108 protein-coding genes (2 of these 108 only partly in view) are annotated in these 115,085 nt (G+C 57.2%); 45 read left to right on the forward strand and 63 right to left on the reverse strand.

Going from position 1 to position 115,085, the window contains the following annotated elements:
* The 3 genes from nirB to cysG all read left to right on the forward strand — a co-directional run.
* Positions 1–1,644 carry the 3' portion of a nitrite reductase large subunit NirB gene (gene nirB / locus PGR23_RS11470; RefSeq protein ID WP_047078892.1) on the forward strand. Its footprint begins 900 nt before the window's first position, so only the last 1,644 of its 2,544 coding nucleotides appear in the window; its start codon lies beyond the left edge, outside the window; its stop codon occupies positions 1,642–1,644.
* Positions 1,641–1,967, forward strand: a complete 327-nt coding sequence (nirD, locus tag PGR23_RS11475) for a nitrite reductase small subunit NirD (RefSeq protein ID WP_015369393.1) — start codon at positions 1,641–1,643, stop codon at positions 1,965–1,967. Before nirB ends, nirD begins: the two co-directional genes overlap by 4 nt.
* Before the next feature lie 152 nt (positions 1,968–2,119).
* A complete protein-coding gene (cysG, locus tag PGR23_RS11480) occupies positions 2,120–3,493 on the forward strand; it encodes a siroheme synthase CysG (RefSeq protein ID WP_047050227.1) in 1,374 nt (457 codons plus the stop codon).
* A gap of 68 nt (positions 3,494–3,561) precedes the next feature.
* Here the strand turns inward: cysG and trpS are convergent, their stop codons facing one another.
* From trpS to pilM, 12 genes are all read right to left on the reverse strand, one after another.
* Positions 3,562–4,566, reverse strand: a complete 1,005-nt coding sequence (gene trpS / locus PGR23_RS11485) for a tryptophan--tRNA ligase (protein WP_015369391.1) — start codon at positions 4,564–4,566, stop codon at positions 3,562–3,564.
* Complete coding sequence (gene gph / locus PGR23_RS11490; protein ID WP_047048014.1) at positions 4,559–5,320, reverse strand: phosphoglycolate phosphatase; 762 nt, start codon at positions 5,318–5,320, stop codon at positions 4,559–4,561. The genes trpS and gph overlap by 8 nt, the downstream gene beginning before the upstream one ends.
* Positions 5,313–5,990: a ribulose-phosphate 3-epimerase gene (gene rpe / locus PGR23_RS11495; protein ID WP_015369389.1), complete on the reverse strand. Its 678-nt coding sequence runs from the start codon at positions 5,988–5,990 to the stop codon at positions 5,313–5,315. Before rpe ends, gph begins: the two co-directional genes overlap by 8 nt.
* 17 nt (positions 5,991–6,007) lie before the next feature.
* Positions 6,008–6,835 (reverse strand): adenine-specific DNA-methyltransferase, encoded by an 828-nt coding sequence (gene dam, locus PGR23_RS11500; protein WP_045394863.1) that lies wholly within the window; start codon positions 6,833–6,835, stop codon positions 6,008–6,010.
* Between the two features lie 79 nt (positions 6,836–6,914).
* Positions 6,915–8,207 carry a cell division protein DamX gene (gene damX, locus PGR23_RS11505; RefSeq protein ID WP_315711683.1) on the reverse strand — a complete coding sequence of 431 codons (1,293 nt, stop codon included), beginning with the start codon at positions 8,205–8,207 and terminating at the stop codon, positions 6,915–6,917.
* An 84-nt stretch (positions 8,208–8,291) separates the two neighbouring features.
* A complete protein-coding gene (gene aroB / locus PGR23_RS11510) occupies positions 8,292–9,386 on the reverse strand; it encodes a 3-dehydroquinate synthase (protein ID WP_015369386.1) in 1,095 nt (364 codons plus the stop codon).
* A 53-nt stretch (positions 9,387–9,439) separates the two neighbouring features.
* Positions 9,440–9,961, reverse strand: coding sequence for a shikimate kinase AroK (aroK, locus tag PGR23_RS11515; RefSeq protein ID WP_002920267.1), 522 nt, complete (start codon positions 9,959–9,961; stop codon positions 9,440–9,442).
* 269 nt (positions 9,962–10,230) lie between these two features.
* A complete protein-coding gene (hofQ, locus tag PGR23_RS11520; RefSeq protein WP_047078891.1) occupies positions 10,231–11,472 on the reverse strand; it encodes a DNA uptake porin HofQ in 1,242 nt (413 codons plus the stop codon).
* The gene (locus tag PGR23_RS11525) at positions 11,384–11,785 is read right to left on the reverse strand and encodes a HofP DNA utilization family protein (RefSeq protein WP_047048002.1); all 402 of its coding nucleotides are present in this window, start codon (positions 11,783–11,785) and stop codon (positions 11,384–11,386) included. The genes hofQ and PGR23_RS11525 overlap by 89 nt, the downstream gene beginning before the upstream one ends.
* Positions 11,775–12,212: a hypothetical protein gene (locus tag PGR23_RS11530; RefSeq protein WP_047047999.1), complete on the reverse strand. Its 438-nt coding sequence runs from the start codon at positions 12,210–12,212 to the stop codon at positions 11,775–11,777. Before PGR23_RS11530 ends, PGR23_RS11525 begins: the two co-directional genes overlap by 11 nt.
* Positions 12,196–12,735: a PilN domain-containing protein gene (locus tag PGR23_RS11535; protein ID WP_396279348.1), complete on the reverse strand. Its 540-nt coding sequence runs from the start codon at positions 12,733–12,735 to the stop codon at positions 12,196–12,198. Before PGR23_RS11535 ends, PGR23_RS11530 begins: the two co-directional genes overlap by 17 nt.
* Positions 12,736–12,737: 2 nt before the next feature.
* Positions 12,738–13,523: a pilus assembly protein PilM gene (gene pilM / locus PGR23_RS11540; protein ID WP_289578431.1), complete on the reverse strand. Its 786-nt coding sequence runs from the start codon at positions 13,521–13,523 to the stop codon at positions 12,738–12,740.
* A 214-nt stretch (positions 13,524–13,737) separates the two neighbouring features.
* Here pilM and mrcA point away from each other — a divergent pair, with 214 nt between their 5' ends.
* Positions 13,738–16,296, forward strand: coding sequence for a peptidoglycan glycosyltransferase/peptidoglycan DD-transpeptidase MrcA (gene mrcA / locus PGR23_RS11545; protein ID WP_396279347.1), 2,559 nt, complete (start codon positions 13,738–13,740; stop codon positions 16,294–16,296).
* A gap of 52 nt (positions 16,297–16,348) precedes the next feature.
* Here the strand turns inward: mrcA and nudE are convergent, their stop codons facing one another.
* A complete protein-coding gene (gene nudE / locus PGR23_RS11550) occupies positions 16,349–16,909 on the reverse strand; it encodes an ADP compounds hydrolase NudE (RefSeq protein WP_015703662.1) in 561 nt (186 codons plus the stop codon).
* A gap of 285 nt (positions 16,910–17,194) precedes the next feature.
* On the opposite strand from nudE, the gene PGR23_RS11555 reads away from it, so the two are divergent.
* From PGR23_RS11555 to pckA, 5 genes are all read left to right on the forward strand, one after another.
* Positions 17,195–19,324, forward strand: a complete 2,130-nt coding sequence (locus PGR23_RS11555) for an intracellular growth attenuator family protein (RefSeq protein WP_047078887.1) — start codon at positions 17,195–17,197, stop codon at positions 19,322–19,324.
* 59 nt (positions 19,325–19,383) lie between these two features.
* Positions 19,384–20,067, forward strand: a complete 684-nt coding sequence (gene yrfG / locus PGR23_RS11560; protein ID WP_015703664.1) for a GMP/IMP nucleotidase — start codon at positions 19,384–19,386, stop codon at positions 20,065–20,067.
* Positions 20,064–20,465 carry a ribosome-associated heat shock protein Hsp15 gene (gene hslR / locus PGR23_RS11565; protein WP_396279346.1) on the forward strand — a complete coding sequence of 134 codons (402 nt, stop codon included), beginning with the start codon at positions 20,064–20,066 and terminating at the stop codon, positions 20,463–20,465. The genes yrfG and hslR overlap by 4 nt, the downstream gene beginning before the upstream one ends.
* Before the next feature lie 26 nt (positions 20,466–20,491).
* Positions 20,492–21,370, forward strand: coding sequence for an Hsp33 family molecular chaperone HslO (hslO, locus tag PGR23_RS11570; RefSeq protein WP_015703666.1), 879 nt, complete (start codon positions 20,492–20,494; stop codon positions 21,368–21,370).
* 357 nt (positions 21,371–21,727) lie between these two features.
* On the forward strand, positions 21,728–23,347 hold the full coding sequence (gene pckA / locus PGR23_RS11575; protein ID WP_045375850.1) for a phosphoenolpyruvate carboxykinase (ATP): 1,620 nt from the start codon (positions 21,728–21,730) through the stop codon (positions 23,345–23,347).
* A 221-nt stretch (positions 23,348–23,568) separates the two neighbouring features.
* Here the strand turns inward: pckA and envZ are convergent, their stop codons facing one another.
* The 9 genes from envZ to PGR23_RS11620 all read right to left on the reverse strand — a co-directional run bounded on the left by envZ (position 23,569) and on the right by PGR23_RS11620 (position 32,113).
* Positions 23,569–24,930: a two-component system sensor histidine kinase EnvZ gene (gene envZ / locus PGR23_RS11580; protein ID WP_015369373.1), complete on the reverse strand. Its 1,362-nt coding sequence runs from the start codon at positions 24,928–24,930 to the stop codon at positions 23,569–23,571.
* Positions 24,927–25,646, reverse strand: a complete 720-nt coding sequence (gene ompR / locus PGR23_RS11585) for an osmolarity response regulator transcription factor OmpR (protein ID WP_001157751.1) — start codon at positions 25,644–25,646, stop codon at positions 24,927–24,929. Before ompR ends, envZ begins: the two co-directional genes overlap by 4 nt.
* 341 nt (positions 25,647–25,987) lie before the next feature.
* Complete coding sequence (gene fucP, locus PGR23_RS11590) at positions 25,988–27,211, reverse strand: L-fucose:H+ symporter permease (RefSeq protein ID WP_396279345.1); 1,224 nt, start codon at positions 27,209–27,211, stop codon at positions 25,988–25,990.
* 31 nt (positions 27,212–27,242) lie between these two features.
* Positions 27,243–27,599 carry an L-rhamnose mutarotase gene (locus tag PGR23_RS11595; protein WP_320482952.1) on the reverse strand — a complete coding sequence of 119 codons (357 nt, stop codon included), beginning with the start codon at positions 27,597–27,599 and terminating at the stop codon, positions 27,243–27,245.
* Positions 27,596–28,372, reverse strand: a complete 777-nt coding sequence (locus tag PGR23_RS11600; RefSeq protein WP_396279344.1) for an SDR family oxidoreductase — start codon at positions 28,370–28,372, stop codon at positions 27,596–27,598. Before PGR23_RS11600 ends, PGR23_RS11595 begins: the two co-directional genes overlap by 4 nt.
* Positions 28,356–29,207, reverse strand: coding sequence for an amidohydrolase family protein (locus PGR23_RS11605; RefSeq protein ID WP_396279343.1), 852 nt, complete (start codon positions 29,205–29,207; stop codon positions 28,356–28,358). The genes PGR23_RS11600 and PGR23_RS11605 overlap by 17 nt, the downstream gene beginning before the upstream one ends.
* Positions 29,194–30,489, reverse strand: coding sequence for an L-fuconate dehydratase (locus tag PGR23_RS11610; RefSeq protein ID WP_049060788.1), 1,296 nt, complete (start codon positions 30,487–30,489; stop codon positions 29,194–29,196). Before PGR23_RS11610 ends, PGR23_RS11605 begins: the two co-directional genes overlap by 14 nt.
* Positions 30,486–31,337 carry a fumarylacetoacetate hydrolase family protein gene (locus PGR23_RS11615; RefSeq protein WP_047078881.1) on the reverse strand — a complete coding sequence of 284 codons (852 nt, stop codon included), beginning with the start codon at positions 31,335–31,337 and terminating at the stop codon, positions 30,486–30,488. Before PGR23_RS11615 ends, PGR23_RS11610 begins: the two co-directional genes overlap by 4 nt.
* A 35-nt stretch (positions 31,338–31,372) precedes the next feature.
* Positions 31,373–32,113, reverse strand: coding sequence for an SDR family oxidoreductase (locus PGR23_RS11620; RefSeq protein WP_015703673.1), 741 nt, complete (start codon positions 32,111–32,113; stop codon positions 31,373–31,375).
* 234 nt (positions 32,114–32,347) lie between these two features.
* Here PGR23_RS11620 and PGR23_RS11625 point away from each other — a divergent pair, with 234 nt between their 5' ends.
* From PGR23_RS11625 to feoC, 6 genes are all read left to right on the forward strand, one after another.
* A complete protein-coding gene (locus PGR23_RS11625) occupies positions 32,348–33,106 on the forward strand; it encodes a FadR/GntR family transcriptional regulator (RefSeq protein WP_047047964.1) in 759 nt (252 codons plus the stop codon).
* A gap of 85 nt (positions 33,107–33,191) precedes the next feature.
* Positions 33,192–33,665: a transcription elongation factor GreB gene (gene greB, locus PGR23_RS11630; RefSeq protein WP_015703675.1), complete on the forward strand. Its 474-nt coding sequence runs from the start codon at positions 33,192–33,194 to the stop codon at positions 33,663–33,665.
* A 100-nt stretch (positions 33,666–33,765) separates the two neighbouring features.
* On the forward strand, positions 33,766–36,096 hold the full coding sequence (locus PGR23_RS11635; protein WP_396279342.1) for a Tex family protein: 2,331 nt from the start codon (positions 33,766–33,768) through the stop codon (positions 36,094–36,096).
* 388 nt (positions 36,097–36,484) lie between these two features.
* Positions 36,485–36,712, forward strand: a complete 228-nt coding sequence (gene feoA, locus PGR23_RS11640) for a ferrous iron transporter A (protein ID WP_015703677.1) — start codon at positions 36,485–36,487, stop codon at positions 36,710–36,712.
* 29 nt (positions 36,713–36,741) lie between these two features.
* Complete coding sequence (gene feoB / locus PGR23_RS11645; RefSeq protein WP_396279341.1) at positions 36,742–39,060, forward strand: Fe(2+) transporter permease subunit FeoB; 2,319 nt, start codon at positions 36,742–36,744, stop codon at positions 39,058–39,060.
* 12 nt (positions 39,061–39,072) lie between these two features.
* Entirely contained in the window at positions 39,073–39,309 is a 237-nt protein-coding gene (feoC, locus tag PGR23_RS11650) for a [Fe-S]-dependent transcriptional repressor FeoC (protein ID WP_049060791.1), read from the forward strand.
* A 99-nt stretch (positions 39,310–39,408) separates the two neighbouring features.
* On the opposite strand, the gene PGR23_RS11655 is transcribed toward feoC, so the two are convergent.
* Together PGR23_RS11655 and bioH are read right to left on the reverse strand one after the other, a co-directional pair.
* Positions 39,409–39,678, reverse strand: a complete 270-nt coding sequence (locus tag PGR23_RS11655) for a YdgH/BhsA/McbA-like domain containing protein (protein WP_015369359.1) — start codon at positions 39,676–39,678, stop codon at positions 39,409–39,411.
* A 112-nt stretch (positions 39,679–39,790) separates the two neighbouring features.
* Complete coding sequence (gene bioH / locus PGR23_RS11660; protein ID WP_047065873.1) at positions 39,791–40,573, reverse strand: pimeloyl-ACP methyl ester esterase BioH; 783 nt, start codon at positions 40,571–40,573, stop codon at positions 39,791–39,793.
* A gap of 37 nt (positions 40,574–40,610) precedes the next feature.
* On the opposite strand from bioH, the gene gntX reads away from it, so the two are divergent.
* From gntX to gntT, 3 genes are all read left to right on the forward strand, one after another.
* Entirely contained in the window at positions 40,611–41,285 is a 675-nt protein-coding gene (gntX, locus tag PGR23_RS11665; protein ID WP_047078877.1) for a DNA utilization protein GntX, read from the forward strand.
* Between the two features lie 58 nt (positions 41,286–41,343).
* Complete coding sequence (nfuA, locus tag PGR23_RS11670) at positions 41,344–41,919, forward strand: Fe-S biogenesis protein NfuA (RefSeq protein ID WP_015369356.1); 576 nt, start codon at positions 41,344–41,346, stop codon at positions 41,917–41,919.
* 343 nt (positions 41,920–42,262) lie between these two features.
* The gene (gntT, locus tag PGR23_RS11675) at positions 42,263–43,579 is read left to right on the forward strand and encodes a gluconate transporter (RefSeq protein WP_015369355.1); all 1,317 of its coding nucleotides are present in this window, start codon (positions 42,263–42,265) and stop codon (positions 43,577–43,579) included.
* 446 nt (positions 43,580–44,025) lie between these two features.
* Here the strand turns inward: gntT and malQ are convergent, their stop codons facing one another.
* Together malQ and malP are read right to left on the reverse strand one after the other, a co-directional pair.
* The gene (malQ, locus tag PGR23_RS11680) at positions 44,026–46,101 is read right to left on the reverse strand and encodes a 4-alpha-glucanotransferase (RefSeq protein WP_396279340.1); all 2,076 of its coding nucleotides are present in this window, start codon (positions 46,099–46,101) and stop codon (positions 44,026–44,028) included.
* 10 nt (positions 46,102–46,111) lie between these two features.
* Positions 46,112–48,502, reverse strand: coding sequence for a maltodextrin phosphorylase (gene malP, locus PGR23_RS11685; RefSeq protein WP_396279339.1), 2,391 nt, complete (start codon positions 48,500–48,502; stop codon positions 46,112–46,114).
* A 621-nt stretch (positions 48,503–49,123) separates the two neighbouring features.
* Between malP and malT the strand changes: the two genes are divergently transcribed.
* The gene (gene malT, locus PGR23_RS11690; protein ID WP_045394833.1) at positions 49,124–51,829 is read left to right on the forward strand and encodes an HTH-type transcriptional regulator MalT; all 2,706 of its coding nucleotides are present in this window, start codon (positions 49,124–49,126) and stop codon (positions 51,827–51,829) included.
* Between the two features lie 6 nt (positions 51,830–51,835).
* Here malT and PGR23_RS11695 read toward each other — a convergent pair whose 3' ends face one another.
* Genes PGR23_RS11695 through glpE form a run of 3 tightly spaced genes read right to left on the reverse strand, consistent with a single transcriptional unit; the run spans position 51,836 to position 53,826 of the window.
* Complete coding sequence (locus tag PGR23_RS11695) at positions 51,836–52,594, reverse strand: DeoR/GlpR family transcriptional regulator (protein ID WP_015369351.1); 759 nt, start codon at positions 52,592–52,594, stop codon at positions 51,836–51,838.
* A 19-nt stretch (positions 52,595–52,613) separates the two neighbouring features.
* Positions 52,614–53,444, reverse strand: coding sequence for a rhomboid family intramembrane serine protease GlpG (gene glpG / locus PGR23_RS11700; protein ID WP_396279338.1), 831 nt, complete (start codon positions 53,442–53,444; stop codon positions 52,614–52,616).
* Positions 53,445–53,496: 52 nt separating this feature from the next.
* Positions 53,497–53,826 carry a thiosulfate sulfurtransferase GlpE gene (glpE, locus tag PGR23_RS11705; RefSeq protein WP_015369349.1) on the reverse strand — a complete coding sequence of 110 codons (330 nt, stop codon included), beginning with the start codon at positions 53,824–53,826 and terminating at the stop codon, positions 53,497–53,499.
* 206 nt (positions 53,827–54,032) lie between these two features.
* Here glpE and glpD point away from each other — a divergent pair, with 206 nt between their 5' ends.
* Entirely contained in the window at positions 54,033–55,541 is a 1,509-nt protein-coding gene (glpD, locus tag PGR23_RS11710) for a glycerol-3-phosphate dehydrogenase (RefSeq protein ID WP_020077778.1), read from the forward strand.
* A 345-nt stretch (positions 55,542–55,886) separates the two neighbouring features.
* Here the strand turns inward: glpD and PGR23_RS11715 are convergent, their stop codons facing one another.
* The 13 genes from PGR23_RS11715 to PGR23_RS11775 form a co-directional block, all read right to left on the reverse strand.
* Positions 55,887–56,186, reverse strand: a complete 300-nt coding sequence (locus tag PGR23_RS11715; RefSeq protein WP_045394831.1) for a helix-turn-helix domain-containing protein — start codon at positions 56,184–56,186, stop codon at positions 55,887–55,889.
* Positions 56,186–56,533 (reverse strand): type II toxin-antitoxin system RelE/ParE family toxin, encoded by a 348-nt coding sequence (locus PGR23_RS11720; RefSeq protein WP_045394830.1) that lies wholly within the window; start codon positions 56,531–56,533, stop codon positions 56,186–56,188. Before PGR23_RS11720 ends, PGR23_RS11715 begins: the two co-directional genes overlap by 1 nt.
* Positions 56,534–56,750: 217 nt before the next feature.
* A complete protein-coding gene (gene glgP, locus PGR23_RS11725; RefSeq protein ID WP_047047942.1) occupies positions 56,751–59,198 on the reverse strand; it encodes a glycogen phosphorylase in 2,448 nt (815 codons plus the stop codon).
* A gap of 17 nt (positions 59,199–59,215) precedes the next feature.
* The gene (glgA, locus tag PGR23_RS11730; protein ID WP_045394829.1) at positions 59,216–60,649 is read right to left on the reverse strand and encodes a glycogen synthase GlgA; all 1,434 of its coding nucleotides are present in this window, start codon (positions 60,647–60,649) and stop codon (positions 59,216–59,218) included.
* Positions 60,649–61,944, reverse strand: coding sequence for a glucose-1-phosphate adenylyltransferase (gene glgC, locus PGR23_RS11735; protein ID WP_015703688.1), 1,296 nt, complete (start codon positions 61,942–61,944; stop codon positions 60,649–60,651). The genes glgA and glgC overlap by 1 nt, the downstream gene beginning before the upstream one ends.
* Before the next feature lie 68 nt (positions 61,945–62,012).
* Positions 62,013–63,989, reverse strand: coding sequence for a glycogen debranching protein GlgX (gene glgX / locus PGR23_RS11740; protein WP_047047939.1), 1,977 nt, complete (start codon positions 63,987–63,989; stop codon positions 62,013–62,015).
* Positions 63,989–66,172, reverse strand: a complete 2,184-nt coding sequence (glgB, locus tag PGR23_RS11745; protein ID WP_032706494.1) for a 1,4-alpha-glucan branching enzyme — start codon at positions 66,170–66,172, stop codon at positions 63,989–63,991. Before glgB ends, glgX begins: the two co-directional genes overlap by 1 nt.
* A 237-nt stretch (positions 66,173–66,409) precedes the next feature.
* The gene (asd, locus tag PGR23_RS11750; protein WP_015369342.1) at positions 66,410–67,516 is read right to left on the reverse strand and encodes an aspartate-semialdehyde dehydrogenase; all 1,107 of its coding nucleotides are present in this window, start codon (positions 67,514–67,516) and stop codon (positions 66,410–66,412) included.
* A gap of 474 nt (positions 67,517–67,990) precedes the next feature.
* On the reverse strand, positions 67,991–69,331 hold the full coding sequence (gene gntU, locus PGR23_RS11755; RefSeq protein ID WP_015369340.1) for a gluconate transporter: 1,341 nt from the start codon (positions 69,329–69,331) through the stop codon (positions 67,991–67,993).
* Positions 69,331–69,861, reverse strand: coding sequence for a gluconokinase (gene gntK, locus PGR23_RS11760; RefSeq protein ID WP_015369339.1), 531 nt, complete (start codon positions 69,859–69,861; stop codon positions 69,331–69,333). The genes gntU and gntK overlap by 1 nt, the downstream gene beginning before the upstream one ends.
* Positions 69,862–70,054: 193 nt before the next feature.
* The gene (gene gntR, locus PGR23_RS11765) at positions 70,055–71,050 is read right to left on the reverse strand and encodes a gluconate operon transcriptional repressor GntR (RefSeq protein WP_015369338.1); all 996 of its coding nucleotides are present in this window, start codon (positions 71,048–71,050) and stop codon (positions 70,055–70,057) included.
* Positions 71,051–71,344: 294 nt separating this feature from the next.
* Positions 71,345–72,040: a pirin family protein gene (locus PGR23_RS11770; RefSeq protein WP_045394827.1), complete on the reverse strand. Its 696-nt coding sequence runs from the start codon at positions 72,038–72,040 to the stop codon at positions 71,345–71,347.
* Positions 72,041–72,161: 121 nt separating this feature from the next.
* The gene (locus tag PGR23_RS11775) at positions 72,162–73,199 is read right to left on the reverse strand and encodes an oxidoreductase (protein WP_063415116.1); all 1,038 of its coding nucleotides are present in this window, start codon (positions 73,197–73,199) and stop codon (positions 72,162–72,164) included.
* Positions 73,200–73,464: 265 nt separating this feature from the next.
* Between PGR23_RS11775 and PGR23_RS11780 the strand changes: the two genes are divergently transcribed.
* Positions 73,465–74,112, forward strand: a complete 648-nt coding sequence (locus tag PGR23_RS11780) for a polymer-forming cytoskeletal protein (protein WP_396279337.1) — start codon at positions 73,465–73,467, stop codon at positions 74,110–74,112.
* A 227-nt stretch (positions 74,113–74,339) separates the two neighbouring features.
* Positions 74,340–74,828 (forward strand): N-acetyltransferase, encoded by a 489-nt coding sequence (gene yhhY, locus PGR23_RS11785; protein WP_063415109.1) that lies wholly within the window; start codon positions 74,340–74,342, stop codon positions 74,826–74,828.
* Between the two features lie 86 nt (positions 74,829–74,914).
* Here yhhY and ggt read toward each other — a convergent pair whose 3' ends face one another.
* Positions 74,915–76,660 carry a gamma-glutamyltransferase gene (ggt, locus tag PGR23_RS11790; protein ID WP_032713162.1) on the reverse strand — a complete coding sequence of 582 codons (1,746 nt, stop codon included), beginning with the start codon at positions 76,658–76,660 and terminating at the stop codon, positions 74,915–74,917.
* Positions 76,661–76,784: 124 nt separating this feature from the next.
* On the opposite strand from ggt, the gene PGR23_RS11795 reads away from it, so the two are divergent.
* Positions 76,785–77,105 carry a DUF2756 family protein gene (locus PGR23_RS11795; protein WP_430915626.1) on the forward strand — a complete coding sequence of 107 codons (321 nt, stop codon included), beginning with the start codon at positions 76,785–76,787 and terminating at the stop codon, positions 77,103–77,105.
* A gap of 23 nt (positions 77,106–77,128) precedes the next feature.
* Here the strand turns inward: PGR23_RS11795 and ugpQ are convergent, their stop codons facing one another.
* From ugpQ to livK, 12 genes are all read right to left on the reverse strand, one after another.
* Positions 77,129–77,869: a glycerophosphodiester phosphodiesterase gene (ugpQ, locus tag PGR23_RS11800; protein ID WP_020077771.1), complete on the reverse strand. Its 741-nt coding sequence runs from the start codon at positions 77,867–77,869 to the stop codon at positions 77,129–77,131.
* Positions 77,866–78,936 carry a sn-glycerol-3-phosphate import ATP-binding protein UgpC gene (locus tag PGR23_RS11805; protein ID WP_020077770.1) on the reverse strand — a complete coding sequence of 357 codons (1,071 nt, stop codon included), beginning with the start codon at positions 78,934–78,936 and terminating at the stop codon, positions 77,866–77,868. Before PGR23_RS11805 ends, ugpQ begins: the two co-directional genes overlap by 4 nt.
* 1 nt (position 78,937) lies before the next feature.
* Entirely contained in the window at positions 78,938–79,783 is an 846-nt protein-coding gene (gene ugpE / locus PGR23_RS11810; protein ID WP_015369329.1) for a sn-glycerol-3-phosphate ABC transporter permease UgpE, read from the reverse strand.
* Entirely contained in the window at positions 79,780–80,667 is an 888-nt protein-coding gene (gene ugpA / locus PGR23_RS11815) for a sn-glycerol-3-phosphate ABC transporter permease UgpA (protein WP_015369328.1), read from the reverse strand. The genes ugpE and ugpA overlap by 4 nt, the downstream gene beginning before the upstream one ends.
* Positions 80,668–80,773: 106 nt before the next feature.
* Positions 80,774–82,090: a sn-glycerol-3-phosphate ABC transporter substrate-binding protein UgpB gene (gene ugpB / locus PGR23_RS11820; RefSeq protein ID WP_045394824.1), complete on the reverse strand. Its 1,317-nt coding sequence runs from the start codon at positions 82,088–82,090 to the stop codon at positions 80,774–80,776.
* A 291-nt stretch (positions 82,091–82,381) separates the two neighbouring features.
* Positions 82,382–82,750 (reverse strand): type II toxin-antitoxin system death-on-curing family toxin, encoded by a 369-nt coding sequence (locus tag PGR23_RS11825; protein ID WP_047047927.1) that lies wholly within the window; start codon positions 82,748–82,750, stop codon positions 82,382–82,384.
* Complete coding sequence (locus PGR23_RS11830; protein WP_004174006.1) at positions 82,747–82,968, reverse strand: type II toxin-antitoxin system Phd/YefM family antitoxin; 222 nt, start codon at positions 82,966–82,968, stop codon at positions 82,747–82,749. Before PGR23_RS11830 ends, PGR23_RS11825 begins: the two co-directional genes overlap by 4 nt.
* Positions 82,969–83,131: 163 nt before the next feature.
* Complete coding sequence (gene livF, locus PGR23_RS11835) at positions 83,132–83,845, reverse strand: high-affinity branched-chain amino acid ABC transporter ATP-binding protein LivF (RefSeq protein WP_086538103.1); 714 nt, start codon at positions 83,843–83,845, stop codon at positions 83,132–83,134.
* A 17-nt stretch (positions 83,846–83,862) separates the two neighbouring features.
* Entirely contained in the window at positions 83,863–84,630 is a 768-nt protein-coding gene (gene livG, locus PGR23_RS11840) for a high-affinity branched-chain amino acid ABC transporter ATP-binding protein LivG (protein ID WP_015369325.1), read from the reverse strand.
* Complete coding sequence (gene livM / locus PGR23_RS11845) at positions 84,627–85,904, reverse strand: branched chain amino acid ABC transporter permease LivM (RefSeq protein ID WP_015369324.1); 1,278 nt, start codon at positions 85,902–85,904, stop codon at positions 84,627–84,629. The genes livG and livM overlap by 4 nt, the downstream gene beginning before the upstream one ends.
* Positions 85,901–86,827, reverse strand: a complete 927-nt coding sequence (gene livH, locus PGR23_RS11850) for a high-affinity branched-chain amino acid ABC transporter permease LivH (RefSeq protein ID WP_047047924.1) — start codon at positions 86,825–86,827, stop codon at positions 85,901–85,903. The genes livM and livH overlap by 4 nt, the downstream gene beginning before the upstream one ends.
* A 53-nt stretch (positions 86,828–86,880) precedes the next feature.
* Positions 86,881–87,990, reverse strand: coding sequence for a high-affinity branched-chain amino acid ABC transporter substrate-binding protein LivK (gene livK / locus PGR23_RS11855; RefSeq protein WP_045394819.1), 1,110 nt, complete (start codon positions 87,988–87,990; stop codon positions 86,881–86,883).
* 422 nt (positions 87,991–88,412) lie between these two features.
* Here livK and panM point away from each other — a divergent pair, with 422 nt between their 5' ends.
* Positions 88,413–88,796 (forward strand): aspartate 1-decarboxylase autocleavage activator PanM, encoded by a 384-nt coding sequence (gene panM, locus PGR23_RS11860; RefSeq protein ID WP_047047920.1) that lies wholly within the window; start codon positions 88,413–88,415, stop codon positions 88,794–88,796.
* Positions 88,797–89,105: 309 nt separating this feature from the next.
* On the opposite strand, the gene livJ is transcribed toward panM, so the two are convergent.
* From livJ to ftsY, 5 genes are all read right to left on the reverse strand, one after another.
* Positions 89,106–90,209, reverse strand: coding sequence for a branched chain amino acid ABC transporter substrate-binding protein LivJ (gene livJ / locus PGR23_RS11865; protein WP_015369319.1), 1,104 nt, complete (start codon positions 90,207–90,209; stop codon positions 89,106–89,108).
* A 323-nt stretch (positions 90,210–90,532) separates the two neighbouring features.
* Positions 90,533–91,387 carry an RNA polymerase sigma factor RpoH gene (rpoH, locus tag PGR23_RS11870; protein ID WP_002920815.1) on the reverse strand — a complete coding sequence of 285 codons (855 nt, stop codon included), beginning with the start codon at positions 91,385–91,387 and terminating at the stop codon, positions 90,533–90,535.
* Positions 91,388–91,642: 255 nt separating this feature from the next.
* Positions 91,643–92,698 (reverse strand): permease-like cell division protein FtsX, encoded by a 1,056-nt coding sequence (gene ftsX / locus PGR23_RS11875; RefSeq protein ID WP_015369318.1) that lies wholly within the window; start codon positions 92,696–92,698, stop codon positions 91,643–91,645.
* Positions 92,691–93,359 (reverse strand): cell division ATP-binding protein FtsE, encoded by a 669-nt coding sequence (gene ftsE / locus PGR23_RS11880; RefSeq protein WP_015369317.1) that lies wholly within the window; start codon positions 93,357–93,359, stop codon positions 92,691–92,693. Before ftsE ends, ftsX begins: the two co-directional genes overlap by 8 nt.
* A gap of 2 nt (positions 93,360–93,361) precedes the next feature.
* Entirely contained in the window at positions 93,362–94,912 is a 1,551-nt protein-coding gene (gene ftsY / locus PGR23_RS11885; RefSeq protein ID WP_396279336.1) for a signal recognition particle-docking protein FtsY, read from the reverse strand.
* A gap of 193 nt (positions 94,913–95,105) precedes the next feature.
* On the opposite strand from ftsY, the gene rsmD reads away from it, so the two are divergent.
* Together rsmD and PGR23_RS11895 are read left to right on the forward strand one after the other, a co-directional pair.
* On the forward strand, positions 95,106–95,702 hold the full coding sequence (gene rsmD, locus PGR23_RS11890; RefSeq protein ID WP_396279335.1) for a 16S rRNA (guanine(966)-N(2))-methyltransferase: 597 nt from the start codon (positions 95,106–95,108) through the stop codon (positions 95,700–95,702).
* The gene (locus PGR23_RS11895; RefSeq protein ID WP_015369314.1) at positions 95,692–95,970 is read left to right on the forward strand and encodes a DUF1145 family protein; all 279 of its coding nucleotides are present in this window, start codon (positions 95,692–95,694) and stop codon (positions 95,968–95,970) included. The genes rsmD and PGR23_RS11895 overlap by 11 nt, the downstream gene beginning before the upstream one ends.
* A gap of 15 nt (positions 95,971–95,985) precedes the next feature.
* Here PGR23_RS11895 and PGR23_RS11900 read toward each other — a convergent pair whose 3' ends face one another.
* Positions 95,986–96,345, reverse strand: coding sequence for a DUF2500 domain-containing protein (locus PGR23_RS11900; RefSeq protein ID WP_020077761.1), 360 nt, complete (start codon positions 96,343–96,345; stop codon positions 95,986–95,988).
* Between the two features lie 141 nt (positions 96,346–96,486).
* On the opposite strand from PGR23_RS11900, the gene PGR23_RS11905 reads away from it, so the two are divergent.
* The gene (locus PGR23_RS11905; protein WP_015369312.1) at positions 96,487–97,113 is read left to right on the forward strand and encodes a lysoplasmalogenase; all 627 of its coding nucleotides are present in this window, start codon (positions 96,487–96,489) and stop codon (positions 97,111–97,113) included.
* 78 nt (positions 97,114–97,191) lie between these two features.
* Complete coding sequence (gene zntA, locus PGR23_RS11910; protein ID WP_396279334.1) at positions 97,192–99,399, forward strand: Zn(II)/Cd(II)/Pb(II) translocating P-type ATPase ZntA; 2,208 nt, start codon at positions 97,192–97,194, stop codon at positions 99,397–99,399.
* Positions 99,400–100,206: 807 nt separating this feature from the next.
* Here zntA and tusA read toward each other — a convergent pair.
* Positions 100,207–100,452: a sulfurtransferase TusA gene (gene tusA / locus PGR23_RS11915; protein WP_015703711.1), complete on the reverse strand. Its 246-nt coding sequence runs from the start codon at positions 100,450–100,452 to the stop codon at positions 100,207–100,209.
* A 207-nt stretch (positions 100,453–100,659) separates the two neighbouring features.
* On the opposite strand from tusA, the gene PGR23_RS11920 reads away from it, so the two are divergent.
* Complete coding sequence (locus PGR23_RS11920) at positions 100,660–101,325, forward strand: 7-cyano-7-deazaguanine/7-aminomethyl-7-deazaguanine transporter (protein ID WP_045375765.1); 666 nt, start codon at positions 100,660–100,662, stop codon at positions 101,323–101,325.
* Between the two features lie 73 nt (positions 101,326–101,398).
* Positions 101,399–101,956 (forward strand): DcrB family lipoprotein, encoded by a 558-nt coding sequence (locus PGR23_RS11925; protein ID WP_045397026.1) that lies wholly within the window; start codon positions 101,399–101,401, stop codon positions 101,954–101,956.
* Between the two features lie 2 nt (positions 101,957–101,958).
* On the opposite strand, the gene PGR23_RS11930 is transcribed toward PGR23_RS11925, so the two are convergent.
* On the reverse strand, positions 101,959–103,179 hold the full coding sequence (locus tag PGR23_RS11930; protein WP_396279333.1) for an MFS transporter: 1,221 nt from the start codon (positions 103,177–103,179) through the stop codon (positions 101,959–101,961).
* Between the two features lie 383 nt (positions 103,180–103,562).
* Between PGR23_RS11930 and PGR23_RS11935 the strand changes: the two genes are divergently transcribed.
* The 15 genes from PGR23_RS11935 to PGR23_RS12005 form a co-directional block, all read left to right on the forward strand.
* Positions 103,563–103,958 (forward strand): lipoprotein, encoded by a 396-nt coding sequence (locus PGR23_RS11935; RefSeq protein WP_045397034.1) that lies wholly within the window; start codon positions 103,563–103,565, stop codon positions 103,956–103,958.
* Positions 103,959–104,020: 62 nt separating this feature from the next.
* A complete protein-coding gene (locus PGR23_RS11940; RefSeq protein ID WP_045397037.1) occupies positions 104,021–105,082 on the forward strand; it encodes a methyltransferase in 1,062 nt (353 codons plus the stop codon).
* 20 nt (positions 105,083–105,102) lie between these two features.
* Positions 105,103–105,825: a beta-ketoacyl synthase chain length factor gene (locus PGR23_RS11945; protein WP_396279332.1), complete on the forward strand. Its 723-nt coding sequence runs from the start codon at positions 105,103–105,105 to the stop codon at positions 105,823–105,825.
* Positions 105,822–106,637 carry a lysophospholipid acyltransferase family protein gene (locus PGR23_RS11950; RefSeq protein WP_063415704.1) on the forward strand — a complete coding sequence of 272 codons (816 nt, stop codon included), beginning with the start codon at positions 105,822–105,824 and terminating at the stop codon, positions 106,635–106,637. Before PGR23_RS11945 ends, PGR23_RS11950 begins: the two co-directional genes overlap by 4 nt.
* A complete protein-coding gene (locus PGR23_RS11955) occupies positions 106,618–106,875 on the forward strand; it encodes a phosphopantetheine-binding protein (protein ID WP_045397051.1) in 258 nt (85 codons plus the stop codon). Before PGR23_RS11950 ends, PGR23_RS11955 begins: the two co-directional genes overlap by 20 nt.
* Positions 106,876–106,886: 11 nt before the next feature.
* Positions 106,887–107,138 (forward strand): acyl carrier protein, encoded by a 252-nt coding sequence (locus tag PGR23_RS11960; protein ID WP_047047899.1) that lies wholly within the window; start codon positions 106,887–106,889, stop codon positions 107,136–107,138.
* A gap of 6 nt (positions 107,139–107,144) precedes the next feature.
* Positions 107,145–107,726 carry a hypothetical protein gene (locus PGR23_RS11965; protein ID WP_045397056.1) on the forward strand — a complete coding sequence of 194 codons (582 nt, stop codon included), beginning with the start codon at positions 107,145–107,147 and terminating at the stop codon, positions 107,724–107,726.
* Positions 107,723–109,072 (forward strand): AMP-dependent synthetase, encoded by a 1,350-nt coding sequence (locus PGR23_RS11970; protein WP_396279331.1) that lies wholly within the window; start codon positions 107,723–107,725, stop codon positions 109,070–109,072. Before PGR23_RS11965 ends, PGR23_RS11970 begins: the two co-directional genes overlap by 4 nt.
* Positions 109,059–109,412, forward strand: coding sequence for a hydroxymyristoyl-ACP dehydratase (locus PGR23_RS11975; RefSeq protein WP_063447385.1), 354 nt, complete (start codon positions 109,059–109,061; stop codon positions 109,410–109,412). Before PGR23_RS11970 ends, PGR23_RS11975 begins: the two co-directional genes overlap by 14 nt.
* Positions 109,403–111,094, forward strand: a complete 1,692-nt coding sequence (locus tag PGR23_RS11980; protein WP_396279330.1) for a glycosyltransferase family 2 protein — start codon at positions 109,403–109,405, stop codon at positions 111,092–111,094. Before PGR23_RS11975 ends, PGR23_RS11980 begins: the two co-directional genes overlap by 10 nt.
* 3 nt (positions 111,095–111,097) lie before the next feature.
* Positions 111,098–111,520: an acyl-CoA thioesterase gene (locus PGR23_RS11985; protein ID WP_045397072.1), complete on the forward strand. Its 423-nt coding sequence runs from the start codon at positions 111,098–111,100 to the stop codon at positions 111,518–111,520.
* A complete protein-coding gene (locus PGR23_RS11990) occupies positions 111,517–112,122 on the forward strand; it encodes an outer membrane lipoprotein carrier protein LolA (RefSeq protein ID WP_045397076.1) in 606 nt (201 codons plus the stop codon). The genes PGR23_RS11985 and PGR23_RS11990 overlap by 4 nt, the downstream gene beginning before the upstream one ends.
* A complete protein-coding gene (locus PGR23_RS11995; protein WP_396279329.1) occupies positions 112,091–114,409 on the forward strand; it encodes an MMPL family transporter in 2,319 nt (772 codons plus the stop codon). Before PGR23_RS11990 ends, PGR23_RS11995 begins: the two co-directional genes overlap by 32 nt.
* Positions 114,406–114,990, forward strand: a complete 585-nt coding sequence (locus PGR23_RS12000; protein ID WP_047078863.1) for a DUF3261 domain-containing protein — start codon at positions 114,406–114,408, stop codon at positions 114,988–114,990. The genes PGR23_RS11995 and PGR23_RS12000 overlap by 4 nt, the downstream gene beginning before the upstream one ends.
* A gap of 1 nt (position 114,991) precedes the next feature.
* Positions 114,992–115,085, forward strand: the 5' portion of a protein-coding gene (locus PGR23_RS12005) for a beta-ketoacyl-[acyl-carrier-protein] synthase family protein (RefSeq protein WP_047078862.1). The gene runs 1,073 nt beyond the window's last position; 94 of the gene's 1,167 nt are visible here — the first part of the coding sequence; its start codon is at positions 114,992–114,994; its stop codon lies beyond the right edge, outside the window.

A 115,085-nucleotide genomic window follows, 5' to 3' on the forward strand; every position in this document is an offset into this window, starting at 1 on the left:
CAGGTGACGGTTGACCATATCCTCGGCAACGACAATCTGTTCACCGGCGCCGACCTCAGCGCCAAGCTGAAGCTGCTCGGCGTTGACGTTGGCGGTATCGGCGACGCCCACGGGCGTACGCCGGGCGCGCGTAGCTACGTCTATCTCGACGAAAGCAAAGAAGTCTACAAACGGCTTATCGTCAGCGAAGATAACAAAACCCTGCTTGGCGCGGTACTGGTCGGCGACACCAGCGATTACGGCAACCTGCTGCAGCTGGTGCTGAACGCCATCGAATTACCGGAAAATCCGGATTCGCTGATCCTCCCGGCCCACGCCGGCAGCGGCAAGCCGTCTATCGGCGTGGATAAACTGCCGGACAGCGCGCAGATTTGTTCCTGCTTCGACGTCAGCAAAGGCGACCTGATCGCCGCTATCAATAAAGGCTGTCACACCGTGGCGGCGCTGAAAGCGGAAACCAAAGCCGGAACCGGCTGCGGCGGTTGTATTCCGCTGGTAACGCAGGTGCTCAACGCCGAGCTGGCGAAACAGGGTATCGAAGTGAACAACAATCTGTGCGAGCACTTCGCCTACTCTCGCCAGGAACTGTTCCACCTGATCCGCGTGGAAGGCATCAAAACCTTCGACGAGCTGCTGGAAAAACACGGTCAGGGCTACGGCTGTGAAGTCTGTAAGCCGACCGTCGGTTCCCTGCTGGCCTCCTGCTGGAATGAGTACATCCTCAAACCACAGCACACGCCGCTGCAGGACACCAACGATAACTTCCTCGCCAACATCCAGAAAGATGGCACCTACTCGGTTATCCCGCGCTCCGCAGGCGGCGAAATTACGCCAGAAGGCCTGGTTGCCGTCGGTCGCATCGCGCGCGAATTTAATCTGTATACCAAAATCACCGGCTCCCAGCGTATCGGTCTGTTCGGCGCGCAAAAAGATGACCTGCCGGAGATCTGGCGTCAGCTGATTGAAGCCGGCTTCGAAACCGGCCATGCCTACGCCAAAGCGCTACGTATGGCGAAAACCTGCGTCGGCAGTACCTGGTGCCGCTACGGCGTCGGCGATAGCGTCGGCTTCGGCGTAGAACTGGAAAACCGCTATAAAGGCATCCGTACCCCGCACAAAATGAAGTTCGGCGTCTCCGGCTGTACCCGTGAATGCGCGGAAGCACAGGGTAAAGACGTTGGGATCATCGCCACCGAGAAAGGCTGGAACCTGTACGTGTGCGGTAACGGCGGGATGAAACCACGCCACGCCGATCTGCTGGCCGCGGACCTCGATCGCGATACGCTCATCAAATATCTCGACCGCTTTATGATGTTCTACATCCGCACCGCCGATAAGCTGACCCGTACCGCGCCGTGGCTGGACAACATGGAAGGCGGCATCGACTATCTGCGCAGCGTCATCATCGACGATAAGCTGGGCCTGAACGATCACCTTGAAGAAGAGCTGGCTCGCCTGCGCGACGCTTTCGCCTGCGAATGGACCGAGACCGTCAATAACCCGGCGGCGCAGACGCGCTTCAAACACTTTATCAACAGCGACCAGCGCGACCCGAACGTTCAGGTAGTGCCGGAACGTGACCAGCATCGCCCGGCCACGCCCTATGAGCGCATCCCGGTCACGCTGGTGGAGGAAAACGTATGAGCCAGTGGGTAAACATCTGCAAAATTGACGACATCCTGCCGGCGACCGGCGTCTGCGCGCTGCTGGGGCAACAGCAGGTGGCTATCTTCCGTCCGTACCATGACGACAGAGTGTTCGCCATCAGCAATATCGATCCATTCTTCAATGCCAGCGTGCTGTCCCGCGGGATCATCGCTGAGCATGACGGCGCGCTGTGGGTTGCCAGCCCGCTGAAAAAGCAGCGCTTCCGCCTCAGCGACGGGTTGTGCATGGAAGATGAGAGCCACTCCATCGCCCATTACGAAGCCCGTGTTAAAGATGGCAAAGTGCAGCTGAAAGCCTGATGCCGCATGGTTCCCTCCGCGCCGCGGGGGGAACCATATCATCGGCTTATAACCACTACTAAGTAGAGGCGGCAAAATTCATATCTCCGTGATTCCCTCTGCTGCTATGCTACGACCGCACTCCCTTTCCCCCCTTGCCGTGAGGATCTGCCGTGGACCACTTACCTATTTTTTGCCAACTACGCGATCGCGACTGCTTGCTGGTCGGCGGCGGCGATGTCGCTGAACGCAAGGCGCGTCTATTGCTCGACGCCGGCGCCCGGTTAACGGTGAATTCACGCCAGTTTACTCCGCAGTTTCAGGTGTGGGCCGAGGCGCAGATGCTGACGCTGGCGCAGGGCGATTTCAATCCTGCGCTGCTCGATAACTGCTGGCTGGCGATCGCCGCCACCGACGATGATGTCGTTAATCAGCAGGTCAGCGAGGCAGCCGAATCACGGCGTATTTTCTGTAACGTGGTGGATGCGCCCCGTCAGGCTAGCTTTATCATGCCGTCAATTATCGACCGCTCGCCGCTGATGGTCGCCGTGTCTTCCGGTGGTACCTCGCCGGTGTTGGCGCGCCTGCTGCGTGAAAAGCTCGAATCGCTGCTGCCGCTGCATCTCGGACAAATCGCCCGCTATGCCGGGCAGCTGCGCTCAAGGGTGAAAAAGCAGTTCGCTACCGTCGGCGAACGCCGCCGCTTCTGGGAAAAGCTATTTGTTAACGATGGCCTCGCCCAATCGCTGGCGAACGATGATCGTCAGGCCGTCGCCGATACCACGGAACGGTTACTGAATGAACCACTGGAACATCGCGGCGAAGTGGTGCTGGTTGGCGCCGGTCCGGGCGATGCCGGTCTGCTCACCCTCAAAGGGCTGCAGCAGATCCAGCAGGCCGATGTGGTGGTCTACGACCGGCTGGTCTCCGACGATATTATGAATCTGGTGCGCCGCGACGCCGATCGGGTATTTGTCGGCAAACGCGCAGGCTATCACTGCGTGCCGCAGGAGGAAATTAACCAAATCCTGCTGCGCGAAGCGCAAAGCGGCAAGCGTGTCGTGCGCCTGAAAGGCGGCGATCCGTTTATTTTTGGCCGCGGCGGCGAAGAGCTGGAGACTCTTTGCGCGGCAGGTATTCCGTTCTCGGTGGTGCCAGGGATCACCGCCGCATCCGGCTGCTCGGCCTACTCAGGCATTCCGCTTACCCACCGTGATTTCGCCCAGGGCGTACGTCTAATTACCGGCCATCTGAAAACCGGTAGCGATCTCGACTGGCAAAACCTGGCGGCGGAAAAACAGACGCTGGTGTTCTATATGGGGCTAAACCAGGCGCCGGCGATCCGTGAAAAGCTGATCGCCCACGGCATGGCGGCGGATATGCCGGCCGCCATCGTCGAGAACGGCACCGCGGTCAACCAGAAGGTTGTCGCCGGCACTCTGGATCGGTTGGATATTCTGGCGCAGCAGATGGCCAGCCCGGCATTGATTATCGTGGGCCGCGTGGTGGCGCTACGCGACAAGCTGAACTGGTTTTCTCACCATTAAGCTAATGCGCTCTGACAGACACAAAAAAACCGGGATTATCCCGGTTTTTTTACCTTCAGCGAGCCTTGTTACGGCTTAGCGACAAAGCCAATCGCTTCATACACCGCTTTCAGGGTCTTAGAAGCGTGCGCGCTGGCTTTTTCCGCCCCCTCTTTCATCACCTGATTAAGGAACGCTTCGTCGTTGCGGAAACGGTGATAGCGCTCCTGCAGCTCGGTCAGCATACCGGAAACCGCTTCGGCGACTTCGCCTTTCAGGTGGCCGTACATTTTACCTTCAAAGTGCTGTTCCAGTTCCGGAATGCTCTGGCCGGTCACGGCGGAGAGGATATCCAGCAGGTTGGAAACGCCCGCTTTGTTTTGCACATCGTAACGGACAACCGGCGGCTCGTCGGAGTCGGTCACCGCGCGTTTAATCTTCTTAACTACCGATTTCGGGTCTTCCAGCAGACCAATGACGTTGTTGCGGTTGTCATCGGACTTGGACATCTTCTTGGTCGGCTCCAGCAGGGACATCACGCGCGCGCCGGACTTAGGAATAAACGGCTCCGGCACTTTAAAGATATCGCCATAGATAGCGTTAAAGCGCTGCGCGACGTCGCGGCTCAGCTCAAGATGCTGTTTCTGATCTTCGCCTACCGGTACCTGGTTGGTCTGGTACAGCAGAATATCAGCGGCCATCAGTACCGGGTAGTCAAACAGACCGGCGTTGATGTTCTCGGCGTAGCGCGCGGACTTGTCTTTAAACTGGGTCATGCGGCTCAGCTCGCCGAAATAGGTGTAGCAGTTCAGCGCCCAGCCCAGCTGGGCGTGTTCCGGCACGTGAGACTGGACGAAAATGGTGCTCTTTTGCGGATCGATACCACAGGCCAGGTACAGCGCCAGCGTATCCAGCGTCGCTTTACGCAGGTTCTGCGGATCCTGACGCACGGTGATTGCGTGCTGGTCAACGATGCAGTAAATACAGTGATAGTCATCCTGCATGTTTACCCATTGACGCAGCGCACCCATATAGTTGCCAATGGTCAATTCACCTGAGGGCTGTGCGCCACTAAAAACGATGGGCTTAGTCATTTTTTAATTCCTGAGTTTCACTGTACGGTAGCCCAAGAGCGGGCAAGAGTTCATTAAATTGGTCAAAGATAAAATCCGGCTCGCTCAACGCAATCGGCTCGCCGTAGTTGTAGCCGTAAGTCAGACCGATAGAGCAACAGCCCGCCGCTTTCGCCGCCTGAATATCATTGCGCGAATCCCCAACGAACAGGAGTTCGGCTGGCGTCAGAGAGAGCTTTTCCGCCACCAGCAGCAGCGGATCCGGATGCGGCTTTTTATTCTTCACATCGTCGCCGCCGATCACCACGCTAAAGTACTTCGCGATATCGAGGGCCTCGAGCAAGGGCGCCACGAACGGTGTCGGTTTGTTGGTAACCAGCGCCAGCGGCAGGCCTTTTGCGTGCAGCGCGCCGAGCGTATCGGCCACTGCCGGGAACAAGAAACTGCCTTCTTCCGCCGCTTCGGCGTAATAGCGGTCGAACAGTTTACGCAAAACGCGTAGCTGTTCGTCTTGCGGTATATCATGATCGTCGACGGAAGGTTTCCCCATCGCCGCGCGTAACGTGGCACGCTCCTGGCGAGCCCAATTCAGCGCCCGCTCCATCAGGACGTCTGCGCCGTTGCCAATCCAGGTCACGACGCGCTCTTCACCTGCCACCGGCAGTTCCAGCGCGTAAAGCGCGCTATCAACGGCGGCGGTTAAACCCGGCGCGCTATCGACCAGCGTACCGTCCAGGTCAAATGCCACGCCGCGGATGGCCTGTAATTTATCCATGACTAACCTTCGCTAATTCACTGCGCATTTGATCAATAACTTTTTTGTAGTCCGGCTGGCCGAAGATCGCCGAACCGGCGACAAACATATCCGCACCGGCGGCGGCAATTTCACCAATATTGCTGGCTTTCACGCCGCCATCGACTTCAAGGCGAATGTCGTAGCCGGATTGATCGATAAGCTGACGCACCTGACGCAGTTTTTCAAGAGTGTGCGGAATAAAGGACTGGCCGCCAAAGCCTGGGTTAACCGACATCAGCAGAATCACATCCAGCTTATCCATAACGTAATCGAGATAGCTCAGCGGCGTTGCCGGGTTGAATACCAGCCCCGCTTTACAGCCGTGCTCTTTGATAAGCTGCAGGCTGCGGTCGACGTGTTCAGAGGCTTCCGGGTGGAAAGTGATAATGCTGGCGCCGGCTTCGGCAAAATCAGGAATGATGCGGTCGACCGGCTTTACCATCAGGTGCACATCGATCGGCGCGGTAATGCCGTAGTTGCGCAGCGACTTCAGCACCATCGGGCCAATCGTCAGATTCGGCACGTAGTGGTTGTCCATGACGTCGAAGTGTACGACATCCGCGCCCGCCGCCAGTGCCTTAGCGGTATCCTCGCCCAAACGGGCAAAATCAGCCGACAGAATCGAAGGGGCAATCAAATACTGCTTCATCCGCATCTCCTTGAAATTTATTTGGTCTTCGGCGGACGGTACAGCGCTAAGAGCTCGTCCACCTTTTTACGCGTACCACCGTTGCTGCTGATGCTGCGCCGAACCTTCACAATATGCGTTTCCGCCGCGTTTTTATACCACTCCTGCGTCAGCGGCGTGCGGTGGTTTGAGATAAGCACCGGGATCCGCTTTTTCATCAACGATTCCGCCTTTTTCGCCAGCATTACCTGCTGATCAAGGTTGAAACTGTTGGTGTGGTAGGCGGTAAAATTCGCCGTCGCCGTCAGCGGCGCGTACGGCGGGTCGCAATAGACCACCGCCCGGCTATCGGCTCGCTTCATGCACTCTTCATAAGATTCGCAGTAAAACTCGGCGTTCTGCGCCTTGGCGGCGAAGTGATAGAGCTCAGCCTCGGGGAAATAGGGCTTTTTGTAGCGGCCAAACGGCACGTTGAACTCGCCGCGCAGGTTGTAGCGGCACAATCCGTTGTAGCCATGGCGATTCAGATACAGGAACAGCACCGCGCGACGCAGGGGATCCTGACTCTGGTTGAATTCATCACGGTACTGGTAGTAGCGCTCCGCGGCGTTGTTTTCCGGCGTAAACATCTCGCGTGCGGCGCTGACGTATTCGTCAGTGCGCAATTTGACGATGTTATACAGACCGATCAGATCGCTATTGATATCCGCGAGGATATAACGAGAAAAGTCGGTATTCAGGAATACCGACCCAGCGCCCACGAAGGGCTCAATTAAGCATTCACCTTCCGGCAAATGCTTTTTAATATCGTCAAGCAGGGGGTATTTCCCCCCTGCCCACTTCAGAAAAGCGCGATTCTTTTTCATGCTGCCTAACTAATTACACTTTCTCCGGCTGTGGAGAAATCGCTCCGACAGCATCCTGCGCTTAAGACTACTCGCGGCATTACTTCAGGTCAGCTTGTACCTGATGCAGCGGTTTTGCCCATGGATTTTTCGCCTGAACATCCGCAGGGAGCGTGGCGACGGCACGTTTCGCTTCATCTTTCGAAGCGTAGATGCCGCTGACCAGCACATACCACGGTTGACCGTTGCGAGTCGTCTCATAGACAACATATTTTTCCAGCTTCTCTTTCTTCGCCCAGTTGTTCAGGTTGTTGTAGTTAGAGGAGCTGCTGAGCTGCAACGTATAGTTACCTGACGGCGCAGACTTCATCGAACCAACATCGCCAGCCGTTTTGCTACCAGCCGCTGCGGTCGCCGCAGGCGCAGTGGCCGCCGGGGTGGAGGTCGTTGCGGCAGGCGCAGTCGCGGTAGCCGTTGGCGCGGTTGTCGCAGCCGGTTTAGTCTGCGCAGTGGCGACAGGCTTGCTGGCGGTAGCCACCGGCGCGCTCTCTACGCGCTTAGGTTTGGTTTCAACCGGCGCTTTGGCGGTAGCCTGCGGCTTGCTTTGCGGTTTCGGTTCAATCACCACCTGTTTACGCTCGGCAGGACGCGGCGCGGCAGCCGTCTGGCGTTCGGTCGTTTGACGCGGCGCGGCGCCATTACGCATTGGCGCAACGGTCGCAGGTTCGGTCGGTAAGGTGGAGTTAGCAACGGCGCTATCCAGTTGACCCTGCTGCTGAGTCAGCGCGTTGTTCAGGTCGCCCTGAACTTCCACACGCTGCTGGCCCTGCGGCTCAGAGGCGGGTTGACCCTGAGTCGGATTAGAGGCGATCGGCGGCAGAGAAACGTCCTGCGGCTGCTGCTGGTTGGTGTTGCCCGCAGTTTGATCGACCGGCTGCGCGGCATTGTTGTTCTGGTCAGCGGTCATGCTTTGATCGCCTGACAGGTTAACGCTCTTCTCACCAGAAGCGGATTCATTGGAAGAAGATGGCGATTTCAGCGCCGAACCCACGCCGACAATCAGCAGCAGGAGTACCAGCACCCCGACGCCCATCATGACATACTGGCGGGAAGCCGGTTTAGCAGGGGCCTTTTTGCGTTTACGCGGACGGCGTTCAACCTGCTGCTCTTCTTCTGCTTCTTCTTCGGACTCAAGGTCCTCTTCATACTCTTCTTCATCGCGTTCACGACGGGCTTTGTTCGCGCGCGTCGGACGGCTTTCATCAGCCTCGAGATCGAGATCGTCGAAATTGATCTGCGGATCGGCGTCACGCTCGGAAGACTGACGGGAACGACCAGTACGACGATCGTTGCGATCGGCTTTCATATCGTCTTCTGGTTTGAAATCATCCATTTAACACCCCACTAAAAGGCTTATGCTCACGATTATTGCATGTTGCCCGAAATGATAACGCCGCGCGGACGCGGCTAGACCTTCTTATTGTTGCGCCTGCTGAGTATCAGCAATCGCGCCAAGAACTACATCGTGCGACACTCCGCCGCGGACCTCGCTCTTTCCTATAGCGAGCGGCAATACCAGGCGCATTTCGCCTGCCAGTACCTTTTTATCACGCATCATGTGAGGCAAGTACGCTTCTGCAGACATTTCCTGCGGCCCGCGTACCGGCAACCCTGCACGTTGCAACAGCGCAATCATACGCTGCGTATCCTGCGCGCTAAACTGCCCTAAACGCTCGGACGTATGCGCCGCCATGACCATTCCTGCCGCCACAGCTTCGCCATGTAGCCAGTTACCGTAGCCCATTTCAGCTTCGATAGCATGACCAAATGTATGTCCCAGATTCAGTAAAGCACGTAACCCGGTTTCGCGCTCGTCGGCAGCGACAACTTCGGCTTTTAGCTCACAACAACGGCGAATACAGTACGCCATCGCTGATTCATCCAGCGCCATCAGCGCATCGATGTTGTCTTCAAGCCAGCAGAAGAACTCGCCGTCGAGGATAATGCCGTACTTAATGACCTCAGCCAGGCCGGAGGAGAGCTCGCGCTTCGGCAATGTTTTGAGACAATTAAGGTCGACGACCACGGAAACCGGCTGCCAGAAGGCGCCAATCATATTTTTACCGAGGGGATGGTTTACGGCCGTTTTGCCGCCAACCGAAGAGTCCACCTGCGAAAGCAGCGTGGTGGGAACTTGAATAAAACGTACGCCGCGCTGATAGCTCGCCGCGGCAAAACCGGTTAAATCGCCAACCACGCCGCCGCCGAGCGCCACGAGTGTGGTGTCGCGGCCATGTGGTTTTTGCAACAGCGCGGTAAATACCGTATCCATCACCGCCAGGCTTTTATACTGCTCGCCATCCGGCAGGATCACGCTGTCGACATTGACACCCGCTTGCTCCAGTACGGAGCGAACGGTATCAAGATAAAGCGGCGCCAGCGTTTCATTGGTGACCAGCATAACCTGGTCGCCTGATTTCAGTGGCAGAAAAGAAGCTGGATCGTTAAACAAACCAGCCGCGATGGTAATCGGGTAACTACGTTCCCCGAGAGTTACAGTCAGCTTCTCCATAACGCGACGTCCACCTCAGTTGCTTTACTCTGACGCACTTTATTAAGCCAGAATCAGTTGCTTTCCAGCATATGAATAATCTGGTTTGCAACGACTTTCGCGCTTTGATCGTCGGTGCGGATAGTCACATCGGCAATCTCTTCATACAGCGGATTACGCTCATCTGCCAACGCTTCAAGAACTTCACGTGGCGGCGCATCTACTTGTAATAAAGGACGCTTTTTATCGCGCTGCGTACGAGCAAGTTGTTTTTCGATCGTTGTTTCCAGGTAGACCACCACGCCGCGGGCGGAGAGACGGTTACGCGTTTCACGGGATTTTACTGAGCCGCCGCCAGTGGCGAGTACGATTCCCTGTTTTTCCGTCAACTCATTGATGATTTTTTCTTCACGATCGCGGAAGCCTTCTTCGCCTTCGACATCGAAGACCCAGCCGACGTCTGCGCCAGTGCGTTTCTCAATCTCTTGATCAGAATCGTAAAATTCCATGTTGAGCTGTTGGGCTAACTGGCGCCCAATAGTGCTTTTGCCGGCACCCATAGGCCCAACCAGAAAGATATTGCGTTTCTCTGCCATTTTTTCGGTACTACTAAGACTATTCGTTAATGATAAACCCGCTTCGCAGACACCCAGCGCAGCAGGACATGAACTGAAACCTCATATGCAATAGAGCGAGAGTCAGACTAAAAATTATCTCAATACTCCGGCTGGTTTGGCAACAGAATAAAATCACCGGACATAAAGGGAGGATTGATGTCGTACCCGACTCTCAAATCGGTACCCCTTGTATGCTAAATCCGTCCCCGCGTCAAACACCTGAAACGTGTTTAGCATGAAAAACCCGCTTAATGTACTGCCAGAATACGCGGCGTGATGAAGACAACCAGTTCACGTCGTTCATTATCTTTACCATCATGGCGAAACAGCTGCCCGAGTAAGGGGATTTCGCCAAGCAACGGCACGCTGTCGCGCGCCGACTTATTCTTCTGCGAAAAAATACCGCCCAGCGCCAGGGTCTCGCCGCTTTTCACCTCGACTAAGGTTTCAATCTCTTGCTTATCAATTGCCAGCGCTTCGCCGTTTTCTTGCTGCAGTACCTGGCCTGGCGTATTTTCGCTAATGCGCAGCTTCAGGCGCACGCGATCCTGCTGTAGCACCGTCGGCGTCACCTCCATACCCAGGACCGCCTCTTTAAACTCAACCGAGGTGGCGCCGCTTTCTCCGCTGGAGACCTGATAGGGTATCTCGCTGCCCTGTTTGATACTAGCGGGTTGCATATGCGACGCCAGCAGGCGCGGACTGGCGATGATGTCCACCTGCTGCTTTTGCTCCAGCGCGGAAAGCTCAAGCTCCAGTAGCCGCCCGTTAATCCGGCCGATATTAAACCCGCCGCGGGTGGTCGCGTCTGACACCGCCAGGTTACTGCTCAGGTTGGTAATTTTCCCCATCCCCGGCGTGCTGCTGGCCTCCGCCAGGCTCCACTTCACGCCAAGCTCACGCAGGCTGGTCGCGCTCATTGACACAATGTGCGCCGCCAGCTCCACCTGGCCGACCGGCAGATCCATCTCTTCAGCCCACGCCTTCAGCGCCGGCAGATGCCGATCGTCGTCGCGGATTAACAGACGATTAGTTCGCCGATCGACGGTCATCGTGCCGCGGGCGCTCAACAGCTTGCTCCCGGATTTCGCCAGTTCGTCTGCGTCGGCATAGCGAAGCGGGATACTGTGGTTACGTAATGGCAGATTCTGCCAGCGTTTAGCCTGCTCGGCTTCCTGCTGCGTCCGTTTCGCTTGCTGCCACGCCAGCGTGTGGATGTACAACACCGTGCCCTGACGGGCCATTGTCAGTCCAGCGCTATCGAGAACCGACTGGAGCGCCTGTTGCCAGGGGACGCTATTTAAGTGGAGCGACAGCGTGCCGCTGACCTCCGGCGCCACGATTAAATTAAGATGTTGCATTTCCGCCAGGCTTTGCAGTACCTGGGCCACCGGTACATCATCAACCACCAGCGATACCGGCGGTTCTTTTTTCGCCGCCGCGGCCAGCAGCGGCAGCAGCAGAAGTAGCAGGCTTATCCTTCGCATCATGTTGGCTTTCCTTACGTGACCAGACCCAGCGTGCGGGTTCACACCCGGTATTGGCCTCCAGAGTTAATGTTTCTGCCGTTAGCTGTCGAATTCGCCAGCCGCCAGGCAAAACGTCGTTAATTCGTACACGCCGCCACTGACCGGTATGATCCTGAACAAGACCCAGCCACTGGGCCGGGCGGCCAACCCCGCCGCCGTAACGCCACTGCGTCAGCTGCGCGGTCTGGCAGTGGTCCTCGACCGGTAAAAAAGGATCGCGCGCTCCTGCCAGCAGCGGGCAAACCAGCAGCAGCATGTATCCTTTATATTTCATCGTCGCGCTCCAGTTGCAACGACATCTGTAGTACCCCTTTTTCATCATTTAGTGAAAAAGCGCTAGCGTGTACCCCGCAATCGGCAAGCCAGGCGAACAGCGGCGGCACCGACTGCCAGTTAACCGCCGCCAGCATCTCACCGCCGCGCCCTCGCGGTTGCCAGGCCTGTAACAAGATACCGGCCACGGGTGGCTCCAGCGGTGAAAAACGCCGGGCCGTCCAATCATCAACCACGCGCTGCTGCAGCGTGGCCCGCAGCGGCATTACTCGCCGCCATTGCGTCTGTAGGGGCGGCGGCGTGGGCTGCGAAGCGCTGACAACAACAAGCGAAAACGCCAGATACACTGCCGCAGCCAAAACTGTGGCGCAAAGTAACGCTAACGGCCATCCGCGCAGCGCCTGCAGGCGTTCAATCGCTGTCCGCATCGGCAGTGTCTCCAGGTAGAAAAAAACTAAATGACCAGCGTCCCTGTGTATCGCGATGCGTTCCTCCTGCCATCGCCGGTTGAAACCCCTCCAGCTTGCCAAGCGCCTTTTCCAGCGCCACCACCGCCTTGAGGTTCAGCGCCAGGCCGCTGAGGGTGATGCCCTGTGGTTGGTAGTCCAGTCTGGTTAACCACAGCGGCTCCGGCAACAGCGACGCTAACGTGAGCAATCGTGTCTGCCAGGCCTGCATTTCGGCTCGCCGCTGCGCTTGCCGTGCCTGCCGCTCACCGCGCTGTATTTCTTCGCGCATCTCCCGCTCGCGTTGCAACAGCGTGGAATAAAGCAGATTGTCGGCCTGGGTATGCATCGCCTGCTGCGCCGCGTCCATCTGGCGTAACGTACGCGCAGCTATCGTCAGGGCGGCGATGCTTAACGCCATCGCTACCGCCAGCAGCCCGCCCAGACGCAAGCGTTGCCGCCGTCGCGTCTCGCGCCACGGCAGAAGATTAATCGGCTGCGCCATGGTTATTTACCTCCCAGCGCCAAACCAAGCGCGATAGCAAAGCGATCGCCGCAGGCGGGAAGCGGCGGCTGCAGGCGGTGGATCACACTCCAGCAATCAAAGCTATTTTCCGCCAACGGCAGGCTGCTACAGAGCTGAAACTGTTCATCGTTGAGGCGCGAGGTTAAGTGCGAGAAAGAGGGGGCTTCAGCGCATGGACAATAGCCCCAGCGCTCCTGGGTCGCCCATAACCACTGCGCGTCCCCCTGCCAGACCAATCCCTGAGTCGCGTCAGTAAGCCAGGGAAAAAAAGAAGTGAGAGCAGCCGCATCCGGCACGATCGCCGCCAGGCGCAGCTTCAGCCGCCGAGCCAGTTGACGCAGCGCGTCGATATCCAAACGCTGAGCCGCCGTCGCCTGCCAGCCATCGTTAGCCGCGCGGGCGGTGTAATCGATACACAGCGAAGAGGCAGGCATTTCCAGCTGACGCGCCATCGTACCCGCTATCCACATCGCTCTTTCGTTTTCCCGCAGCGACACCTGTGGCGCCGGCAACTGCTTTTGCAGCGTACGGCTGGCAGGAAGCGCAATGCACACCTGATGCTGTAACGGCAGCTCGCGGCGCCAATCACGTAACCGCTTCACCGCCTCATTGATGTCAACGATGCTGCCCTGCGCCACCAGGCCGGGCGGCAGCGGAATTCGCCACCAGCGACGTAACGCCCAGCGTCCACGTTCGTACAATAGTGCCACTATGGCGACGCTATCCTGTTGAATGTGAATTCCTATACGCCAATTTCTGAAAGTCATGCTTAGATCTCCTTATCCGCGATTGCGATTCAAGGAGCAGCCTGGATATACCATGTGGCGAAATGGGGGCTTTTAGCGTCGATCGACACGCCGTCTGGAAGACATAGCGCCAGCAAGCCGCCCCGTGGGGGTATATCAATGCTCCTGGCTTGCCTTTATACTACCGCGCGTTTGTTTATAAACTGCCCAAATAAAACTAAATGGGAATTCTCCGGTGAAGTTCGTAAAGTATCTTTTTATCCTTGCAGTTTGTTGCGTTCTGCTGGGAGCAGGCTCGATTTATGGCCTCTACAAATTTATAGAGCCGCAACTCCCCGACGTCGCGACCTTAAAGGATGTGCGCTTGCAGATCCCGATGCAGGTTTATAGCGCGGACGGCGAGCTCATTGCGCAATATGGCGAAAAGCGCCGCATTCCCGTCACTCTGCAGCAGATGCCGCCGGAGCTGATAAAAGCGTTTATCGCGACTGAAGATAGCCGCTTCTATGAGCATCATGGCGTCGATCCGGTGGGGATTTTCCGCGCCGCCAGCGTGGCGATGTTCTCAGGCCATGCCTCGCAGGGCGCCAGTACCATTACTCAGCAGCTTGCGCGTAACTTCTTCCTCAGCCCGGAAAAAACGATAACGCGTAAGATCAAAGAGGTTTTCCTCGCGATCCGCATCGAACAGCTGCTGAATAAAGACGAAATTCTCGATCTTTACCTCAATAAAATTTACCTCGGCTACCGCGCCTATGGCGTCGGCGCCGCCGCGCAGGTTTACTTCGGTAAAACGGTCGATCAGCTGACGCTAAGCGAAATGGCGGTCATCGCCGGTCTACCAAAAGCGCCTTCCACCTTTAACCCGCTCTATTCGCTGGATCGCGCGACCTCGCGTCGCAACGTGGTGCTGTCGCGTATGCTGGGAGAAGGCTATATCACCCAGGCACAGTACGATCAGGCGCGCAGCGAGGCGATTGACGCCAGCTATCACACGCCGGAAATCGCCTTCTCCGCCCCGTATTTGAGCGAAATGGTGCGTCAGGAGATGGTCAACCGCTACGGCGAGCAGGCCTACGAAGACGGCTATCGCGTCTACACCACCATCACGCGTAAAAACCAGCAGGCCGCTCAGCAGTCGGTGCGTAAAAACGTGCTCGATTACGACATGCGCCACGGCTATCGCGGCCCGGCCAACGTGCTGTGGAAAGTTGGCGAGACCCCGTGGGATAACAAAAAAATCCTCGATACGCTGAAAAAACTGCCGGGCGTCGGCCCGCTGGCGCCGGCGGTAGTCACCTCCGCGAACTCGCAGGAAGCCGTCGCGTTGCTGGGCAACGGCACGTCGGTGGCGTTAACGATGGATGGCGTCCGCTGGGCGCGTCGCTACGTTTCCGATACGCAACAAGGCTCGACGCCACGCAAAGTGACTGACGTCATTCAGACCGGGCAGCAAATTTGGGTGCGCAAAGAGGGCGACAAATGGTGGCTGTCGCAGGTGCCGGAAGTGAACTCCGCGCTGGTCTCTATCAACCCGCAAAATGGCGCGATTATCGCTCTGGTCGGCGGCTTTGACTTCAATCAGAGTAAATTCAACCGCGCTACCCAGGCGCTACGTCAGGTTGGCTCCAATATCAAGCCGTTCCTTTATACCGCGGCGATGGACAAAGGCTTAACCCTCGCCAGTATGCTTAACGATGTGCCGATCTCCCGCTGGGATGCCGGCGCGGGCTCCGACTGGCGGCCAAAAAACTCGCCGCCGCAGTACGCCGGCCCTATTCGTTTGCGTCAGGGATTAGGTCAGTCGAAGAACGTGGTGATGGTGCGCGCGATGCGCGCAATGGGCGTCGATTATGCGGCAGAGTATCTGCAGCGTTTCGGCTTCCCGGCGCAGAACATCGTCCATACCGAATCACTGGCGCTGGGTTCCGCTTCCTTTACCCCGCTACAGGTCGCCCGCGGCTACTCGGTAATGGCTAACGGCGGCTTCCTGATTAACCCGTACTTCATTAGCAAGATCGAGAACGACCAGGGCGGCGTGCTGTTTGAAGAGCGGCCTAAGGTCGCCTGTCCGCAATGTAATTCGCCGGTGATCTACGGCGATACGCCGAAATCCAACGTGCTGGAAAACCAGGATGTCGAAGAGGTCGCCACCTCTCAGGAGCCGCAAAACGGCGACGTCCCGCCGCAGCCGCAGCTTGAGCAGGCTAATCAGTCGCTGGTCGCGCAAAGCGGCGCGCCGGAGTATGCCCCGCATGTTATCAACACGCCGCTGGCCTTCTTGATTAAGAGCGCGCTGAATACCAATATTTTCGGCGAACCAGGCTGGATGGGCACCGGCTGGCGTGCGGGCCGCGATCTGCAGCGTCATGATATCGGCGGCAAAACCGGTACCACCAACAGCTCGAAAGACGCGTGGTTCTCCGGCTACGGTCCGGGCGTCGTGACTTCGGTGTGGATTGGTTTCGATGACCACCGTCGCGATTTGGGCCGTACCACCGCTTCCGGCGCGATTAAAGATCAGATTTCGGGTTATGAAGGCGGCGCTAAAAGCGCCCAACCGGCCTGGGATGATTTTATGAAACGGGTGCTGGAAGGCGTGCCGGAAGAGCCGTTAACGCCGCCGCCGGGTATTGTTACGGTGAATATCGACCGCAGTACAGGTCAACTGGCTAACGGCGGCAACAGCCGCGCCGAGTACTTCATCGAGGGCACACAGCCTACCCATCAGGCGGTGCGCGAAGTTGGCACCACCATTACCGATAGCGGTGGCGAAACCCACGAGTTGTTCTAATAAAAAAAGCGCCTGCGGGCGCTTTTTTTATGTCCGGATGAGACGCTTATAACTACAAACGCCCCTGCGCCTGTAGCCATTCACGCACCAGAAACAGCGCGCTGACGTTACGCGCTTCATTGAAGTCTTCTTCTTCCAGTAGAGACATCAGCTGCGACAGCGGCCAGCGCACCTGCGGCAGCGGTTCCGGCTCATCGCCCGGCAGCGATTCCGGATAGAGATCTTCCGCCACCATGATGTTCATTTTGCTGGAGAAATAAGATGGCGCCATGCTGAGCTTCTTCAGGAAGGTCAATTGACGGGCGCCGAAGCCCACCTCTTCTTTCAGCTCGCGGTTGGCGGCTTCCATGGCGGTTTCGCCGGGGTCGATAAGCCCTTTGGAGAAACCCAGCTCGTAGGATTCGGTGCCGACCGCATATTCGCGGATTAAAATAATGTGGTCGTCAACAATCGGCACAATCATTACGGCTTCACGCGCGGTGGGCCGCATGCGTTCATAAACGCGACGCACGCCGTTGCTGAACTCCAGGTCCACGCTTTCAACATTAAAAAGACGCGAACGCGCTACCGTTTCAACGTTGAGAATGGTGGGTTTTTGTAATGATTTGCTCATTGTCATCGGTCTATGCTGTGATTACAGAAGTCATTGTGCGATACGCAGCACGGTTTCGGCAATCCAAATTGCCACTAATTTACATAGTTGCAACGTTTTGCTTGCAATGCAAAGATTCATAAAGATAAAAAAGTCAATAGGTTGAATTTGTTTTGAGAATTTACCGATTCCTGAGTTTTCCCGTTTTTGATAAGCTTACATGCTGCTGCATTGCACAATAAAATTTCCTGCATTAGACAACATGTGCCGATAAACAATTAAAATTACTATGACGATGGGATGGGCATGGGCACCTTTCTGACCTTTTTCACAGCTCTGCTACTCTGTGTCTTGCTTATCGGGTGGTGGTATCGATCTCATGCCAGACGTCGTCGCCTCCCCTTACTGCAAGCCTTTAGCGACGCGACGACCCGCAAGCTTTCTGATGATGAACGTCAGGCGGTCGAAAAGTATCTCGATGGCCTCAGCCAGTCGCAACAGGTACCGGCGACCGGCGCCAGCGTCGCGCCTGTCGCCCTGAAACTGAATGAGCAGAGCGACACCGTTTATACCGTCACCCGCGCCGTCACCCGCTACGGCATTTCGTCTGATGAGCCCAACAAATGGCGCTACTTCCTCGACTCGGTGGAGGTTCATCTGCCGCCGTTCTGGGAACAGCATATCAACGACGAGAACAGCGTCTCGCTGATCCCAACCGATAGCCTGCCGCTGGTGATTGTTCTCAACGACCACACCTTGCGCGACTATCCGCAGGAAGCCCGCGGCTACGCGCTTGAACGCGCGTCGGCTACCCAGGCGTCGATTCGCGGTGAAGAGAGTGAACAGGTCGAACTGCTGAATATCCGCCAGGAAACCCAGGAAGAGCATGCCCTCAGCCGTCCTGACAGCCTGCGCGAAGGGATCATGATTGTCGCAGCCTTCCTGCTGTTCTATTGCTGTCTGATCTCCCCGGATGTCTTCGCGCCGTGGCTGCTCGGTGGCGGCGTGCTGCTGTTGGCCGCGGGCGTATGGGGCATCTATGCGCCGCCGCTGGCCGGTTCGCTACGCGAAATCCACTGCCTGCGCGGGATGCCAAAACGCTGGGGACTGTTTGGCGAGAACGACCAGGAACACGTTAATAATATTTCGCTGGGGATTATCGACCTTATCTATCCGCGTCACTGGCAACCGTGGATCGCCCAGGATCTGGGGCAGCAAACCGATATTGATATTTATCTTAACCGCCACGTTGTTCGCCAGGGGCGATTCCTGTCGCTGCACGATGAAGTGAAACACTTCCCGCTGCAGTACTGGCTGCGCAGCGCGATTATCGCCGCCGGCGCGCTGCTGGTCGTCATCATGCTGTGGATTAGCGTACCGCTGAATATGCCCTTTAAATTCACGCTCTCCTGGCTTAAGGGGGCGCAGACCATCGAAGCCACCACCGTCGGCCAGCTTGAAAAGGCGAAAGTGCGTATCGGCGACACGCTGCAATTAAAAGGTACCGGGATGTGCAACATCCGCACGCCGGGCGCCTGGAGCGCGAAAGACGCGTCACCGTTTACGCCGTTCGACTGTTCGCAGATCATCTGGAACGACGCGCCTCCCCTGCCGCTGCCGGAGTCCGATATCGTAGGGAAGGCCACGGCGCTGGTCCAGGCGGTACAGCGCCAGTTGCATCCTGACCCGGACGACGATTCGCACGTTAGCCCGGCATTACGTTCGGCAATTCAGAAATCAGGAATGGTGCTGCTGGATGACTTCGGCGATATCGTGCTGAAAACCAACGATCTCTGCTCGGCGAAAGATGACTGCGTGCGTCTGAAGAACGCGCTGGTCAACCTTGGCAATACCCGCAACTGGGAAGCGCTAACCAAACGCGCCACCGCCGGTAAGCTCGATGGCGTGAACGTGTTGCTGCGCCCGGTGAGCGCCGAATCGCTGGAGAATCTGGTGACCACCTCCACCGCGCCGTTTGTGATGCGTGAAACCTCGCGCGCGGCGCAGGCGCTAAATAGCCCGGCCCCTGGCGGATTCCTGATCGCCAGCGATGAAGGCAGCGAACTGGTCAATCAGCCGTGGCCGGCTATCAGCCTGTACGATTATCCTGCCCACGAGCAGTGGGGCGAGCTGCAGCGCCTGGCGGGCATGTTGATGCACACGCCATTCCATGCGGAGGGGATCGTCACTAATCTTTATACCGACGCCAATGGCACCCAGCATATCAACCTGCACCGCATTCCCGATCGCAGCGGGCTGTGGCGCTATCTTGGCACCACTCTGCTGCTGCTGGCGATGCTTGGTTGTATGTCGTGGCACGGCGTGCAGGCGATCCGCCGCTATCAGCGCCAGCGCCTGCGCATGGAAGAAATTCAAAAATATTATGAAAGCTGCCTGAATCCGGTTCTTATCCCTTCCCCGGATCATCAAGATTAATTCCTGCGCGACAGGGTGTGATACCCTGTCGCGCATTTCCCCCTCGCTGGAGACTCACCATGCAAATCAATATCGCGTGGCAGGAGGTTGATACCGTTCTGCTGGATATGGATGGCACGCTGCTCGACCTCGCCTTCGACAACTACTTCTGGCAAAAATTGGTCCCGGAAACCTGGGGCGCCGCGCGCGGACTCAACCTGCAGGAAGCCAAAGCGGCAATGCACCAGGAGTATCACGCCGTGCAGCATACGCTAAACTGGTACTGTCTTGATTACTGGAGCGAGCGACTGGGTTTGGATATTTGTGCGATGACCAGCGAGCAGGGACCGCGGGCAAAACTGCGGGAAGATACCGTGCCATTCCTTGATGCGCTGCGGGCCAGCGGCAAGCGCCGCATCCTGCTGACCAACGCGCACCCGCATAATCTGGCGGTGAAGCTTAAGCACACCGGTCTGGACGCGCACCTTGATTTATTACTTTCCACCCACACATTTGGTTATCCGAAAGAGGATCAGCGCCTGTGGCGCGCGGTGGCGGAAGAAACCGGCCTTGATGCGCGCAAAACGCTGTTTGTCGATGACAGCGAGGCTATCCTGGACGCGGCGGCGCAGTTCGGCATTCGTTATTGCCTGGGCGTCACCAATCCGGATTCCGGCCTGGCGGAAAAACAGTATACCCGCCATCCCGGCGTGAACGATTACCGGCGGCTGATCCCTTCCCTGACTCCGGAGGAGAGGCCATGAAAGATAAGCCCGATGAAAGCGTCAGGCTGGACAAATGGCTTTGGGCAGCCCGCTTTTATAAAACTCGCGCCATTGCGCGCGAAATGGTTGAAGGCGGCAAGGTGCACTACAACGGACAACGTAGTAAGCCGAGCAAAATCGTCGAGCTGAATGCCACCCTGACCCTGCGCCAGGGCGACGACGAGCGCACCGTTATCGTCAAAAGCGTTACCGAACAGCGCAGGCCAGCCAGCGAAGCCGTTATGCTGTACGAAGAGACGGCGGAGAGTATCGAGAAACGCGAAAAAGTGGCGCTGGCGCGTAAGCTGAATGCGCTCACGATGCCTCACCCAGACAGACGTCCGGACAAAAAAGAGCGCCGCGACCTGATGAGATTTAAACACGGCGACAGCGAATAGCGCTGCCGCCAGCAAGAGAGATGATTATGACTCAACACGATCAATTACATCGTTATCTGTTTGAAAACTATGCCGTGCGCGGTGAACTGGTCACCGTATCGGACACGTTGGAACAGATCCTGGCCAACCATAGCTACCCGCAGCCGGTGAAAACCGTGCTGTCGGAGCTGCTGGTCGCCACCAGCCTGCTGACCGCCACGCTGAAATTCGCCGGCGATATTACCGTTCAGCTGCAGGGCGACGGCCCGCTCTCGCTGGCGGTGATCAACGGCAATAACCAGCAGCAGCTGCGCGGCGTCGCTCGCGTTCAGGGTGAAATCCCGGAAGGCGCGGACCTGAAAACGCTGGTCGGCAACGGCTATCTGGTCATTACCATCTCTCCACAGGAAGGCGAGCGCTATCAGGGCGTTGTTGGCCTGGAAGGCGATACCCTGGCGGCATGCCTGGAAGATTACTTCCAGCGTTCCGAACAGCTGCCGACCCGTCTGTTCATTCGTACCGGCGAGCACGACGGTAAAGCGGTGGCCGGCGGCATGCTGCTGCAGGTGATGCCGGCTCAGGACGCGCAGCTTAACGACTTCGAGCATCTGGCGACCCTGACCGAGACCATCAAGGCGGAAGAACTGTTCACCCTGCCGGCGACCGATGTATTATGGCGCCTGTACCATGAGGAAGAGGTGACGGTATACGACCCGCAAGACGTCGAGTTCAAATGCACCTGTTCTCGCCAGCGCTGCGCCGATGCGCTGAAGACGCTGCCGGATGAAGAAGTCGACAGCATCCTCGCCGACGAAGGCGAAATTGATATGCATTGCGACTACTGCGGTAATCATTACCTGTTCAACGCGATGGATATCGCCGAGATCCGTAATAACGCCTCGCCGGCGGATCCGCAGGTACACTAATCGCCCCTCTCGCCGGGCGTTGCCGGGTTTTTCTAACCCGCCGCGCCTGGCGTCAACTATTTCGACCGCGTGTTGAATCGATTTTCACTGAAAGAGTTACGTAACTTTCTTTCAAGAAAGCGATTACATTCACATTTCAGCAGTTTTTTTAATTACTTTTTAACCATTCGGAAACATCTATCGCCACCTGCGGCCGTTTTCCTGAGATAATCACGCGCACTTCGTGACAGGAGTCACTGTGTTTTTCGTAAGAAAGGCGTTTGTCGAGATACGTAAATCTATGAGCCTGGTCGCGGTCTATTCCCTGAAAGAAACCCTACAATTTAAAGCAGTACATATTGGCTAAGGAGCAGTGACATGCGCGTTAATAGTTTAACCCCGCAGGATCTCAAGGCTTACGGTATCAATGACGTCCAGGAAATTGTCCACAACCCGAGCTTCGATACGCTGTATCAGGAAGAGCTCGACCCGAAACTGGAAGGTTATGAGCGTGGCGTATTAACCAATCTTGGCGCCATCGCCGTCGATACCGGCATTTTCACCGGCCGTTCGCCGAAAGATAAATATATCGTCCGTGACGATACCACTCGCGATACCGTGTGGTGGTCTGATAAAGGCAATGGCAAGAACGACAACAAGCCGCTCTCCCAGGAAACCTGGCAGCACCTGAAAGGCCTGGTGACTCACCAGCTGTCGGGCAAACGCCTGTTTATCGTCGACGCCTTCTGCGGCGCCAACGCCGACACCCGCCTCAGCGTGCGCTTTATTACTGAAGTCGCCTGGCAGGCACACTTTGTTAAGAACATGTTCATTCGCCCGAGCGAAGAAGAGCTGGCAGCCTTCGAGCCGGACTTTATCGTCATGAACGGCGCGAAGTGCACCAACCCGCAGTGGAAAGAGCAGGGTCTGAACTCCGAAAACTTCGTGGCTTTCAACCTGACCGAGCGCATCCAGCTTATCGGCGGCACCTGGTACGGTGGCGAAATGAAGAAAGGGATGTTCTCGATCATGAACTACCTGCTGCCGCTGCAGGGCATCGCTTCGATGCACTGCTCCGCTAACGTCGGCGAAAAAGGCGATGTCGCCGTGTTCTTCGGCCTGTCCGGCACCGGTAAAACCACCCTCTCCACCGACCCGAAACGCCGCCTGATTGGCGATGACGAGCACGGTTGGGATGATGATGGAGTGTTTAACTTCGAAGGCGGCTGCTACGCGAAGACCATTAAGCTGTCGGAAGCCAACGAGCCGGATATCTATCACGCGATCCGCCGCGATGCGCTGCTGGAAAACGTCGTGGTACTGGCTGACGGCACCATCGATTTTGATGACGGTTCGAAGACCGAGAACACCCGCGTCTCCTACCCGATCGACCATATCGAAAATATCGTTAAGCCGGTGTCGAAAGCCGGTCACGCTACCAAGGTCATCTTCCTGACCGCCGATGCCTTTGGCGTATTGCCGCCGGTTTCACGCCTGACCGCTGACCAGACTCAGTACCACTTCCTGTCTGGCTTTACCGCCAAGCTGGCCGGTACCGAGCGCGGCGTCACCGAGCCGACCCCAACCTTCTCCGCCTGCTTCGGCGCCGCGTTCCTGTCGCTGCACCCGACGCAGTACGCCGAAGTGCTGGTAAAACGCATGCAGGCTTCCGGCGCCCAGGCCTACCTGGTCAACACCGGTTGGAACGGTACCGGCAAGCGTATCTCAATTAAAGATACCCGCGCGATTATCGACGCCATCCTCGACGGTTCGCTGGATAACGCCGAAACCTTCACTCTGCCGATGTTCAACCTGCAGATCCCAACCGAGCTGCCGGGCGTCGATACCCATATCCTCGACCCGCGTAATACCTACGGTTCTCCGGAGCAGTGGCAGGAGAAAGCCGATCAGCTGGCGAAACTGTTTATTGAGAACTTCGAGAAATATACCGATACCCCGGCCGGCGCTGCGCTGGTTGCGGCTGGTCCGAAGCGTTAATCAGGTCGCAGAGACAACAAAGCCGGGCGATGCCCGGCTTGAGATTGATGACAAACCTCATGCAACCATTGGACTTACAGATTGCAAGAGACAAATAACAAGGAAAATCAATTTATTGATTTTCGGCTGATAACCACAAAGAAGGAAAAACCACGCTTTTTCCTTCTTTGTCAGCAGTCTGAAGCCGGGCGATGCCCGGCTTTTTTATTTTTATACGCTAATCAACTCTCTTTCGCAGGCTTCGCCGGCGACAGCGCGCGATGCACCGGAATTGGTAGCCAGGCGCGGATCAGCAGGCCGCCGCGTTCGCTGGTGCCAATCTCCAGGCGACCGTTATGATTGTCGATAATACGCTGCACTATCGCCAGCCCCAGCCCGGTGCCGCTGGTGCTACGGGCGCTATCGCCACGCACAAACGGCTGGAACAGATGTTCGCGCTGTTCCGGTTTAATTCCCGGGCCGTCATCTTCCACCTGGAACCAGGCACGGCTGGCTTCGCTGCCGCTGCTGACTTTAATCCAGCCCTTACCGTAACGAGCGGCGTTCACCACCATATTGGCTAACGCGCGTTTGATCGACAGCGGATGCAGGCGCAGCGGAATTTCTCCGGCCTGCAGATCGGTGGCGATTTCCCGCTCGTAGCCGCTTTCGGCGGCGATCACTTCGCCTAACACGGCATTGAGATCCGCAAGCTCCATCGGCATCTCCTGGCCGGTGCGCAGGTAATCAATAAACTGCTCGATGATGGCGTTGCACTCTTCGATATCTTTATTGATCGACTCGGCAAGATAGCCGTCCTGTTCGCCCATCATCTCCGTCGCCAGCCGGATCCGCGTCAACGGCGTGCGCAAATCGTGGCTGACCCCGGCCATCAGCAGCGTACGGTCATCCGCCAGCTGTTTGACCCCGGCGGCCATATGGTTGAAGGCGCGGGTCACCGAACGCACTTCCGACGCGCCGTATTCGCGCAGCGGCGGCGGAATAATCCCACGTCCGACCTGCAGCGCGGCGTGCTCCAGGTCGACCAGCGGCCGGTTCTGGATACGGATAAATAGCCACGCGCCGCCAATGGCCAGCAGCATTATCGCCAGCGTATAACGGAATAGCGGCGAGAAATCGCCCTGATGGATTTCAGTCAGCGGCACCCGCACCCAGATATTCGGCGACAGCCAGGTCTTCAGCCACACCACCGGCGAGCTTTTGTTGACCTCAACCCGCACTTCGGTCGGCCCGCCAAGCTGGTGCGCCATCTGCTGGCTTAAGAATTCATAATGCTGCGCCCAGCGCAGCCCTGCGTCTTCCGCCGCCTCATTGGAATAGAGCGAAATCCCCAGCTCGCGGTAAATTTCGCGGCGAAACGCCGGCGGAACCACCAGTTGGGTGCCGTCTTCCAGCTGCAGTTTATCGGTCATCAGCATACGGACTTCGTATGCCAGCACCTTATTAAACTGCTGCAGGCTCGGCAGGATCGCGAAATTCAGCACCACCAGATAGGTCGTCACCAGGCTGACGAACAGCAGGGTGACGATCAGTAACAGGGTGCGGGCAAATGAGCTTCGCGGCGAAAAACGCACGCGCTTCATGCCTTAGAACCGTCCGGCACGAAGACGTAGCCCAGTCCCCAAACGGTCTGGATGTAGCGCGGATGCGCCGGATCTTCTTCCACCATGCGACGCAGGCGGGAGATTTGTACGTCTATGGAACGCTCCATCGCCGAGTACTCGCGGCCGCGGGCAAGGTTCATCAGCTTATCGCGGGACAGCGGCTCGCGCGGATGGCTAACCAGCGCTTTTAATACCGCGAACTCACCGCTGGTGAGCGGCATCGGCTCATCTTCACGGAACATCTCGCGGGTGCCAAGGTTCAGTTTAAATTTGCCAAAAGCGATCACCGCTTCTTCTTGCGATGGCGCGCCCGGCAGCTCGTTCGCCTGGCGGCGCAGCACGGCGCGGATACGGGCCAGCAGTTCACGCGGGTTAAACGGTTTAGGAATGTAGTCATCGGCGCCGATTTCCAGCCCCACGATACGGTCCACTTCTTCCCCTTTCGCCGTCACCATAATGATCGGCATCGGGTTGCTCTGGCTACGCAGACGGCGGCAGATAGATAAACCATCTTCGCCCGGCAGCATCAGATCCAGCACCATCAGGTGGAAGGATTCACGGGTCAGCAGGCGATCCATCTGTTCAGCGTTCGCCACGCTACGAACCTGGAAGCCCTGCTCGGTCAGATAACGTTCCAGCAGCGCGCGCAGGCGCATGTCGTCATCCACAACCAGAATCTTATAATTCTCTTGCATTGTTTGTACTCCCAAAGGTTCACTGCAATCGTTAGTGCGTATTCTTAAAAACCCACGCTAATACGACCAGCCAAATCTGGTATATATTCTAGTCGAAATTGTTACAAAGCATATTAAACAGCAGTTTATACCCGTCATTCTTCAAGTTGCACGTGCGTTGGCTGCGTGCGTTCACCCCAGTCACATAGTTATCTATGCTCCTGGGGATTCACACACTTGCCGCCTTCCTGCAACTCGAATTATTTAGGGTAAACCCGTCATTCTGAGCAAAATTTACCACCGGCGCGACAAAAAAGAAAAAGGCGGAGGGTCTCCTCCGCCTTTTTAGCTAATTTTGCCGCTTACGCGCGTCGTTGGCTCATGCCGTACCACAGCACCACCAGGAAGCATAGCAGCGGCAACCCATAGGCCAACGCGGTACTGTAGCGGTCGGCCAGCGCCCCCATGAAGTAAGGCATAATCGCCCCGCCGACGATGGCCATAATCATAAACGAGCTGGCGCGTTTGGTATGGTTGCCCATATTTTTAACGCCCAGCGCGAAAATGGTCGGGAACATAATCGACATAAAAAAGAAGACCGCAATCAGCGCCACCACCGACACGCCATCAATGCTCATCATCACCAGACCGCAGAGCACGATATTGACCAGCGAGTAAACCATCAGCAACGTCGCCGCCTGCACCCGCCCCATCAGCCAGGTACTAAAGAAACGACCGACCATAAAGCTAATCATCGCAATCGACAGCAGATAGGAAGCGTGCTGGTTTGTCACGCCATGCCAGTGCTCGGTCGCATAGTTGATAAAGAACGCCCCCACACCGACCTGCGCGGCAACGTAAAAGAACTGGGCGATGACCCCGCCGGTAAAGTGGCGATGCTGCCACAGCCCTTGTGCCGCTTCTTGCTGACTGCCCTCATCTTCGCGAATATCCGGCATCGGCGTGCGGCGGAACAGCAGCGCGATGGCCAGCACCAGCACGGCGATAGCGACATAGGTGATTTTTACCGAGCTCTGATCGCCGGTATTGCTCTGAGTGGCTGAAAAGAACAGCGTGCCGCCGATCAGCGGGCCAATAAACTGCCCCAGTCCGTTAAACGACTGCGCCAGATTCAACCGCCGCTCGGCGCCTTTACTATCGCCAAGTACCGTCGCATAAGGGTTCGCCGCGGTCTCAAGGCAACCTAATCCACAGGCAATCACAAACAGCGCGAAGAGGAATAGCGCAAAGCTATTCACGCTCGCCGCCGGCACAAACAGCAGCGCGCCAAGCGCATACAGGCACAAACCGACCAGGATCCCCGCTTTATAACCGCGTTTATCCATAAAATAGCCGGCGGGCAGCGCCACCAGGAAGTAGGCGCCAAAATAGGCCGCCTGCAGTAAACCGGACTGCGCTTTGGTGACGTGCAGGGTCTCCTGAAAGTGTTTATTGAGAACATCGAGCAGGCCGTAAGAGAGCCCCCACATAAAGAACAGGCTGGTGACCAGCATAAATGCCCAGCGCAGATTAGGGGTCGCCCCGGCGCGGGCCGCCAGCGGCTCCGCCGTTTTATTCACTAGCATGGTGAGATCCTCAGTAGAGTACAGAGTTGTTTTATTGATCCTGCAAAGAGAATATGCGCTCCATCGACACCCATTTTTCGCCTGCCGGCGTCCAGGGGGTGGGAACCTGGTATTGCCACATCAGCGCTTCCCAGCGCTGAATGACCGGGTGGTTCAGGCTGTGCTGAGCAAAGCGTTCGCCATCGAAATCCCCGGCGACCTCCATCACCATAAACAGCCGCGTGCCAAGCCGGTAAATCTCCATATCCAGCACGCCATGGGCGCGCAGGTGCCCGGCGACTTCCGGCCAGATACGTTCATGCAGACGCTGGTATTCGGCGATTTTCTCCGCCGAATCGACTAAATCCAGCGCCTGACACAGCCGCCGCCGCGCGACGATGGCGTTCATGACAGCGCCCTGTCGAGATGCAAATATCCGCCGTCCACCGATAGCCACTGCCCGGTAGTGTGCGACGCGCGCGAGGAGATAAGAAACACCACGGTGTTGGCGATCTCTTCCGGCGTGGTCATGCGTTTGCCCAGCGGAATGCGTTGGTTAATCGCCGCCATCTGCCGCTGCGGGTCAGGGAAGGTATTTATCCAGCGCTGGTACTGCGGCGTCAGCACTTCCGCCGGCACCACCGCGTTGACGCGCACGCCGCTCTCGCGCAGCGATACCGCCCATTCACGGGTTAATGCCAGCACCGCCCCTTTCGCCGCGGTATAGCCGCTGGTGGCGCCCTGGCCGCTGAGCGCGGTTTTCGAGGCGATATTGACGATAGCGCCCCGCGCCGCCTCTAACGCTTCGCGGCACAGGTGAGCCATCTGATAGTAGTGGATCAGGTTTTTCTCAAGCGATCCGAGAAACGCCTCACGCCCGGCCTCGAGCCCTACGCCATCGTTCACTCCGGCGTTATTCACCAGCGCATCAATGCGGCCAAATCGCGCCAGCACCTGACCTACCGCCCCGGCGCATTCGGCCTCCTGGCACAGGTCGGCGATAATGAGCTCACTTTGCGGCGCGATTTGCTTCAACCTATCCATAAACCCCTGCTCTGGCAGGGCGTTAGTGACGATGACCGGCACCGCCCCCTCTTCCGCCAGCAGTTGCGTTACCGCCGCGCCGATCCCCGAGCCGCCGCCGGTGACGATAACCACTTTGTCATTAAGAAATAGATCCACGCTTCGCCTCCGTTAAACCATAAACCCGACAGGCAGTGCCGCCCCAAATAGCTGACCGCTGCGTTTCCGTCAGCGGAGCCAGCGCCGTTTCGCACAGCTGGTAAACCTGGCGGTACTCCGCCGCCAGCAGGCATACCGGCCAGTCGGAACCAAACATCAGCCGCTGCGGGCCAAACAGCTCCAGCGCGGCGTCGAAGAAAGGCAGCAGTTGCTGCTCGGTCCAGCATCCGCGCCCGGCTTCGGTCACCAGGCCGGAAAGTTTGCCCACCACATGCGGTAATGCGGCCAGCGGCCGCGCCTGTTCGGCCCAGTGGGCCGCGCCGCGCGCGATATCCGGCTTGCCGAAATGATCGAGTACCAGCCAGTGGTCATCGTGGCGGGCGGCAAAGCGTGCCGCCGCCGCGAGATGACGATGGGTAACCAACAGATCCCAGCTATAGCCCTGGCGCTGCAACTGCTGCATTCCTCGCGAGACCGCCTCGCGCTCAAGCCACGCTGCCGGGTCGGCTTCATCCTGCACCTGATGGCGCAACCCGCACAGCTGGCCGCGCCACTGCGTCAGCTTGTCTCCGAGATCCGCGGCGGTAATATCCAGCCAGCCCACCACGCCGCATACGCCTGCTGCTTGAGAAACCTGCGCCACCAGCCAGGCGGTTTCGTTTTCATCATGACGCGCCTGCACTACCACCGCGCCATCGAGCTGGTGCTGCGCCAGCAGCGGCTGGAGCTGCGGGGGGTAAAAATCCCGGCGCAGTTGCGGCATGTCGTCATCAATCCACGGGTAATCCTGTGGCTGATAGCGCCAGTAGTGGTGGTGGGCGTCAATGCGCAACATGCGCTTCTCCACGGTAGCGGTACTGCTCGATAGAAGCCTGATGCATTTCAATCGAGTAGCCCGGCGCCTGCGGTGGCATATAAGCTGCGCCGCGGATTTCGCAAGGGTGCAGGAAGTGCTCGTGCAGATGGTCGACAAACTCAATCACCCGCCCTTCATGGGTACCGGCGATGCACAGGTAGTCAATCATCGACAGGTGCTGGACGTATTCGCACAGTCCGACGCCGCCGGCGTGCGGGCAAACCGGTAGGTTGTACTTCGCCGCCATCAGCATCACCGCCAGCACTTCGTTGACGCCGCCTAACCGGCAGGCATCGATCTGCACCACGTCAATCGCGCCGCGCATAATGAACTGTTTGAACATAATCCGGTTCTGGCACATCTCGCCGGTGGCGACCTTCACCGCGCCGATGTTCTCGCGGATCTTGCGGTGACCTTCGATATCATCCGGGCTGGTCGGCTCTTCGATAAACCACGGGTTGGCGAAGGCCAGCGCTTTGACCCACGGAATCGCGGCATCCACTTCCCATACCTGGTTGGCGTCAATCATCAGTTTCCGCTCGGGGCCAATCACTTCACGGGCAATGCGCACGCGGCGGATATCGTCTTCAATGTCGCGCCCGACCTTCAGCTTGATATGCGAGAAACCGGCGTCCACCGCCTGCTGACAAAGACGACGCAGTTTGTCATCACCGTAACCCAACCAGCCCGCTGAGGTGGTGTAACACGGATAACCATGCGTCTGCAGTTGTTCAAGCCGCTGGGCTTTGCCCTCTTCACGGCTTTCCAGCAGGCGTAGCGCCTCCTCCGGGGTAATGCAGTCGGTGATGTAGCGAAAATCGATGCAGCGCACCAGCTCGGCCGGGCTCATATCGGCGACCAGTCGCCAGACCGGTTTGCCTTCGGCCTTCGCCCACAGATCCCACACCGCATTGACCACCGCGCCGGTCGCCAGGTGAATCGCGCCTTTGTCCGGGCCAATCCAGCGCAGCTGGCTATCGCTGGTAAAGCGCCGCCAGAAGGCGCCCATATCGGCGGCGATCGCCTCGAGTTGCTCGCCGACGATTAAATGCTCCAGCGCCTGAATCGCCGCGCAGCAAATTTCGTTGCCGCGGCCAATGGTGAAGGTCAGCCCGTGACCGGTGAGCTTAGGATTGTCGGTTTCGAGGATCACGTAGGCGGCGGAGTAATCCGGATCGGGATTCATCGCATCGGAGCCGTCCAACTGCTGCGAAGTGGGGAAGCGAATATCCTCTACCCGCAGGGCGGTAATTTGCGTCATTGTTTGTCCTCCACGGTCAGCTGCTGCTGTTCGCCCAACCCTTCAATGCCCAAACGAATAGTCTGGCCGGCGCGTAGATAAACCGGCTGCGGTTTCTGGCCCATACCCACCCCCGGCGGCGTACCGGTGGAGATGACATCGCCCGGCTGCAGGCTCATAAAGCGGCTCAGGTAGCTGATGATATAGGGCACTTTGAAAATCATGGTGCGGGTGTTGCCGTCCTGGTAGCGTTTGCCGTCGACCTCCAGCCACAGGTTAAGCGCGTTGGGATCGGGGATTTCATCGGCGGTTACCAGCCAGGGGCCGGTCGGCCCGAAAGTGTCGCAGCCTTTGCCCTTATCCCAGGTGCCGCCGCGCTCGATTTGATACTCGCGCTCGGAGACGTCATTAATCACGCAGTAGCCAGCAACGTGCTGCATGGCGTCGCGCTCGTCGATATAGCGCCCGCCTTTGCCAATCACTACCCCTAATTCGACTTCCCAGTCGGTCTTTTGCGAACCGCGCGGGATAATCACGTTGTCGTTAGGCCCGACCACCGCGCTGGTCCACTTGCTGAATACCACCGGTTCCTGCGGAATGTCGGCGCCGGTCTCTGCGGCGTGATCGGCATAGTTCAGGCCAATGCAGATAAACTTACCGATACCGCCGACGCAGGCGCCAATACGCGGATTGCCTTCAACCAGCGGCAGGCTGTAGAGATCCAGCTGGCGCAGACGCGCCAGACTCTCCGGCAGCAGCGAGTCGCCGCGCAGATCGTTAATATATTGCGACAGGTCGCGCAGGCGGCCGTCGTTATCGAGTACGCCCGGACGCTCGCTGCCGGGATTGCCAAAACGAAGTAATTTCATGCGTTTTCCTGATAGTGAAATAAAGCGCCGTACAGTTAGTTGCTCCAGCCGCCGTCAATAATCTGTACCGTACCGGTGGTGTAGGCGCTGGCGTCGGAAGCCAGATACAGCGCCAGCTGGGCGATCTCTTCCGGCTTGCCAATGCGGCCAATAGGCTGGCGGGCGACAAACGCCTCATAAACTGCCTCTTCGCTCAACCCTTGTTCACGCGCCTGCTCGGCAATACGTCCGCGCAGCGAAGGTGAATCGACGGTGCCCGGACAAATCGCATTACAACGAATGCCCTGGGTGACGAAATCCGCCGCCACCGAGCGGGTCAGGCCAATGACCGCCGCTTTACTGGCGCTGTAGGCGAAGCGGTTTGGTACCCCTTTCACGCTGGAAGCCACCGATGACATGTTGATAATCGAGCCGCCGCCGCGGGCGATCATCGCCGGCAAAAAGGCCCGAATCGTGTGGAACATGGCGGTGACATTCAGATCGAGAGCGAACTGCCACTCCCGCTCGCTACATTCAAGAATGCTGCCGCTATGCACCACCCCGGCACAGTTGAACAAGACATCCAGCGGGCCCAGCGTTTCCGCGGCGGCGGCAATAGCGTCGGCGCGAGTGACATCCAGCTGCAGCGGCTGCACGCCGGGGATATCGCTCAATCCGGCAATGTTGATATCGCTGGCAATCACTTCCGCGCCAGCGGCGGCAAATAGCCGCGCGCAGCTATTGCCAATCCCCTGCCCTGCGGCGGTAATCAGAACGCGTTTTCCGGTTAGTTCCATTTCTCTCCCCTGGTCTAAAGGACTAATGGTCAGGCCATTGGTGGTAGTCAAAGGCCTGACCTTTCGCATGACAAGTCAGGCATAACCCGCTATCGTGAAGCTTAGATGTTGCAAAAACGGCCACAAACGGCACATTGGTTAACCAATTAATTACACTCGACTAACAAACACTCAAGTGTGCTGGCCAATATTTGTGCGCTTTATCACTGTCTATCGCATGAGCAAAGGTGAAACATGCCGATTACCAGACTGGAAAACCCAAGGATTTACAGACAGATAGCAGACCAACTCAAGCGATTAATTGAGAACAACGAATTTCCGCCCGGCAGTCGTCTCCCGTCTGAGCGAGATTTAGCCCAGCAGTTGAACGTCAGCCGCGCATCGGTACGCGAAGCGCTGATTGCGCTGGAGGTGATTGGCCTGGTGGACGTGCGCGTCGGCAACGGGGTAATCGTCAAATCGCAGACGCCGCTCGCCGCCACCAAAGAACCGGTGATGGCGCAGGCCGGTCGCGACCAGTGGACGGAGATCGACGACGAACTCAACATAGACCTCGATTTTAACGCCGAACTTCCGCCCTTTTCCCTGCTGCAGGCGCGCCTGTTAATCGAACCGGAAACCGCCGCGCTGGCGGCGCGCCACGCCAGCGCCGAAGAGCTGGCCGCTATCCGCGAGGCCTTTGAACAGAACTGTCGCGATAACCGTGCCGGTTCAACCACCCATCCCGGCGACCGCCTGTTCCATATCCGTATCGCTCAGGCCAGCGGCAACCCGGCGTACGCGTTTATCATCGGCCACCTGCTCGGCCACCGCTACGGCAGTATGTTCCGCATGCTGCAGCGCCATTACACCCCGGACGATATGCCACATCGCTCGGAACAGGAGCATCGCGCGATCCTTGAAGCCATTGAGGCCCACGACGTACGTGCGGCAAAAAAAGCAATGAAAAATCATATTGATCAGGTGATTACCATTTTTACCCGCAGCCAGTAGCCGCGATTTCTGCGCCTGGCGCTTTACCTTGCCGAAACGGCTGGTTAAGGTACGGCGGGACGAGATTATTTTGGATGAACCACAGATGAAAACGCCGCTGATCACCCGTGAAGGGTATGAAAAACTGAAGCAAGAGATGGATTACTTGTGGCGTACAGAGCGCCCGGAAGTCACCAAGAAAGTGACCTGGGCGGCGAGTCTTGGCGACCGCAGCGAAAACGCCGATTATCAGTACAATAAAAAGCGCCTGCGCGAGATTGACCGCCGGGTGCGTTATCTCACCAAGTGTCTGGAAAATCTCAAAATCGTCGATTATTCCCCGCAGCAGGAAGGCAAAGTGTTCTTCGGCGCGTGGGTGGAAATCGAGAACGACGATGGTGATACCAAGCGCTTTCGCATTGTCGGCTACGATGAAATCTTCGGCCGCAAAGACTATATCTCTATCGATTCGCCAATGGCGCGCGCTTTACTGAAGAAAGAGGTGGGCGACCTGGCTATCGTTAACACCCCGGCGGGCGAAGCCAGCTGGTACGTCAATGAAATTGAATACGTGAAATAGCGCCGGAACATTCCGAGAGAACCCGGTCGCGGCTGGCATTTTAGCCTGGCAGCCCGTATAACTATCCCCTGATTTTTGACCCTAATGATGAATAAAACCGATGATGAATGATTCGCTCTGCCGCATTATTGCGGGTGAACTTCAGGCCAGAGCCGAACAGGTAGAAGCTGCCGTTCGCCTGCTTGATGAAGGGAACACCGTGCCGTTTATTGCACGTTATCGTAAGGAAGTCACCGGCGGTCTGGATGACACGCAGCTGCGTAATCTGGAAACTCGCCTCGGGTATCTGCGCGAACTGGAAGACCGCCGCCAGGCGATCCTCAAATCGATCGGCGAACAGGGCAAGCTCAGCGAAGCGCTGGAAAAAGCCATCAACGCCACCCTCAGCAAAACCGAGCTCGAAGATCTCTACCTGCCGTACAAACCCAAACGCCGCACCCGCGGGCAAATCGCCATTGAAGCCGGTCTCGAACCGCTGGCCGATCTGCTGTGGAATGAGCCTTCCCACGATCCGGAAACCGAAGCGGCAAACTATATCGATGCCGATAAAGGCGTGGCGGATAGCAAAGCCGCTCTCGACGGCGCACGCTATATTCTGATGGAACGCTTCGCGGAAGACGCCGCCCTGCTGGCGAAAGTACGTGATTATCTGTGGAAAAACGCCCATCTGGTGGCCAGCGTCGTCAGCGGCAAGGAAGAAGAAGGCGCTAAATTCCGCGATTACTTCGACCACCATGAACCGATCGCTTCCGTGCCGTCGCACCGCGCGCTGGCGATGTTCCGCGGGCGCAATGAGGGCGTGCTGCAGCTGTCGCTCAACGCCGACCCGCAGTTTGACGAGCCGCCGAAAGAGAGCCACTGCGAGCAGATCATTATCGATCATCTCGGCCTGCGCCTGAACAACGCCCCGGCGGACAGCTGGCGCAAAGGCGTCGTCAGCTGGACCTGGCGTATCAAGATGCTGATGCACCTCGAAACCGAATTAATGGGCACCGTGCGCGAACGCGCGGAAGACGAAGCGATTAACGTATTCGCCCGTAACCTCCATGACCTGCTGATGGCCGCGCCTGCCGGCCTGCGCGCCACCATGGGCCTCGATCCGGGCCTGCGTACCGGCGTCAAAGTGGCGGTAGTCGACGGCACCGGCAAACTGGTGGCCACCGACACCATCTACCCGCACACCGGCCAGGCGGCTAAAGCCGCCGTCGTGGTGGCGGCGCTGTGCGAGAAACATAACGTTGAGCTGGTGGCTATCGGCAACGGTACCGCTTCCCGCGAGACCGAGCGTTTCTTCCTCGACGTGCAAAAACAGTTCCCGAAAGTGACCGCCCAGAAGGTAATCGTCAGCGAAGCCGGCGCGTCGGTCTACTCGGCTTCCGAACTGGCGGCGCAGGAGTTCCCGGACCTCGACGTTTCCCTACGCGGCGCGGTCTCTATCGCCCGCCGTCTGCAGGATCCGCTGGCCGAGCTGGTGAAAATCGATCCGAAATCAATCGGCGTCGGCCAGTATCAGCATGACGTTAGCCAGACGCAGCTGGCGCGTAAGCTGGATGCGGTGGTGGAAGACTGCGTTAACGCCGTCGGCGTTGACCTTAACACCGCCTCGGTGGCGCTGTTGACCCGCGTCGCCGGCCTGACCCGCATGATGGCGCAGAATATCGTCGCCTGGCGCGACGAGAACGGCCAGTTCCATAACCGCCAGCAGTTGCTGAAGGTTAGCCGTCTGGGGCCGAAAGCCTTTGAGCAGTGCGCAGGCTTCCTGCGTATTAACCACGGCGACAACCCGCTGGACGCCTCAACCGTTCACCCGGAAGCCTACCCGGTGGTCGAGCGTATTCTGGCCGCTACCCAGCAGGCGCTGAAAGATCTGATGGGCAACAGCAGCGAGCTGCGCAACCTGAAAGCCTCTGATTTTACCGATGATAAGTTCGGCGTGCCGACGGTATCCGATATCATCAAAGAGCTGGAAAAACCGGGCCGCGATCCGCGCCCTGAGTTTAAAACCGCCCAGTTCGCCGACGGCGTTGAGACGATGAACGACCTGCTGCCGGGGATGATTCTGGAAGGCGCGGTCACCAACGTCACCAACTTTGGCGCCTTCGTCGATATCGGCGTGCACCAGGATGGCCTGGTCCATATCTCTTCGCTGTCGAATAAGTTCGTTGAAGACCCGCATACGGTGGTCAAAGCGGGCGATATCGTCAAAGTGAAGGTGATGGAAGTCGACCTGCCGCGTAAACGCATCGCGTTAACGATGCGACTCGATGAACAGCCGGGCGACAGCAACGCGCGCCGCGGCGGCGGCAACGATCGCCCGCAGGGTAACCGCCCGGCGGCAAAAGCGGCGAAGCCGCGCGGTCGCGATGCTCAGCCAGCCGGCAACAGCGCGATGATGGATGCGCTGGCCGCCGCGATGGGCAAAAAACGCTAATCTTTCCCTGCCCCTCAATACGAGGGGCAATTTTCCGCTTTTTAATGCCTGAACCTCGATTAATATATTCCAGTAACCTTTCAATAAGTTCGAAATTTATAAAGTTTCATTCTGTTAACCAATGAAACCTTTATTAAACATTAAGTGAATAAATTAATTTTTCCCTTATTTTTAGCTACAGCAACGTTCTTGCGTCATATCAAAAAATAAGCAAATTCCCCGGAAAACCGCATTTATTATCCATGTCATGTATTGATGATACAAACCATTCTCATTATCATCGTTATCAGTTAAGTTTTATTCTTCTTCGTTGGCTATAGTCCCCAGCGCCGCTTTTATAGCCGCGCCTGGAAATTCTCTTTTCGGTTAGCGATAACAAGTAGGCCCTATGCAATTCACTCCTGATAGTGCGTGGAAAATCACCGGTTTTTCCCGCGATATTAGCCCGGCTTATCGGCAGAAACTGCTCTCCCTGGGAATGTTGCCCGGCTCTTCGTTTCATGTCGTGCGCGTGGCGCCGTTGGGCGATCCTATTCATATTGAGACCCGGCGGGTGAGCCTGGTATTACGTAAAAAAGACCTCGCGTTAATTGAACTGGAAGCGGTTGCGCAATAACACCTGACCCGGCACTAAGAGTCTGAAAAATGAAAAAATTAACCGTTGGTTTAATTGGTAATCCTAATTCCGGCAAAACAACGTTATTCAATCAGCTAACCGGCGCGCGCCAGCGGGTGGGGAACTGGGCGGGGGTCACCGTTGAGCGCAAAGAAGGCGCCTTCGCCACTACCGACCACCAGGTCACCCTGGTCGACCTACCGGGAACCTATTCGCTGACTACCATCTCCTCGCAAACGTCGCTCGATGAACAGATTGCCTGTCACTATATTCTCAGCGGCGATGCCGATCTGCTGATTAACGTCATCGACGCCTCGAACCTGGAACGTAACCTCTATCTGACCCTGCAGCTGCTGGAGCTGGGTATTCCCTGCGTCGTCGCGCTAAACATGCTCGATATTGCCGAAAAACAGCAAATCCGCATCGACGTTGACGCGCTGGCGGCCCGTCTCGGCTGCCCGGTGATCCCGCTGGTCTCCACCCGCGGCCGCGGTATCGAAGCGCTGAAAATGGCGCTTGACCGCCATGAACACAATCAGCCGCTGGAACTGGTGCACTATCCACAATCTCTGCAGCGCGAAGCCGATATGCTGGCGCAGGCGATGCCTGCTGATATGCCGCTGCGTCAGCGCCGCTGGCTTGGGCTGCAGATGCTGGAAGGCGATATTTACAGCCGCGCCTTTGCCGGCAACGCCGCCGACAAACTGGATCTGGCGCTGGCCAACCTGAGCGGCGAGATGGACGATCCGGCGCTGTATATCGCCGATGCCCGCTATCAAAGCATCGCCGCGGTATGCGATGCCGTCAGTAACACCCTGACCGCCGAGCCGAGCCGCTTCACCACGGCAATGGATAAAATTATCCTTAACCGCTTCCTCGGTTTACCAATATTCCTGTTTGTGATGTACCTGATGTTCCTGCTGGCTATCAACATCGGCGGCGCCCTGCAGCCGATTTTCGACGCCGGTTCGGTGGCTATCTTCATCCACGGCATCCAGTGGCTGGGCTACACCCTGCACTTCCCGGACTGGCTGACCGTGTTCCTCGCGCAAGGGCTGGGCGGCGGTATCAATACCGTGCTGCCGCTGGTGCCGCAAATCGGCATGATGTACCTGTTCCTCTCTTTCCTTGAGGACTCCGGGTATATGGCACGCGCGGCCTTCGTAATGGACCGCCTGATGCAGGCGTTAGGTTTGCCGGGGAAATCCTTCGTGCCGCTGATCGTTGGTTTCGGCTGTAACGTGCCTTCCGTTATGGGCGCCCGTACGCTGGATGCGCCGCGTGAACGGCTGATGACTATCATGATGGCGCCATTTATGTCCTGCGGCGCCCGACTGGCGATTTTCGCGGTCTTCGCCGCTGCCTTCTTCGGGCAGAACGGCGCGCTGGCGGTCTTCTCACTGTACGTACTGGGCATCGTGATGGCGATCCTCACCGGCCTGATGCTCAAATACACCATTATGCGCGGCGAAGCCTCGCCGTTCGTGATGGAGCTGCCGGTGTATCACGTACCGCACATCAAGAGCCTGGTTATCCAGACCTGGCAGCGACTGAAAGGCTTCGTCCTGCGCGCCGGTAAGGTCATTGTGATTGTCAGTATTTTCCTCAGCGCGCTGAACAGCTTCTCGCTCAGCGGCAAAGTGGTCGATAACATCAACGACTCGGCGCTGGCTTCGGTTAGTCGGGTGATTACCCCGGTGTTTAAGCCGATTGGCGTGCACGAAGATAACTGGCAGGCAACCGTCGGCCTGTTTACCGGCGCGATGGCGAAAGAAGTGGTGGTCGGTACGTTGAACACCCTCTACACCGCGGAAGATATCCAGAATGAAGAGTTTAACCCACAGGAGTTTAGCCTTGGCGATGAGCTGTTAGCCGCCGTCGATGAAACCTGGCAGGGGCTGAAAGACACCTTTAGCCTGAGCGTGCTGGCGAACCCGATTGAAGCAAGCAAAGGCGATGGCGAAATGGAAACCGGCGCCATGGGGGTGATGGGCAGTAAATTCGGCAGCGCCGCCGCCGCGTACAGCTACCTGATCTTCGTCCTGCTCTATATTCCATGCATTTCCGTAATGGGAGCAATTGCCCGTGAGTCCAGCCGCGGTTGGATGATGTTCTCGGTGTTGTGGGGGTTGAATATCGCCTACTCGCTGTCGACGCTGTACTACCAGACCGTGAGCTTTAGCCAACACCCGCGCTACAGTCTGGTATGCATTCTGGCGGTAATTCTGTTTAACGTCGTGGTCTTTGGCCTGCTGCGTCGGACGCGGAGCCGGGTGGATGTTTCCCTGCTGGCGACGCGTAAAACCCCGACGTCCTGCTGCCAGAGTCCGGCCGGCGACTGCCATTAAGGAGCAATCATCATGGCATCGTTAATCGAAGTACGCGATATGCTGGCCCTGCAGGGGCGCATGGAGGCCGCACAGCTGAGCGCCCGCCTGCATACGCCGCGGCCGCTGATCGACGCCATGTTAAGCCGCCTGGAAGCGATGGGGAAAGCGGTCAAGATGACCGAAGATGCCGATGGCTGCCTTTCCGGCAGCTGTAAAAGCTGCCCGGAGGGTAAAACCTGCCTGCGGGAATGGTGGTCTTTGCGCTGAATGGACATCCCGGATGGCGGCGCGTAGCGCCTTGTCCGGGCTATCTGCGGTGCGATTTGCTAGCCCTGCCAGGCACAGCGCTGGCAGGGAAAATCAGGCTTACTTATACACGTCGGCGTTCGCGTGAACCGTCTTCTCGTTCTTCTCGCCAGCAATCACCACGAAGTACTTACCGCCCAACTCATCCGCCTTCTTCGACAGATCGCGCTTCGCGTCCATCGGCGACGTGGTACGGGAAGTCGTGATACTGCCGACCTTGGTCAGATTCATCTTCGCGACTTCATCTTTCTGGATCTCTTTCGCCGCGAACGCGCCAAAAGAGAGGGAGCCTATCACCAGAGATGCAACAATACCTGTAACAAGTTTCATAGCCTTTACTCTCCATAAGGTTGTTATTGTTAGTTTGCGGCGGCAAAAACGAAATAATCAACCACCGCAACAACCTAAGTATTGCCCGATCCTGATGATTTACCACGCGGCGCTAAAAATAATTATTCAGCCGCTCTTTCAGCGCGATCAGCGGTTCGCAAAATGCCTGCGGATGCGAAATAAACGGCGCGTGGGCCGCCTTTTCGAAGACGATAGACTCACTTTGCGGCCACAGCTCATCCAACAGAGGAACGATTTTACGCGGCACCAGCCCATCCAGGCGACCATAGAGGCGCAAAAACGGCATGGTCAGCGCGGCGAGCGGTTGACGCAAATCGGCGGTTTTGAGAATCTCCAACCCGCCGTTGAGAACCTCGGCAGGCGGCATCGGCAGCGACAGAACGGTGCTTTTCAGCGCCCGGGCGTCCTGGCGCGCGCTTTCGGTACCCATGGTTTGCAGGGCGAGAAAACGCTCGACGGTACGCTGGAAATCTTCACTCAGCTGTTGCTGGAAGCCGCTCAGCACTTCCGGTTTAATCCCGGGCCACTGGTCGCGCGCGCCAAAACACGGCGAAGAAGCGACGGTCACCAGCGCCTGCACGCGTTGCGGGTGCTGCAGCGCCACCAGGCTCGCTACCAGCCCGCCCAGGCTCCAGCCAAGCCAGATAGCCTGCTCCGGCGCTTTTTCAACGACCTGCTGCGCCATCTCTTCAAGCGTTAAGGCGCCAAAACCACCGCTGCGGCCATAGCCCGGCAGATCCACCAGGTGCAGGGTAAAATGCGTAGCCAGTTCCGGCGTGATGCAATCCCACACGTTGGCATTCAGCCCCCATCCGTGCAGCAGCACAAGATGACAATTTCCTTCGCCCGTGGTTTGCCACCAGATGTCATTCATCAGTTACTGTTCTCTTTCCATCACTATGAGGGGAATTATGCTAACAGCACACAGCTTATGCTGGCTATGCCAAATGCCGCTGGCTATCGCTCACTGGGGGATTTGCTCGCGCTGCACCGCCTCGTTGCTCATCTCACAATCACTCTGCCCGCAGTGCGGCCTACCGGCATCGGCCTCTAACGTCCCCTGTGGACGCTGCCTGCAAAAACCGCCGCCCTGGCAGCGGCTGGTGACGGTGAATAGCTATGCCCCGCCGCTAAGCGGACTGGTACATCAGTTCAAGTTTGCCCCTCATCCGGAGTTGGGACCCGCGCTGGCGCGACTGCTTCTTTTACGCCTGCGCCTTTACCGCGCGCTGCCGCCGGTGGACCGGATTATCAGCGTGCCTCTCTGGCAGCGCCGCCACTGGCGTCGGGGATTTAACCAAAGCGAGGCGCTATGCCGCCCGCTGGCGCGGTGGATGGGCTGCGCCTGGCGCAGTGATGCGCTGACGCGAACCCGGCGTACCGCAACGCAGCACCAGCTGAACGCCAGATTACGTAAGCAGAACCTGAAAAATGCTTTCCAGGTTGAATTATCCGTTCGGGGCCACCATATCGCCATTGTGGATGATGTCGTCACAACCGGAAGCACCGTCGCCGAGATTTCCCGCCTGCTTTTGCGAAACGGCGCCGCGACGGTTCAGGTATGGTGTGTGTGCCGTACCTTGTAGACCCCCGCTGATGGGCGTATTATAACCCAGTAAAATAGTCAACTATTAGGCCAACGCTATGATCCGTATTTCCGATGCTGCACAAGCGCACTTTGCCAAACTGCTGGCAAATCAGGAAGAAGGGACGCAAATTCGCGTATTTGTGATTAATCCCGGCACCCCAAACGCTGAGTGCGGCGTATCCTACTGCCCACCGGATGCGGTGGAAGACACCGACACGGCGCTGAAATTTGAACAGCTGACCGCGTATGTTGATGAACTCAGCGCCCCTTATCTGGAAGATGCTGAAATCGACTTCGTCACTGACCAGCTCGGTTCCCAGCTGACGCTGAAAGCGCCGAACGCCAAAATGCGTAAGGTTTCCGACGATGCCCCGCTGATGGAGCGCGTCGAGTATCTGCTGCAGTCGCAGATCAACCCACAGCTGGCAGGCCACGGCGGCCGCGTTTCGCTGATGGAAATCACCGAAGACGGGCTGGCTATCCTGCAGTTCGGCGGCGGTTGCAACGGCTGCTCAATGGTCGACGTGACCCTGAAAGAAGGGATCGAAAAGCAACTGCTGAACGAATTCCCGGAGCTGAAAGGCGTGCGCGACCTGACCGAACACCAGCGCGGCGAGCACTCCTACTACTAAGCTTTCGCCTTCTCGCCCGGCAACAACCATTTGCCGGGTGAATTTCCCCTCCAGCATGTTACCGCGCAACATTTCTGACTAGTCGACATGTCAAAAACCCGGCAGAGAGTATGACTTAAGTCTCATATTTAAAATTTACCCCGTTCAGGGCATTCTCAAAGCTCACATGTTACCCGTATCATCCACGACAAGCACCACCGACAAAAAAATAGCCAGCTATCCTTTCTCTGGGTCAGGTATAAGCCAGCTTTACGGTGCCAGACATCCTTGTTCCTCTGCGGAACGGATACTGTAGATGTTCAGACTTTAACGTTACCCATAACAAGTTAAGGCCAGGTAAATCATGCCATTAGTCATCGTAGCTATCGGGGTTGCCCTGTTATTGTTGCTGATGATCCGTTTCAAAATGAACGGCTTCATCGCTCTGGTTCTGGTGGCGCTCGCCGTCGGATTAATGCAGGGTATGCCTCTGGATAAAGTCATCGTATCCATCAAAAACGGCGTCGGGGGCACGCTCGGCAGCCTCGCGCTGATCATGGGCTTCGGCGCCATGCTCGGTAAAATGCTGGCGGACTGCGGCGGCGCGCAGCGTATCGCCACCACCCTGATTGATAAATTCGGTAAAAAACATATTCAATGGGCCGTTGTACTGACCGGTTTCACCGTCGGTTTCGCCCTGTTCTATGAAGTCGGTTTCGTGCTGATGCTGCCGCTGGTCTTTACCATCGCCGCCTCCGCGCGTATCCCGCTGCTGTACGTTGGCGTACCGATGGCCGCGGCGCTCTCCGTCACCCACGGTTTCCTGCCGCCGCACCCGGGCCCGACCGCTATCGCGACAATTTTCCACGCCGATATGGGCAAAACGCTGCTCTACGGTACGATTCTGGCTATCCCGACGGTTATTCTCGCCGGTCCGGTTTTCGCCCGTTTCCTGAAAGGTATTGATAAGCCGATCCCGGAAGGCCTGCACAACCCGAAAACCTTCACCGAAGAAGAGATGCCGGGCTTTGGCGTCAGCGTCTGGACCTCTCTGGTACCGGTGATCCTGATGGCGATGCGCGCCGTCGCCGAGATGGTTCTGCCGAAGGGCCACGCCTTCCTGCCCGTTGCCGAGTTCTTCGGCGACCCGGTGATGGCGACCCTGATTGCGGTACTGATCGCGCTGTTCACTTTCGGCCTGAACCGCGGCCGCTCCATGGAGCAGATCAACGATACGCTGACCTCCTCTATCAAAATCATTGCCATGATGCTGTTGATCATCGGCGGCGGTGGCGCCTTTAAGCAGGTACTGGTGGATAGCGGCATGGATAAGTACATCGCCTCTATCATGCACGAATCCAATATGTCACCGCTGTTTATGGCGTGGTCTATTGCTGCGGTGCTGCGCATTGCGCTGGGTTCGGCTACCGTTGCCGCTATCACCGCGGGTGGTATCGCCGCGCCGCTGATTGCCACCACCGGCGTCAGCCCGGAGCTGATGGTTATCGCCGTGGGTTCCGGTAGCGTCATCTTCTCGCACGTGAACGACCCAGGTTTCTGGCTGTTCAAAGAGTATTTTAACCTGACCATTGGCGAGACCATCAAGTCCTGGTCGGTGCTGGAAACCATCATTTCCGTGTGCGGCCTGGTTGGTTGTCTGCTGCTGGGGATGGTGGTGTAACCCTCCCTCCCTGAAATAAAAAAGGCCGGGTGCGCATCATACGCCCCGGCCTTTTTTGTTGCTCGTTTCCCGGACGGCGGCTAACGCCTTATCCGTGCTACCCGCGGTGCCGTTTTTGTCGGGTGGCGCTGCGCTTACCCGACCTACGGTCCGCGCGGCCTGTATTTAATTTATTCACCATGCTGGCTGAAACTGCCGGTGCTGGCGGCCTCAAAATCGCTGAGACGTTCCCGGAAGGCCGGGGGTACAGGGGGTGGTGGCGACTGACCGCCCCCTGTGCGCTCCCTGCGCCATGAGAGACATAACGCAGAAGAAATATCGGGAGCGCAATGTGCCCGGAATTAACACAAAGCACATGTTTTCCCCGACCAAAACCGTTGCAAACCGATAACAGTATCTACCAGTAGCCCCGGTAAGCGCAGCGCCACCGGGGAATTCTCTCTGGATTAGCGGGCCTTGCGGCGCTTATCCAGGTCTTTAATCAACTTATTCACCTGCGCATCGGCAAACATCTGCTCGAGCGTCACGGTAAGCTTACGCCGCCAGTTGGGATACTCGGTACTGGTGCCCGGGATGTTGACCGGTGAAGCCATCTCCAGCCAATCTTCCGGCTGCAGCCCAAGCAGGGCGCTGTTGCTGTCGGCGATATAGCGCTGCATCCCGCGATTGAGCGTTGAGGTCATCGCCATCAGCGAGGCTTTATGTCCGGCGCGCTTCGGCAAACAGCCGTGCCGATGCAGCGCATCCAGCAACCCCTGCTTCGCTTGTTCGCGATCGGCATATAATCCGCGCAGCACCACTTCATCCGGATACAGGCCCAGCGTCTTCCCAAGCGTCAAATCGCCGCTCTCCCAATAACCGCGCAGCGTCGGTAGATCGTGGGTCGTCGCGACCGCCATCGACTGTTGCGGATAAGCCTTCGGCGCGCGGAACGTTTTATCAGGGCCATTCTCGAAGTAGAGCACTTTGTACGAGTAGACCCCGCTTTTGCGCAGCTTGCCGACGATTTCGACCGGTACGGTGCCCAGGTCTTCGCCGATCACCATGCAGCGGTGCCGCTGGCTCTCCAGCGCCAGGATCGCCAGCAGGTCATCCACGGGATACTGCACATAGGCGCCGTGGTCGGCGGTTTCGCCATACGGTATCCACCACAAGCGCAGCACCGACATCACGTGGTCAATACGTAACGCGCCGCAGTTTTGCATATTCGCCCGTAGCAGTTCGATAAACGGCTCGTAGGCGCGGGCAACCATGACGTGCGGATCCATCGGCGGCAGGCCCCAGTTCTGTCCCAGCGGGCCGAGGATGTCCGGCGGCGCGCCGACGGAAGCCTTCAGGCAATACAGCTCGCGATCGCACCACGTCTCCGATCCGCCTTCGGCGACGCCGACCGCCAGATCGCGATACAGGCCAATCGGCATCCCGTCCTGCTGGCTGGTGTGCCAGCAGGCGGCGAACTGCGTATAAGCCAGCCATTGCAACCATAGATAGAAGCTCACCTCATCGGCATGCTCCGCACAGAAGGTCTTCACCTGCGGGCTACTCGTACTTTGATACGCCTCCGGCCATGCCGGCCAACCCCAGCGCATTGGATCCTGCTGGCTTTGCCAGGCATGCAGCGCATCAAACGCCGCCTGCCAGTAGAGACTTTCTCCCTCGCGCAGCACGAACTGGCGGAACTCCGCCATCTGCTCGTCTTCACGCTTAGAAAACTCAGCCCACGCCAGACGCAGCGCGGTCAGCTTCAGCGCGGTGACGGCGGTATAATCGACATCAGCGGTCTGCCGCGCGGCCTGCAAGGCCTTCTGGGTTTCCGCAAGCTGCCACCATGCCTGCGCGGCAGGGCTACGCTGGAAATCTTCCACCGCGTTGACGTCGATATAGATAACGTTGAGCCAGCGGCGCGATGACGGACTGTACGGGCTGGCGCTCTCCGGGTTCGCCGGATAGAGCGCGTGAATCGGGTTGAGACCGATAAACGCGCCGCCGCGACGGGCGATTTCCGGCAGCATAGCGCGTAGATCGCCGAAGTCGCCGATGCCCCAGTTATTCTCCGAACGCAGGGTGTAGAGCTGGACGCAGGCGCCCCATAGCTTTTTGCCCTCTTTGAGCGCCTGCGGTTCGTAGCAACGCGCCGGGGCGACGATCGCCCGGCAGTGCCAGCGTTCGCCGTCCCGCGTGAGGGTCAGGGTGTGATAGCCCGTCGGCAATCGCCCAGGCAGGGTGAGCGCTTCGCCGCAGCGCGTCTCGCCCTGATACTGCTTACCATCTTCGGTCGTCAGCAGCCAGTGAAACGCGCCGCTTCCCGCGACCGGCAGCTGCATTTTTTTACCGTGGGTAAAAACCTTGACGCTGGGCAGCGGTTCTACCGCCGCTTTCGCGGCAGTAGACGTACGATGCATAGCATCCAGCAAACGTTGTTTGGTGGCCGCCGCGATCGACTGCGGCTGCCCGTGCGCGTTGATATAGCTGGGGCTGATCCCCGCCGCCAGCGCGGCGTTATCAAGGCGTTTATTCTCCATAGGCCTGTCCTTAGCGTTTTGCCTGCCAGATACGTTGCTGATAATCACGGATAGAACGGTCGGAGCTGAACATGCCGCAGCGCGCGGTGTTGAGGATCGCCGCACGGGTCCAGGCTTCCTGGTCGCGATACAGTTCATCCACCTGCTTCTGCGCCGCGACGTAAGCGCTAAAGTCAGCCAGCACCAGGTACGGATCGCCGCCTTGCAGCAGGCTATGCAGCATCTGATCAAAGGCGTGTTTGTCGCCGCCGCTATATTTTCCGCTCTCCAGCTCTTTCAGCACCGCGTCCAGCAGTTTGTCTTTTTTGCGCCATTTCAGCGGATCGTAGCCTTTCGTTTTCAGCGCCTTAACTTCTTCTACGGTATGGCCGAAGATAAAGATATTGTCCTCGCCAACCTGCTCGGCGATTTCAACGTTGGCGCCGTCAAGGGTGCCGACGGTCAGCGCGCCATTCAGCGCCAGCTTCATGTTGCCGGTACCGGAGGCCTCTTTACCCGCCGTAGAAATCTGCTCGGAGACGTCCGCCGCCGGGATCAGCATTTCCGCCGCCGATACGCAATAATCCGGCAGGAAGACCACTTTTAGCTTATCGCCCACCAGCGGATCGTTGTTGATCGCCTCGGCCACCTTGTTGATCGCCAGAATAATATTCTTCGCCAGGTAGTAGCCCGGCGCGGCTTTGGCGCCAAACAGGAAGACGCGCGGTACGCGGTCGGCCTGCGGGTTTTCGCGGATCTCTTTATACTGCGCCAGAATATTCAGCAGGTTGAGGTGCTGGCGTTTGTACTCGTGCAGACGCTTAATCTGGATATCGAAAATCGCCTGCGGGTTGATGTCGATACCGGTACGCCGCTTCACGAACTCAGCGAGACGCACTTTATTCGCCTGCTTAATGTCGCGATAAACCTGACGGAATTTGGCATCGTCGGCGTACGTCTCCAGCTTGATCAACTGGTCGAGATCGTTGGCCCACTCTTTCTTCAGCGTCTTATCGAGCAGGGCAGCGAGCGCCGGATTACACTGTTTAATCCAGCGACGCGGCGTAATGCCGTTGGTCACGTTATGGAATTTGTTCGGCCACAGCTGGTGATATTCCGGGAACAGATCCTTCACCACCAGATCGGAGTGCAGCGCCGCGACGCCGTTGACCGCAAAGCCGCTCACCACGCACATGTTGGCCATGCGAACCTGTTTATCATGGACCACCGCCAGCTTCGCCCACACCTGCTTATCGCCCGGCCAGGTTTTCTCCACCAGCAGTTTAAATCTGTCGTTAATCTCTTTGATTATCTGCATATGACGCGGCAGCAGTGCCTTCACCAGCTTCTCATCCCAGCACTCCAGCGCTTCCGGCATCAGGGTATGGTTGGTGTAAGCGAAGGTTTTGCTGGTGATGGCCCACGCATCGTCCCAGCTCATCTGGTGCTCATCAATCAGCACGCGCAGCAGTTCCGGGATGGCGATGGTCGGGTGGGTGTCGTTCAACTGGATCACTTCATAATCCGCCAGCTGATGCAGCTTGCGGCCAGCCAGATGGTGGCGACGCAGAATGTCCGCCACCGAGCAGGCGCACTGGAAGTACTGCTGCATCAGGCGCAGTTTTTTCCCCGCCAGGTGGTTGTCATTCGGATACAGCACCTTGGTCAATTTTTCGGCGTCGATACCCTGTTGCTCCGCGCGCAGGAAATCGCCGTCGTTGAATTTCGTCAGGTTGAACGGATGGGCATGCTTCGCCTGCCACAGGCGCAGCGGTTGCGCGACGTTATTGCGATAGCCAAGCACCGGCAGGTCCCAGGCTTCGCCGGTAATCACGAAAGCCGGTTGCCATTCGCCGCTTTTGCTGACTTTACCGCCGATACCCACCTGCACATCCAGCGCTTCGTTGTGGCGGAACCACGGATAGCTGCCGCGTCCCCAGTCATCCGGCGCTTCCATCTGCTGGCCGTCAGCGAAGGATTGACGGAACAGACCGTATTGGTAGTTCAGGCCGTAACCGGTCGCCGACTGGCCAACGGTGGCCATAGAATCCAGGAAGCAGGCCGCCAGACGGCCCAGGCCGCCGTTGCCCAGCGCCGGATCGGTCTCTTCTTCCAGCAGGTCGGTCAGCTGAATGTCATACGCCTTCAGCGTCTCGCTCACTCCTTCATACCAGCCCAGGTTGAGCAGGTTATTACCGGTCAGGCGACCGATCAGGAACTCCATCGAAATGTAGTTAACGTGGCGCTGTCCTTTAACGGCTTCCGCCGCCGGTTGCGCCGCCAAAAGCTCCGCCAGCGCGCCGCTGACCGCGCGCCACCACTGGCGTTGAGTCATCTCTGCGGCTGACGATAAACCGAAACGCTGCCACTGACGCGTCAGTGCAGCCTGAAACTGAGCCTGGTTAAAAGAAGTCTGTGACATAAGAAATCCTGGTCCTTTACTAAAACGTTAGCCTTAGTGTGCCGACCTCCTGATGCCGCTGCCTCCTCCCGAGGGGGATTAGACAGGGAGGAGTAGCGGGGATGAGCGAAAATTGTGATCGCGGCCACTTTAACGTTAGCTCGTCGTCGGGAATTCGCCGCCTTATTGCGCGTGTAGAACAATAATTTCGCCAGCGCGACGAACGGCAAATTTGTTACAGCGCAATTCATATCGCCAGGCAAAATTTGCTCGTACCATTATCGTGAAATAAAAAACAAACAACTGACAGAATAAAAAGATGCCATGACAAAAATACGTGAAATAGATTAACCCTAAGAATCCACTGACGATAATTTAATAAAAACAATCAACTACGAAAAACACTGTGTAAAGTAATTTCGTCCCGGACGAAACCGTCGTAAACCGAGGCATGGCGCGTACTGGTACCGGTTTAAAGCTAATTAAAAACCGAAGCGAGAAATTGTGACCCAGAGCAAATTCAAGAGCATCAATTTTGGACATAACTTGCAATAACTTTCATTATCGCCGACCTTAGGAGTCATTAATTACGAAGCGCAAAAAAAATCCCCATCCCTTTCTTGCACAGCGAAAAAGTGAACTATGTTGATTCCGTCAAAATTAAGTCGTCCATCCCGTCTTGAACACACTGTGGTTCGCGAACGGTTGCTGGCGAAACTTTCCGGCGCGAACAATTATCGTCTCGCGTTGGTGACCAGCCCGGCAGGTTACGGCAAAACCACGCTCGTTTCGCAGTGGGCTTCGGGTAAGCATGACCTTGGCTGGTTTTCGCTCGATGAAGGCGATAATCAACAAGAGCGCTTCGCCAGCTATCTGATTGCAGCGATTCAACAGGCGACAGGCGGCCACTGCGCCGCCAGCGAAGCCATGGTGCAAAAGCGCCAGTACGCCAGCCTGCCGTCGCTGTTTGCGCAGCTGTTTATTGAGCTTGCCGACTGGCAGCGTCCGCTGTACCTGGTCATTGATGATTATCACCTGATTACCAATCCGGTGATCCACGACGCCATGCGCTTCTTCTTGCGCCATCAGCCAGAGACCATGACGCTGGTAGTGCTGTCGCGCAACCTGCCGCAGTTGGGGATCGCCAATCTGCGGGTGCGCGAGCAGTTACTGGAAATCGGCAGCCAACAGTTGGCTTTTACTCATCAGGAGGCGAAACAGTTCTTTGACTGCCGCCTCGCCTCCCCCATTGAAGCCGATGACAGCAGTCGCCTGTGCGATGACGTCGCCGGCTGGGCCACCGCCCTGCAGCTCATCGCCCTCTCCGCCCGGCAGAAAAACACCTCAGCCCAGCACTCCGCCCGTCGTCTCGCCGGGATTAACGCCAGCCACCTTTCCGACTATCTGGTCGATGAAGTGCTGGATAACGTCGATGCCCGTACCCGCAGCTTCTTGTTAAAAAGCTCGCTGCTGCGCTCGATGAATGACGCGCTTATCGTCCGCGTCACCGGCGAAGAGAACGGCCAGATGCAGCTGGAAGAGATCGAACGTCAGGGGCTGTTCCTGCACCGAATGGATGACTCCGGCGAGTGGTTCCGCTATCACCCGCTATTCGGCAACTTCCTGCGCCAGCGCTGTCAGTGGGAAATGGCCACCGAGCTACCGGAAATTCACCGCGCCGCCGCCGAAGCGTGGATGGCGCAGGGATTCCCCACCGAAGCCATCCATCATGCGCTTGCCGCTGGCGATGCCGCCATGCTGCGCGATATTTTGCTCAACCACGCCTGGGGCATGTTCAACCACAGCGAGCTGGGTCTGCTGGAACAATCGCTGGCGGCGCTGCCGTGGTCGAACCTGCTGGAAAACCCGCGGCTGATCCTGCTGCAGGCCTGGCTGATGCAGAGCCAGCATCGCTATAGCGAAGTGAATACCCTGCTGGCCCGCGCCGAACAGGAGATGGATGTCGAAATGGATACCGCGATGCACGGCGATTTCAACGCCCTGCGCGCGCAGGTCGCAATCAACGCCGGCGATCAGGACGAAGCCGAGCGTCTGGCAATGGTGGCGCTGGATGAACTGCCGCTGGCGAGCTATTACAGCCGCATCGTCGCCACTTCCGTTCACGGCGAAGTGCTGCACTGCAAAGGCCACCTGAGCAAATCGCTGGCGGTGATGCAGCAAACAGAACAGATGGCTCGCCGTCATGACGTCTGGCACTACGCCCTGTGGAGCATGATCCAGCAGAGCGAGATTCTGTTTGCCCAGGGCTTCCTGCAGGCGGCATGGGAGATTCAGGATAAAGCTTTCCAGCTTATCCGCGATCAGCATCTTGAACAGCTGCCGATGCATGAGTTCCTGTTGCGCATCCGCGCGCAGCTGCTGTGGGCATGGGCGCGTCTTGATGAAGCAGAAGAGAGCGCCCGCAGCGGCATCGCGGTGCTGGCAAACTACCAGCCGCAACAGCAGCTGCAGTGCCTGGCGCTGATGGTGCAGTGCTCGCTGGCGCGCGGCGATCTCGATAACGCCCGCAGCTTATTAAACCGACTGGAGAATCTGCTGGGCAACGGCCACTATCACAGCGACTGGGTTTCCAACGCCGACAAAGTACGGGTGATCTACTGGCAGATGACCGGCGATAAAACCGCAGCGGCCAACTGGCTGCGCCAGACGCCGAAACCTGAATTCGCTAATAACCACTTCCTGCAAAGCCAGTGGCGCAACATTGCCCGCGCGCAGATCCTGCTCGGTGATTTTGATTCCGCCGAAATGGTGCTGGAAGAGTTAAATGAAAACGCCCGCTCGCTGCGGCTGATGAGCGATATCAACCGTAACCTGCTGCTGTTGAACCAGCTGTACTGGCAGGCGGATCGCAAGGGTGAGGCGCAAAAAGTGTTAATGGAAGCCTTAACCCTCGCTAACCGCACCGGCTTTATTAACCACTTCGTGATTGAAGGGGAAGCCATGGCCCAGCAGCTGCGCCAGCTGATTCAACTGAATACGCTGCCGGAGCTTGAGCAGCACCGCGCGCAGCGCATCCTGCGCGATATTAACCAGCATCATCGGCATAAATTCGCCCACTTTGACGAGAGCTTCGTCGAACGGCTGTTAAACCACCCGGAAGTGCCGGAGCTTATCCGCACCAGCCCGCTGACCCAGCGCGAGTGGCAGGTGTTAGGGTTAATCTATTCCGGTTACAGCAACGAGCAGATCGCCGGCGAACTCGATGTCGCGGCCACCACGATTAAAACGCATATTCGCAATCTGTATCAGAAACTGGGCGTCGCGCACCGCCAGGATGCCGTTCAGCATGCCCAGCGGTTGCTCAAAATGATGGGATACGGCGTATAACGCCGTTTAGCAAAGCTCCAGCTGCAGGTTGTTGTCTTTAATCACCTTCAGCACGCCTGCGGGCGGCATGATATCGGTATAAACCGCATCGACCATACTAATGCTGCCCATGTTCACCATCGCATTACGCCCAAACTTCGAGTGATCCACCACCAGCATCACGTGGCGCGAGTTTTCGATAATCGCCCGCTTGGTGCGCACTTCATGGTAATCAAACTCCAGCAGCGAACCGTCGCTATCAATGCCGCTAATACCGAGAATGCCGAAGTCGAGGCGGAACTGGGAGATAAAATCGAGCGTCGCTTCGCCGATGATCCCGCCGTCGCGGCTGCGTAGCTCGCCGCCGGCAAGGATAATGCGAAAATCATCTTTCACCATCAGCGTATTTGCGACGTTGAGATTGTTGGTCACAATCCGCAGGTCATTATGGTCGAGCAACGCGTGGGCCACCGCTTCCGGCGTTGTGCCGATATCGATAAACAGGGTTGCGCCGTCGGGGATTTCGCTCGCCACTTTCCGCGCGATACGCTCTTTTTCCGCCGTCTGGGTCGCTTTCCTGTCGTGCCACGAGGTGTTGACCGAGCTGGAAGGCATCGCCGCGCCGCCGTGGTGGCGCAGGATCATTTTTTGTTCCGCTAAATCATTCAGGTCGCGACGAATAGTCTGCGGGCTGACGGCAAACTGCTCCACCAGTTCTTCGGTACTGACGTATCCCTGTTTTTTTACCAGCTCGATAATCGCGTCATGACGTTGTGTTTGTTTCATGAAATATCCCTGGGAATCTCTACGTTCGTTTTCGCACATTTAGCGTATCGACAAACGCCATCGCCAGCCCGACTGCCAGGCCCGCCACGTGCGCGCCATTGGCGATCGACATGCCGAAAACATCAAACCATCCTGCCACTAACCACACTAAAGAGAAGAGGATCAGACCACGCTGCAGATAAATACCGCTCTGCGGGTCGCGCTCGCCGCGCAGCCAGACATAGCCCATTAATGCATAGACTACCCCCGACAAACCGCCGAACCACGGGCCGCTAACCTGATGCTGGACGAATCCGCTCAGCAGAGCGCTGATAATGGTAATCACCACCAGCTTACCGCTACCGATGCGCTTCTCCACCGCACCGCCGAGGTACCACCACCATAGCAGGTTAAACAGAATATGCATCAGCGAGAAGTGCATGAAAGCGTGGGTAAGATAGCGCCAGGCTTCGAATTTCAGCGAAGGATCGTAGGGCCAGGCAAGCCAGATCATCATCGTCTGATCGCCCAGAACGTTTTGCAGTATGAAGACCAGGATACAGGCCAGCAAAATCGCCCACGTAAACGGCCCGGCGTTGTTACGCAGGGTAGCTAAAAACGGGAAGCGTTGATAATGCAATCCGCTATTGGTATGCCCCGATTGCCAGCTGGCGGCGAGATAGCGCGGGTCGGCCGGGTTTTCGAGAAAACGGGCCAGCTCGGTCTGCACCCGCGCGGCCTGGCTTTCATCTGCCAGCCAGACATCGCTCTGCGTGTGCTGTTGGATAGTCAGGATGACCCCCTGCGTCGCCATATAGTCGACAAACGCCTGGGCCACGCGCGGGTTGGCAAAAGAGGTAATCATTAACATACAGCGGATCGCTTATTCCACACAAAGGGGGCTAGTATATACCGTACCGCGCTTATAGCGAGCCGTGCGCGACTTCCGCCGGGAAATGACGATGCCAGGCGTCAAAACCGCCGTCGACGCTGTAGACGTTCTCGAAGCCCTGCTGCAGCAGATACTGCGCGGCGCCTTTACTGCTGTTGCCGTGGTAGCACATCACCATCACCGGCGTCTCAAAATCGTTATCGCGCATAAAAGCGCCCAGGGTATCGTTGGTCAGATGAAACGCGCCCGGCGTGTGCCCCATGGCATAGCTTTGCGGGTCGCGGATATCGACCAGCACCGCCTTCTGCTGATGCAGTTTCTGATGCGCTTCTTCTACATTGATACATTCAAATTGTTCCATGATTCTCTTCTCTATTGCACTTCATGACGGGCGGTGACCGACCCTGATTTTACCCGCTAGTGTACCGTCAGGCGGTAAATAAACGCCAATATGTTACATGCATCACTCTGAAATGTTTTTTTGATGTTACCAAAAGCGCGTTTGTTTGCTATAGTGAGCGATATCGAACATTTATGAGCTTAAACGAAAGCGAACGAGGTGCGAGCGTGGAAATCAAAGATCTGATTGTGATAGGCGGGGGCATCAACGGTGCCGGTATCGCGGCAGACGCCGCCGGGCGCGGTTTATCCGTGCTGATGCTGGAAGCGAGAGACCTTGCCTGCGCCACCTCAAGCGCCAGCTCGAAACTGATTCACGGCGGCCTGCGCTATCTGGAACACTACGAATTCCGCCTGGTCAGCGAAGCGCTGGCGGAGCGCGAGGTGTTATTAAAAATGGCGCCGCATTTGGCCTTCCCGATGCGCTTCCGCTTACCACATCGCCCGCATCTGCGCCCGGCGTGGATGATTCGTATCGGTCTGTTTTTATACGATCACCTCGGCAAACGCACCAGCCTGCCGGGCTCGACCGGTTTGCGCTTTGGCGCGGAATCGGTACTTAAGCCGGAAATCGTGCGCGGTTTCGAATATTCCGACTGCTGGGTCGACGATGCGCGTCTGGTTCTTGCCAACGCCCAGATGGTGGTACGTAAAGGCGGCGAAGTTCGCACCCGCACCCGCGCTATCTCGGCAAAACGCGAAAACGGCCTGTGGGTGGTGGAAGCGGAAGATATCGATAGCGGCGAAAAATTCACCTGGCACGCGCGCGGTCTGGTTAACGCCACCGGCCCGTGGGTGAAACATTTCTTCGACGAAGGCATGCATCTGCGCTCGCCGTATGGCATCCGCCTGATCAAAGGCAGCCATATCGTGGTGCCGCGCGTACACACCCAGAAGCAGGCCTATATCCTGCAAAACGAAGATAAACGTATCGTGTTTGTCATCCCGTGGATGGATGAGTTCTCGATTATCGGCACCACCGACGTCGAGTACAACGGCGATCCGAAAGAGGTGGCGATCGATGATAAAGAGATCAACTACCTGCTGAACGTCTACAACGCGCACTTTAAAAAGACGCTGTCGCGCGACGATATCGTCTGGACTTACTCCGGCGTGCGTCCGCTGTGCGACGATGAATCCGACTCACCGCAGGCGATTACCCGCGACTATACGCTCGATATTCACGATGAGAACGGTCAGGCGCCGCTGCTGTCGGTATTCGGCGGCAAGCTCACCACCTACCGTAAACTGGCGGAACATGCGCTGGAAAAACTGACGCCGTATTATCAGGGGATTGGCCCGGCGTGGACCAAAACCGCCGTTCTGCCCGGCGGCGATATCGGCGGCGACCGCGACGACTATGCGGCGAAACTGCGCCGTCGCTTCGCGTTTATCAGCGAATCAATGGCCCGCCACTACGCCCGCACCTACGGCAGCAACAGCGAGTGGATCCTTGGCGAAGCGACTTCGCTTGCCGATCTGGGAGAAGATTTTGGCCACGAGTTTTATGAAGCCGAGCTGAAGTACCTGGTCGAACACGAGTGGGTTCGCAGTCTGGATGACGCTATCTGGCGCCGTACCAAACAGGGGATGTGGCTGAATGCCGAGCAGCAGGCGCGTATCAGCGAGTGGCTGGCGCAACATACGGGAAAGTCTGAACTGTCGTTAGCGTCCTGACATACCCCGGGCGGCGGCTGACGCCTGGCCCGGGCTACATCACAGCGCAAATCTGTAGCCCCGCGAGCGGGGCAATAACCGCGGGTAAAGCGCCGCTTTTGCGCCGGATAGCGGCTGCGCCTTATCCGGCCTACGGACAGTGCCAAGGTGAGCTTAAGATCTCTATCTTGTACCCATGGCCACTAAAACCACCGGTGTTGGTGGCCTCAAAATCGCTGAGACGTTCCCGGAAGACTGGGAGCGCAATGTGCTCTGAATTAACACAAAATACACGTTTTTCCCGAACCAAAACAGTTGCCAACCGATAACCGTATCTACGGCTTGCGCCTGACCCGGGTTACCGATTCACAAATTAAACGAGACTTTTTTTCCAGTCGGCAACGTGACATTTATACTTAGTTCCCCACCCAAGGCCGCAATGTAGCGCTTTAGGGTCGAAAGCCTCGGGTCGTTATCAGCCTGTTCCATTTTAGCGATCGTTGGCTGCTTAACCCCCATAGCCGCAGCCATCTCCGTTTGTGAAATTTGTAACTCTTCGCGAAGCAAGTTTAAAGCGACAGACTGGCGTATCTCTGCCGCTTTCGCTGCAATACGCTGCTGGCTTTCAGGACTCTGTTTCGCCATGAGTTCTTTTAGCGTGCCCATTATCGCTCCTTAGTCAGGTGCTGGCTGAATTCTCTATCAGCCAGGGTAATCATCTCTTTGTAAAAACGTTTCTCATTCATGCCATCCTTATTGCCCGCACATAAAACGATAGCTTTCCGAAGAGGATCAAAAGCAAAAAAGGCGCGGACTGGGAGCCCATGATGCTGAACCCGAAGTTCTTTCATATTCTGAAACTTTGAACCTTTTACCGTATCAACATACGGACGCCCAAGCTGCGGACCAAACTCAGACAGGATAAGCATCGTGGCCAACATATCCTCTTTTAAAGCTCTGCTTTGTAATTCGAACCAGGTATCAAACGTATCCGTCGTTTCTACATCCCACATAGACGATCCCTCATAGCCTAAAGGCTATCATCAACATTATAGCTATTAGGCTATGAACGTAAACTATTTGAGCATTTATCGTACTGCTGGCAAATTCACGTCAATAGTATATTCCCGCAATAGCCTGAATCCCTCCCGGCACTTTTCCGAATAAAACGTTCGCTACACAAACAGAAACGGGGCCAGTTTTGGCCCCGTTTTGCTGATGCTTAACCGATTACAAACGAACCGGGTCGATATGCCAGATATGTTTGGCGTACTCCTGGATCGTGCGGTCGGATGAGAAATAGCCCATGTTGGCGATGTTCATCATCGCTTTATTGGCCCACTCCTCCGGATGGCGGTACAGCTCGTCCACCTTATCCTGACAATCAACGTAGCTGCGATAGTCCGCCAGTACCTGATAGTGGTCGCCAAAGTTGATCAGCGAATCCAGCAGGTCGCGATAGCGGCCAGGTTCCGACGGGCTGAACAGGCCGGTGCCAATCTGCGTCAACGCCTGATGCAGTTCTTCATCCTGCTCATAGTAATCGCGAGGTTTATAGCCGTTGCTGCGCAGGGCTTCCACCTGTTCCGCGGTATTACCGAAGATAAAGATATTGTCCTCGCCGACGTGCTCCAGCATCTCGACGTTAGCGCCATCCAGCGTACCAATGGTCAGCGCGCCGTTGAGCGCAAACTTCATATTACTGGTACCGGACGCTTCCGTTCCCGCCAGCGAGATCTGCTCGGAGAGATCCGCCGCCGGGATAATCAGCTGCGCCAGGCTCACGCTGTAGTTGGGGATAAACACCACTTTCAGCTTATCGCCAATCTGCGGATCGTTGTTCACCACCGCCGCCACATCGTTGATCAGATGAATAATATGCTTCGCCATATAGTAGGCCGACGCGGCCTTACCGGCGAAGATATTTACTCGCGGCACCCACTCCGCCTGCGGATCGGCTTTGATCCGGTTGTAGCGGGTGATGACGTGCAGGATATTCATCAGCTGGCGTTTATATTCGTGGATGCGTTTGATCTGCACATCAAACAGCGCCTTAGGATTGACCACCACGTTCAACTGCTGGGCGATATAGTTCGCCAGCCGCTGCTTATTCTCAAGCTTGGCGCGGCGCACCGCCTGGTTCACCGTCGGGTAATCAATATGCTGTAGCAGATCGCTCAACTGGCTTAAGTCGGTGCGCCAGGTGTGGCCGATATTCTCATCCAGCACCTGCGACAGCGGCGGGTTTGCCAACGCCAGCCAGCGCCGCGGCGTAACGCCGTTGGTGACGTTGGTAAAACGCATCGGGAAAATCTTCGCAAACTCGGCAAACAGCGACTCGACCATTAAGCGCGAATGCAGCTCGGATACGCCGTTGACTTTATGGCTGACCACGACCGCCAGCCATGCCATACGTACCCGGCGCCCATTAGATTCATCAATGATGGAGGTACGGCTGAGCAGCGCGGTATCGTTGGGATACTGCTCCTGCAGCGTCTTGAGGAAGTAATCGTTAATCTCGAAGATAATCTGCAGATGGCGCGGCAGGATTTTCCCCAGCATATCGACCGGCCAGGTCTCCAGCGCTTCGCTCATCAACGTATGGTTGGTATAGGAGAAGACCTGACAGGTCACCTCGAAGGCTTCATCCCAGCTAAATTTGTGCTCATCGATCAGCAGACGCATCAGCTCAGGGATCGACAGCACCGGGTGGGTGTCATTGAGGTGAATGGCGATTTTCGCCGCCAGATTGTCGTAGGTGCGGTGCAGCTGGTAGTGGCGACTGAGGATATCCTGTACCGTCGCCGAGACCAGGAAATACTCCTGACGCAGGCGCAGCTCGCGCCCGGAATAGGTGGAGTCATCCGGGTACAGCACCCGTGAAACGTTCTCGGAGTGGTTCTTATCTTCCACCGCCGCAAAATAGTCGCCCTGGTTGAATTTACCGAGGTTGATTTCGCTACTGGCCTGCGCGCTCCACAGACGCAGGGTGTTGGTGGCATCGGTATCGAAACCGGGGATAATCTGATCGTAGGCTTCGGCGATAATCTCTTCGGTCTCTATCCAGCGGGTATTTTTCCCTTCCTGCTGCACGCGGCCGCCGAAACGCACTTTATAGCGCGTATTGTGGCGTTCGAACTCCCACGGGTTGCCGTACTCCAGCCAGTAATCCGGCGACTCTTTCTGTCGCCCGTCGACGATGTTCTGCTTGAACATCCCATAATCGTAGCGAATACCGTAGCCGCGGCCCGGCAGACCCAGCGTCGCCAGCGAATCGAGGAAGCAGGCGGCCAGGCGCCCTAAACCGCCGTTGCCTAAACCGGGGTCGTTTTCTTCATCAATAAGCTCTTCCAGATCGAGCCCCATATCGGCCAGCGCATTATTCACATCTTCATAAATCCCTAACGACAACAGCGCGTTAGAGAGGGTGCGGCCAATCAAAAACTCCATCGACAGATAGTAAACCTGCCGCACTTCCTGCGACAGCTGGGCGCGGTTTGAACGCAGCCATCGCTCGACCATGCGGTCGCGAACGGCGAACAGGGTGGCGTTCAGCCATTCGTGTTTGTTGGCGATCGCCGGATCTTTGCCGATGATAAACATCAGCTTATACGCGATAGAATGCTTTAACGCCTCAACGCTCAGCGTGGGTGATGCATAACTAAAGGGTGCATTCATAGCCATAGCTCCTGTGGTTACATCAAGCGTTGATAGAGTTCACGATAGGATTTCGCCGCCACCTGCCAGCTAAAGTCCATATTCATCGCCTGACGCTGAACGTAGCGCCACAGCGATGGCCGCGACCACAACACAAAGGTGCGCCGGATGGCCCGCAGCAACGACACCGCGTTACTGTCCTCAAAGACAAAGCCGCTGGCGACGCCGTCGGCGAGGTTTTCCAGCGAACAGTCGGCCACGGTATCGGCGAGACCGCCGGTGCGGCGCACCAGCGGCAGAGTGCCGTATTTCAGGCCATACAGCTGAGTCAGACCGCACGGTTCAAAGCGGCTGGGAACCAGAATCACATCGGCGCCGCCCATGATGCGGTGCGAAAACGCCTCGTGATAGCCAATCTGCACGCCGACCTGGCCCGGATGTTCGGCGGCGGCGGCGAGGAAGCCCTCCTGCAGTACCGGATCGCCGGCGCCCAACAGCGCCAGTTGCCCGCCCTGCTCCAGCAGGCCCGGCAGCGCCTCCAGCACCAGATCCAGCCCTTTTTGGCTGGTCAGGCGGCTCACCACGGCGAACAGCGGCGCTTTGTCATCCACCTTCAGCCCCATGGCGATTTGCAGCTGCCGTTTATTCTCGGCTTTCTCCTCCAGACAATCGCGGTCATAGCGCGCCGCCAGCAGCAAATCGCTTTGCGGATTCCAGATACCATCATCGACGCCGTTAAGGATGCCGGACAAGCGGCCCTCGTGTTGGCGCTGACGTAGCAGCCCTTCCATGCCGTAGGCATATTGCGGTTCGGTGATTTCCCGCGCGTAGGTTGGGCTCACCGCTGTGATATGGTCGGCATAGTACAGACCGGCTTTGAGGAACGAGATCTGGCCGTTAAATTCGAGGCCGTGCATGTTATAGAACGACCACGGCAGCTCTATCTCATTCATATGCCAGGAGTAAAACATCCCCTGGTAGGCGAGATTGTGCACCGTAAACACCGATTTCGCCGGACGCCCACGCGCCGCCAGGTAGGCCGGCGTCAGGCCCGCATGCCAGTCATGGGCATGCACCACCTCCGGGCGCCAGAATGGATCCAGCCCGCAGGCCATTTCGCTACCTACCCAGCCGAGCAGCGCAAAGCGCAGCACGTTGTCGGTATAGGCGTTCATGTTGGCGTCGTGATACGGGCTCCCCGGGCGATCGTAGAGATGCGGCGCGTCGATCAGATAGATACCGACGCCGTTAAAATGGCCGAACAGCAGGGTGATGCGCCCGGCAAAGGTATCCCGGCGGGTGACGACCTGCGCGTCGGTAATTCCGCGGCGGATATCCGGATACCCCGGCAGCAGCACGCGGGTATCCACGCCGTCTGCGATCTGCGCCGCCGGCAGCGCGCCAATAACGTCAGCCAGACCGCCGGTTTTTAACAACGGGAACATCTCTGAACATACGTGTAAAACCTGCATTATCGCTCCTGTTTGTGCCCCAGTTTCCGCAGCATGTCGCGCGTAACCAGCACGATCCCTTCTTCTGAACGATAGAAGCGGCTGGCATCTTCTTCCGCATTCTCCCCAATCACCATCCCTTCCGGGATGACGCAGGCGCGATCTATCACGCAGCGGCGCAGGCGGCACGAGCGCCCGACCCAGACATCCGGCAATAAGACTGCCGAATCAATGTTACAAAACGAATTCACCCGCACCCGCGGGAACAGTACCGACTGCACCACTACTGACCCGGAGATAATGCAGCCGCCGGAAACCAGCGAGTTCAGCGTCATGCCGTGACTGCCGGAGCGGTCCTGGACGAACTTCGCCGGCGGCAGCGATTCCATATGGGTACGGATAGGCCAATGCTGGTCGTACATATCGAGCTCCGGCGTCACCGAGGCCAGATCGAGGTTGGCCTTCCAGTAGGCTTCCAGCGTCCCGACATCGCGCCAGTACGGCTCGGCTTGCGGGTCGGACTGCACGCAGGAGAGCGGGAAAGGATGTGCATAAGCCATGCCAGCTTCGGTAATTTTCGGGATGATATCTTTGCCGAAGTCGTGGCTGGAGTTTTCGTCGAGATCGTCGGCGGCCAGCAGTTCATAAAGGTAATCCGCATCAAAGACATAGATGCCCATACTGGCAAGCGAGCGGGTAGCGTCGTTCGGCATCGCCGGCGGGTTGGCCGGTTTCTCGACGAACTCGATGATCTTCTCGCTTTCATCGACCGCCATCACGCCAAAGGCGGATGCTTCTTCGATGGGCACCGGCATACAGGCGACGGTGCAGCGCGCGCCTTTTTCGACATGGTCGATCAGCATGCGCGAGTAGTCTTGTTTGTAGATGTGGTCGCCGGCGAGGATCACCACATATTCGGCTTTATAGCGACGAATAATGTCGAGGTTCTGCGTCACCGCATCGGCCGTACCGCGATACCAGTTTTCACCGTGTACCCGCTGCTGCGCCGGCAGCAGATCGACAAACTCATTCATCTCTTCGCTGAAGAAAGACCAGCCGCGCTGGATATGCTGCACCAGGGTGTGCGACTGATACTGGGTAATCACACCGATGCGGCGAATACCTGAGTTAAGACAGTTAGATAACGCGAAGTCGATAATACGGAACTTACCGCCAAAGTGGACGGCAGGCTTCGCGCGCTTAATGGTTAAATCCTTAAGCCGGGTACCACGCCCGCCAGCAAGGATCAGCGCCACCGATTTGAGAGGAAGTTGACGCGCCAGCATCAACGGATCGTTCTTTTCAAGCCCAACCATGATTAACTCCTTTTGATTCCCCTGCTTCACGGCCCATTCATCATGAACACGCCGAAAACCCCCAGGGACTATGACCTTTGAAATACGCAAACTCCGTGCGCGGGCCCATGCCAGACAGCCATGATGACCGGATTATCCTCTCCGGCGAATGGAGGAACGGCGCGCCACTCCCCCGCGGGTAAAACCATATCCGCCACCTCAGCGGTGGCATTCAGCGCGATCAGCCAGCGATCGGATAACAGGATTTGCAGCCGCGCGGCGCCATGCTGCCACTCGTCGGCGTTTAACGGTTCTCCGCGCTGATTGAGCCAGCTCACATTGCCGTCATGCTCCTGCCACCACTGATTACGGGTTAACGCCGGAATGCGCCGACGCAGGTGGATAAGCGCGGCGACAAACGCGGTTAACCCGTGATTTGCCCGCCGCCAGTCCAGCCAGGTCAAAGCATTGTCCTGACAGTACGCATTATTGTTGCCGTGCTGGCTATGGCCATGCTCATCGCCCGCCAGCAGCATCGGCGTTCCTTGCGACAGCAGCAGCGTGGTCAAGAGCGCATGTACGCTATCGCGCCGCCGCTCAATCACGGCAAGATTGGCTTCTAATCCCTCTATACCATGATTGTTGCTGTAGTTATTGTTAGTCCCATCGCGATTCTCTTCGCCGTTCGCCTGATTGTGTTTCTGATTGAAACAAACACAATCACGTAGGGTGAATCCATCATGCGCCGTGATCAGATTGATCGTCGCCGCAGGCCGTTTGCCATCGCGGGCAAAGAGATCGCTGGAGGCGGCGAAGCGCTGGGCGAAGTCACCCAACGATACGTTTTGTTGCAGCCAGAAACGGCGCGCGGTATCGCGAAAATGGTCGTTCCATTCGGCAAACAGCGGCGGGAAGTTCCCCACCTGATAACCGCCCTGGCCAATATCCCAGGGTTCGGCAATCAGCTTGATCGCCGACAATACCGGGTCGCGGCGAATGGCCTCAAACAGCGGCGCGTCCTGACGAAATTCCGGCGTGCGCCCCATCACCGACGCCAGATCGAAGCGAAAGCCGTCAACGTGGCACTCATCAACCCAAAAGCGCAGGCACTGCAGGGCATACTCCACCACGCCGGGATGACTGAGGTTGAGCGTGTTACCGCAGCCGGTCCAGTTGTGATAATCGCCGTCGTCCCTGATCCAATAATAGCTGCGGTTATCGATACCGCGCAGGGAGATGGTCGGCCCTTCAAGATCGATTTCCGCGCTATGGTTCAGCACGATATCGAGGATCACCTCGATGCCCGCCGCGTGCAGCGCTTTCACCGCATCGCGGAACTCATCGAGCGCCCGCTGCGGCTGGCTGGCGTAGCGCGGCTCCAGCGCAAACAGCGCCAGCGGGTTATAGCCCCAGTAGTTGCTCAGCCCCATCCGCTGCAGGCGAGGTTCGCTGGCGAACTGCGCTACCGGCATTAGCTCCAGCGCGGTAATACCCAGGCGGCGGAAATAGTCGATCATCAGCGGGTGGCCCAGCGCCTGATAGGTGCCGCGGATGGCCTCCGGCAGCTCCGGATGCAGCCAGGTCAACCCTTTGACGTGGGCTTCATAAATGACCGTTTCGCCCCACGGCGTGCGCGGCGGTTTATCGCCGAGCCAGTCGTAATGCAGATCGACTACCTGCGACTTTGGCGCAATGGCTGCACTATCGCGGGCATCCGGTTCATGCATCCCGCCATGTAAACGCTCGTCGTCCAGCAGTTCGCCCGCCACCTGATGCGCGCAGGGGTCGAGCAGCAGCTTGGCCGGATTGAAGCGATGCCCCTGCGCCGGATCCCACGGCCCGTGCACCCGATAACCGTAGCGTAGCCCCGGACGCGCATCGGCCAGCCAGCCGTGCCAGATGTCGCCGCTGCGCGCCGGTAGGTCGTAGCGCCGCTCGTTGCCCTGCTGGTCGAACACGCAGAGCTCCACCCGCTCGGCGTGGGCGGAAAACAGGGTGAAGTTCACCCCTTTGCCGTCATAGCTGGCGCCCAAAGGCGTCGGTTTTCCCGCGGCAAGCGTCGTCATCAGGCCTCCCGTACCAGCCAGATGGTCGCCAGCGGCGGCAGGGTAATCGACAACGAATGCTGACGACCGTGACTGGCAACGGACTCGCTCTCAACCACTCCGCCATTTCCGGCGTTACTACCGTGGTAATGCATCGAATCGGTATTCAGCTCCTCGCGCCAGCGTCCCGGCTGGTTGATGCCGAAACGGTAGTTGTGCCGCGGCACCGGCGTGAAGTTGCTGGCGACGATGATTTCATTACCGGCTTTATCGCGGCGCACGAAGATAAATACCGAACGCTCATGATCGTCGACCACCAGCCATTCGAAGCCGTAGGGATCGAAATCAAGTTCGTGCAGCGCTTTATGGTGGCGGTAGGTATGGTTCAGGTCGCGCACCAGCCGCTGGACGCCGTGGTGCCAGTTGTCGCCGCCCTCCAGCAGATGCCAGTCGAGACTGGCGTCGTGGTTCCACTCGCGACCCTGGGCGAATTCATTGCCCATAAACAGCAGCTTTTTGCCCGGGAAGGCGAACAGCCAGCCGTAATAGGCGCGCAGGTTGGCAAAGCGCTGCCATGCGTCGCCCGGCATGCGGTCGAGAATCGATTTTTTGCCGTGCACCACTTCATCGTGGGAGAGCGGCAGCACGAAGTTCTCGGTGTAGTTGTAGAGCATGCCGAAGGTCATTTTGTCGTGATGGTAGCGACGATGGACTGGATCGAGCTTCATATAATCCAGCGTGTCGTGCATCCAGCCGAGATTCCATTTGAACCAGAAGCCGAGGCCGCCGTCGGCGGGCGGACGCGTCACGCCGGCAAAATCGGTGGACTCTTCCGCCATGGTGACCGCGCCTGGCGTCTGCTCGCCGAGAATACGGTTGGTGTTACGCAGAAACTCGATCGCTTCGAGATTTTCCCGCCCGCCGTATTCGTTGGGGATCCACTCGCCCGCTTTACGGCTATAGTCGCGGTAGATCATCGACGCCACCGCGTCGACGCGCAGCGCGTCAATGCCGAAGCGCTCGATCCAGTACAGCGCGTTACCTACCAGGTAATTGCTGACTTCGCGGCGGCCGTAGTTATAGATAAGCGTATTCCAGTCCTGGTGGTAACCTTCGCGCGGATCGCTGTGTTCATACAGCGAGGTGCCGTCAAATGAGGCCAGCGCAAAGTCATCCGCCGGGAAATGACCCGGAACCCAATCGAGGATCACGTTAAGGCCCGCGGCGTGGGCGGCATCGATGAAATAGCGGAAATCTTCACGGGTACCGAAGCGGCGTGTCGGCGCATAGAGGCCGGTCGGCTGGTAGCCCCAGCTGCCGTCGAACGGGTGTTCGTTTACCGGGAGCAGTTCAAGATGGGTGAAGCCCATCCATTTTGCGTAAGGCACCAGTTGGTCCGCCAGTTCGCGGTAGCTTAGCCAGAAGTTATTGTCGGTATGGCGGCGCCAGGACCCGAGGTGCACTTCATAGATAGAGATCGGCGCATCAAACTGGTTCGCGGCTTTGCGCGCCGCCGGCTGCTCGACTTTGGGCGGCAAATCGCAGATAAGCGACGCGCTTTCCGGGCGCATCTGCGACTCGAAGGCGTAAGGATCGGCTTTGACCCGTAGATTGCCATGAGCGTCGATCAGCTCGAATTTATACAGCTGGCCATTAAGCGCGCCGGGGATGAAAAGTTCCCAGATTCCGGACTCTTTACGCAGGCGCATCGGATGGCGTCGGCCATCCCAGTAGTTAAATTGCCCCACCACCGAGACCCGGCGGGCGTTTGGCGCCCAGACCGAAAAGCGCGTACCGGTGACGCCATCCATGGTGTCGGCGTGCGCGCCCAGAGTTTCGTAAGGGCGCAGGTGCGTCCCCTCGGACAACAGCCAGGCGTCAACATCCTGCAGCAGCGGGCCGAAACGGTAAGGGTCGTCAATCAGGTTTTGCTGTCCGTGCCAGGTGACGGCCAGCTGGTAGCGAAAAGCGTTTTTACGCCGCGGCAGGAGGCCGCTAAAGAATCCGCGCGAGTCGAGGCATTCGAGTTTGCCGACTTTACGCCCGGTTTTCGGTTCAATAACCCACACTTCGGTGGCATCTGGTAATAATGCGCGAACTTCCAGCCCCGCCTCGGTGCGGTGCATGCCAAGCACGGAAAAGGGATCCGCGAAATGACCTGCAATAAGCGCATTAATCACGTCTCTATCGATTCGATTCGACATGCTTTCATCCTGTTGTAAGTGTCGCCCTTTCCTGTACCCGGCGACTTTTTTGACCTGAACGGCGCAGCACCAACGTGCATCCTCCTGCTCCGTCCCACCTTCAGGTAAGGAACTCCTTACTTAAAGCATAGCCAAGGCTGCGTTACCTCCGTGGGGAAAAATCCAACATCCGCGTTTACTCCTTGTATTACGCAAAAAAAAGGGGTGTATCCACACCCCTTATCGTTTGTCCTGCGTTTACGCCAGCTGTCGTAGCATGCGGCGCAACGGTTCGGCGGCGCCCCACAGCAGCTGGTCGCCGACGGTAAAGGCCGACAGGTACTCAGGACCCATGTTCAGTTTACGCAGGCGCCCTACCGGGGTGGTCAGGGTGCCGGTCACCGCGGCTGGGGTCAGCTCGCGCATGGTGATGTCGCGATCGTTTGGCACCACTTTGGCCCACGGGTTATGCGCGGCCAGCAGTTCCTCAACGGTCGGGATAGAAACATCTTTCTTCAGCTTGATGGTAAACGCCTGGCTGTGGCAGCGCAGCGCGCCGACGCGCACGCACAGACCATCGACCGGGATCGGCGACGCGGTGGCGAGAATTTTGTTCGTCTCCGCCTGGCCTTTCCACTCTTCGCGGCTCTGGCCGTTATCAAGCTGTTTGTCGATCCATGGGATCAGGCTGCCCGCCAGCGGCACGCCAAAGTTATCGACCGGCAGATCGCCGCTGCGGGTCAGCGACGTCACTTTGCGCTCGATATCGAGAATCGCGGACGCCGGGTTCGCCAGCTCGCTCGCCACGTGGCCATGCAGTTGGCCCATCTGGCTCAGCAGTTCGCGCATATGGCGCGCGCCGCCGCCGGAAGCCGCCTGGTAGGTCGCCACGCTGACCCACTCCACCAGGTCATGGGCAAACAGGCCGCCGAGGGACATCAGCATCAGGCTCACCGTACAGTTGCCGCCGACGAAGGTTTTAATGCCGTTATTCAGGCCAGCGGTAATCACATCCTGGTTAACCGGGTCGAGGATAATGATCGCATCGTCTTTCATGCGCAGCGAAGACGCCGCGTCAATCCAGTACCCCTGCCAGCCGCTTTCGCGCAGCTTCGGGTAAATCTCGTTGGTGTAATCGCCGCCCTGGCAGGTAACAATAATGTCCAGCGCCTTCAGCGCTTCGAGATCGAATGCATCCTGAAGCGTACCCCCGGTACTGCCGCCGAATGACGGCGCGGGCTGACCCAGCTGAGAGGTGGAGAAGAAAACAGGGCGAATGGCGTCGAAATCACGCTCTTCCACCATGCGTTGCATGAGAACAGAGCCGACCATTCCACGCCAACCGATAAAACCAACATTTTTCATAACGTATTCCTGCGAGGTGTGTGCTGTTAGTGCCAGGCCAGTTTCCAACTGGGATGTCCTTCACATTACAAAATGCAGCTAAAGTCGCAAGTGAAATTAATCAATGATTGCGCGCCAATCAGAAAAGCAACTTATCCCGCACTCCGCCTACCGTCGCTGGTAGTCATAAAAAGCGTAAAGATTATCGGGCAAATAACCCGCGTAATGGAATATTTTCCGTCGCTATTTTATTGATCCTGATTATGGATTCAGCGCGAAAAATATCACTTTCACGCTTGCGAAAAAAAACGGACAAAGCCTTGCGCCGCAAGGCCTGACGAGCAATACGATCATTATCGTAGAGCTGATATTTACGGCAAAAGGAAGTGGAAAAGAGGGGAAAAAAGCGTGTTACCGAAGAGAATCCAGGGTAAGCGGTATTACCCTGGTTTTTCCCCCGGATACCGTGGTGGTGTCCGGGGAAATTATTTTTACTTAGCTCAGCAGCTGGAAAGCAATCATCCCGACAATGGCGCCGGTGGTGCCAAGGATGGTTTCCATCATCGTCCAGGTTTTCAGCGTCTGCGCTTCGCTGGCGCCGGTGAACTTACCGAACAGCCAGAAGCCGGCATCGTTGACGTGACTTACCACAATCGAACCACCCGCGATACAGATGGAGAGAGCCGCCATTTGCGCGCCGCTGTAGTTCAGTTGCTCAATGACCGGCATCACCAGGCCGACCGCCGTCAGGCACGCCACGGTCGCGGAGCCCTGAATAATACGCACGGCAGCCGCCAGCACGAAGCAGGTAATCGCAATCGGCAGACCCAGGCCAGTCAGCGCTTCGCCGAGCGCCGGGCCGACGCCGGAGTCCACCAGCACCTGCTTGAAGACGCCGCCTGCGCCAATCACCAGCAGAATAATCCCCGCCGGCTGCAGCGCCGCGCCGCAGATCTCCATCACGCGATCTTTCGCCATCCCCTGACGTACCGCCAGGCCGTAAATCGCTACCAGGCAGGCAACCAGAATCGCGGTGAATGGGTGGCCGATAAACTCGAACCATTCATAGGCGGTGGATCCCACCGGCACAAAGCGCGCGGCGATGGTTTTCAGGCCGACCAGCACCAGCGGCAGCAGGATCAGCGAGAGGCTAAAGCCGAAGGACGGCATTTTACCTTCGCCGAGATGCGGTTCGCTGATATCATCAGGAATGTGCAGCTCAACGTAGCGGCTGATGAAGTTACCCCACAGCGGGCCGGCGATAATCATCCCCGGAATAGCGGCGCAGAGGCCAATCAGAATCATCCAGCCGAAATCGGCGTGCATCTGCGAAGCCAGCAGCATCGGCGCAGGCCCCGGCAGCAGGAATGCCGCGGCGGCGGCTACGCCGGCGAACAGCGGGATCACCAGCTTCACAAGGTTAGTGCCGGTATGGCGCGCCATGGAAAACGCGACGCTAATCAGCAGCACGATCGCCACTTCAAAGAACAACGGCAGCGCGCAGATAAGGCCGGCAAGACCAATCGCATAGTGCGCGCGGTTATGGCCGAAGGACTTCAGCATTTTCACCGCAATCTGGTCGACCGCGCCGGTTTCATGCAAAATTTTACCGAACATCGCGCCCAGCGCGACGACTATCGCCAGGAAGCCCAGCGTGCCGCCCATCCCTTTTTCCATCGTCGCCGCGATTTTATCCAGCGGCATACCGGAAAAGAGACCTGCGCCAATAGAAACCACCATCAAAGCCACGAAGGCGTGCATACGCGCCTTCATGACTAAAAACAGCAGCAGCAATACCGAGCCGACTGCTGTTAAAACAAGCGTTAAAGTACTCACTAGTTACTGCCTTTGTTAATCACCTCAATGGTGCTGGCGACCACGCCTTCCAGTGACTGGTCGATATCGACGATAAGCACATCGCTTTCGTCAGCGCCTGGTTCCTGCAGTGTTTCAAACTGCGTCACCAACATTTGGGTTTTGAAGAAGTGCCCTTTACGCGCCTTCAGACGGCTTTCAATCACGTCGAAGTCGCCTTTCAGGTAGATAAAGGAGAGGTTCGGGTTGCCCTTGCGCAGAATGTCGCGGTAGCTTTTTTTCAGCGCCGAGCAGACGATCAGCGAAACTTTGTTGGTACGCTGCATGGCAAATGCCGCGTCATTCAACGCCTGCAGCCACGGGGTACGGTCATCGTCGTTCAGCGGCTCGCCGGAAGCCATCTTGGTGATGTTGCTGCGCGGATGCAGAAAATCGCCATCGAGAAACGCGGCTTTCAGTTGATGCGCCACTTCGCTGGCGACGGCGGATTTACCACTGCCGGAAACGCCCATCAGGACATAGACGTGGTGATCATGGTTAGTCGTGCTCAAAGCGTCCTCCCACTGGACTGGTACGCCGCGCCGGGGCTGACTGATACAGCGCGAAAGCGGCGTACTGGTTAATGATTACGGGCGAGTGTTACGGGTAACTGTTATCGGTAACATTGTCATGCCGGACCCTGGGAGAAGCAATAACCATTCGTGCCAGATGTGAATATGTGTGATCTACTTCAAACTTGTCGGTTTAAATAGATCCACCCGGTGACAATGTGAAACCTAAATCTAACATCTTAGGGGTAATCGTCTCACCGCGGATGCGCGCCAGCAGACGCTCGGCGCCGATGCGCCCCATGCGCTCACGTGGGGTCAGTACGCTGGCAAGACGCGGCTCCATCACCTGACCGATATCGTGACCGTGGAAACCGGCTATCGCCATGTCGTCCGGAATTTTCAGACCCAGACGCTGACACTCGAACGCCGCGCCGACCGCGAGGTCATCGTTGGTACAGAAGATGCCGTCGAGCTGCGGATATTCGCGGCGCGCCTGACGCATCAGCTCAATCCCCGACGAGTAAGAAGAAGATTGCTCCACCATCACGCTGTAGGGCGTCATGCCGGCATCGAGCATCGCCTGCTCGTACCCCTTCTGTTTGATGATAGTACGTTCATCAAGACGCGCGCCGAGATAAGCAACGTGGCGGTGACCGCGGGCGATAATCGCCGCCGTCATCTGCCGCGCCGCTTCGAAGTTATCGAAACCGACGGCAATGTCGAGGCAAGGCGACTGGCTGTCCATCAGCTCAACCACCGGGATCCCGGCCACTTCAATCATTTTCAACGTGCGTGGCGTGTGGGTACGTTCGGTGAGGATCAGGCCGTCAATGTTCCAGGAGAGCATCGATTCGAGACGCTTCTCTTCCATCTCCGGCTTATAGCCGTAGTGCGCCAGCATGGTTTGATAACCGAAGGCGTCGGTGACGCTTTCGATGCCGCGCAGCACTTCCGAGAAGACCTGGTTGGTTAACGAGGGCAGCAGCACGCCGATGGCGCGGCTGGTGGCGTTGGAGAGAATATCAGGAGCGCGATTGGGAATATAACCCAGCTCATCGAGTGCAACGGCAATCTTGCCACGCAGGGCCTCAGAAACCTGTTCCGGGTTACGTAAATAGCGACTGACCGTCATTTTGGTCACGCCGACAAGATCGGCTACATCCTGAAGTACGGGTCTTTTCTTTTTCATCGTCCTGACTGTGATCGGCTGGGAAACATTTTCTCAGTTTATCACGGACAAAGCGCAACCTTCCCGGAGAAAAAAGGGCCAAAAGATTTATTTAGAGTTAATACGCAAAATCATTCAAGTTGCATTGAGGCGGCAACGCACGACAAATTCGCAGGAACGAATTTGAACAGCCAAAGGCTGCCTTCGGTGAGGGACAGGGATGTCCCTCATTTAATCCCCGGAAGCGTACAAAGGGTACGCGACCGGGGTGAGTGAGGAGAGCCAACAAAAATGCGGCTTGAAGGATGACGCGTATCAAACCGGCGGCAGATCGAACAGCAGTATTTCGCTATCGCTGTCGGCGTGAACCGAAATCGCCTGCTCGTCCCAAATCGCCAGACCATCGCTGGTGGTGGCTTTGGTGCCGTTAATCGTCACTTCGCCTTTCACTACCTGGATCCACACGCGACGTTCCGCGGCAATCTGGTGAACCGACTGCTCATCTTTCAGCAGCGCCCAGCGATACAGCTCCATATCCTGGTACACTTTCAGCGAACCCTCGCGCGCATCTGGCGACAGCACCAGCTGTTTGCCCTGCGCGGCATCAAAGCGGCGCTGCTCGTAGCGCGGCGTAATGCCGGTTTCTTCTGGAATAATCCAGATCTGATACAAACGCAGGCGGTCGGTGCTGCTCGGGTTGTACTCAGAGTGACGCACGCCGGTACCCGCGCTCATGATCTGGAACTCGCCGGCCGGAACCTGCTCTTTGTTACCCATGCTGTCCTGGTGCTCAACCGCCCCTTCCAGCACATAAGTCAGGATTTCCATGTCTTTGTGCGGGTGGGTGCCAAACCCCTGGCCGGCGTCGATTACGTCATCGTTAATCACGCGCAGCGCGGAGAAACCCATAAAGTTCGGGTCGTAGTAGTTGGCGAAAGAGAAAGTATGCCAGGAATCCAGCCAGCCATGGTTAGCGTGGCCACGTTCGTTAGCTTTGCGTAAGTAGATCATGTTGCACCCCCGTATGTTTTCGATGGAGTAAGTGTGGACCCATTCCGCCGGCGATCATAGAGGGTGAAAATTGACTCCTCTGTTCAAAAAATATGAACAAGCGTCGAGGAGCCAGAGTTTCTTATTTCGCGAGGGTAATGGTGGCCGGAGAAGGCTGTTCAAAGCCGCGCTGCAGAATCTCCATATTGGTGAGAACTTCAGATTCCTTGACGTAATTCGGCTGGCCGTTAACGAGGGTGTCATACAGCGCGTCATACACTCGTCCGTAGTCGCCGGTTTCCAGCGGCACCTCTTCACGTACCACCACGCCCGCCTCGTTGATGTAGACCAGTTGCCCCACGCTGTCATCGGCGCCGAACCCCGCATCGCCCGGCATAATGTTGGCCTTCAGGCTGGTCTCCTGCTGGTCAATACCGTATTTCACAAACGAGCCTTTATGCCCATGAACGATAAATTTCGGGTAGTCAATCTGCACCAGGTGGCTGGTTTTGACGATCGCTTTCAGGTCGCCATAAAACAGTTGAGCTTCAAACGTGTCATCGGGATTGGCTTTATTACGTAGTGAGCGCAGATCGTAGGCAACATGATCCGGGCGACCAAACAGCGAAATGATCTGATCCATGGTATGTACGCCGAGACCGTAGAAATCGCCACTTTGCGGTCCCCCCTGGATGGTTTCCGCCACCGGTCGGTAGTTATCAAAATGACTTTCAATTTCCACCAGTTCGCCGAGCTTCCCGCTTTCAATCACCTTTTTGGTGGTCAGGAAACAGGAATCGAAGCGGCGGTTCTGGTAAGGCGTCACCGTCAACCCTTTGCTTTTCGCCAGCGCGAACAGGGTCTTCGCCTCTGCAAGCGTCGGGGTGAAGGGTTTTTCAACCAGTACGTTTTTCCCGGCTTCCAGCGCCCGCTTCGCGTATTCGAAGTGGCTATCAGCATGGGTGCAGACCACTACCAGCTTGACCTGCGGGTCATTCAGCACTTCATCGAGGTCGCTGGTGAAGTGGATATGGGAATACGCCGGCGCCTGTTCTTCCGGCCTGGCGCTGCGGCGATAAATATGCGCGACGTGCCAGCGGTCTTTGCGATGCAGGACGTAAGGAAGATGGTAGCGGGTCGTACTTTTACCAAAGCCAATAAATGCGCAGTGCAGAATCATAACGCTGTCCTTAGTTGATGTGCTGCCTTTAACCATAGCGCAAGCAGGCGGCTCACTTCATCCTCCTTTTCCTCTGAGCAGGAAAATTCACCGGCAAAATATTTCGGTTATCACTCATACGTAATTTTTAATAAGAGATTGATTAATAAGTCATTAAAACGCTATTTTTCAACAGAAAGTCTTGATTCCAATGACGAAACTGCGGATAAGTGAAGGGCAAAACCAGGACGTTGCTAAAGACTAACGGAGTAGCCAGCCGCTGCTGATGGAAAAAAAGTATCTCGCCATAAACTGCGCCATTTTTTTCTGGCTTCTCGCCCTGATCGCCTGGTTTAGCGATGAGACCGCGCTGGCGCGCCTGGCGGCCGCCTGTACCCTCTTCGCTTTCCTTACTCATACCCAACGGGAAAAAATTAACGCTATGTTTATGAAGAAAAATAAAACCGAAGCGCAGGCTGCTGAAGTCGCTGCACCAGCCGTGGCGGCAGCAGAGCCGGAAGCGGCAAGCGTCAAAAAACAGGAGACCACGGTGATCGCCAGCGGGGTACATTTTGTCGGTAATATCGTCGCCTGCGGCCATGTCTATATCCATGGCCAGGTCACCGGCAACATTGAGGCCAAAGAACATCTGATTAAGGTGATGCGCGAGGGTCACGTGGAGGGCAATATCAGCTGCCGGGAGCTGATCGTCGACGGCAAGGTACACGGCCAGTGCCGTGGCGATAGCATCGCTATTGAGGAACATGGCAACCTCGACGGCACCCTTGCCTATCGCACGCTGGCGATTAAAAAGGGCGGCCTGTTTACCGGCAGCGCGGAGGTATTGGCCACCGCGGAGAGCAAAAATAAAAACAATATCGTCGGCCTGGTCGCGGAAGAAGCGGTGAAATCCGCCAAATCGCAACACGCCTGAATTAACGCAAAAAAAAAGCCAGCACCCGGCTGGCTAAAGTAATACTGGAAGCAATGTGAGCAATGTCGTGCTTTCAGGCTTTCCGCAAGGGTCTCCCTGAATGCAGGACAATAATAATCATTCTCATTCGCACTTGTCTACATTTTTTTTGCAAATAATGCGTGTTGACTCAAACGCCGTAGTCAGTGATGTTTAATGGGACTTTTCACCTGAATGAGGAACAAGGAATGAGTGACATCGTGATACGCCATGCTGAACCGAAAGATGTTGACGCGATTCGTCAAATTCACGCCCAGCCGGAGGTGTATCACAACACGCTACAGGTTCCTCATCCATCCGAGCATATGTGGCGGGAGCGGCTAACCGATACTCCCGGCGTGAAGCAGCTGGTGGCCTGTATCGATGGGCAAGTCGTCGGCCATTTAAGCATTGCCGTCGTCCAACGCCCCCGCCGTAACCACGTCGCCGATTTTGGTATCAGCGTAGATTCACGTTGGCATAACCGAGGCGTCGCCAGCGCGCTGATGCGCACCATGATTGATATGTGCGACAACTGGCTGCGGGTCGATCGCATCGAACTCACCGTCTTTGCCGATAACGCCCCGGCGGTCGCGGTGTATAAGAAGTACGGCTTTGAGATCGAAGGCACCGCCAAGGGTTACGCATTGCGCAACGGTGAGTATGTGGATGCGTATTATATGGCGAGAATGAAGTAGCGTGTTGCCGGGTGGCGGCTTCGCCTTACCCGGCCTACGTTCGCACAATTGTAGGCCCGGTAAGCGCAGCGTCACCGGGCAACACATCAATACCCCGCGGTCAAATCTCCGGGCGAACGCGGATCGGAAGCGCCATACAGCGTACCATCCGGCCCCACCATAATGCTCTGGGTACTGCCCATCGCCTCTTTCAGCGCGACTTTCTGCCCTTTCGCTTCCAGCAATTTCACGGTATCCGGGCTAAAACCTTTCTCCACCCGCAGCTCGTCCGGCAGCCACTGGTGGTGGAAGCGCGGCGCGTTGGTGGCTTCCGCGACGTTCATCCCGAAATCAATGGTGTTGACCACCATTTGCAGCACGGTGGTAATAATACGGCTACCGCCCGGGCTACCGGTCACCAGCCAGGTTTTCCCGTCTTTCACCACAATCGTCGGCGACATCGACGACAGAGGGCGCTTTTTCGGCCCTACCGCATTGGCGTCGCCGCCAACTAAACCATAAACGTTAGGCACGCCGGGCTTCGCCGAGAAATCATCCATCTGGTTGTTGAGTATAATTCCGGAGTCGCCGGCCACGATGCCGGTGCCAAAGGTGGTATTCAACGTATAGGTGACCGCCACCGCATTGCCGTCTTTATCGACCACCGAGAAGTGGGTGGTCTGGTTGCTTTCATACGGCGCCAGCTTGCCCGGACGGATCTGGCTGGAAGGCTTTGCCTTGTTCACGTCAATCTCGGCGGCTATCGCTTTGGCGTAAGCCTTGCTGGTCAACGCCTGCCACGGCACTTTGACGAAGTCAGGATCGCCGAGATATTCCGAACGGTCGGCATAGGCGTGTTTCTCCGCTTCCGCCATTACCTGCATGGCGTCGGCGCTGCCAAAGCCATATTTCTGCATATCGAAGTTTTCGAGGATATTGAGGATCTGCACGATGTGGATCCCGCCGGAGGACGGCGGCGGCATGGAGTAGACCTCATAGCCGCGATATTCACCGCTAATCGGCGTACGCTCCACGGCCTTGTAGTTGGCGAGGTCGGCTTTGGTGATAAGCCCGCCGTGTTTTTTCATCTCGCCGGCAATCTGGTCGGCGATAGCCCCTTTATAGAAGGCGTCCGGGCCGTGCTCGGCAATCAGCTCCAGGCTTTTCCCCAGATTCTTTTGCACCAGCCGGTCGCCTTTTTTCAGCGGCTCGCCGTTCTTCCAGAAAATCGCTTTGCTGTTTTCATGCTGCGGGATCACTTCGCTACCGTAGGTTTTTAGATCGTCAGCCAGCGCATCATTAACGATAAACCCCTCTTCCGCCAGCTTAATTGCCGGGCGGATCACTTTGTTTAGCGGCATGGTGCCGTATTTTTCCAGCGCGAGTGAGAAACCCGCAACGCTGCCTGGGGTACCGGAAGCGAGATGCGAAGTCAGCGATTTTTTACTGTCAGGATTGCCATGTTCATCGAGGAACATATCGCGGGTGGCCTGTTCCGGGGCCATCTCGCGGAAATCGATCGCCGTGGTTTTACCGTCTTTAGTTCGCAGCATCATAAACCCGCCGCCGCCGATATTACCGGCCTGCGGATGCGTCACCGCCAGCGCATAGCCAACGGCAACCGCTGCATCGACGGCGTTGCCGCCCTGACGCAGAATATCTACGCCGACGCGGGTCGCCAGCGCATCCACCGAGGCCACCATCCCCTGCTGGGCGCGCACCGGGTGAAACACATCTTCCTCAACGCCATACGAGACCGGCGGCGGGGGCGGCGGATTGGCGGCGACGGTAAAGCTGCCCCCCGCCAGTAACGCTGCGATGACCACCTGACGCCATATTGTTGTTTTTATCATTGTCTTACTCCTGAAAGGTAGGTTTTATCTCCCGGCTTAAGCCTGGTTGATAACTCCTAAAAAATCATTGTTATGGCGAATTCGAGGTACACTTAAGTGATCCCACGCACGGGAGGAGAAAACAATGAAAGCGATTTTATTCCTGGCGGCGCTGATGCCGCTCGGCGTTTTAGCACAGCCGATCAACATCGATAACAACCCTAACCAGCCGGGTTATGTGGTGCCCAGCCAGCAGTGTATGCAAAATGAGATGAAGGTGCAGCAACAGCAGCAGCAAAGCATGCTGAAGCAGAATCTGAACAACCAGACCCGCACGCAGCAGCAGCATTTGCAAAATCAGCTGCAGACCAATCAGCAGCGCGCGGCGCAGGGCGGCAATCTCAATTCGCAGCCGCAGGTACTGCCGAACAACAACGGCGGAATGCTGCGGCAGACTAACCCGTAAAGATCGTCCGCCGCAAATCAGTCTTAAGGCTGGAAATTCGGCCCGATGACGTCAATAGCATCGGTGCAGATGCAATCTACGCCCCAGCGCAGCAGCTCGGCGGCGCGCTGGGGTTTATTGACCGTATACACCAGAATATGCAGGCCGGCCTGTTTCAGGCTAGCCACCCGCGCCGCATCCAGCAGCTTGTGATTGAGATGAATTGACACGCAGCCCAGCCGGGCGGTCAATTCGCGCCAGTCATCGCGCCACTCATCCAGCAGCAGCCCGCGCGGCAGCTCGGGCGCGGCTTCCTGCGCCGCTTCCAGCGCATCAATTTCAAAGGATGAGAGTAGCGGCGCGGTCATATCGGCCCACAGATCGCGCGCGGCCAGCGCCACCACTTTTCCGGTCTGCGGCCCCTGCCCGGTCGTCGGCTTAATTTCGATATTCGCCATCATGCCGTGACGGCGGCAGCGCTCCGCCACCTGGGAGAGCAGCGGCAGCGGTTCGCCCTTAAACTCGCGGCTGTACCAGCTGCCGGCATCGACCTTCAGCAGATCGTCCCACGCCAGCTCGCCCGCCACGCCCCAGCCATTGCTGGTGCGTTCGAGATTATCGTCATGCAGCAGAAAGATCTGCCCGTCCTTCGACAGCTTGGCGTCAAATTCAATCATCGTGTGCCCGTAGCGGGCGCCGACGTCGATAGCCGCCAGGGTGTTCTCCGGCGCCAGTTTACCGCCGCCGCGATGGGCGACGATGCGGGGATAAGGCCAGTTACTCATGCGCGTTGTCCTGTTTCACCATCAAAGAGGTGCAGATGTTCCAATGGCAGATGCAGCCATAGCGTACTGCCGCCCGCCGGGCGCTGCTGATGCGGCAATCTGACCACCAGCTTCTGCTCGCCCCAGCGCCCGTGGGCGAGGTTATCGGCACCTAAAATTTCCAGCGTATCCATCAGCAGCGGGATGCCGCCTTGCGCCTGCGAGCTTAAAATAAAATGCTCCGGGCGAATACCGAGAGTCATTTTACGCCCGGCGTAGCGCCGATGCTCGTGATTCATCGGCAGCTGTATACCGCCTCCCAGCTCAAAGCGGCCGCCGTCATCGCTCACCCGCCCCTCCAGTAGATTCATGGCCGGGCTGCCGATAAAGCTCGCCACAAAGCGGCTGGCTGGCTTTTCATACACCTCAACCGGCGTGCCAATCTGCTCGGCAATGCCTTTATTCATCACCATCACCCGCTGGGCGAGGGTCATCGCTTCGACCTGATCGTGGGTGACATACAGCGAAGTCGTTTTCAGGCGCCGATGCAGCTGCTGCAGTTCCAGACGCATCTGCACGCGCAGCTTGGCATCGAGGTTTGACAACGGTTCGTCGAACAGGAATACCGCCGGGTCACGCACGATAGCGCGGCCCATCGCCACGCGCTGGCGCTGACCGCCGGACAGTTCCCGCGGGCGGCGCTTGAGCAGGCCATCCAGCTCAAGAATACGCGCCGCCTCCTGCACGCGCTCGGCGATCAATCCCTTACCCATGCCGCGAATCTTCAGCCCCCACGCCATGTTCTCTTCCACGCTCATATGCGGATAAAGCGCATAGTTCTGGAACACCATCGCGATGCCGCGATCCTTCGGCTCCATCTCGGTCACCCGTTTACGGTCAATCCAGATATCGCCGCTGGTCACCCGTTCAAGCCCGGCGACCATCCGCAGCAGCGTTGATTTCCCGCAGCCTGACGGGCCGACCATGACGATAAATTCTCCGTCCGCCACGTCCAGCGTCAGCGGTTGAATTACCTGGGTTTTGCCATCCCAGCTTTTGCTTACTGCCTGTAGTTTTAAACCAGCCATTTTATTTCTCACTATCGACCAGGCCGCGCACAAACGCGCGCTGCATGGCTAAAACGATGACGACCGGCGGGATCAGGGTCAGCAGCATCGCCGCCATCACCTGATTCCACTGGGTAGTACCTTCGCCGGTGGCGATCATGCCTTTAATACCGGCGACGGCGGTGCCAAGATTCACATCCTGAATAATCAGCAACGGCCACAGATACTGGTTCCAGCCGTAGATAAAGGTGATAACGAACAGCGCGGCGAGGTTGGTTTTCGACAGCGGCAGCACGATGTCGCGGAAGAAGCGCATCGGCGAAGCGCCATCGATACGCGCCGCTTCAATCAGCTCGTCCGGCAGGGTCATAAAGAACTGGCGGAACAAGAAGGTGGCGGTAGCCGAAGCCATTAACGGCAGCGTTAACCCGGCATAACTGTCGAGCATTTTGAGGTTGGCGATCACTTCCACCGTCGGAAAAATACGCACCTCGACCGGCAGCATCAGGGTGATAAAGATCATCCAGAAGAACAGGTTACGCAGCGGAAAGCGGAACCACACGATGGCGAACGCCGAAAGCATCGACACCACGATTTTGCCGACCGTAATGGCGAACGCCATGATGAAGCTGTTGAGCATCATCAGCCAGAACGGCGCGCTGTTGACGCCGACGCCGTTCACCCAGATGGTCTTCATGTTCTCCAGCAGATGCCCGCCGGGGATCAGCGTCATCGGCGTTTCAAATACCGATTTGTTATCCAGCGTCGCCGCCACGAAGGCGACGTACAGCGGGAATAAAATGACGGCAATGCCAAGAATCAGCATGGTGTGGCTGAAAATCGTCAGCCCGCGACGGTTCTCAATCATTGGTAACGCACCTTACTTTCAACGTAACGGAACTGCACCACCGTCAGGATAATGACGAGGAACATCAGCACCACCGACTGCGCGGCGGAAGCGGAAAGATCGAGCCCGGCGAAACCTTCGCGATAAATTTTGTAGATTAGGGTGGTGGTCGCCTGCACCGGGCCGCCGGCGGTGGCGGCATCGATCACCGGGAAGGTATCGAAGAAGGCGTAAACCAGGTTGACCACCAGCAGGAAGAAGCTCACCGGCGCAATCAGCGGCAGCGCCAGCTTGAAGAAGCGGCGAATCGGCCCGGCGCCGTCGATGGCGGCGGCCTCAACCAGCGAACGCGGGATCGACTGCAGCGCGGCGAAGAAGAACAGGAAGTTGTAGCTTATCTGCTTCCAGACCGAGGCGAAGACCACCAGGAACATCGCCTGGCCGCTGTTTTGCGCGTGGTTCCAGTCGTAACCCAATTCGCCAAGGAAATGCGTGATCAGCCCGCGTCCAGGATTGAAGAGGAAGATCCACAGCACCGCCGCGACAGCGGGGGCCACGGCATACGGCAGCAGCATCAGCGTTTGATAAAAACGGCTGCCGCGCACCACATAGTCGACCAGCGCGGCAAAAAACAGCGAAATAAGCAGGCCGCTGACGGTTACCAGGGTGCTGAATTTTATGGTCGTCCAGAACGAGTCCAGATAGTACGGGTCGTGGAACAGCGTGACGAAGTTATCCAGGCCGACAAACTGGCTGGAAAGGCCAAACGGATCGACGCTCTGCAGCGAGTACCACAGCGCTTCGCCCGCGGGCCAGATAAAGAAAATCAGCGTGATAATCAGCTGCGGCGCGACCAGCACATAGGGCAGCCAGCGCGAGCGGAATACCGGACGGGATGATGACATTGAGATTTGGTTCCTGAACAATGCCGGGTGGCGGCTACGCCTTACCCGGCCTACATAGGGCACATCGTAGGCCCGGTAAGCGCAGCGCCACCGGGCAAGTTACAGATTACGATTTGGTTGCTTGCTCGAAACGGCGCAGCAGTTGATTCCCGCGCTGAACGGCGGAGTCCAGCGCCTGTTGCGGGGTTTTCTTGCCGGTCCACACGCTCTCCAGCTCTTCATCGACGATGGTGCGAATTTGCGGCATGTTGCCCAGGCGCAGGCCTTTGGTGAACGGCAACGGCGGCTTATTCAGCATCTGGCGGGTGGCGATATCAGCGCCCGGGTTCTTATCATAGAAGCCCTGCTGGCGCGTCAGATCGTAGGCCGCGGTGGTAATCGGCAGATAGCCGGTTTTCTGGTGCCACTCGGCGGCGTTTTCCGGTTTGGTCAGGAAGTCGAGGAACTTCGCCACGCCGGTGTAGGTCTCTTTGTCCTTGCCCTGCATCACCCACAGGCTGGCCCCGCCGATAATGGCGTTCTGCGGCGCGCCTTTAACATCGGCGTCGTAAGGCATCATGCCGACACCGTAGTTGAATTTCGCGTACTGACGAATATCCGCCAGCGAACCAGATGACGCGGTAGTGATCGCGCAGTCGCCGTTATAGAACTTCTCGGTGGATTCATCCTTACGCCCGAAATAGCTGAAATCGCCCTTCTTGTTCATCTCTTCGAGCAGGGCGATATGTTTCACCTGCTCCGGCTTGTTGAACTCAAGCACCGCATCGGTGCCGTCAAAACCGTTATTTTTCGTGGCGACCGGCAGGCCGTGCCAGGCGCTGAAGTTTTCAATCTGGATCCAGCCCTGCCAGCCGCTGGCGTAGCCGCACTTCATCCCGGACGCTTTCAGCTTCGCGGTGTAGGCCGCCAGATCCTGCCAGGTTTTCGGCGGCTGCTCAGGGTCTAAGCCCGCTTTCTTGAAGGCGTCTTTGTTGTAGTACAGCACCGGCGTGGAGCTGTTAAACGGCTGGGAGAGCAGATGGCCGGTTTTTGAATCGGTGTAATAACCGGACACCGTCGGCACGAACTGCGATTCATCGAACTTAATACCCGCATCGCTAAAGACCTGGTATACCGGCTTAATGGCTTTTGACGCCATCATGGTGGCGGTACCAACTTCATACACCTGCAGAATCGCCGGCGCGTTGCCGGTACGGAAGGCAGCGATACCGGCGCTCAGGCTCTGTTCGTAGTTGCCTTTGTACACCGGAACAATTTTGTAATCAGGATTGGCCGCGTTGAAACGTTGCGCCAGAGAATCAACTTCTTTACCCAGCTCCCCTTCCATTGAATGCCAGAAAGGGATGGTGGTTACTGCCAGTGCCTGACCAGCAAATGCCAGGCTCAGCGCCAGTCCTAAAGCTGTATGTCGTAACGATATCATCGGTTATCTCTCTTGTTGTTCCGGATGCGCGATTTCACGCGTTTTATGTTCGCGGGGTAACATGACATGTTCGAATTACAGAAAAATAACTTTTTTATTACAAAAAAAAGATAGTAACGGGTCAGAGAGATGACAAGCCGATGAAAGGATGGGGGAAGTAAAGTGGGAGCTGAGACACGGATAATATTCGTGCCATCGGCTCCCGGGGTCGGCGCAAGCGCCTCGCCCGGGCTACAACGGCTTGGGTAGCCCGGCCAAGCGAAGCGCCGCCGGGTTGCAACGAGTTAACCGTCATTCACGCAAGCGCGCGACAATCTGTTCCAGGGTAAGTTGCCCCGCAGTCGCCTCGACGGTCATGCCGACGAAGTCTGGATTCGCCGGCAATATAATTCCATTTCGCTTTAAAAAAAGCAGGGTGATAAACAGTGCCGTACGCTTATTACCATCATTAAATATATGACCGCGAGAAATCGCCAGCAGATGCATCACAGCGAGTCGCCACACTTCTGTCACACCTTCATATTCAATTTTGTTTAGCACCCTATACATTATCGCTTCGGCACGCCCAGGATCGGGCATACCGGCAACGCCAGGCGTGACGCGGAGCAGCCTGTCGTGAAACTGTATTATCTCTTCCGCTGAGATAATCTGCAGCGTCATTTATCCGCAAGCTCCCTGATCTCATCACCATGAACCGCCATGATAGCCGCGAACTCATCATCCATTCTGGCCGCCTGGTAGCGTTCAAACTCTTCTGCACTAATGATGACTGCAGATTTATGCCCACGACGGGTAATGGTCACAGGCACACCTGTCACTGCGCTTTCCAGTACATCGGCCAGATTTTGCCGGGCTTCGCTATAGTTAACCGTTCTCATAAAAACCTCCAAAGCTGTACTCTTTTATTGTACAACATACATGTACAAAAAAAGAGCCAACAGGCTCTTTTAAATGTATTCGTGCGATCGGCTACCGGGGTCGGCGCAAGCGCCTCGCCCGGGCTACAAACCGGCGAAGCGAACAACGCCGGGTTACGATGAACTAACCGCCGAGATAGGCGCTGCGCACCGCCTCGTTGGCTAACAGCGCATCGCCGGTATCCTCAAGCACCACGTGACCGTTTTCCAGTACGTAGCCGCGATCGGCCAGCTTCAGCGCCTGGTTGGCGTTCTGCTCAACCAGGAAGATAGTCATCCCCTGTTCACGCAGCTGCTCGATGGTGTCGAAAATCTGCTGAATGATAATCGGCGCCAGCCCTAATGAAGGCTCATCAAGCAGCAGCAGGCGCGGCTGGCTCATCAGAGCGCGACCGATCGCCAGCATCTGCTGCTCGCCGCCGGACATGGTGCCGGCGCGCTGAATACGGCGTTCATGCAGACGCGGGAACAACTCATACACCCATTTGATGCGGGTATGAAACTGGTCGCGGTCGGCAAAAAAACCGCCCATCGCCAGGTTCTCTTCCACCGTCATGCGCGAAAAGACGCGTCGCCCTTCCGGCACGATCGCCACCGCTTCACGCATGATTTTCGCCGTCTGCCAGTCGGTAATATCCTTACCGTCAAAGACAATGCGCCCGCTGGAGGCCCGAGGATCGCCGCACAGCGTACCGAGCAGGGTAGTTTTCCCCGCGCCGTTAGCGCCGATAAGCGTGACGATCTCACCCTGTTTGATATGCAGGCTGACGTTGTGCAGCGCCTGAATCTTGCCGTAGTGGGCGCTGACATTGTCAAAAGTTAACATCGCTTTTTCCATCTTATGCGTCACCACCATTATGCTTCACCTAAATAGGCGCGGATCACGTCCGGGTTATTACGAATCTCTTCCGGCGTCCCGTTGGCCAGCGGCGTCCCCTGGTTCACGACGTAGATGCGATCGGAAATGCCCATCACCAGCTTCATATCATGTTCGATAAGCAGGATGGTGGTGTTGTGATGGCTACGCAGCTCGGCGATAAGCTCATCCAGCTCTTTGGTCTCTTTCGGGTTAAGCCCCGCCGCCGGTTCATCAAGCATCAGGATCTCCGGCTGCGTCACCATACAGCGGGCGATCTCCAGCCGGCGCTGGTCGCCGTAGGCCAGGTTACTGGCCTGGCGGTTGGCGTGCTCCAGCAGGCCGATACGCTCAAGCCAGGTGGCGGCCCGATCCAGCGCTTCGCTCTGCGCGCGACGGAAGGCCGGCGTTTTCAGCAGGCCGGAGAAGACGCCGGTTTTCAGCTGTTGATGCTGCGCCACCAGTAGGTTTTCAATCACCGTCATTTCGCGGAACAGACGCACGTGCTGGAAGGTTCGCACCACCCCCATTCGCGCAATCTGCTGGCCCGGCAGCCCTTCCAGGTGCTGGTCGCGCAGCATAATGGTGCCGCCGGTAGGTTTATAGAAACCGGTCAGGCAGTTAAAAACGGTGGTCTTACCCGCGCCGTTCGGGCCGATTAAGGAAACGATTTCCTGCGGACGTAGCTCAAGGGAGACGTTATTGACCGCCAGCAGGCCGCCAAAACGCATCATCAGGCCGTTCACGGATAATATTGGCTGACTCATGCCTGCTCTCCTTTCGCCTGACCGTTTTTCAGCTTCAGCTGCGGGCGCGTCATCGGCAGCAGCCCCTGCGGACGCCAGATCATCATCAGCACCATCAACCCACCGAGCATTAACATACTGTATTCGTTGAAATCACGCATCAGCTCGCGCGATACCACCAGCAGAATAGCCGCCAGGATCACCGCAAACTGCGAGCCCATCCCACCCAGCACCACGATCGCCAGCACAAAGGCCGACTCGGCGAAGGTAAAGGACTCCGGGCTCACGAAGCCCTGGCGCGCGGCGAACAGCGTGCCGGCGAAGCCGGCAAACGCGGCGCTGATAGTAAAGGCGGTCAGCTTGATGCGCGTCGGGCTCAGGCCCAGCGAACGGCAGGCGATTTCATCTTCACGCAGCGCTTCCCATGCCCGCCCGAGCGGCATCCGCAGCAGACGGTTAATAACGAACAGGCTGAGCACCACCAGCAGCAACGCTACCAGATAGAGGAAAATCACCCTATCGCTGGGATCGTACTTCAGACCGAAGAAGTTGCTGAAGGTATCCCAGCCGCCTTCACGGGCGGTACGGCTAAATTCAAGACCAAAGAAAGTCGGTTTCGGGATCTGGCTGATACCGTTCGGCCCGCCGGTGATCTCGGTATTGTTGAGCAGCAGAATGCGCACGATCTCGCCGAAGCCTAAGGTCACAATCGCCAGGTAGTCGCCGCGCAGACGCAGCACCGGGAAGCCAAGCAGGAAGCCGGCCGCCGCGGAGACCAGGCCGGCCAGCGGCAGACAGGTCCAGAAACCGAGACCGTAATAGTGGTTAAGCAGCGCAAAGGTATAGGCGCCGATGGCGTAAAACCCGCCGTAGCCCAATACCAGCAGACCGGAAAGCCCAACCACCACGTTCAACCCGAGACCAAGGATGATATAAATCATCGTCAGAGTCGCAATATCCACCGTGCCGCGCGACACCATAAACGGCCAGGCCACGGCAATCACCAGCAGGGCTATCAGGAACAGCTTCTGCTTGACCGTCGACCCGTCAATCGCCGGCATAATAAATTTCGGCCCGGAGACGTTCTTAACCGCTTTCTGGAACAGCGGGCGCAGCAGCTGGAAGAAAAAGACCACCGCAGTGCCGATGAAGATCCACTGCCAACGAATATCGGCGGCGGTGTCGACCACCAGTTTGGTGCCATTCAGCTCCAGCTGAACGCCCATAAAGACGCCCGCCAGAACAAAGAACATCGCGGCGGAAAGCAGCGCCATCGCAATTTGCATCGGTTTCATACTTTTTCTACCTCCGGGCGGCCCAGAATGCCGGTCGGCATCACTAACAGCACCAGAATCAGCAGCGCGAAGGAGACGACGTCTTTATATTCGGTGCTGAGATAGGCAGAAGAGAGCGCCTCGGCGATACCCAGAATCAGGCCGCCGATCATCGCGCCAGGGATACTACCGATACCGCCGAGCACAGCCGCGGTAAAGGCCTTCATCCCGGCCATAAAGCCGATGTAGGGGTTAATAACGCCGTAGAACTGCCCCAGCAGGACGCCAGCGACCGCCGCCATCGCCGCGCCAATGACGAAGGTCAGCGCAATAACGCGGTCGGTATTGATACCCAGCAGGCTCGCCATTTTCAGATCTTCCGCACAGGCGCGACAGGCGCGGCCCATTCGCGAATAGCGAATAAACAGCGTCAGCGCCAGCATGGCGATAAAGGTAACGACCCAGATGACCAGCTGCATGGTAGTGATAGTGGCGGAGAAATTATCGCTGTGGCCGACAATCCACTGGCCATTAAAGAGACTCGGCAGCGCGACATCGCGCGAGCCTTCGGTCAGGCTGACAAAGTTCTGCAGGAATATCGACATCCCGATGGCGGAAATCAGCGCGATCAGGCGCTTGGAGCTGCGTACCGGACGATAGGCCACGCGTTCGATACTCCAGCCGTAGGCGCTGGCGATAATGATAGCGCCAACAAAGCCTGCGGCGACCAGCAGCCAGCCGGTATCGATCCCCAGCATCATCAGGGCGGCGATAATCATGAACGAGACGTAGCTGCCGATCATGTAGACCTCGCCGTGGGCGAAGTTAATCATGCCGATAATGCCGTACACCATCGTATAGCCGATGGCGATCAGCGCATAGGTACTGCCCAGCGTGACGCCGTTAAACATCTGCTGCAGAAAATAGAGAAACTGCTCGGACATAAGGTAACCTTTTTCATGCCGCCCGCGCGGTGCGGGCGGCGGGATAACGCGTCTTACTTAGCGACGGTGGATGAACCATCCGCGTGCCACTGGAAGACACCAAATTCAAATCCCTTCAGATCGCCTTTTTCATCCCATTTCAGCGGCCCAATCACGGTCTTCGCGCCGTGAGCTTTCAAATCTTTAATTAAATCCAGCGGCTGCTGGCTGCCGGTTCTGTCCATCGCCTGCGCCAGCGACTGAACGGCGGCATAGGTGATCCAGACGTACGGGCCGCTCGGATCTTTTTTATCCGCTTTCAGCGCATCAACAATAGCGCTGTTGGCCGGATCCTGGTCATAGCGTTTTGGCATCGTCACCAGCATACCTTCCGCCGCCGCGCCGGCGATGTTGGACAGCGAGGCGTTACCGACGCCTTCCGGCCCCATAAACTGCGTTTTCAGGCCGACGGAGCGCGCCTGGCGCAGCATCTGCCCCATTTCCGGGTAGTAGCCGCCGTAGTAGACGAAGTCGATGTTCTCTTTCTTCAGGCGCGCCAGCAGCGCGGAGAAGTCTTTCTCACCGGCGGTGATGCCATCAAAGAAGACGATATTGGCGCCGGCTTTCTTCAGGTTGTCCTGCACGGAACGCGCCAGCCCTTCGCCGTACTGCTGCTTGTCATGAATAATCGCAATACGCTGCGGCTTCACGTGTTCGAGGATATATTTCGCGGCGGTCGGCCCCTGGGAAGAGTCAAGCCCGGCGGTACGCATGATGTACTGGTAGCCACGCTGGGTCAGCTCAGGGTTGGTCGCCCCGGGGGAGATCATCAGGATACCTTCGTCTTCATAGATATCCGAAGCCGGCTGGGTAGAAGAGGAACACAGGTGACCAATAACGTACTGAATGCCGTCATTGACGATTTTGTTAGCGACCGCGACCGCCTGTTTCGGGTCGCAGGCGTCGTCATACTCAACGCCAACCAGTTTGTCGCCTTTAATGCCGCCGCTGGCGTTAATGTCTTTAATCGCCTGGCGCGCGCCGTTGAATTCCATATCGCCCCACTGGGCAACCGGGCCAGACATCGCGCCGACGACGGCGACTTTAATATCCTTTGCCATCGCCGCGTGGGAAATCGCTAATGCAACGACTCCCGCGACGATCGTTTTCGCGTTCCTTTTCATGCTTCAGAACCCCGTTCGTGATGTGGTGTAAATGTTTTGTATTTTTATGGTTAAAAAGCATTCTGTGCTTTTATTAAACAACGCCATTTTTACCATGAAGTTTAATGGTTTAGCGCGGTTTTTTACCTGAATTATGATTAAAATCTCTATTTTTCAGGTGATTAAGAAAAGATAATATTCTGGTTTTAGGCGAAGATAAACAAAAAAAAGTCCAGTTTGCAGCATAAAATAACGGCATATAAGGCGGAATAAAACGCTACATATCAGGTTAAAATTCTGCTTATTTTTCGATCCATGATGTATTGCGCTACCCCCGCGCAACCAGGAAAACGAATCCCCTGATGAATGAGTTGAAAACAGCGCCCCGCCGAACGAGAAATTTGAGTACACTGGCGCATCTGTTTTGACTGGAATTGCCGCGTATGAAGCTCACCATTATCCGTTTACAGCACTTCAGCGATCAGGATCGCATTGATTTAGGCAAAATCTGGCCGTCGCAGGACCCTGCGGCGATGACGCTGGATGAAAACCATCGTATTTACGCCGCCCGCTTTAACGAACGCCTGCTCGGCGCCGTACGCGTTACCCTGCGCGGCGTTGAAGGCGAGCTCAGCGATCTGTGCGTGCGTGAAGTCACCCGCCGCCGCGGCGTTGGGCAATATTTAGTGGAAGAGACGTTAAGCGATAACCCGAATATCAATAGCTGGCGCGTTGCCGATAGCGGGGTGGAAGACCGCGGCGTGATGGCGGCATTTATGCAGGCGCTCGGTTTCAGCGCCCAGCAGAATGGTTGGGAAAAGCATTAGGCATTAGGCCGTAGCCCTAATAAACGCAGCGTGACCAAGGAAGAACCCGGCGGCGCTTCGCTTAGCCGGGCTACCTGCAAATTGTAGCCCCGGTAAGCGCAGCGCAACCGGGGTCAGACAACGCATCTGCGGCGTGAAAGGCTCCGCAGACAACGCATCCGCAGCGTGAAAGGCTCCCCCACATTTAACCCAGCATTTCGCGTTGCAGCAAGGCGTCAAGACCCGAAATCCCCGGGAGCTTACATCAGTAAGTGACCGGGGTTGAGGGCCGCAGACAACGCATCTGCGGCGTGAAAGGCGCCGGTTAAATTATTTGGCGTCGGTCGCTGTACCGTTCGCATGCCAGGTAAACACGCCAAACTCGAACCCTTTCAGGTCGCCTTTCTCATCCCACGACAGCGGCCCCATAACGGTATCCACCTTCGCCCCTTTCAGGTATTTCGCGATTTCCGCCGGATCCTCGGACTGATTTAATCCCGCCTGCAGCGACTGCAGCGCCGCATAGGTGGTCCACACGAAGGCGCCGCTCGGATCCTGTTTCTTCGCTTTGATGGCATCCACAATCGGTTTGTTCGCCGGAACCTGATCGTAGTTCTTCGGTTTGGTGACCAGCAGGCCTTCTGCCGACTCGCCGGCGATGTTAGACAGGGAAACGTTAGCCACGCCTTCCGGACCCATAAACTGGGTTTTCAGGCCGGCAGCCCGCGCCTGGCGCAGGATCTGCCCCATTTCCGGGTGATAACCGCCGTAGTAGACGAAGTCGATATTTTCTTTCTTAAGGCGCGCCACCAGGGTAGAGAAATCTTTCTCACCGGCGGTGATTCCGTCAAAGAACACCACGTTGGCGCCGCCTTTCTTCAGGTTTTCCTGAACCGAGCGCGCCAGCCCTTCGCCATATTGCTGTTTGTCATGAACGACGGCAATGCGCTGCGGCTTCACCGTGCCGAGAATATATTTCGCCGCCGTCGGCCCCTGATCGGAATCGAGACCGGTGGTGCGCAGAATCAGCTTATAGCCGCGCGCCGTCAGTTCCGGCGCGGTTGCCGCCGGGGTAATCATCAGGATGCCTTCATCTTCATAAATGTCAGACGCCGGCTGAGTGGATGAGGAACACAGGTGACCGATAACGTATTTAATGCCGTCATTCACCACTTTGTTCGCAACAGCCACCGCTTGTTTCGGGTCGCAGGCATCGTCATATTTTACGATCTGCAATTTATTGCCTTTGATACCGCCCTTGGCGTTGATATCCGCTACCGCCTGCTCCGCGCCGGTAAATTCCTGGTCGCCATACTGGGCAACCGGGCCGGACATCGCTCCCACGACGGCAATTTTAATGTCTTCCGCCAGCGCGGAACCGCTCATAATTAAAGCAATACATCCTGCCAGTAACGCTTTACCCTTCATATTCATCCTGAGGCTCCCCATTATTATGGTTTTTGCATTTGTTGTGATGTTTTTTGTTAGCGCATTATTCTGATTTTTAGTCCATACCAAGAATAGTATGGCTGTATTTGGGTCTGCCGCCTGCGCTTTTGCAGCACACTATGCCAAAACATACCCCATTTTTCAGAATTTGAAACAACAATTTGCAGGAGATGTAAAAGTTATGTGACTGAAGTAAAACGTCGCGGCAATTCGCGCCGGGAGAGAAAACGGGTATGACGGGGATATAAACAAAAAGCCCCCGCTGAAACAGCAGAGGCTCAATTCACTACGGCGCTGAAAGACGAAGATTAGGCTTCGATAGCGGCGCGCAGTTTTTTCATCGCGTTCTTTTCCAGCTGACGAACACGTTCAGCCGAGACGCCATAACGATCCGCCAGCTCCTGCAGCGTGGACTTGTTGTCCTCGTCCAGCCAGCGAGCGCGGATGATGTCCTGGCTACGCTCGTCCAGGCCCTGCATCGCGTCAGTCAGTTTATTAGCAGCCTGCTCTTCCCAGTTATCGTCTTCGATGCCGTCGGCAAAGTTAGACGTTTTGTCCTGCAGATAGAGCACCGGCGCCATCGGCTGGCTGTCGGATTCGTCATCGGACGACATATCAAAGGTCATGTCCTGCGCTGCCATACGTGATTCCATCTCACGCACGTCTTTGCTCGACACACCCAGCTCGCGGGCAACCATCTCTACTTCGTCCTGGTTAAACCAGCCCAGACGCTGCTTGGTTTTACGCAGGTTGAAGAACAGCTTACGCTGCGCTTTGGTGGTTGCGACTTTAACGATACGCCAGTTACGCAGCACGTATTCGTGGATTTCCGCTTTAATCCAGTGCACGGCGAAGGAAACCAGTCGCACACCCACTTCCGGGTTGAAACGACGTACGGCTTTCATCAGACCGATGTTGCCTTCCTGAATCAGGTCCGCCTGCGGCAGGCCATAGCCCGAGTAGTTACGAGCAATATGAACAACAAAGCGCAGGTGAGACAGAATCAGCTTTTTCGCTGCTTCCAGATCGCCCTGGTAATGCAGCTTTTCAGCAAGCTCCCGCTCTTCATCAGCCGATAACATCGGCCAAGTGTTAGCGGCCCGGATGTACGATTCCAGGTTACCAACGGGGGCTAAAGCTAAAGTTTGCATTTCTTTGGTCATTCAAATCCTCTCAATCGATAGTGTCTGCCATGATCTTGTCCCCATCAGGCAACAAACATGCCAGCATTTATGAGCAACGAGAATATCACCCACAGTAGTATCAGACAGTGATTTTATCCACAAGTTCCATGCAACGTTGTGAGTAAATTACGCACAAAATGTGACATGGAGATGAAAGATTAGGGAAGAGGCGAACAGGGACTCTTTCCCTGCAGAGAGATATTCAGTGCAGGGAAAGATTATACCAGAAAATTTTTAGTCGGGGGTAAAGTGACGTAAATGTTGCACCGTCGCCAGCCAGGCTGCGACCCAGCCAATCATCGAGCAGACGATTAGCATCAGCAAACACTCATCGAAGCCTAAGCCGCTGAGTTCGAATTTGGTGCCGAACACTTTCGCCACTTCGGTCACCGCCGAGGAGAGGCGCATCACCAGAATCTCCGACAGGATCAGCGACAAAAACGCCCCGGCGAAACCCAGCAGCGCGCCGCCGTAGAGGAACGGACGCAGGATGAAACCGTCGGTAGCGCCGATCAGCTTCTGGACGTTAATGGTATCGCGACGGGCGAAGATGCTCAGGCGCACGCTGTTGCCAATCACCAGGAACACCGCGGCAATCATCAGCACGCCGATCATCGCCGACACCCGGCCAACCAGACCGGTCAGCGACGCCAGGCGCGCAAACCAGCTATCGTCCATACGCACTTCGTCGACCCCCTGAATACGGGAGACGCGATCGCGCAGGGTGTTAAGCGAATCGGTATTCTGGAAATCGAGCTTCGGCACCACAATCGCTACCGCCGGCAGCGGGTTCTCTTCCAGCATATCCAGCGCGCCGCCGAACCCGGACCAGTTGCGGAACTCGCCCAGCGCCTCATCGCGCGACAGATAATTTACCTTCTCAACGCCCTGCTCCGCCTGCAGCTGGCCAACCACCCGCGCCGCCGCATCGTCATCCAGCGTTTTTTCCAGGTAGACGGTGATCTGCGGTGACGGATAATACTGCGACGCCGCGCTATTGACGTTTTTGTAGACCATATAGCAGACGCTCGGCAGCGTCAGCGAAATGGCGATTACCATGATGGTGAGGAAGGTCGCCAGCGGCGTGCTTTTTAAATCCTGTAACGCGCCGTGCCAGGCGTAGCGCACCTGCTCGTTAAAGACGTTACTCTTCCGCGATGCCGGGTTCGGCGCCGCTTTTGGCCGTTTTGGCGCATTGCGTCCGCCGTTGCCGCCGCCCGTGGCGTTACGGAGACGATCGAACTTGCTGCCGAACTGGCGAATCTGGTTCACTGCGTCGCGCTTATTCACCCCGATGGCCTCCATGCATATGACCGTCGCTCAGCGTCAGGACGCGGTACGGACGGCTGGAAATAAGCCCCAGGTCGTGCGTCGCCATCAGTACCGTTACACCTACGCGGTTAAACTCTTCAAACAGACGTAAAATCCCTTCCGAGAGCGCCTCATCGAGGTTACCGGTCGGTTCATCCGCCAGCAGCACCGCCGGCTTGTTGACCACCGCGCGGGCAATGCCCACGCGCTGTTGCTCACCGCCGGAGAGTTGGATGGGGAAATTTTTCGCTTTGTCCAGCAGCCCGACTTTATCCAGCGCTGCGGATACGCGACGGCGAATATCATCGCCGCTGGCGCCGGCGATAATCAGCGGGATCGCCACATTATCGAACACGGTGCGATCCATCAGCAGGTGGTGGTCCTGGAAAATCATGCCGATTTGGCGGCGCAGGAACGGCACCTCGCGGCTCTTCAGGCGGCTGATATCATGGCCGCTGAACAGAATTTTCCCGGCGCTCGGCCGTTCGATACCACAGATAAGCTTCAGCAAGGTACTTTTCCCCGCGCCGGAATGGCCGGTCAGGAACGCCATCTCGCCCTGCTGCAGGTGGAACGTCACCCCCTGCAGCGCTTGTCTCCCACCGAGATAGGCTTTGCTGACTTGTTCAAAGCGAATCATTCTTAATCCTCTCGGGCAAAAAGTGCCTCAATAAAGTCGCCCGCATTAAACGGACGCAGATCTTCAATACGTTCGCCGACGCCAATATAGCGAATCGGAATACTGAACTGGTCAGCCACTGAGAAGATAACCCCGCCCTTCGCGGTTCCGTCAAGCTTAGTCAACGTAATGCCGGTCAGCCCCACCGCTTCGTGGAACAGTTTGGCCTGGCTTATCGCGTTCTGCCCGGTGCTGGCGTCGATGGTCAGCATGACTTCATGCGGCGCGTCGACATCCAGTTTCTTCATTACGCGGACAATCTTCTTCAGTTCTTCCATCAGGTGCGATTTATTCTGCAGACGACCCGCGGTATCGGCAATCAGCACATCAATATTGCGCGCTTTCGCCGCCTGAATGGCGTCAAAAATAACCGAGGCTGAATCAGCGCCGGTATGCTGAGCAATCACCGGGATCTCGTTACGCTGGCCCCAGACCTGCAGCTGTTCCACCGCCGCCGCGCGGAAGGTATCCCCCGCCGCCAGCATCACTGATTTACCCTGCTGCTCGAACTGACGCGCCAGCTTACCGATGGTGGTGGTTTTACCCACGCCATTAACGCCGACCATCAGAATAACAAATGGCGTTTTCCCTTCAACATTCAGCGGTTCCTCAACTTTCGTCAGGATCTCGCTCATCTCTTCTTTCAGCAGACCGTATAACGCCTCGGCGTCGCGCAGCTGCTTACGGCTGGCCCCCTCGGTAAGATTGGTAATAATCTTACGCGTGGTTTCCACCCCAACGTCGGCAATCAGCAGCTGTTCTTCCAGCTCTTCAAACAGATCGTCGTCGATTTTTTTACCGCGGAACAGGCTGATAAATCCGGAACCCAGATTCTGTTTGGTTTTCACCAGGCTGCGTTTTAAGCGGGCGAAGAAACCTTCTTTAGTCGGTTTTTCCTGCTCCTGCTGCGGCGCTTCCTGAGTTTCCGCGTCTTCTTCCGCCAGCTCTTCCGGCGCCTCTTCGACGTCTTGCGCCGCCAGCGCCTGCGCTTCAAGCTCTTCATCGCTTAATTCGGCTTCAGACTCTTCCGGGAGGACCTCATCTTCGATGACTTCAGGCTCCGCGACGATAACCTCTTCCGGCGTCTGTTCAGCGACCGCTTCGGCGATAACCGGCTCGGCAATCACCTCTTCAACCAGCGGTTCAGCGACTTTTTCTTCTACCGCAGGAACAACCGGCTCTTCTTCAACTGCGGTCTCTGGGACAGAAATTTCTTCCGCCACTGGCGATTCAGCCACGTTTTCTTGCGAAACGGCTTCGGTCGCCGCCGGATGCGGCAGTTCGCTCTCAACAACCTGTTCGGTAACTTCTACGACCTCGGCGGCAAAGGCCTCCGGGTCTTCTTTTACCGTTTCCGCCGCGGGTACGGTTTCCGCAGGCGTTTCCGCCGCCGGAGTCTGTTCCGCAACCTCTTGTTGTTCTTCTACTTTTTGTTCTGTTTCGCTTTCCTGAGCCTGTTCTTTTTGCCCAAAGCCCAGCCAGGAAAAGAAGCCACGTTTTTTCTCTTTTGCCATTTGCGACCACACTCCTCGCTGTTTATTCATGGCGCAGCTTCGATACAACCGATTCAGAAGCTGAAAAAATGATGAAATTAGTCGGATAGTCTATCACTTAACTTAACTCGCATCACCGCCCCCGGATTAAGGTTTCGTCAATGGTCTTCGATCGTTAGAATAGCAGGCTGGAAGTTGAGACTTGAGCAAAGAGATGAAGAAACCAAATCACGCAGGCAGCGGCCAGATCCGCATTATCGGCGGACAGTGGCGGGGCCGTAAATTACCGGTGCCGGAGAGCCCGGGTCTGCGCCCGACCACCGACCGGGTTCGGGAAACGCTTTTTAACTGGCTGGCGCCGTCGATGGTCGACGCCCACTGCCTTGACTGCTTCGCCGGCAGCGGCGCGCTGGGGCTGGAAGCGCTATCACGCTATGCCGCCAGCACCACGCTACTGGAAATGGAGCGCGGCGTCGCGCAGCAGCTACAAAAAAATCTCGCGACGCTGAAAGCCAGCAACGGCAAGGTGGTCAACACCAACACGCTGGCGTTTCTCAGCCAGCCGGGCACGCCGCACCACATTGTCTTCGTCGATCCCCCCTTCCGCAAAGGGCTGATGGAAGAAACGCTCAGTCTGCTGGAAAAAAACCACTGGCTCGCTGATGAAGCGCTGATTTATGTCGAGAGCGAAGTAGAAAACGGACTACCGCCGGTTCCGGCAAACTGGCAGCTGTATCGCGAAAAAGTCGCCGGACAGGTCGCCTACCGCCTGTATCAACGCGAGGCACAAGGAGAAAACCATGCTGATTAATTTAGGCCGCCTGCTGATGCTATGCGTTTGGGCGTTTTTGCTGTTGAACTTGTTTCAACCTTTCCCAAAACCGCTGAATATCTTCGTTAACGTGGCGCTGATTTTTATGATTCTGATGCATGGCCTGCAGCTGACGCTGTTGAAAGCGACGCAAACGAAAGATGCGCCGCCGCTGAGCCGTTTTGAGCAGATTCGTATTTTCATCTTCGGCGTATTTGAACTGGTGGCCTGGCAGAAAAAGCTGAAGGCCACGCTGAAGAAGAAGTAACGGTTAATCGAGGGCTCAGTTATCGGCAACAAAGTCGACGAATTTAGAGCCCTTATAGCTCAGCATTCCCCGGTCGCCAACGCTCAGCGCGTGGTATTGCGGCGCATCAAGGCGGAACACCACTTCCAGTCCGCCATTTTCCGGGCGGAAGCTCGCTTCATAACGCATCTCGCTTCCGGCTGGCGTCACCGTCTGCTGGCGCGAGCGACGATCGTTAATCACCTTTTCCCGCTTATTGCTGACCACCACCCGCTTCTGCAGCAGCGGCGCGGCGTCGTTATCCATTTTCTCCCGGCGCTGCTGCACGTAGCGAAACGAGGCCGCCACCACAATCACCGCGACCACCAGCACAAAAAATAGCGGAACTTTACTCATTTGCGTACCCATAAGAATTATCAGGAATAAGGATAACGCGCATTGAATAACGTTGTCATCTTCTGGCCCAAACCACTACACTGAGATCCGGTACCGTAAGCGTAATCGCTTATTTAATGATAACAGATACAGGGACTTACTATGCTTTGGTCGTTTATTGCTGTCTGTTTCTCCGCATGGCTGTACGTCGATGCGTCCTATCGTGGGCCAGCCTGGCAGCGCTGGGTCTTTAAACCGGTCACCCTGCTTCTGTTGCTGCTGTTAGCCTGGCAGGCGCCGATGTTCAACGCCATTAGCTACCTGGTGCTGGCGGGCCTGTGCGCTTCGCTGCTCGGCGATGCGTTAACCCTGCTGCCGCGCCAGCGGGTGATGTACGCGGTCGGCGCATTCTTCCTCTCTCATCTGCTGTATACGATCTGGTTCGCCAGCCAGATGACGCTATCGTTCTTCTGGCCGCTGCCGCTGGTCTTGTTGGTGCTCGGCGCGCTGCTGCTGGCGATTATCTGGACGCGTCTGGAAGAGATGCGCATGCCGGTATTAACCTTTATCGGTATGACGCTGGTAATGGTGTGGCTGGCGGGCGAACTGTGGTTCGTGCGGCCGACCGATACCGCGCTCTCCGGATTCCTTGGCGCCGCTTCGCTGCTGTTGGGTAACGCCGTCTGGCTGATTAGCCACTATCGCCGTCGCTTCCGCGCCGATAACGCCATTTCCGCGGCCTTCTACTTTGCCGGGCACTTCCTGATCGTTCGCGCGCTATATCTGTAATTTACTGCTTGACTCTGGAGTCGACTCCAGAGTGTATCCTGCGGGTAATGAGAAAATTATCATTACCCGGAGGGTGCCATGTCGACATCAGAATCTCAGGACAAAAAAGTTCCCCAGTTCTCGTCATTCAAATTTACCCCGGCGACAGAGCCCGCTGAAAGCTGCTGTACCGATCGCGCCTGCGCCGGGGAAACCGCCGCCGCTGAACAGCCGCTCAACGGCGCCCGTTATAGCTGGCAGGTAGACGGCATGGACTGCGCGGCCTGCGCCCGTAAGGTGGAAACCGCAGTGCGCCAAATCGACGGCGTCAGCCAGGTGCAGGTGCTGTTCGCCACCGAGAAGCTGCTGGTCAATGCCGAAAGCGATATCCGTTCGCAGGTCGAAAACGCGGTACGCGCCGCGGGTTATACCCTGCGCGATGCTGACGCGCCGCAGGAAGAGAAACCGCAACGTTCATGGCTGCAGGAAAACCTGGCGTTATTGAGTCTGGTAGTGATGATGGCGCTCAGCTGGGGGCTCGAGCAGTTTAACCACCCGTTCGGCAAGCTGGCGTTTGTCGCCACTACCCTCGTCGGCCTGTGGCCGGTTGCCCGCCAGGCGCTGCGGTTGATTAAAAGCGGCAGCTGGTTTGCCATTGAAACGCTGATGAGCGTTGCCGCTATCGGCGCGTTGTTTATCGGCGCCACCGCCGAAGCGGCAATGGTTCTGCTGCTGTTTCTGATCGGCGAACGGCTTGAAGGCTGGGCCGCCAGCCGCGCGCGCCAGGGCGTGAGCGCCCTGATGGCGCTCAAACCTGATACCGCCGTTCGCCTGCGCAACGGCGAGCGTGAGACCGTCGCCCAACGTGACCTTCGCCCCGGCGATGTGATTGAGGTCGCCGCCGGCGGGCGTCTGCCGGCCGATGGCGAGCTGCTATCGCCGTTTGCCAGTTTTGACGAAAGCGCGCTGACCGGCGAATCGGTACCGGTGGAGCGTAAAGCCGGCGAGCGCGTAGCCGCCGGCGCCACCAGCGTCGATCGCCTGGTACAGTTGACCGTTATCTCCGAACCGGGCGATAGCGCCATTGACCGGATCCTCAAACTGATTGAAGAAGCCGAGGAGCGCCGGGCGCCGATTGAGCGCTTCATCGATCGCTTCAGCCGGATCTACACCCCGGCCATTATGGTGGTCGCCCTGCTGGTTGCCATCGTACCGCCGCTGTTCTTCGCCAGCGCCTGGCTGCCGTGGATCTATAAAGGCTTAACGCTGCTGTTAATCGGCTGCCCTTGCGCGCTGGTCATCTCTACCCCGGCGGCGATTACCTCCGGTCTGGCGGTCGCCGCGCGGCGCGGGGCGCTGATTAAAGGCGGCGCGGCGCTGGAACAATTGGGCCAGGTGCGCCAGGTGGCGTTCGATAAAACCGGTACTCTGACCATCGGCCAACCGCAGGTCACCCGCGTTATCGCCGCCGCCGACGTTGATGAAAACGGCCTGCTGGCGCTGGCGGCAGCGGTTGAACAAGGCTCCAGCCACCCGCTGGCGCAGGCTATCGTCCGCGAAGCGCAGCAGCGTAAGCTGACTATTCCCGTTGCGCACAACCAGCGGGCGCTGGCCGGTTCCGGGATAGAGGCCGAGGTCAACGGCAGCCGCATCTTAATCTGCGCGGCCAGTAAGGCTGCACCTGCTGAGCATGAGGCGCAGATCCAGCAACTGGAGAGCGCCGGACAGACGGTGGTGCTGGTGATGCGCGATGATACGCTGCTCGGCATTCTGGCGCTGCGCGATACCCTGCGCGACGATGCGCGTCAGGCGGTGGATGAGCTGCATCAATTGGGTGTGCAAGGAGTGATTCTTACCGGGGATAACCCGCGCGCTGCGGCGGCTATCGCCAATGAACTGGGTCTGGAGTTCCGCGCCGGATTGCTGCCGGCAGACAAAGTGCAAGCGGTGATGGCGCTTAACGCCAATGCGCCGCTGGCTATGGTCGGCGACGGTATCAACGATGCCCCGGCGATGAAAGCGGCGACCATCGGTATTGCGATGGGCAGCGGCACCGATGTAGCGCTGGAGACCGCCGACGCGGCGCTAACCCATAACCGCCTCACCGGCCTGGCGCAGATGATTTCGCTGGCGCGCGCCACCCATGCCAATATTCGCCAGAATATCGCCATCGCTTTAGGGTTGAAGGGGATTTTCCTCGTCACGACCCTTCTCGGCCTGACCGGGTTGTGGCTGGCGGTGCTGGCGGATACCGGCGCGACGGTGCTGGTAACGGCTAACGCTCTGCGGTTATTGCGTAAAAAGTAATGTTGAATCGATATTCCCTGCTCGCGCTACGCGTAGCAGGGCTACGGTTGCGGACCGTAGGGTAGCCCGGATAAGGCGCAACGCGCCGCCATCCGGGGGTATTCCCTGCTCGCGCTGCGCTTAGCAGGGCTACGGTTCCGGATCGTTGGGTAGCCCGGATAAGGCGCAAGGCGCCGCTATCCGGGGATATTCCCTGCTCGCGCTGCGCTTAGCAGGGCTACGGTTCCAGACCATTGAGTAGCCCGGATAAGGCGCAACACGCCGCCATCCGGGGATATTCCCTGCTCGCGCTACGCTTAGCAGGGCTACGGTTCCAGGCCTTTGGGTAGCCCGGATAAGGCGCAACGCGCCGCCATCCGGGGATATTCCCTGCTTGCGCTGCGCTTAGCAGGGCTACGGTTCCAGACCATTGAGTAGCCCGGATAAGGCGCAACGCGCCGCCATCCGGGGATATTCCCTGCTCGCGCTGCGCTTAGCAGGGCTACGATTCCAGGCCTTTGGGTAGCCCGGATAAGGCGCAACGCGCCGCCATCCGGGGATATTCCCTGCTCGCGCTACACCTGGCAGGGCTACGGTTCCAGACCGTTGGGTAGCCCGGATAAGGCGCAACGCGCCGCCATCCGGGGATATTCCCTGCTCGCGCTGCGCTTAGCAGGGCTACGGTTCCAGGCCTTTGGGTAGCCCGGATAAGGCGCAACGCGCCGCCATCCGGGGGGATTCCCTGCTCGCGCTGCGCTTGAGAGGGCTACGGTTGCGGACCGTAGGGTAGCCCGGATAAGGCGCAAGGCGCCGCTATCCGGGATGGGCTCAGTGGCTTTTACGGATCAGATAACGGTACGGCAGGGCTTCGGTTTCCTGCGCCACCAGTTCATGCTCCATAAAGAGGCAAAAACCGGGGATATCGCGGGTGGTGGCCGGGTCGTCGGCAATAATCAGCAGGGTCTCGCCCACCGGCATGGTGCGTACGGTTTTACGCACCATCATCACCGGTTCCGGGCAGCGGAGCCCCAGGGCGTCCAGCGTATGGTCAGGACTGGAGAAAAGTTCGCTCATTTTTATCTCACTTCAACAAAACGGCCCTAGTTTACCCCCACTTCGCCAGTACGCAAGCCAGGTTAACGTTTGCGCGAAAAACAACCATTGCATTACGCTCGCAACGCAGTATCATGCAGCCGTTTTTAATTGGGTTCCCTCACCCCAACGTTCCGCTCCCGATTCCTTCATTGATATGAAGCATGACGGGCATAAAAAGGTCACAATATGAATCCCTTTACTACCGTACAGCGTAAGAAAGCGCTCGTCTGGCTTTCGCTATTTCATCTGCTGGTGATCACCTCCAGCAACTATCTGGTCCAGCTGCCGATCTCCATTTTTGGTTTTCATACCACCTGGGGCGCGTTCAGTTTTCCCTTTATTTTTCTCGCCACCGATCTGACGGTACGCATTTTTGGCGCCCCGCTGGCGCGACGCATCATCTTCGCGGTGATGATCCCGGCGCTGATTATTTCCTATGGCATTTCGGCGCTGTTTTACATGGGCGAGTGGCAGGGCTTTGCCGCGCTGGGTACCTTTAACCTGTTCGTTGCCCGTATCGCCGCCGCCAGCTTTATGGCCTATGCGCTGGGGCAAATTCTCGACGTCCACGTCTTCAACCGCCTGCGTCAGAATCGCCGCTGGTGGCTGGCACCGACCGCGTCGACCCTGTTTGGCAACGTCAGCGATACCCTGGCTTTCTTCTTCATCGCCTTCTGGCGCAGCCCGGATCCGTTTATGGCCGCCCACTGGGGGGAAATCGCCACCGTCGACTACTGCTTTAAAGTGCTCATCAGCATCGTCTTCTTCCTGCCGATGTACGGCGTGCTGTTGAATATGCTGTTGAAAAGACTGGCGGATAAATCTGATTTGTCGGCATTGCAGCCAGGTTAAAGGTACTCGCTAACGGTTGTGATAAGATAACCGGATGAGCCGTTAATGGCCGTTTATCGAAAGGAAGATGTCAATGCGCAATTTGGTTAAATATGTCGGTATTGGCCTGCTGGTTATGGGGCTTGCGGCCTGTGATAACAGCGATTCAAAAGCGCCGACCGTCGGGGCAGCAGCAGAGAGCAACACCAGCGGCCAGGCGATTAGCCTGCTGGATGGTAAACTGAGCTTCACCCTGCCTGCGGGTATGGCAGATCAGAGCGGTAAGCTCGGTACCCAGGCCAACAATATGCACGTCTATTCCGACGCCACCGGCCAGAAAGCGGTGATCGTGATTGTTGGCGACAGCACTAATGAAGATCTGGCGGTGCTGTCCAAACGTCTGGAAGATCAGCAGCGCAGCCGCGACCCGCAGCTGCAGGTTGTGTCTAACAAATCTATTGAGATTAAAGGCCACACCTTACAGCAACTGGACAGCATCATCTCCGCCAAGGGGCAGACCGCATGGTCTTCCGTGCTGCTCGGTAAGGTCGATGACAAACTGCTGACCCTGCAGGTCACACTGCCAGCGGACAACCAGCAGCAGGCGCAAACCGAAGCGGAAAGCATCGTCAACACGCTGGTCATTAACTAATTTTATTGCCCTGATGCAGCGGCCTCCGGTTCAACGACCGGGGGCCGTTTTTTTAACCGCCAGCCCAGCAGTAGCGCGGCCATCACCAGCCCTGCCGCCGCCAGATAAATCGTCGGTATCCCGGTCCACGCCATCAAAAGCCCGGCCAGCGGCCCGGTTATCCCCAACGACAAATCCATAAAGACGGTATAGGTCGCCAGCGCCGAGCCCTGATTGTGCTGCGGTACGGCTTTTACCGCCACCACACCCAGCGCCGGGAAGACCAGCGAGAACCCCGCGCCGGTGAGGAAAGTCCCGACTTTCGCCATCAGCGGCGTCTGTGCAAAGCCCACCAGCAGCAGGCCAATAACCTCCACGCTAAAACAGAGCATCGCCACGTTCAGGCCGCCTAAGCGGTTAATGCCGTTGGGAAAAAACAGCCGCGTGCCGACAAACGCGCAGCTGAACAGCGTTAACGCAAAGGCCGCGCCGTCCCAGCCTTTCGCGTCATAAAACAGGGTAATAAAGGTCGCGATAACCCCGAAGCCGGCAGAAGCCAACGCCAGCGCCATGCCGTAAGGCCAAACCCGGCCCAGCACCGCGCGAAATGACATCGCTTTCCCTTTCGTTGCCTTCACCGCCGATCGCGGCAGCGCGCAAATGATAGCCACCAGAGCGACCGCCATAATGACCATCGCCAGGCCGCTGAGGCCAATGTATGAATAGCACAGCACGCCCAGCGGCGCGCCCATCGCCATCGCGCCGTAGGTCACAATGCCGTTCCACGAAATCACCCGCCCGATATGCAGCGAGCCGACAACGCCTACGCCCCATAGCGTCGACCCCGTGCCGGCGAAGCTCTGGCCAATGCCGAGGATCGCTCGTCCCAGACATAACAGCAGCAGACTCAGCAGCGGCCAACCGCTACTCCAGGCTGCCAGCAGGTAGCTCAAGCCGCTCAGAAAACAGCCGCACAGGCCGAAAACGACAATCTTTTTCGGCCCTAGCAGGTCGGCATAGCGCCCGGCCTGCGGTCGGCTCAGCAGCGTGGCGAAATACTGCAGGCTAATCACCAGCCCGGCCCAGAAGGCGCTAAAACCCATCACATCGTGAACGTAGCCCGGCAAAACCGCCAACGGCAGACCGATAGTGAGATAGCTGGCAAAGTTGAAAATAACGACGGAGACAATCCGCAGATTGAGGCGCAATCCACTGAGCACGGGTTCGGCGACGGGTTCAGGCATCGGGGTCCACCAAATTGATACGACACGCTTCACTATTACCACGGCGTGTACAGAAAAGCAGCCCTTTATCTGCAATATTACCCTGCCAATAATTAAACGGCGATTTGCAATTTAAAAGTCGTAAAATTACGACATAACTTACCGATGATATTCATTGATTAAGCAGAGTTAATTTACTTATACTTCGCCCCGCAGCGTACCTGCACCGTCGTTTTATCCTAAAATCAGCATTCCTATAACATTAGGATATTTATCTGTCACATTTTTAAAGTAAAGCAAATTTAATAAACAACCTGAATAAAAAACACGACATCACGACGACATTATTATTTTTGCCATTGACCTAAGTATTTTCTCAACCAATATATTGATAGGGAGTATTCATGAAAAAGGTTATTCACTGGATTGTTGCCGCCACGGTTGTCGGCGCGCTGGCGGGTTGCGCGCGCACCGCGCCGATCGAACAGGTACAAACTACGGTTAGCGCGGGTCATACTGAAGCTCAGGTCAAAAGCGCTATTCTCCAGGCTGGTGTCCAGCGTGAATGGATTATGTCCGATGCAGGCCCTGGCGTTATCAAAGGACATTTACAAAACCGGGCCCACTCCGCGGATATTAAAATTAACTACTCAGCAACAGGTTATTCTATTAATTACGTGAGTAGCCTTAACCTGATGGCTTCCGGCGGAAAGATTCATAGAAACTATAATCGCTGGGTACATAATCTCGATAAAGATATTCAGGTCGCCCTCGCCGCTAATACGGCGTTGCAGAAGTAAACTCCCCAACGGGCCAGTATTGGCCCGTTCCCCTCACATTGATATAAAAGGTTGTGCCGAACGTGTATCAACAGGACTCTCTTAGCGCGCTGGATGCCATCACGGAAGCGCAACGCATCGCTTTCGCCCCCATGCTCTTTCAAACCGCGTTATGTCTGCGTAACTCAGGTATCCTCGGTTATCTCGATCGGCAAGGTAAACGCGGCGCGACCCTTGAAGCAATTAGCGAAAATTGTGAGGGAAATGAATATGCTGTAGGCGTTTTGTTGGATATGGGATTAAGCGGTCGTATTGTTACCTATAAAGAAGAACGCTATTACCTCGCTAAAGTGGGACATTTCTTACTCCATGATACGATGACCCGTGTAAATATGGATTTTACTCAGGACGTTTGTTATCAGGGATTATTCTTTCTGGAAAATGCGTTACAGGAAGGTAAACCATCTGGTTTAAAAGTTTTTGGTGAGTGGCCAACAATTTACCCGGCATTATCGCAACTTCCGCAAGCGGCGCGTAAAAGCTGGTTTGCTTTCGATCATTACTATTCCGACGGTGCGTTCAGCGCCGCGCTGCCACATGTATTCGCCAGTCGCCCCGCAACCCTGTACGATGTCGGCGGAAATACCGGTAAGTGGGCGCTGCGCTGCTGTGAGTATGATGAAAATATCGCGATTACGTTATTAGATTTGCCACAACAAATTGCGCTGGCCCGCGAAAATATAGAAAATGCGGGCCTTACCCATCGCATTGACTGTCATGCTGTGGATATGCTGAGTGACGCCCCCTTACCAGGAGAGGCGGATATCTGGTGGATGAGCCAGTTCCTTGACTGTTTTTCCCCGGAACAAATTATCACCCTACTCAGTAACGTCGCGCAGGTCATGAAACCCGGCGCGCGCCTGTGTATTCTGGAGCTGTTCTGGGATGCGCAGAAGTTTGAAGCAGCATCATTTAGTCTGAATGCGTCTTCGCTCTACTTTACCTGTATGGCCAACGGCAACAGTCGTTTCTACAGCGTAGAGAAGTTTTATCGCTATCTGGAAATGGCGGGTTTCCGGGTAGAACAACGCCACGATAATTTAGGCGTTGGGCATACCTTGTTGATATGTCAGAAGAATAATTGATTTTTCGCGGACGCGTGTAGATGACATTTGCATTTAACATAGTTGATTGGCAGGCCTTCGCGCCTGGAGTCAGTGGCACCGAGCAGTGGCAACGGTGGTCACAGCATTTGCACGCCATCGATCCAACCGCGGCGCCGGCCAAACTTAGCGAATTACCGATGATGACCGCCCGTCGACTCAGTTCAGGCAGCAGGCTGGCCGTGGAGTGCGGGCTGGCGATGCTGCGCCGCCATGAGATCGACGCCGTTCTCTATACCAGCCGTCACGGCGAACTCGAGCGCAACTATCGCATCCTGCACGCTCTGGCGCTGGAGCAGGCGCTCTCGCCTACCGATTTCGCCCTATCGGTACATAACTCCGCCGTCGGCAATCTGACGATTGCAGCGAAAAAAACCATTGCATCGTCATCGCTTTCCGCTGGACGCGATACTTTCCAACAGGGTTTATATGAAGTGATGGCTCTACTACAGGCGGGCTATCAGCGCGTCTTGATGGTGGATTTCGATGGTTTTCTGCCTGAATTTTATCACTCGCAGCTACCACCGGCGATGCCAACCTGGCCCTACGCGGTGGCGTGGGTCATTGAAGCGGGAAGCCAATGGCGCTGCAAAGCGCAACGTCATGACGCAGTCGAAGAGAGCACGCTGCCGCAAAGCCTGTTGTTTTTACAGTATTATTTGCAGAATGCGCGCGCATTCACGCTGCCCGGCGAACGCGTGCAATGGCAGTGGAGCCGTTCATGAACACTCTTCTGTGTCGCCTTAATCGGCTCTGGCGCGCGGCGATGACCGGTTTTTGTTTCGCGCTGTTTGGCCTTGGCGGGCTGCTGCTCTCTGTTGTTTGGTTCAATCTATTGCTGATTCTGTTGCGCGATAAGGCCCGCCGTCGCCGCATCGCACGGCGCAGTATTTCGCTCAGTTTCCGCTGTTTTCTCAGCGTGGTGAAAGGCGTCGGCGTACTCGATTACCAGATTAAAGGGCGCGATATTTTACGTCAGGAACGCGGTTGCCTGGTGGTCGCCAACCATCCCAGCCTTATCGACTACGTTATGCTGGCCTCGGTGATGCCGGAGACCGACTGCCTGGTGAAAAGCGCGTTGCTGAAAAACCCATTTGTCAGCGGTGTGATCCGCGCGGCGGATTATTTGATTAACGATCGCGCCGATGCCCTGCTCCCGGCCAGCCGGCAGCGCTTACAGCAGGGCGATACCATTTTGATTTTCCCGGAAGGAACCCGAACGGTGCCGGGAGAAAAAATGCAGCTACAGCGCGGCGCGGCCAATATCGCCGTGCGCTGCGGCAGCGACTTGCGCGTCGTCATCATCCGCTGCACCGAGCATATGCTGGGTAAACAGAGCAAATGGTACGACGCGCCGCGAACGAAGCCGTTATTTACCGTCGAAGTCGGAGAACGGCTGCGAATAGACCAGTTTTACGAGGCAAATAAACAAGAACCGGCGCTGGCCGCACGGCAGTTAAACCGGCATATTTTGCTTAAATTAGAATCAGGCACTACACCTGAAACAGGAATTAATGATGCAAGCGCTTTATCTTGAAATTAAGAATCTGATAATCAGTACATTGAACCTGGACGAGTTGTCCGCTGATGATATCGACACCGATGCCGCCCTGTTTGGCGATGGCCTGGGTCTGGACTCCATCGATGCGCTGGAGCTGGGCCTGGCGGTGAAAAATCAGTACGGCGTGGTGCTGTCGGCTGAGAGCGAAGAGATGCGTCAGCACTTCTTCTCCGTCGCCACGCTGGCATCATTTATTCAAGCGCAGCGTGCCTGAGGAGAACCGTCATGACCGAACAACAAGCCATTTACGAAGAAGTCTCCTCGCTGCTGGTGAAGGTATTTGAAATCGATCCGCAGGATATTAAACCTGAGGCCCGCCTGTACGAAGATCTCGAACTGGACAGCATCGACGCCATCGACATGATCGTCCATCTGCAAAAGAAAATCGGCAAGAAAATCAAGCCAGAAGAGTTTAAAACCGTACGTACCGTGCAGGATGTCGTCGATGCGGTAGAACACTTACTGAAAGAAGCGTAATTCACCGTGTCGGGCATACGCTCGCTGCCGGTCGTTCCGTTAATGACAGGGGTATTGCTGCTGGCCTGGCCGTTCTTAGTCTGGTTTGGCCTCGCGCATAACAGTCTGCAATGGCTACTACCGTTAATGGCGCTGCTGCTGTTTTTACGCTTTCGCCAGACCCGGCGACAGGCGGGGCCACTGAGCGTGGTTACTCAGGTCGTAGCGGCAGCCGGCATGACGCTGTGCATTGCCAGCTATCTGCTAAAAACCCATCAGCTGCTGCTGTTTTATCCGGTAGTAGTAAATAGCGTCATGCTGGCAGTGTTTGGCGGTTCGCTGTGGTCAAGCATGCCGATAGTCGAGCGCCTGGCGCGGCTGCGGGAACCGGTTCTTCCCGAGCGCGCCGTGCGTTACACCCGCCGGGTTACCCAAATCTGGTGCGCCTTTTTCATCCTCAACGGCGGCGTTGCGCTGTTTACTGCGCTATACGGCGATATGTCCCTGTGGACGGCGTGGAACGGCATGATTTCCTATCTTCTGATGGGAACTCTGATGGCCGGCGAGTGGCTGACCCGCCAGCAGATGATTAAACGAGATAAACCATGAAGCAGCCCCTTATGCTGGCCCAGTGGCTCAGCACAGCGCGTCCGTCGGACACGCTGATTGCGTGGCAGGAAGAACACCGCTGGACGCTGGCGCATCTGCGCTACGATGTCGCCCAGCTGCTTGCCTGTTTGCAGCAACAGCAAGGCGAACGCTGGGCGCTCTGTTTTGATAACAGCTACCTGTTTCTGGTCGCCCTGCTGGCCACGCTGCATGCGGGAAAAACGCCTGTGCTTCCCGGCCACAGTCGCGCGTCGTTATTAAACGAACAGCGGGCGCTTTTCGACGGCATATTGAGCGATAAGCCGCTGGCGTGGCGCGGGCCGCTACAGGTTGTGCATTCCGCCATGACGACCGCCCCCCACGAATACGCATTCCCGGCAATTGACGATGACGCCGATATTGAGCTTTTTACCTCCGGTTCTACCGGTGAACCGAAGCGAATTAGTAAGCCCGTCAAGAGTCTCGACCGCGAGGCGGCGCTGTTAGCCGCGCACTATGCCGGACGCCTGGCAGACTGCCGGGTAGTGGCATCGGTCGCGCCACAGCATTTATATGGCCTGACGTTCCGCCTGTTCCTGCCCATGGCGCTAGGTTTGCCGCTCCACGCGGCGATGATTGAGTACGCCGAGCAGTTAACGGCATTGAACCCTGACCATCGCTATCTTTTTATCAGCAGCCCGGCTTTCCTCAAACGTCTCGATCGCCAGTTGCCCCCGCCACCGGTCGCGATGATTTTGTCCGCCGGCGGCAAGCTTCTGTGGCAGGATGCGGTGCAAACCGCCAGTTGGTTTGCTGTCTGGCCGGATGAAATTTACGGCAGCACGGAAAGCGGAGTTATCGCCTGCCGCCAGCGCCTGCAGGATGATACGCCGTGGCAGCCGTTCCCCGGCATCCGCTTTCAGCCGCAGGGCAACACAATTCGTCTATTTTCGCCGCTTATCGCCGACGATAACGGCCTGGTTATCGATGATATTTTGCATTTCAATGAAAGCGGTCAATTCCAGCTGGCAGGTCGTCGCGACCGGGTGGTGAAAATTGAAGAGAAGCGCATTTCACTAAGCGAAGTGGAACATCGATTACTGGAACTGGATGGCATTCTTGATGCCGCCGCCCTGCCTATTACCCGCGGCAGTCGCCAGAGCGTTGGCGCGTTGTTAGTTCTGCACCCAGACGCCCGTCTCCGCTGGGGAAAAAGTCAGGAATTACAGTGGCGAAAAGCGCTGCGCGCCTTGCTGGAACCTGTGGCCATCCCTCGCTACTGGCGGGTGATTGACGAGATCCCCGTTAACAGCATGAACAAGCGTGTCTACGCGCAATTACAGGAGTTATTTCATGAAGCCCCATGAAATTGGGCGCCGTCAGCCGCAAGCCGATCGGGTTGAAATCGTACTCTCTCTCGACCCGGCGCTATTCTGGTTTCGCGGCCATTTTGCCGTGCAGCCGCTGCTCCCCGGCGTCGCGCAGATGGACTGGGCGATGCATTACGCCACCATGCTGCTGGCCCCCGGCTGGCGTTTTCACAGCGTTCAGAACGTGAAGTTTCAGTCGCCGCTATTGCCGGACACGACCGTTACGCTCGCCCTCAACTGGCAGGAGGCGCGCCAGACTCTGACGTTTAGCTATCTGCGCCACGACGGCGAAGCGCGACACACCGCCAGCAGCGGGAAAATTCGCTTATGCCGCTAAATTTCTCTCCCTGCGTTCTGATCCCCTGCTATAACCACGGCGCAATGATGCCGCGGGTGCTGGCGCGCCTGCAGCCCTTTGGCCTGCCGTGCATCGTGGTGGACGACGGCAGCGATACCAGTACGCGGCAGCAGCTGGAGCGGCTGGCGGCGGAAACCGCCAGCCTGACCCTAATCCGCTTACCACAGAACGCGGGCAAAGGCGCAGCGGTGATCCGTGGGCTACAGGCCGCGGCGGAAGCCGGGTTCAGCCATGCGGTGCAGGTCGATGCCGATGGTCAGCACGCCATCGAAGATATTCCACAACTGTTGGCGCTGGCGCAGACGCATCCCGAGGCGCTGATTTCCGGGCAGCCGATTTACGACGACTCTATCCCGCGTTCGCGCCTGTACGGGCGCTGGATAACCCACGTCTGGGTATGGATTGAAACGCTGTCGCTGCAGCTGAAAGACAGTATGTGCGGCTTTCGCGTCTATCCGATAACGCCAACGCTACGGCTGGCGCAGCGCGTGCCCCTCGGCCAGCGTATGGATTTCGATACCGAAGTGATGGTGCGCCTCTACTGGCAGGGGAATACCAGCTACTTTGTTCCGACCCGCGTGACCTATCCACCGGACGGTTTGTCGCATTTTGATGCCTTCAAAGATAACTGCCGCATCTCGCTGATGCACACACGTCTGTTCCTCGGCATGCTGCCGCGGATGCCGTCGCTGCTGTTTCGCCGCGCCTCGCCGCACTGGGCGCGCCAGCAGGAGGTAAAAGGATTATGGGGAATGCGCCTGATGCTGCTGGTGTGGCGGCTGCTGGGGCGCAAGGCGTTCACGCTGCTGCTTTATCCGGTAGTCGGCGTGTACTGGCTGACGGCCGCGACGGCGCGCCGCGCGTCGCAACAATGGATCACCCGCGCGCGCGAACAGCTCGCCGCGCGCCAGATGCCGATACCGCCAACCCTGACCAGCTACCGGCACTTCCTGCGCTTTGGCGAGGCGATGCTGGATAAAATCGCCAGCTGGCGCGGCGAGCTACAGTTTGGTCGCGACGTGGTCTTTGCCGCAGGCGCCGAGGAGACGCTGAATATCAGCGATCCGCGAGGAAAGCTACTGCTGGCCTCGCATCTCGGCGATGTCGAGGCCTGCCGCGCGCTGGCGCAACTGCAGGGCAGCAAAACCATCAACGCCCTGGTATTCAGCGAAAACGCGCAACGTTTTAAACAAATTATGGCGGAGATGGCGCCTCAGGCCGGACTCAACCTGATGCCGGTGACCGATATCGGCCCGGAAACCGCCATGCTGTTGCAAGAAAAGCTGGATCGCGGCGAATGGATCGCTATTGTCGGCGACCGTATTGCGGTTAACCCGCAGCGCGGCGGCGAATGGCGCGTCTGCTGGAGCCGTTTTATGGGACAAGACGCCCCCTTCCCGCAGGGGCCGTTCATTCTCGCGGCTATTTTGCGCTGCCCGGTGAATTTGATTTTCGCTCTCCGCCAGCAGGACAAACTGCGCATTTACTGCGAGCCGTTCGCCGATCCGCTGCTGCTGCCGCGCGCCGATCGCCAACAGGCGCTCCAGCAATGCATCGACCGCTACGCCGAACGGCTGGAACACTACGCGCTGCAGTCGCCGCTCGACTGGTTTAACTTTTTCGATTTCTGGCGTTTGCCGGATCCCAAAGATAAGGAGTAAAGGGTGCTTAACGATCCCCGTTTTACTGCTGAAGTAGAGCTGACTATCCCGTTTCATGACATCGATATGATGGGCGTCGTGTGGCATGGCAACTATTTTCGCTACTTCGAAATTGCCCGTGAGGCGCTGCTTAACCAGTTCAACTACGGCTACCGGCAGATGAAAGCCTCGGGTTATTTGTGGCCGGTGGTGGATACCCGCGTGAAATACCGCGACGTCATTACCTTCGAACAGCGCATTCTCGTCCGCGCGCGGATAGAAGAGTTTGAGAACCGCTTGCGCATCGGCTACGAAATTTTCGATGCCGTCAGCGGCAAGCGCACCACCACCGGGTACACCATCCAGGTCGCGGTAGATGAAAATAGCCGCGAGATGTGTTTCGTCAGCCCGGATATCCTGTTTGAACGCATGGGGGTCACGCCATGAGATTACTGCTGCTGTTAGGGCTGTTTATCAGCCCGCTGGTCAGCGCCCTGACGCTTGATACCCTACAACAACGGTTCACCGAACAGCCGGTGGTACGCGCCCACTTCGATCAAGTTCGCACGATTAAGGATCTACCGCAGCCGCTGCGATCCCAGGGGAAGATGTTGATCGCCCGCGATAAGGGTTTACTGTGGGATCAAACCTCGCCGTTCCCAATGCAGCTGTTGCTGGATGACAAACGGATGGTGCAGGCGATTAACGGCCAGCCGCCGCAGACCATCACCGCCGAAAACAACCCACAGATGTTCCAGTTCAACCATTTACTGCGCGCGCTGTTCCAGGCGGATCGTAAAGTCCTGGAAGAAAACTTCCGCGTAGAATTTGCCGATAAAGGCAACGGCCAGTGGACGCTGCGCCTGACGCCCATCACTACGCCGCTGGATAAGATTTTTGCCCGCATCGATTTAGCCGGAAAAACCTATCTGGAGCATATTCAGCTCAACGACAAACAGGGCGATCGCACCGATATTACGCTTTCCCAACATCAACTGACGCCAGCGCAACTGACCGATGACGAACGCCAACGCTTTGCCGCCCAGTAAACGCCCTGCGCTGTTATGGGCCGTCGTCTGCCTGATCTTCGCGGGCGCGCTGCTGTCGCTGCTGCCGCAGGCCAGGCTTAACAGTAGCGTACTGGCTATGCTGCCGAAACAGACGCTTGGCGCGATCCCGCCCGCCCTGAACGACGGTTTTATGCAGCGGCTGGACCGCCAGCTGGTGTGGCTGGTCAGCCCCGGTAAACAGGCCGATCCGCAGGCGGCCCGCGACTGGCTGCAGCGGCTGCAACAATCGCAGGCGTTGGCCGAGGTAAAAGGCCCAATGGATGCCGATAGCCAGCAGGCCTGGGGCGCGTTTTTCTGGCAACATCGCAACGGTTTAATTGACCCCGCTACCCGCGCGCGCCTGCAAAACGGCGGCGAAGCGCAGGCGCAATGGATCCTCTCGCAGCTCTATTCGGCATTTTCCGGCGTCAGCGGCAAAGAACTGCAAAACGATCCGCTGATGCTGATGCGCGGTTCGCAGCTGGCGATGGCGAAAGGCGGCCAGCGGATGCAGCTGCAGAACGGCTGGCTGGTGACCAAAGACGCCCAGGGCAACCTCTGGTATCTGTTGCATGGCGAACTGGCGGGATCGTCATTCGATATGCAGCAGACGCACCGGCTGGTCACGACCCTCGGCGAGCTGGAGAAGGAATGGAAAACGCGGTATCCGCAGGCGCAGCTATTGTCACGCGGCACCGTGTTCTATAGCGATTACGCCAGCCAGCAGGCGAAGCACGATATTTCTACGCTCGGCGCGGCGACGCTGTTCGGCGTGATCCTGCTGATCGTCGCGACGTTTCGCTCGCTCCGCCCGCTGTTGCTATGTCTGCTCTCTATCACGATCGGCGCGCTGGCCGGCACCGTCGTCACGCTGCTGCTATTTGGCGAGCTGCATCTGATGACCCTGGTGATGAGCATGAGCATCATCGGCATCTCCGCCGACTATACGCTCTATTATCTGACCGAACGGATGGTGCATGGCGCGGAATTAACCCCGTGGCAGAGTCTCGCCAAAGTGCGTCATGCGCTGCTGCTGGCGCTGCTCACCACCGTCGTGGCGTATCTGATTATGATGCTGGCCCCCTTCCCGGCGGTTCGCCAGATGGCGCTCTTCGCGGCGGTCGGCCTGAGCGCCTCATGCCTGACGGTGATTTTCTGGCATCCATGGCTGTGCCGCGGGCTCCCCGTGCGCCCGGTACCGGCAATGCTGCTACTGTTACGCTGGCTCGCCGCCTGGCGGCGCAATAAAAAGCTGTCCATCGGCTTCCCCGTTGCGCTAGCGCTGTTGTCGCTGGCGGGGCTAGCGACGCTGCGGGTGGATGATGATATTTCGCAGCTCCAGGCGCTGCCGCAGGATATTCTGGCTCAGGAAAAAGCGATTACCGCGCTCACCGGACAAAGCGTCGACCAGAAGTGGTTTGTGGTGTACGGCGAATCCGCCCAGCAAACGCTGGAACGCCTGGAAGCATTTATGCCCGCGCTGGCTAAGGCGCAAACCGACGGTATACTCGACGGATATCGCGCCATTCCGCTGAATTCGCTCGCCCGACAGCAGCAGGATCTTACCCTGCTGCAACGCGCCGCGCCCGTCGTCGGCCAGGCGCTAAGTCACGCCGGGGTGGCAAAAGTTAATCCCGATCTCAACCCGATGCCGGTAACGGTCGACGACTGGCTTGCCAGCCCGGCCAGCGAAGGCTGGCGGCTGCTATGGCTGACGCTGCCGGATGGCGAAAGCGGCGTTCTGGTCCCGGTGAGCGGCGTGAAAGACAGCGCGGCGCTAAAGGCGCTCAGCGCAAAGCAGGCTGGCGTTGCGTGGGTCGATCGTAAAAGCGATTTCGACCAGCTTTTCGCGCTCTACCGCCATATTTTAACCGGACTGTTGTGCGTTGCGCTGGCGGTGATTGCCTGCGGAGCCGTTCTCCGCCTTGGCTGGCGCAAAGGGCTAATAAGCCTGGTGCCGTCGGTACTGTCGCTGGGCTGCGGGCTGGCGGCGCTGGCGCTTAGCGGCCACCCGGTTAACCTGTTCTCCTTGCTGGCGTTGGTGCTGGTACTGGGCATCGGCATTAACTACACGCTGTTTTTCAGCAACCCGCGCGGCACGCCGCTGACATCGCTGCTGGCGGTCACGCTGGCGATGATGACCACCTTATTAACGCTTGGCATGCTGGTCTTTAGCGCCACTCAGGCCATTAGCAGTTTTGGCATTGTTCTGGTGAGCGGCATTTTCACCGCTTTCCTGCTTTCGCCGCTGGCGATGCCGACCAAAAAAGAGAAAAAAAGACGATGATAAGACCATCATTCTGGCGCGCCTTCGCGCTACTCGCCGCCTTAGTACTGGCCGGCTGCAGCCATTCGCAGCCGGAGCCGCAAGGCCGCCCGCAGGCATGGCTTGAGCCGGGTACGCGCGTCACTTTACCGCCGCCTGGCATCTCGCCGGCTATCAGCTCGCAACAGTTGCTCACCGGCAGCTTCAACGGCCAAACCCAGTCGCTGCTGGTCATGCTCAATGCCGATGATAAAAAGCTCACGCTGGCGGGCCTGTCGTCCGTCGGTATCCGTCTGTTTCTTGTGACCTACGATGAAAAAGGGCTGCGCGCTGAACAGTCAATCGTGGTTCCGCAACTGCCGCCGGCCAGCCAGGTGCTGGCCGATGTCATGCTCAGCCATTGGCCGGTTAGCGCATGGCTGCCGCAGTTGCCGAAAGGCTGGACGCTAACCGACCGCGGCGACAAACGCGAACTGCGTAACGCGCACGGGAAGCTGGTCACGGAAATCACCTATATCAACCGCAAAGGCAAGCGCGTGCCGATAAGCATCGAACAGCACGTCTTTAAATACCACATCACCATTCAATACCTGGGTGACTGAGATGATCTACATTTCTGCCGTCGGCATGATTAACGCGCTGGGTCGCGATAATGATGAAGTCGCCGCCAATCTGGCTCGCGGTATCGCGCCCGGCA

The sequence above is a fragment of the Klebsiella sp. 141162 genome (assembly GCF_050600755.1).
In the GTDB taxonomy this organism is placed as follows: Bacteria; Pseudomonadota; Gammaproteobacteria; order Enterobacterales; family Enterobacteriaceae; genus Klebsiella; species Klebsiella aerogenes.

What these genes read in the sequence shown, in the direction of transcription:
- PGR23_RS11795 (WP_430915626.1), top strand. Translation starts at nt 76,785, where the DNA reads ATGAAAGCGATTTTATTCCTGGCGGCGCTGATGCCGCTCGGCGTTTTA.
- PGR23_RS11970 (WP_396279331.1), top strand. Translation starts at nt 107,723, where the DNA reads ATGAAGCAGCCCCTTATGCTGGCCCAGTGGCTCAGCACAGCGCGTCCG.
- PGR23_RS11830 (WP_004174006.1), bottom strand. Translation starts at nt 82,968, where the DNA reads ATGAGAACGGTTAACTATAGCGAAGCCCGGCAAAATCTGGCCGATGTA.
- livK (WP_045394819.1), bottom strand. Translation starts at nt 87,990, where the DNA reads ATGAAAAGGAACGCGAAAACGATCGTCGCGGGAGTCGTTGCATTAGCG.
- glpE (WP_015369349.1), bottom strand. Translation starts at nt 53,826, where the DNA reads ATGGAACAATTTGAATGTATCAATGTAGAAGAAGCGCATCAGAAACTG.
- dam (WP_045394863.1), bottom strand. Translation starts at nt 6,835, where the DNA reads ATGAAAAAGAATCGCGCTTTTCTGAAGTGGGCAGGGGGGAAATACCCC.
- trpS (WP_015369391.1), bottom strand. Translation starts at nt 4,566, where the DNA reads ATGACTAAGCCCATCGTTTTTAGTGGCGCACAGCCCTCAGGTGAATTG.
- malQ (WP_396279340.1), bottom strand. Translation starts at nt 46,101, where the DNA reads ATGGAGAATAAACGCCTTGATAACGCCGCGCTGGCGGCGGGGATCAGC.
- panM (WP_047047920.1), top strand. Translation starts at nt 88,413, where the DNA reads ATGAAGCTCACCATTATCCGTTTACAGCACTTCAGCGATCAGGATCGC.
- PGR23_RS11975 (WP_063447385.1), top strand. Translation starts at nt 109,059, where the DNA reads ATGAAGCCCCATGAAATTGGGCGCCGTCAGCCGCAAGCCGATCGGGTT.
- PGR23_RS11715 (WP_045394831.1), bottom strand. Translation starts at nt 56,186, where the DNA reads ATGGGCACGCTAAAAGAACTCATGGCGAAACAGAGTCCTGAAAGCCAG.
- nudE (WP_015703662.1), bottom strand. Translation starts at nt 16,909, where the DNA reads ATGAGCAAATCATTACAAAAACCCACCATTCTCAACGTTGAAACGGTA.
- gntR (WP_015369338.1), bottom strand. Translation starts at nt 71,050, where the DNA reads ATGAAAAAGAAAAGACCCGTACTTCAGGATGTAGCCGATCTTGTCGGC.
- greB (WP_015703675.1), top strand. Translation starts at nt 33,192, where the DNA reads ATGAAAACGCCGCTGATCACCCGTGAAGGGTATGAAAAACTGAAGCAA.
- yhhY (WP_063415109.1), top strand. Translation starts at nt 74,340, where the DNA reads ATGAGTGACATCGTGATACGCCATGCTGAACCGAAAGATGTTGACGCG.
- PGR23_RS11610 (WP_049060788.1), bottom strand. Translation starts at nt 30,489, where the DNA reads ATGACGCAAATTACCGCCCTGCGGGTAGAGGATATTCGCTTCCCCACT.
- livH (WP_047047924.1), bottom strand. Translation starts at nt 86,827, where the DNA reads ATGTCCGAGCAGTTTCTCTATTTTCTGCAGCAGATGTTTAACGGCGTC.
- PGR23_RS11525 (WP_047048002.1), bottom strand. Translation starts at nt 11,785, where the DNA reads ATGAAATATAAAGGATACATGCTGCTGCTGGTTTGCCCGCTGCTGGCA.
- glgA (WP_045394829.1), bottom strand. Translation starts at nt 60,649, where the DNA reads ATGCAGGTTTTACACGTATGTTCAGAGATGTTCCCGTTGTTAAAAACC.
- gph (WP_047048014.1), bottom strand. Translation starts at nt 5,320, where the DNA reads ATGGATAAATTACAGGCCATCCGCGGCGTGGCATTTGACCTGGACGGT.
- ugpB (WP_045394824.1), bottom strand. Translation starts at nt 82,090, where the DNA reads ATGATATCGTTACGACATACAGCTTTAGGACTGGCGCTGAGCCTGGCA.
- PGR23_RS11900 (WP_020077761.1), bottom strand. Translation starts at nt 96,345, where the DNA reads ATGAGTAAAGTTCCGCTATTTTTTGTGCTGGTGGTCGCGGTGATTGTG.
- asd (WP_015369342.1), bottom strand. Translation starts at nt 67,516, where the DNA reads ATGAAAAATGTTGGTTTTATCGGTTGGCGTGGAATGGTCGGCTCTGTT.
- hslO (WP_015703666.1), top strand. Translation starts at nt 20,492, where the DNA reads ATGACTCAACACGATCAATTACATCGTTATCTGTTTGAAAACTATGCC.
- PGR23_RS11995 (WP_396279329.1), top strand. Translation starts at nt 112,091, where the DNA reads ATGACGAACGCCAACGCTTTGCCGCCCAGTAAACGCCCTGCGCTGTTA.
- fucP (WP_396279345.1), bottom strand. Translation starts at nt 27,211, where the DNA reads ATGCTAGTGAATAAAACGGCGGAGCCGCTGGCGGCCCGCGCCGGGGCG.
- aroK (WP_002920267.1), bottom strand. Translation starts at nt 9,961, where the DNA reads ATGGCAGAGAAACGCAATATCTTTCTGGTTGGGCCTATGGGTGCCGGC.
- PGR23_RS11925 (WP_045397026.1), top strand. Translation starts at nt 101,399, where the DNA reads ATGCGCAATTTGGTTAAATATGTCGGTATTGGCCTGCTGGTTATGGGG.
- PGR23_RS11615 (WP_047078881.1), bottom strand. Translation starts at nt 31,337, where the DNA reads ATGAAATTACTTCGTTTTGGCAATCCCGGCAGCGAGCGTCCGGGCGTA.
- zntA (WP_396279334.1), top strand. Translation starts at nt 97,192, where the DNA reads ATGTCGACATCAGAATCTCAGGACAAAAAAGTTCCCCAGTTCTCGTCA.
- yrfG (WP_015703664.1), top strand. Translation starts at nt 19,384, where the DNA reads ATGCAAATCAATATCGCGTGGCAGGAGGTTGATACCGTTCTGCTGGAT.
- pckA (WP_045375850.1), top strand. Translation starts at nt 21,728, where the DNA reads ATGCGCGTTAATAGTTTAACCCCGCAGGATCTCAAGGCTTACGGTATC.
- ompR (WP_001157751.1), bottom strand. Translation starts at nt 25,646, where the DNA reads ATGCAAGAGAATTATAAGATTCTGGTTGTGGATGACGACATGCGCCTG.
- ugpA (WP_015369328.1), bottom strand. Translation starts at nt 80,667, where the DNA reads ATGTCATCATCCCGTCCGGTATTCCGCTCGCGCTGGCTGCCCTATGTG.
- PGR23_RS11980 (WP_396279330.1), top strand. Translation starts at nt 109,403, where the DNA reads ATGCCGCTAAATTTCTCTCCCTGCGTTCTGATCCCCTGCTATAACCAC.
- PGR23_RS11945 (WP_396279332.1), top strand. Translation starts at nt 105,103, where the DNA reads ATGACATTTGCATTTAACATAGTTGATTGGCAGGCCTTCGCGCCTGGA.
- PGR23_RS11895 (WP_015369314.1), top strand. Translation starts at nt 95,692, where the DNA reads ATGCTGATTAATTTAGGCCGCCTGCTGATGCTATGCGTTTGGGCGTTT.
- PGR23_RS11605 (WP_396279343.1), bottom strand. Translation starts at nt 29,207, where the DNA reads ATGTTGCGCATTGACGCCCACCACCACTACTGGCGCTATCAGCCACAG.
- PGR23_RS11825 (WP_047047927.1), bottom strand. Translation starts at nt 82,750, where the DNA reads ATGACGCTGCAGATTATCTCAGCGGAAGAGATAATACAGTTTCACGAC.
- feoB (WP_396279341.1), top strand. Translation starts at nt 36,742, where the DNA reads ATGAAAAAATTAACCGTTGGTTTAATTGGTAATCCTAATTCCGGCAAA.
- PGR23_RS11780 (WP_396279337.1), top strand. Translation starts at nt 73,465, where the DNA reads ATGGAAAAAAAGTATCTCGCCATAAACTGCGCCATTTTTTTCTGGCTT.
- ftsY (WP_396279336.1), bottom strand. Translation starts at nt 94,912, where the DNA reads ATGGCAAAAGAGAAAAAACGTGGCTTCTTTTCCTGGCTGGGCTTTGGG.
- PGR23_RS11625 (WP_047047964.1), top strand. Translation starts at nt 32,348, where the DNA reads ATGCCGATTACCAGACTGGAAAACCCAAGGATTTACAGACAGATAGCA.
- damX (WP_315711683.1), bottom strand. Translation starts at nt 8,207, where the DNA reads ATGGATGATTTCAAACCAGAAGACGATATGAAAGCCGATCGCAACGAT.
- feoA (WP_015703677.1), top strand. Translation starts at nt 36,485, where the DNA reads ATGCAATTCACTCCTGATAGTGCGTGGAAAATCACCGGTTTTTCCCGC.
- glgX (WP_047047939.1), bottom strand. Translation starts at nt 63,989, where the DNA reads ATGACGACGCTTGCCGCGGGAAAACCGACGCCTTTGGGCGCCAGCTAT.
- PGR23_RS11990 (WP_045397076.1), top strand. Translation starts at nt 111,517, where the DNA reads ATGAGATTACTGCTGCTGTTAGGGCTGTTTATCAGCCCGCTGGTCAGC.
- PGR23_RS11655 (WP_015369359.1), bottom strand. Translation starts at nt 39,678, where the DNA reads ATGAAACTTGTTACAGGTATTGTTGCATCTCTGGTGATAGGCTCCCTC.
- ggt (WP_032713162.1), bottom strand. Translation starts at nt 76,660, where the DNA reads ATGATAAAAACAACAATATGGCGTCAGGTGGTCATCGCAGCGTTACTG.
- PGR23_RS11595 (WP_320482952.1), bottom strand. Translation starts at nt 27,599, where the DNA reads ATGAACGCCATCGTCGCGCGGCGGCGGCTGTGTCAGGCGCTGGATTTA.
- PGR23_RS11920 (WP_045375765.1), top strand. Translation starts at nt 100,660, where the DNA reads ATGAATCCCTTTACTACCGTACAGCGTAAGAAAGCGCTCGTCTGGCTT.
- malT (WP_045394833.1), top strand. Translation starts at nt 49,124, where the DNA reads ATGTTGATTCCGTCAAAATTAAGTCGTCCATCCCGTCTTGAACACACT.
- glpG (WP_396279338.1), bottom strand. Translation starts at nt 53,444, where the DNA reads ATGTTAATGATTACCTCTTTTGCCAACCCGCGCGTGGCCCAGGCGTTT.
- PGR23_RS11805 (WP_020077770.1), bottom strand. Translation starts at nt 78,936, where the DNA reads ATGGCTGGTTTAAAACTACAGGCAGTAAGCAAAAGCTGGGATGGCAAA.
- nfuA (WP_015369356.1), top strand. Translation starts at nt 41,344, where the DNA reads ATGATCCGTATTTCCGATGCTGCACAAGCGCACTTTGCCAAACTGCTG.
- nirD (WP_015369393.1), top strand. Translation starts at nt 1,641, where the DNA reads ATGAGCCAGTGGGTAAACATCTGCAAAATTGACGACATCCTGCCGGCG.
- bioH (WP_047065873.1), bottom strand. Translation starts at nt 40,573, where the DNA reads ATGAATGACATCTGGTGGCAAACCACGGGCGAAGGAAATTGTCATCTT.
- PGR23_RS11635 (WP_396279342.1), top strand. Translation starts at nt 33,766, where the DNA reads ATGATGAATGATTCGCTCTGCCGCATTATTGCGGGTGAACTTCAGGCC.
- PGR23_RS12000 (WP_047078863.1), top strand. Translation starts at nt 114,406, where the DNA reads ATGATAAGACCATCATTCTGGCGCGCCTTCGCGCTACTCGCCGCCTTA.
- rsmD (WP_396279335.1), top strand. Translation starts at nt 95,106, where the DNA reads ATGAAGAAACCAAATCACGCAGGCAGCGGCCAGATCCGCATTATCGGC.
- livM (WP_015369324.1), bottom strand. Translation starts at nt 85,904, where the DNA reads ATGAAACCGATGCAAATTGCGATGGCGCTGCTTTCCGCCGCGATGTTC.
- PGR23_RS11950 (WP_063415704.1), top strand. Translation starts at nt 105,822, where the DNA reads ATGAACACTCTTCTGTGTCGCCTTAATCGGCTCTGGCGCGCGGCGATG.
- envZ (WP_015369373.1), bottom strand. Translation starts at nt 24,930, where the DNA reads ATGAAGCGCGTGCGTTTTTCGCCGCGAAGCTCATTTGCCCGCACCCTG.
- livG (WP_015369325.1), bottom strand. Translation starts at nt 84,630, where the DNA reads ATGAGTCAGCCAATATTATCCGTGAACGGCCTGATGATGCGTTTTGGC.
- malP (WP_396279339.1), bottom strand. Translation starts at nt 48,502, where the DNA reads ATGTCACAGACTTCTTTTAACCAGGCTCAGTTTCAGGCTGCACTGACG.
- PGR23_RS11930 (WP_396279333.1), bottom strand. Translation starts at nt 103,179, where the DNA reads ATGCCTGAACCCGTCGCCGAACCCGTGCTCAGTGGATTGCGCCTCAAT.
- PGR23_RS11555 (WP_047078887.1), top strand. Translation starts at nt 17,195, where the DNA reads ATGGGCACCTTTCTGACCTTTTTCACAGCTCTGCTACTCTGTGTCTTG.
- gntX (WP_047078877.1), top strand. Translation starts at nt 40,611, where the DNA reads ATGCTAACAGCACACAGCTTATGCTGGCTATGCCAAATGCCGCTGGCT.
- rpe (WP_015369389.1), bottom strand. Translation starts at nt 5,990, where the DNA reads ATGAAGCAGTATTTGATTGCCCCTTCGATTCTGTCGGCTGATTTTGCC.
- PGR23_RS11960 (WP_047047899.1), top strand. Translation starts at nt 106,887, where the DNA reads ATGACCGAACAACAAGCCATTTACGAAGAAGTCTCCTCGCTGCTGGTG.
- PGR23_RS11770 (WP_045394827.1), bottom strand. Translation starts at nt 72,040, where the DNA reads ATGATCTACTTACGCAAAGCTAACGAACGTGGCCACGCTAACCATGGC.
- PGR23_RS11775 (WP_063415116.1), bottom strand. Translation starts at nt 73,199, where the DNA reads ATGATTCTGCACTGCGCATTTATTGGCTTTGGTAAAAGTACGACCCGC.
- rpoH (WP_002920815.1), bottom strand. Translation starts at nt 91,387, where the DNA reads ATGACCAAAGAAATGCAAACTTTAGCTTTAGCCCCCGTTGGTAACCTG.
- PGR23_RS11535 (WP_396279348.1), bottom strand. Translation starts at nt 12,735, where the DNA reads ATGGCGCAGCCGATTAATCTTCTGCCGTGGCGCGAGACGCGACGGCGG.
- ugpQ (WP_020077771.1), bottom strand. Translation starts at nt 77,869, where the DNA reads ATGAGTAACTGGCCTTATCCCCGCATCGTCGCCCATCGCGGCGGCGGT.
- PGR23_RS11530 (WP_047047999.1), bottom strand. Translation starts at nt 12,212, where the DNA reads ATGCGGACAGCGATTGAACGCCTGCAGGCGCTGCGCGGATGGCCGTTA.
- tusA (WP_015703711.1), bottom strand. Translation starts at nt 100,452, where the DNA reads ATGAGCGAACTTTTCTCCAGTCCTGACCATACGCTGGACGCCCTGGGG.
- PGR23_RS11955 (WP_045397051.1), top strand. Translation starts at nt 106,618, where the DNA reads ATGCAAGCGCTTTATCTTGAAATTAAGAATCTGATAATCAGTACATTG.
- PGR23_RS11620 (WP_015703673.1), bottom strand. Translation starts at nt 32,113, where the DNA reads ATGGAACTAACCGGAAAACGCGTTCTGATTACCGCCGCAGGGCAGGGG.
- PGR23_RS11695 (WP_015369351.1), bottom strand. Translation starts at nt 52,594, where the DNA reads ATGAAACAAACACAACGTCATGACGCGATTATCGAGCTGGTAAAAAAA.
- hofQ (WP_047078891.1), bottom strand. Translation starts at nt 11,472, where the DNA reads ATGATGCGAAGGATAAGCCTGCTACTTCTGCTGCTGCCGCTGCTGGCC.
- gntT (WP_015369355.1), top strand. Translation starts at nt 42,263, where the DNA reads ATGCCATTAGTCATCGTAGCTATCGGGGTTGCCCTGTTATTGTTGCTG.
- livJ (WP_015369319.1), bottom strand. Translation starts at nt 90,209, where the DNA reads ATGAATATGAAGGGTAAAGCGTTACTGGCAGGATGTATTGCTTTAATT.
- PGR23_RS11935 (WP_045397034.1), top strand. Translation starts at nt 103,563, where the DNA reads ATGAAAAAGGTTATTCACTGGATTGTTGCCGCCACGGTTGTCGGCGCG.
- livF (WP_086538103.1), bottom strand. Translation starts at nt 83,845, where the DNA reads ATGGAAAAAGCGATGTTAACTTTTGACAATGTCAGCGCCCACTACGGC.
- pilM (WP_289578431.1), bottom strand. Translation starts at nt 13,523, where the DNA reads ATGACTTTCAGAAATTGGCGTATAGGAATTCACATTCAACAGGATAGC.
- glgC (WP_015703688.1), bottom strand. Translation starts at nt 61,944, where the DNA reads ATGGTTGGGCTTGAAAAGAACGATCCGTTGATGCTGGCGCGTCAACTT.
- PGR23_RS11720 (WP_045394830.1), bottom strand. Translation starts at nt 56,533, where the DNA reads ATGTGGGATGTAGAAACGACGGATACGTTTGATACCTGGTTCGAATTA.
- ftsE (WP_015369317.1), bottom strand. Translation starts at nt 93,359, where the DNA reads ATGATTCGCTTTGAACAAGTCAGCAAAGCCTATCTCGGTGGGAGACAA.
- feoC (WP_049060791.1), top strand. Translation starts at nt 39,073, where the DNA reads ATGGCATCGTTAATCGAAGTACGCGATATGCTGGCCCTGCAGGGGCGC.
- glgP (WP_047047942.1), bottom strand. Translation starts at nt 59,198, where the DNA reads ATGAATGCACCCTTTAGTTATGCATCACCCACGCTGAGCGTTGAGGCG.
- PGR23_RS11905 (WP_015369312.1), top strand. Translation starts at nt 96,487, where the DNA reads ATGCTTTGGTCGTTTATTGCTGTCTGTTTCTCCGCATGGCTGTACGTC.
- hslR (WP_396279346.1), top strand. Translation starts at nt 20,064, where the DNA reads ATGAAAGATAAGCCCGATGAAAGCGTCAGGCTGGACAAATGGCTTTGG.
- aroB (WP_015369386.1), bottom strand. Translation starts at nt 9,386, where the DNA reads ATGGAGAAGCTGACTGTAACTCTCGGGGAACGTAGTTACCCGATTACC.
- ugpE (WP_015369329.1), bottom strand. Translation starts at nt 79,783, where the DNA reads ATGATTGAGAACCGTCGCGGGCTGACGATTTTCAGCCACACCATGCTG.
- glgB (WP_032706494.1), bottom strand. Translation starts at nt 66,172, where the DNA reads ATGTCGAATCGAATCGATAGAGACGTGATTAATGCGCTTATTGCAGGT.